The sequence below is a fragment of the Variovorax sp. MSC1_012 genome (genome assembly GCF_023667525.1).
Taxonomy (GTDB): Bacteria; Pseudomonadota; Gammaproteobacteria; order Burkholderiales; family Burkholderiaceae_C; genus Variovorax; species Variovorax beijingensis_B.
On record NZ_JAMOZJ020000002.1, the window covers coordinates 790,824 to 901,842 of the forward strand.

At 65.8% G+C, this 111,019-nt stretch carries 108 protein-coding genes and 8 pseudogenes (2 of these 116 only partly in view); 52 read left to right on the forward strand and 64 right to left on the reverse strand.

Features of this window, described 5'->3' with window-relative positions; all coding sequences use genetic code 11:
- A protein-coding gene (locus tag L1081_RS29155) for a TRIC cation channel family protein (protein WP_489416975.1) crosses the window boundary here: on the forward strand, positions 1 to 286 show its end. It extends 323 nt beyond the left edge of the window; the window shows 286 of its 609 coding nt (coding positions 324-609); the start codon falls outside the window, past its left edge; it ends in the stop codon at positions 284 to 286.
- Positions 287 to 320: 34 nt separating this feature from the next.
- Here the strand turns inward: L1081_RS29155 and L1081_RS29160 are convergent, their stop codons facing one another.
- Positions 321 to 1,118 carry a DUF899 family protein gene (locus L1081_RS29160; protein WP_489416976.1) on the reverse strand — a complete coding sequence of 266 codons (798 nt, stop codon included), beginning with the start codon at positions 1,116 to 1,118 and terminating at the stop codon, positions 321 to 323.
- Positions 1,119 to 1,267: 149 nt separating this feature from the next.
- On the opposite strand from L1081_RS29160, the gene L1081_RS29165 reads away from it, so the two are divergent.
- Positions 1,268 to 2,248, forward strand: a complete 981-nt coding sequence (locus L1081_RS29165) for a tripartite tricarboxylate transporter substrate-binding protein (RefSeq protein ID WP_489416977.1) — start codon at positions 1,268 to 1,270, stop codon at positions 2,246 to 2,248.
- A 10-nt stretch (positions 2,249 to 2,258) separates the two neighbouring features.
- On the opposite strand, the gene L1081_RS29170 is transcribed toward L1081_RS29165, so the two are convergent.
- The 6 genes from L1081_RS29170 to L1081_RS29195 form a co-directional block, all read right to left on the reverse strand.
- Entirely contained in the window at positions 2,259 to 2,732 is a 474-nt protein-coding gene (locus L1081_RS29170; RefSeq protein WP_489416978.1) for a deaminase, read from the reverse strand.
- Between the two features lie 171 nt (positions 2,733 to 2,903).
- Positions 2,904 to 3,674, reverse strand: a complete 771-nt coding sequence (locus L1081_RS29175) for a glucose 1-dehydrogenase (protein ID WP_489416979.1) — start codon at positions 3,672 to 3,674, stop codon at positions 2,904 to 2,906.
- A 20-nt stretch (positions 3,675 to 3,694) separates the two neighbouring features.
- Entirely contained in the window at positions 3,695 to 5,506 is a 1,812-nt protein-coding gene (locus L1081_RS29180; protein ID WP_489418007.1) for a TRAP transporter large permease subunit, read from the reverse strand.
- Between the two features lie 61 nt (positions 5,507 to 5,567).
- Positions 5,568 to 6,587 carry a DctP family TRAP transporter solute-binding subunit gene (locus L1081_RS29185; protein WP_489416980.1) on the reverse strand — a complete coding sequence of 340 codons (1,020 nt, stop codon included), beginning with the start codon at positions 6,585 to 6,587 and terminating at the stop codon, positions 5,568 to 5,570.
- Between the two features lie 18 nt (positions 6,588 to 6,605).
- The gene (locus L1081_RS29190) at positions 6,606 to 8,009 is read right to left on the reverse strand and encodes a four-carbon acid sugar kinase family protein (protein ID WP_489416981.1); all 1,404 of its coding nucleotides are present in this window, start codon (positions 8,007 to 8,009) and stop codon (positions 6,606 to 6,608) included.
- Between the two features lie 8 nt (positions 8,010 to 8,017).
- Positions 8,018 to 9,292 (reverse strand): RuBisCO large subunit C-terminal-like domain-containing protein, encoded by a 1,275-nt coding sequence (locus L1081_RS29195; RefSeq protein ID WP_489416982.1) that lies wholly within the window; start codon positions 9,290 to 9,292, stop codon positions 8,018 to 8,020.
- Positions 9,293 to 9,426: 134 nt separating this feature from the next.
- Here L1081_RS29195 and L1081_RS29200 point away from each other — a divergent pair, with 134 nt between their 5' ends.
- Positions 9,427 to 10,311, forward strand: a complete 885-nt coding sequence (locus L1081_RS29200) for a LysR substrate-binding domain-containing protein (protein WP_489416983.1) — start codon at positions 9,427 to 9,429, stop codon at positions 10,309 to 10,311.
- A 238-nt stretch (positions 10,312 to 10,549) separates the two neighbouring features.
- On the opposite strand, the gene L1081_RS29205 is transcribed toward L1081_RS29200, so the two are convergent.
- Positions 10,550 to 11,578, reverse strand: a complete 1,029-nt coding sequence (locus L1081_RS29205) for a hypothetical protein (protein ID WP_489416984.1) — start codon at positions 11,576 to 11,578, stop codon at positions 10,550 to 10,552.
- A gap of 204 nt (positions 11,579 to 11,782) precedes the next feature.
- A complete protein-coding gene (locus tag L1081_RS29210) occupies positions 11,783 to 12,211 on the reverse strand; it encodes a hypothetical protein (RefSeq protein WP_489416985.1) in 429 nt (142 codons plus the stop codon).
- 205 nt (positions 12,212 to 12,416) lie between these two features.
- Here L1081_RS29210 and L1081_RS29215 point away from each other — a divergent pair, with 205 nt between their 5' ends.
- Positions 12,417 to 14,051 (forward strand): SMI1/KNR4 family protein, encoded by a 1,635-nt coding sequence (locus tag L1081_RS29215; protein ID WP_489416986.1) that lies wholly within the window; start codon positions 12,417 to 12,419, stop codon positions 14,049 to 14,051.
- A gap of 126 nt (positions 14,052 to 14,177) precedes the next feature.
- Here the strand turns inward: L1081_RS29215 and L1081_RS29220 are convergent, their stop codons facing one another.
- Positions 14,178 to 15,314 (reverse strand): DUF2855 family protein, encoded by a 1,137-nt coding sequence (locus L1081_RS29220; RefSeq protein WP_489416987.1) that lies wholly within the window; start codon positions 15,312 to 15,314, stop codon positions 14,178 to 14,180.
- 204 nt (positions 15,315 to 15,518) lie between these two features.
- On the opposite strand from L1081_RS29220, the gene L1081_RS29225 reads away from it, so the two are divergent.
- Positions 15,519 to 16,436, forward strand: a complete 918-nt coding sequence (locus tag L1081_RS29225; protein WP_489416988.1) for a LysR substrate-binding domain-containing protein — start codon at positions 15,519 to 15,521, stop codon at positions 16,434 to 16,436.
- Between the two features lie 101 nt (positions 16,437 to 16,537).
- Here the strand turns inward: L1081_RS29225 and L1081_RS29230 are convergent.
- From L1081_RS29230 to L1081_RS29240, 3 genes and pseudogenes are all read right to left on the reverse strand, one after another.
- Positions 16,538 to 17,524 (reverse strand): annotated as a pseudogene (locus tag L1081_RS29230) (acyl-CoA dehydrogenase family protein); the annotation flags it as partial.
- A gap of 64 nt (positions 17,525 to 17,588) precedes the next feature.
- Positions 17,589 to 17,828 (reverse strand): annotated as a pseudogene (locus tag L1081_RS29235) (ATP-binding protein); the annotation flags it as partial.
- Between the two features lie 118 nt (positions 17,829 to 17,946).
- On the reverse strand, positions 17,947 to 18,069 hold the full coding sequence (locus L1081_RS29240) for a hypothetical protein (protein ID WP_489416989.1): 123 nt from the start codon (positions 18,067 to 18,069) through the stop codon (positions 17,947 to 17,949).
- A 138-nt stretch (positions 18,070 to 18,207) separates the two neighbouring features.
- Between L1081_RS29240 and L1081_RS29245 the strand changes: the two genes are divergently transcribed.
- The 3 genes and pseudogenes from L1081_RS29245 to L1081_RS29255 all read left to right on the forward strand — a co-directional run.
- Positions 18,208 to 18,570: a transposase gene (locus L1081_RS29245; protein WP_489414952.1), complete on the forward strand. Its 363-nt coding sequence runs from the start codon at positions 18,208 to 18,210 to the stop codon at positions 18,568 to 18,570.
- Positions 18,546 to 19,364: pseudogene (locus tag L1081_RS29250) on the forward strand (IS3 family transposase); the annotation flags it as partial. The gene L1081_RS29245 and the pseudogene L1081_RS29250, both read left to right, overlap by 25 nt.
- Before the next feature lie 119 nt (positions 19,365 to 19,483).
- Positions 19,484 to 19,741 (forward strand): annotated as a pseudogene (locus L1081_RS29255) (helix-turn-helix domain-containing protein); the annotation flags it as partial.
- Positions 19,742 to 20,244: 503 nt separating this feature from the next.
- Here L1081_RS29255 and L1081_RS29260 read toward each other — a convergent pair.
- From L1081_RS29260 to L1081_RS29270, 3 genes and pseudogenes are all read right to left on the reverse strand, one after another.
- Positions 20,245 to 20,535 (reverse strand): annotated as a pseudogene (locus L1081_RS29260) (helix-turn-helix domain-containing protein); the annotation flags it as partial.
- Positions 20,536 to 20,672: 137 nt separating this feature from the next.
- Positions 20,673 to 21,590: a tripartite tricarboxylate transporter substrate-binding protein gene (locus L1081_RS29265; protein ID WP_489416990.1), complete on the reverse strand. Its 918-nt coding sequence runs from the start codon at positions 21,588 to 21,590 to the stop codon at positions 20,673 to 20,675.
- Positions 21,591 to 21,665: 75 nt separating this feature from the next.
- Positions 21,666 to 22,997 (reverse strand): sulfatase-like hydrolase/transferase, encoded by a 1,332-nt coding sequence (locus tag L1081_RS29270; RefSeq protein ID WP_489416991.1) that lies wholly within the window; start codon positions 22,995 to 22,997, stop codon positions 21,666 to 21,668.
- A gap of 92 nt (positions 22,998 to 23,089) precedes the next feature.
- On the opposite strand from L1081_RS29270, the gene L1081_RS29275 reads away from it, so the two are divergent.
- A complete protein-coding gene (locus tag L1081_RS29275) occupies positions 23,090 to 24,010 on the forward strand; it encodes a LysR substrate-binding domain-containing protein (RefSeq protein ID WP_489416992.1) in 921 nt (306 codons plus the stop codon).
- 296 nt (positions 24,011 to 24,306) lie between these two features.
- On the opposite strand, the gene L1081_RS29280 is transcribed toward L1081_RS29275, so the two are convergent.
- The 5 genes from L1081_RS29280 to rpiB all read right to left on the reverse strand — a co-directional run bounded on the left by L1081_RS29280 (position 24,307) and on the right by rpiB (position 29,674).
- Positions 24,307 to 25,290: a tripartite tricarboxylate transporter substrate-binding protein gene (locus tag L1081_RS29280; RefSeq protein ID WP_489416993.1), complete on the reverse strand. Its 984-nt coding sequence runs from the start codon at positions 25,288 to 25,290 to the stop codon at positions 24,307 to 24,309.
- Positions 25,291 to 25,324: 34 nt separating this feature from the next.
- Positions 25,325 to 26,656: an FAD-linked oxidase C-terminal domain-containing protein gene (locus L1081_RS29285; protein ID WP_489416994.1), complete on the reverse strand. Its 1,332-nt coding sequence runs from the start codon at positions 26,654 to 26,656 to the stop codon at positions 25,325 to 25,327.
- Positions 26,653 to 28,113: a sulfatase-like hydrolase/transferase gene (locus L1081_RS29290; protein WP_489416995.1), complete on the reverse strand. Its 1,461-nt coding sequence runs from the start codon at positions 28,111 to 28,113 to the stop codon at positions 26,653 to 26,655. Before L1081_RS29290 ends, L1081_RS29285 begins: the two co-directional genes overlap by 4 nt.
- A 98-nt stretch (positions 28,114 to 28,211) precedes the next feature.
- The gene (locus L1081_RS29295) at positions 28,212 to 29,162 is read right to left on the reverse strand and encodes a LysR substrate-binding domain-containing protein (protein ID WP_489416996.1); all 951 of its coding nucleotides are present in this window, start codon (positions 29,160 to 29,162) and stop codon (positions 28,212 to 28,214) included.
- 197 nt (positions 29,163 to 29,359) lie between these two features.
- A complete protein-coding gene (gene rpiB / locus L1081_RS29300) occupies positions 29,360 to 29,674 on the reverse strand; it encodes a ribose 5-phosphate isomerase B (protein ID WP_489416997.1) in 315 nt (104 codons plus the stop codon).
- On the opposite strand from rpiB, the pseudogene L1081_RS29305 reads away from it, so the two are divergent.
- The 6 genes and pseudogenes from L1081_RS29305 to L1081_RS29330 form a co-directional block, all read left to right on the forward strand.
- Positions 29,669 to 30,070, forward strand: a pseudogene (locus L1081_RS29305) ((2Fe-2S)-binding protein); the annotation flags it as partial. The gene rpiB and the pseudogene L1081_RS29305 overlap by 6 nt on opposite strands.
- A gap of 2 nt (positions 30,071 to 30,072) precedes the next feature.
- Positions 30,073 to 30,441 (forward strand): Rid family hydrolase, encoded by a 369-nt coding sequence (locus tag L1081_RS29310; RefSeq protein ID WP_489416998.1) that lies wholly within the window; start codon positions 30,073 to 30,075, stop codon positions 30,439 to 30,441.
- Between the two features lie 659 nt (positions 30,442 to 31,100).
- On the forward strand, positions 31,101 to 32,555 hold the full coding sequence (locus tag L1081_RS29315) for an amidase family protein (RefSeq protein ID WP_489416999.1): 1,455 nt from the start codon (positions 31,101 to 31,103) through the stop codon (positions 32,553 to 32,555).
- A 70-nt stretch (positions 32,556 to 32,625) separates the two neighbouring features.
- The gene (locus L1081_RS29320) at positions 32,626 to 33,117 is read left to right on the forward strand and encodes a DUF302 domain-containing protein (protein ID WP_489417000.1); all 492 of its coding nucleotides are present in this window, start codon (positions 32,626 to 32,628) and stop codon (positions 33,115 to 33,117) included.
- Between the two features lie 75 nt (positions 33,118 to 33,192).
- Positions 33,193 to 33,762: a TetR family transcriptional regulator gene (locus L1081_RS29325; RefSeq protein ID WP_489417001.1), complete on the forward strand. Its 570-nt coding sequence runs from the start codon at positions 33,193 to 33,195 to the stop codon at positions 33,760 to 33,762.
- Positions 33,763 to 33,938: 176 nt separating this feature from the next.
- Positions 33,939 to 34,853, forward strand: coding sequence for an alpha/beta fold hydrolase (locus L1081_RS29330; protein ID WP_489417002.1), 915 nt, complete (start codon positions 33,939 to 33,941; stop codon positions 34,851 to 34,853).
- A gap of 341 nt (positions 34,854 to 35,194) precedes the next feature.
- On the opposite strand, the gene L1081_RS29335 is transcribed toward L1081_RS29330, so the two are convergent.
- Genes L1081_RS29335 through L1081_RS29375 form a run of 9 tightly spaced genes read right to left on the reverse strand, consistent with a single transcriptional unit; the run spans position 35,195 to position 41,964 of the window.
- Positions 35,195 to 35,386 (reverse strand): 2-dehydropantoate 2-reductase N-terminal domain-containing protein, encoded by a 192-nt coding sequence (locus L1081_RS29335; protein WP_489417003.1) that lies wholly within the window; start codon positions 35,384 to 35,386, stop codon positions 35,195 to 35,197.
- 45 nt (positions 35,387 to 35,431) lie between these two features.
- Positions 35,432 to 35,827, reverse strand: coding sequence for a tautomerase family protein (locus tag L1081_RS29340; RefSeq protein WP_489417004.1), 396 nt, complete (start codon positions 35,825 to 35,827; stop codon positions 35,432 to 35,434).
- A gap of 20 nt (positions 35,828 to 35,847) precedes the next feature.
- A complete protein-coding gene (locus tag L1081_RS29345; protein ID WP_489417005.1) occupies positions 35,848 to 36,021 on the reverse strand; it encodes a hypothetical protein in 174 nt (57 codons plus the stop codon).
- Between the two features lie 11 nt (positions 36,022 to 36,032).
- Positions 36,033 to 37,028: a tripartite tricarboxylate transporter substrate-binding protein gene (locus L1081_RS29350; protein WP_489417006.1), complete on the reverse strand. Its 996-nt coding sequence runs from the start codon at positions 37,026 to 37,028 to the stop codon at positions 36,033 to 36,035.
- Positions 37,025 to 37,546 (reverse strand): DUF302 domain-containing protein, encoded by a 522-nt coding sequence (locus L1081_RS29355; RefSeq protein WP_489417007.1) that lies wholly within the window; start codon positions 37,544 to 37,546, stop codon positions 37,025 to 37,027. The genes L1081_RS29350 and L1081_RS29355 overlap by 4 nt, the downstream gene beginning before the upstream one ends.
- A gap of 11 nt (positions 37,547 to 37,557) precedes the next feature.
- Positions 37,558 to 38,556 (reverse strand): tripartite tricarboxylate transporter substrate-binding protein, encoded by a 999-nt coding sequence (locus tag L1081_RS29360; protein WP_489417008.1) that lies wholly within the window; start codon positions 38,554 to 38,556, stop codon positions 37,558 to 37,560.
- Between the two features lie 57 nt (positions 38,557 to 38,613).
- Positions 38,614 to 39,954, reverse strand: coding sequence for a fumarylacetoacetase (gene fahA, locus L1081_RS29365; protein WP_489417009.1), 1,341 nt, complete (start codon positions 39,952 to 39,954; stop codon positions 38,614 to 38,616).
- A gap of 19 nt (positions 39,955 to 39,973) precedes the next feature.
- Positions 39,974 to 41,203, reverse strand: a complete 1,230-nt coding sequence (locus L1081_RS29370) for a CoA transferase (RefSeq protein WP_489417010.1) — start codon at positions 41,201 to 41,203, stop codon at positions 39,974 to 39,976.
- A gap of 2 nt (positions 41,204 to 41,205) precedes the next feature.
- The gene (locus tag L1081_RS29375; RefSeq protein ID WP_489417011.1) at positions 41,206 to 41,964 is read right to left on the reverse strand and encodes an enoyl-CoA hydratase-related protein; all 759 of its coding nucleotides are present in this window, start codon (positions 41,962 to 41,964) and stop codon (positions 41,206 to 41,208) included.
- Between the two features lie 165 nt (positions 41,965 to 42,129).
- On the opposite strand from L1081_RS29375, the gene L1081_RS29380 reads away from it, so the two are divergent.
- Positions 42,130 to 42,843 (forward strand): TetR family transcriptional regulator, encoded by a 714-nt coding sequence (locus tag L1081_RS29380; RefSeq protein WP_489417012.1) that lies wholly within the window; start codon positions 42,130 to 42,132, stop codon positions 42,841 to 42,843.
- Positions 42,844 to 43,528: 685 nt separating this feature from the next.
- Here the strand turns inward: L1081_RS29380 and L1081_RS29385 are convergent.
- Positions 43,529 to 44,443: a hypothetical protein gene (locus L1081_RS29385; RefSeq protein WP_489417013.1), complete on the reverse strand. Its 915-nt coding sequence runs from the start codon at positions 44,441 to 44,443 to the stop codon at positions 43,529 to 43,531.
- Between the two features lie 113 nt (positions 44,444 to 44,556).
- Here L1081_RS29385 and L1081_RS29390 point away from each other — a divergent pair, with 113 nt between their 5' ends.
- Positions 44,557 to 44,814, forward strand: a complete 258-nt coding sequence (locus L1081_RS29390) for a hypothetical protein (RefSeq protein WP_489417014.1) — start codon at positions 44,557 to 44,559, stop codon at positions 44,812 to 44,814.
- Positions 44,811 to 45,437, forward strand: a pseudogene (locus L1081_RS29395) (nucleotidyl transferase AbiEii/AbiGii toxin family protein); the annotation flags it as partial. The gene L1081_RS29390 and the pseudogene L1081_RS29395, both read left to right, overlap by 4 nt.
- A 191-nt stretch (positions 45,438 to 45,628) precedes the next feature.
- On the opposite strand, the gene gudD reads toward L1081_RS29395, so the two are convergent.
- The 3 genes from gudD to kdgD are packed head-to-tail and all read right to left on the reverse strand — an operon-like array spanning position 45,629 to position 48,935.
- Entirely contained in the window at positions 45,629 to 46,984 is a 1,356-nt protein-coding gene (gudD, locus tag L1081_RS29400) for a glucarate dehydratase (protein WP_489417015.1), read from the reverse strand.
- Between the two features lie 44 nt (positions 46,985 to 47,028).
- The gene (locus tag L1081_RS29405) at positions 47,029 to 47,991 is read right to left on the reverse strand and encodes a tripartite tricarboxylate transporter substrate-binding protein (RefSeq protein WP_489417016.1); all 963 of its coding nucleotides are present in this window, start codon (positions 47,989 to 47,991) and stop codon (positions 47,029 to 47,031) included.
- A 32-nt stretch (positions 47,992 to 48,023) separates the two neighbouring features.
- Positions 48,024 to 48,935 carry a 5-dehydro-4-deoxyglucarate dehydratase gene (gene kdgD, locus L1081_RS29410; protein ID WP_489417017.1) on the reverse strand — a complete coding sequence of 304 codons (912 nt, stop codon included), beginning with the start codon at positions 48,933 to 48,935 and terminating at the stop codon, positions 48,024 to 48,026.
- 294 nt (positions 48,936 to 49,229) lie between these two features.
- Between kdgD and L1081_RS29415 the strand changes: the two genes are divergently transcribed.
- The 3 genes from L1081_RS29415 (at position 49,230) to L1081_RS29425 (ending at position 54,215) form a co-directional block, all read left to right on the forward strand.
- Positions 49,230 to 50,975 carry a prolyl oligopeptidase family serine peptidase gene (locus tag L1081_RS29415; protein WP_489417018.1) on the forward strand — a complete coding sequence of 582 codons (1,746 nt, stop codon included), beginning with the start codon at positions 49,230 to 49,232 and terminating at the stop codon, positions 50,973 to 50,975.
- A gap of 25 nt (positions 50,976 to 51,000) precedes the next feature.
- Positions 51,001 to 53,379 (forward strand): MBL fold metallo-hydrolase, encoded by a 2,379-nt coding sequence (locus tag L1081_RS29420; protein ID WP_489417019.1) that lies wholly within the window; start codon positions 51,001 to 51,003, stop codon positions 53,377 to 53,379.
- 80 nt (positions 53,380 to 53,459) lie between these two features.
- A complete protein-coding gene (locus L1081_RS29425) occupies positions 53,460 to 54,215 on the forward strand; it encodes a tetratricopeptide repeat protein (protein WP_489417020.1) in 756 nt (251 codons plus the stop codon).
- A 24-nt stretch (positions 54,216 to 54,239) separates the two neighbouring features.
- Here the strand turns inward: L1081_RS29425 and L1081_RS29430 are convergent, their stop codons facing one another.
- Positions 54,240 to 55,256, reverse strand: coding sequence for a substrate-binding domain-containing protein (locus L1081_RS29430; RefSeq protein ID WP_489417021.1), 1,017 nt, complete (start codon positions 55,254 to 55,256; stop codon positions 54,240 to 54,242).
- A 92-nt stretch (positions 55,257 to 55,348) separates the two neighbouring features.
- Between L1081_RS29430 and L1081_RS29435 the strand changes: the two genes are divergently transcribed.
- The 4 genes from L1081_RS29435 (at position 55,349) to L1081_RS29450 (ending at position 59,182) form a co-directional block, all read left to right on the forward strand.
- Complete coding sequence (locus tag L1081_RS29435) at positions 55,349 to 56,431, forward strand: substrate-binding domain-containing protein (RefSeq protein WP_489417022.1); 1,083 nt, start codon at positions 55,349 to 55,351, stop codon at positions 56,429 to 56,431.
- A gap of 81 nt (positions 56,432 to 56,512) precedes the next feature.
- Entirely contained in the window at positions 56,513 to 57,616 is a 1,104-nt protein-coding gene (locus L1081_RS29440; RefSeq protein WP_489417023.1) for an enolase C-terminal domain-like protein, read from the forward strand.
- A 23-nt stretch (positions 57,617 to 57,639) separates the two neighbouring features.
- The gene (locus tag L1081_RS29445; protein ID WP_489417024.1) at positions 57,640 to 58,629 is read left to right on the forward strand and encodes a tripartite tricarboxylate transporter substrate-binding protein; all 990 of its coding nucleotides are present in this window, start codon (positions 57,640 to 57,642) and stop codon (positions 58,627 to 58,629) included.
- 55 nt (positions 58,630 to 58,684) lie between these two features.
- Positions 58,685 to 59,182: a carboxymuconolactone decarboxylase family protein gene (locus tag L1081_RS29450; RefSeq protein WP_489417025.1), complete on the forward strand. Its 498-nt coding sequence runs from the start codon at positions 58,685 to 58,687 to the stop codon at positions 59,180 to 59,182.
- A 31-nt stretch (positions 59,183 to 59,213) separates the two neighbouring features.
- Here the strand turns inward: L1081_RS29450 and L1081_RS29455 are convergent, their stop codons facing one another.
- Positions 59,214 to 59,771: a helix-turn-helix domain-containing protein gene (locus L1081_RS29455; protein ID WP_489417026.1), complete on the reverse strand. Its 558-nt coding sequence runs from the start codon at positions 59,769 to 59,771 to the stop codon at positions 59,214 to 59,216.
- Between the two features lie 228 nt (positions 59,772 to 59,999).
- On the opposite strand from L1081_RS29455, the gene L1081_RS29460 reads away from it, so the two are divergent.
- On the forward strand, positions 60,000 to 60,281 hold the full coding sequence (locus L1081_RS29460) for a YlcI/YnfO family protein (RefSeq protein ID WP_489417027.1): 282 nt from the start codon (positions 60,000 to 60,002) through the stop codon (positions 60,279 to 60,281).
- On the forward strand, positions 60,278 to 60,604 hold the full coding sequence (locus L1081_RS29465; RefSeq protein ID WP_489417028.1) for a type II toxin-antitoxin system RelE/ParE family toxin: 327 nt from the start codon (positions 60,278 to 60,280) through the stop codon (positions 60,602 to 60,604). Before L1081_RS29460 ends, L1081_RS29465 begins: the two co-directional genes overlap by 4 nt.
- Positions 60,605 to 60,964: 360 nt before the next feature.
- On the opposite strand, the gene L1081_RS29470 is transcribed toward L1081_RS29465, so the two are convergent.
- Positions 60,965 to 61,393, reverse strand: a complete 429-nt coding sequence (locus tag L1081_RS29470) for a GNAT family N-acetyltransferase (RefSeq protein WP_489417029.1) — start codon at positions 61,391 to 61,393, stop codon at positions 60,965 to 60,967.
- A gap of 185 nt (positions 61,394 to 61,578) precedes the next feature.
- Between L1081_RS29470 and L1081_RS29475 the strand changes: the two genes are divergently transcribed.
- From L1081_RS29475 to L1081_RS29515, 9 genes and pseudogenes are all read left to right on the forward strand, one after another.
- On the forward strand, positions 61,579 to 62,178 hold the full coding sequence (locus L1081_RS29475) for a TetR family transcriptional regulator (RefSeq protein WP_489417030.1): 600 nt from the start codon (positions 61,579 to 61,581) through the stop codon (positions 62,176 to 62,178).
- A gap of 43 nt (positions 62,179 to 62,221) precedes the next feature.
- A complete protein-coding gene (locus tag L1081_RS29480; protein ID WP_489417031.1) occupies positions 62,222 to 62,743 on the forward strand; it encodes a DUF2147 domain-containing protein in 522 nt (173 codons plus the stop codon).
- A complete protein-coding gene (locus L1081_RS29485) occupies positions 62,740 to 63,741 on the forward strand; it encodes a zinc-binding dehydrogenase (RefSeq protein WP_489417032.1) in 1,002 nt (333 codons plus the stop codon). The genes L1081_RS29480 and L1081_RS29485 overlap by 4 nt, the downstream gene beginning before the upstream one ends.
- A gap of 42 nt (positions 63,742 to 63,783) precedes the next feature.
- Positions 63,784 to 64,488, forward strand: coding sequence for an SDR family oxidoreductase (locus tag L1081_RS29490; protein ID WP_489417033.1), 705 nt, complete (start codon positions 63,784 to 63,786; stop codon positions 64,486 to 64,488).
- 41 nt (positions 64,489 to 64,529) lie between these two features.
- Positions 64,530 to 64,802, forward strand: a pseudogene (locus L1081_RS29495) (alpha/beta fold hydrolase); the annotation flags it as partial.
- Positions 64,803 to 64,905: 103 nt separating this feature from the next.
- On the forward strand, positions 64,906 to 65,163 hold the full coding sequence (gene relB, locus L1081_RS29500) for a type II toxin-antitoxin system RelB family anti-toxin (RefSeq protein ID WP_489417034.1): 258 nt from the start codon (positions 64,906 to 64,908) through the stop codon (positions 65,161 to 65,163).
- A 2-nt stretch (positions 65,164 to 65,165) separates the two neighbouring features.
- Positions 65,166 to 66,506 carry a HipA domain-containing protein gene (locus tag L1081_RS29505; protein WP_489417035.1) on the forward strand — a complete coding sequence of 447 codons (1,341 nt, stop codon included), beginning with the start codon at positions 65,166 to 65,168 and terminating at the stop codon, positions 66,504 to 66,506.
- Positions 66,507 to 66,636: 130 nt separating this feature from the next.
- The gene (locus tag L1081_RS29510) at positions 66,637 to 66,933 is read left to right on the forward strand and encodes a hypothetical protein (protein ID WP_489417036.1); all 297 of its coding nucleotides are present in this window, start codon (positions 66,637 to 66,639) and stop codon (positions 66,931 to 66,933) included.
- A gap of 65 nt (positions 66,934 to 66,998) precedes the next feature.
- Entirely contained in the window at positions 66,999 to 67,322 is a 324-nt protein-coding gene (locus tag L1081_RS29515) for a hypothetical protein (protein WP_489417037.1), read from the forward strand.
- A gap of 57 nt (positions 67,323 to 67,379) precedes the next feature.
- Here the strand turns inward: L1081_RS29515 and L1081_RS29520 are convergent, their stop codons facing one another.
- The 11 genes from L1081_RS29520 to phnG all read right to left on the reverse strand — a co-directional run bounded on the left by L1081_RS29520 (position 67,380) and on the right by phnG (position 76,713).
- Positions 67,380 to 68,027, reverse strand: a complete 648-nt coding sequence (locus L1081_RS29520) for an ATP-binding cassette domain-containing protein (protein WP_489417038.1) — start codon at positions 68,025 to 68,027, stop codon at positions 67,380 to 67,382.
- Between the two features lie 66 nt (positions 68,028 to 68,093).
- A complete protein-coding gene (gene phnE / locus L1081_RS29525) occupies positions 68,094 to 68,906 on the reverse strand; it encodes a phosphonate ABC transporter, permease protein PhnE (protein WP_489417039.1) in 813 nt (270 codons plus the stop codon).
- Positions 68,907 to 68,937: 31 nt separating this feature from the next.
- Positions 68,938 to 69,885 carry a phosphonate ABC transporter substrate-binding protein gene (gene phnD / locus L1081_RS29530; protein ID WP_489417040.1) on the reverse strand — a complete coding sequence of 316 codons (948 nt, stop codon included), beginning with the start codon at positions 69,883 to 69,885 and terminating at the stop codon, positions 68,938 to 68,940.
- A gap of 62 nt (positions 69,886 to 69,947) precedes the next feature.
- Positions 69,948 to 70,814: a phosphonate ABC transporter ATP-binding protein gene (phnC, locus tag L1081_RS29535; RefSeq protein ID WP_489417041.1), complete on the reverse strand. Its 867-nt coding sequence runs from the start codon at positions 70,812 to 70,814 to the stop codon at positions 69,948 to 69,950.
- Positions 70,815 to 70,927: 113 nt separating this feature from the next.
- Positions 70,928 to 72,085 carry an alpha-D-ribose 1-methylphosphonate 5-triphosphate diphosphatase gene (locus L1081_RS29540; protein WP_489417042.1) on the reverse strand — a complete coding sequence of 386 codons (1,158 nt, stop codon included), beginning with the start codon at positions 72,083 to 72,085 and terminating at the stop codon, positions 70,928 to 70,930.
- Positions 72,082 to 72,798: a phosphonate C-P lyase system protein PhnL gene (gene phnL, locus L1081_RS29545; RefSeq protein WP_062365186.1), complete on the reverse strand. Its 717-nt coding sequence runs from the start codon at positions 72,796 to 72,798 to the stop codon at positions 72,082 to 72,084. The genes L1081_RS29540 and phnL overlap by 4 nt, the downstream gene beginning before the upstream one ends.
- Positions 72,795 to 73,586, reverse strand: coding sequence for a phosphonate C-P lyase system protein PhnK (gene phnK / locus L1081_RS29550; protein ID WP_124959928.1), 792 nt, complete (start codon positions 73,584 to 73,586; stop codon positions 72,795 to 72,797). The genes phnL and phnK overlap by 4 nt, the downstream gene beginning before the upstream one ends.
- Positions 73,583 to 74,482, reverse strand: coding sequence for an alpha-D-ribose 1-methylphosphonate 5-phosphate C-P-lyase PhnJ (locus tag L1081_RS29555; protein ID WP_489417043.1), 900 nt, complete (start codon positions 74,480 to 74,482; stop codon positions 73,583 to 73,585). The genes phnK and L1081_RS29555 overlap by 4 nt, the downstream gene beginning before the upstream one ends.
- Positions 74,479 to 75,573 carry a carbon-phosphorus lyase complex subunit PhnI gene (locus tag L1081_RS29560; RefSeq protein WP_489417044.1) on the reverse strand — a complete coding sequence of 365 codons (1,095 nt, stop codon included), beginning with the start codon at positions 75,571 to 75,573 and terminating at the stop codon, positions 74,479 to 74,481. The genes L1081_RS29555 and L1081_RS29560 overlap by 4 nt, the downstream gene beginning before the upstream one ends.
- A gap of 1 nt (position 75,574) precedes the next feature.
- A complete protein-coding gene (gene phnH / locus L1081_RS29565) occupies positions 75,575 to 76,198 on the reverse strand; it encodes a phosphonate C-P lyase system protein PhnH (protein WP_489417045.1) in 624 nt (207 codons plus the stop codon).
- Positions 76,195 to 76,713 carry a phosphonate C-P lyase system protein PhnG gene (phnG, locus tag L1081_RS29570; RefSeq protein WP_124959924.1) on the reverse strand — a complete coding sequence of 173 codons (519 nt, stop codon included), beginning with the start codon at positions 76,711 to 76,713 and terminating at the stop codon, positions 76,195 to 76,197. Before phnG ends, phnH begins: the two co-directional genes overlap by 4 nt.
- 75 nt (positions 76,714 to 76,788) lie before the next feature.
- Here phnG and phnF point away from each other — a divergent pair, with 75 nt between their 5' ends.
- The 8 genes from phnF (at position 76,789) to L1081_RS29610 (ending at position 86,882) form a co-directional block, all read left to right on the forward strand.
- Entirely contained in the window at positions 76,789 to 77,571 is a 783-nt protein-coding gene (gene phnF / locus L1081_RS29575) for a phosphonate metabolism transcriptional regulator PhnF (protein WP_489417046.1), read from the forward strand.
- Positions 77,564 to 78,289, forward strand: a complete 726-nt coding sequence (locus L1081_RS29580) for a DUF1045 domain-containing protein (RefSeq protein WP_489417047.1) — start codon at positions 77,564 to 77,566, stop codon at positions 78,287 to 78,289. Before phnF ends, L1081_RS29580 begins: the two co-directional genes overlap by 8 nt.
- A gap of 82 nt (positions 78,290 to 78,371) precedes the next feature.
- On the forward strand, positions 78,372 to 78,929 hold the full coding sequence (phnN, locus tag L1081_RS29585) for a phosphonate metabolism protein/1,5-bisphosphokinase (PRPP-forming) PhnN (RefSeq protein ID WP_489417048.1): 558 nt from the start codon (positions 78,372 to 78,374) through the stop codon (positions 78,927 to 78,929).
- 198 nt (positions 78,930 to 79,127) lie between these two features.
- On the forward strand, positions 79,128 to 80,288 hold the full coding sequence (nosP, locus tag L1081_RS29590) for a nitric oxide-sensing protein NosP (protein ID WP_489417049.1): 1,161 nt from the start codon (positions 79,128 to 79,130) through the stop codon (positions 80,286 to 80,288).
- The gene (locus L1081_RS29595; protein WP_489417050.1) at positions 80,281 to 81,378 is read left to right on the forward strand and encodes an ATP-binding protein; all 1,098 of its coding nucleotides are present in this window, start codon (positions 80,281 to 80,283) and stop codon (positions 81,376 to 81,378) included. The genes nosP and L1081_RS29595 overlap by 8 nt, the downstream gene beginning before the upstream one ends.
- Positions 81,375 to 83,642 (forward strand): EAL domain-containing protein, encoded by a 2,268-nt coding sequence (locus tag L1081_RS29600; RefSeq protein WP_489417051.1) that lies wholly within the window; start codon positions 81,375 to 81,377, stop codon positions 83,640 to 83,642. The genes L1081_RS29595 and L1081_RS29600 overlap by 4 nt, the downstream gene beginning before the upstream one ends.
- Entirely contained in the window at positions 83,639 to 84,631 is a 993-nt protein-coding gene (locus L1081_RS29605) for a DctP family TRAP transporter solute-binding subunit (RefSeq protein WP_489417052.1), read from the forward strand. The genes L1081_RS29600 and L1081_RS29605 overlap by 4 nt, the downstream gene beginning before the upstream one ends.
- Before the next feature lie 76 nt (positions 84,632 to 84,707).
- A complete protein-coding gene (locus L1081_RS29610) occupies positions 84,708 to 86,882 on the forward strand; it encodes an EAL domain-containing protein (protein ID WP_489417053.1) in 2,175 nt (724 codons plus the stop codon).
- A 4-nt stretch (positions 86,883 to 86,886) separates the two neighbouring features.
- Here L1081_RS29610 and L1081_RS29615 read toward each other — a convergent pair whose 3' ends face one another.
- The 12 genes from L1081_RS29615 to L1081_RS29670 all read right to left on the reverse strand — a co-directional run bounded on the left by L1081_RS29615 (position 86,887) and on the right by L1081_RS29670 (position 98,334).
- The gene (locus L1081_RS29615) at positions 86,887 to 87,024 is read right to left on the reverse strand and encodes a hypothetical protein (protein ID WP_489417054.1); all 138 of its coding nucleotides are present in this window, start codon (positions 87,022 to 87,024) and stop codon (positions 86,887 to 86,889) included.
- A 76-nt stretch (positions 87,025 to 87,100) separates the two neighbouring features.
- A complete protein-coding gene (locus L1081_RS29620; RefSeq protein ID WP_489417055.1) occupies positions 87,101 to 87,970 on the reverse strand; it encodes a hypothetical protein in 870 nt (289 codons plus the stop codon).
- A complete protein-coding gene (locus L1081_RS29625) occupies positions 87,958 to 89,040 on the reverse strand; it encodes a type IV toxin-antitoxin system AbiEi family antitoxin (RefSeq protein ID WP_489417056.1) in 1,083 nt (360 codons plus the stop codon). Before L1081_RS29625 ends, L1081_RS29620 begins: the two co-directional genes overlap by 13 nt.
- A gap of 251 nt (positions 89,041 to 89,291) precedes the next feature.
- On the reverse strand, positions 89,292 to 89,441 hold the full coding sequence (locus L1081_RS29630) for a hypothetical protein (RefSeq protein ID WP_489418025.1): 150 nt from the start codon (positions 89,439 to 89,441) through the stop codon (positions 89,292 to 89,294).
- A 10-nt stretch (positions 89,442 to 89,451) separates the two neighbouring features.
- Positions 89,452 to 90,849 carry an amidase family protein gene (locus tag L1081_RS29635; protein WP_489417057.1) on the reverse strand — a complete coding sequence of 466 codons (1,398 nt, stop codon included), beginning with the start codon at positions 90,847 to 90,849 and terminating at the stop codon, positions 89,452 to 89,454.
- A complete protein-coding gene (locus tag L1081_RS29640; protein ID WP_489417058.1) occupies positions 90,846 to 91,550 on the reverse strand; it encodes an ATP-binding cassette domain-containing protein in 705 nt (234 codons plus the stop codon). Before L1081_RS29640 ends, L1081_RS29635 begins: the two co-directional genes overlap by 4 nt.
- Positions 91,551 to 91,565: 15 nt before the next feature.
- Positions 91,566 to 92,285 carry an ATP-binding cassette domain-containing protein gene (locus L1081_RS29645; RefSeq protein WP_489417059.1) on the reverse strand — a complete coding sequence of 240 codons (720 nt, stop codon included), beginning with the start codon at positions 92,283 to 92,285 and terminating at the stop codon, positions 91,566 to 91,568.
- Positions 92,282 to 93,343: an ABC transporter permease subunit gene (locus tag L1081_RS29650; protein ID WP_489417060.1), complete on the reverse strand. Its 1,062-nt coding sequence runs from the start codon at positions 93,341 to 93,343 to the stop codon at positions 92,282 to 92,284. Before L1081_RS29650 ends, L1081_RS29645 begins: the two co-directional genes overlap by 4 nt.
- Positions 93,340 to 94,206, reverse strand: a complete 867-nt coding sequence (locus L1081_RS29655) for an ABC transporter permease subunit (protein ID WP_489417061.1) — start codon at positions 94,204 to 94,206, stop codon at positions 93,340 to 93,342. The genes L1081_RS29650 and L1081_RS29655 overlap by 4 nt, the downstream gene beginning before the upstream one ends.
- Positions 94,207 to 94,221: 15 nt before the next feature.
- Entirely contained in the window at positions 94,222 to 95,448 is a 1,227-nt protein-coding gene (locus L1081_RS29660; protein WP_489417062.1) for an ABC transporter substrate-binding protein, read from the reverse strand.
- A gap of 85 nt (positions 95,449 to 95,533) precedes the next feature.
- Positions 95,534 to 97,051 carry an amidase gene (locus L1081_RS29665; protein WP_489417063.1) on the reverse strand — a complete coding sequence of 506 codons (1,518 nt, stop codon included), beginning with the start codon at positions 97,049 to 97,051 and terminating at the stop codon, positions 95,534 to 95,536.
- A gap of 140 nt (positions 97,052 to 97,191) precedes the next feature.
- Entirely contained in the window at positions 97,192 to 98,334 is a 1,143-nt protein-coding gene (locus tag L1081_RS29670; RefSeq protein ID WP_489417064.1) for an ABC transporter substrate-binding protein, read from the reverse strand.
- 163 nt (positions 98,335 to 98,497) lie between these two features.
- Here L1081_RS29670 and L1081_RS29675 point away from each other — a divergent pair, with 163 nt between their 5' ends.
- A complete protein-coding gene (locus L1081_RS29675; protein ID WP_489417065.1) occupies positions 98,498 to 98,932 on the forward strand; it encodes a MarR family transcriptional regulator in 435 nt (144 codons plus the stop codon).
- A gap of 56 nt (positions 98,933 to 98,988) precedes the next feature.
- Here L1081_RS29675 and L1081_RS29680 read toward each other — a convergent pair whose 3' ends face one another.
- Positions 98,989 to 100,362 carry a replication initiation protein gene (locus tag L1081_RS29680; protein ID WP_489417066.1) on the reverse strand — a complete coding sequence of 458 codons (1,374 nt, stop codon included), beginning with the start codon at positions 100,360 to 100,362 and terminating at the stop codon, positions 98,989 to 98,991.
- 582 nt (positions 100,363 to 100,944) lie between these two features.
- Here L1081_RS29680 and L1081_RS29685 point away from each other — a divergent pair.
- Both L1081_RS29685 and L1081_RS29690 read left to right on the forward strand, forming a co-directional pair.
- Positions 100,945 to 102,126, forward strand: coding sequence for an AAA family ATPase (locus L1081_RS29685; RefSeq protein WP_230537868.1), 1,182 nt, complete (start codon positions 100,945 to 100,947; stop codon positions 102,124 to 102,126).
- Between the two features lie 252 nt (positions 102,127 to 102,378).
- Positions 102,379 to 103,458, forward strand: coding sequence for a ParB/RepB/Spo0J family partition protein (locus tag L1081_RS29690; RefSeq protein ID WP_489417067.1), 1,080 nt, complete (start codon positions 102,379 to 102,381; stop codon positions 103,456 to 103,458).
- A gap of 194 nt (positions 103,459 to 103,652) precedes the next feature.
- Here the strand turns inward: L1081_RS29690 and L1081_RS29695 are convergent, their stop codons facing one another.
- Positions 103,653 to 103,991: a hypothetical protein gene (locus tag L1081_RS29695; RefSeq protein ID WP_489417068.1), complete on the reverse strand. Its 339-nt coding sequence runs from the start codon at positions 103,989 to 103,991 to the stop codon at positions 103,653 to 103,655.
- Between the two features lie 389 nt (positions 103,992 to 104,380).
- Here L1081_RS29695 and L1081_RS29700 point away from each other — a divergent pair, with 389 nt between their 5' ends.
- From L1081_RS29700 to L1081_RS29715, 4 genes are all read left to right on the forward strand, one after another.
- Complete coding sequence (locus L1081_RS29700) at positions 104,381 to 104,659, forward strand: hypothetical protein (protein ID WP_489417069.1); 279 nt, start codon at positions 104,381 to 104,383, stop codon at positions 104,657 to 104,659.
- Positions 104,656 to 106,548, forward strand: a complete 1,893-nt coding sequence (locus tag L1081_RS29705; RefSeq protein ID WP_489417070.1) for a phage integrase family protein — start codon at positions 104,656 to 104,658, stop codon at positions 106,546 to 106,548. Before L1081_RS29700 ends, L1081_RS29705 begins: the two co-directional genes overlap by 4 nt.
- A gap of 108 nt (positions 106,549 to 106,656) precedes the next feature.
- Positions 106,657 to 107,544, forward strand: a complete 888-nt coding sequence (locus L1081_RS29710) for an amidohydrolase family protein (protein ID WP_489417071.1) — start codon at positions 106,657 to 106,659, stop codon at positions 107,542 to 107,544.
- Positions 107,545 to 107,592: 48 nt separating this feature from the next.
- A complete protein-coding gene (locus L1081_RS29715) occupies positions 107,593 to 108,528 on the forward strand; it encodes a LysR substrate-binding domain-containing protein (RefSeq protein WP_489417072.1) in 936 nt (311 codons plus the stop codon).
- Here L1081_RS29715 and L1081_RS29720 read toward each other — a convergent pair.
- Both L1081_RS29720 and L1081_RS29725 read right to left on the reverse strand, forming a co-directional pair.
- Positions 108,497 to 109,486 carry a tripartite tricarboxylate transporter substrate-binding protein gene (locus L1081_RS29720; RefSeq protein WP_489417073.1) on the reverse strand — a complete coding sequence of 330 codons (990 nt, stop codon included), beginning with the start codon at positions 109,484 to 109,486 and terminating at the stop codon, positions 108,497 to 108,499. The genes L1081_RS29715 and L1081_RS29720 overlap by 32 nt on opposite strands.
- Before the next feature lie 39 nt (positions 109,487 to 109,525).
- On the reverse strand, positions 109,526 to 110,560 hold the full coding sequence (locus tag L1081_RS29725; RefSeq protein ID WP_489417074.1) for a porin: 1,035 nt from the start codon (positions 110,558 to 110,560) through the stop codon (positions 109,526 to 109,528).
- Between the two features lie 199 nt (positions 110,561 to 110,759).
- On the opposite strand from L1081_RS29725, the gene L1081_RS29730 reads away from it, so the two are divergent.
- Positions 110,760 to 111,019, forward strand: partial view of a hypothetical protein gene (locus L1081_RS29730; RefSeq protein ID WP_489417075.1) — the start only. Its footprint extends 823 nt past the window's final position; the window shows 260 of its 1,083 coding nt (coding positions 1-260); its start codon is at positions 110,760 to 110,762; its stop codon lies off the right edge, out of view.

The following is a 111,019-nucleotide window of genomic DNA, read 5'->3' on the forward strand; positions in this document are numbered from 1 at the left end:
CGAGGAGCGGCGACTGCCGGCACTCATGGTCATTCTGATCGGCACCATGACCGGCGCCGCCGGCGGCCTGTTGCGCGACGTGCTCACCGACCGCATTCCGCTGCTGCTGAGCAGCGGCATCTACGGTTCCGCCGCCATCGCGGGCATTGCAGCCTACCTGCTCCTGCAGGCCGCCGGAACGCCGCGCCGCTGGGCCTTTCACGCGGGCCTGCTGTTGATCGTGGCACTCCGGCTGGGCGGGATCTACGGGGACTGGCACCTGCCGGTGCTGCGGCTTTCGGCTTGAGCGTGCGCCACGCGGCGCAGCCATCCGCCCCGCCTCATCGCTTCGCGTTCTGGCTCTGCTCGCGGAACGCCGCCTCGCCAGCGGTGGAGATCTCGACCCACTTCTTGTCGGGCACGGCCTCCTCGGCGTAGTTGTCGTGCCAGTTCCACCACTTGTAGGTGGGCGTCTGGGGGTAGCCCTCGGGCGAGTCTTCCCAGACCTCCTGCCGGCCGAGCGGCGTGATGTCGAGGTAGTTCCAGGTGTTGCCCATCTGCTCGTCGCCGCGGTTGTTGATGAAGTAGGTGCGAAACACGCGGTCGCCGGCATCGCGGTAGAACACGTTGGTGCCGTGCCATTTGTGCACGCCGAAGTCGGCGTCGAAGCTGTCGGTGAGCGTGAACCACGGAATCTCCCAGCCCATGCGCGCCTTCAGCCGCGCGATGTCCGCCTGGGGCGCACGCGAGACGAAGACGAGGGTGGTGTCGCGGGCGTTCAGGTGGGCGACATGGGCGACCTGGTCGGCCACCATGGAGCAGCCGCGGCAGGCATGGTCGGGCCAGCCGAACACGCCAGGCTCGAAGAAGGCGCGGTAGACGATCAGCTGGCGCCGGCCGTCGAACAGCTCGGGCAGGCTGACCTTGCCCGCGGGCCCTTCGAATGCGTAGGTTTTTTCCACGGCCATCCACGGCATGCGCCGGCGCTCGGCGGCCAGTGCGTCGCGGGCGCGGGTCTGGGCCTTTTCCTTCACGAGCAACTGCTCGCGGGCCGCCTCCCAGGCCTTGGGCGAAACAACCGGTGGCGTGTGCATGGCGGGCTGGCCGCCCTTCTTTCCGTTCTCGATGGAAGTCGTCATGGCTTGAATCTCCTGGTTGGGCGAGAAGAAAAGTTTGGCACTGCCCATCGAGCGGCGGGAGTAACAAGTTTGGCGGGATTGCTGCTTTCCGCGTCGGGCCCGGTTCCTGCTATCCAGTGGTTCCCCTATCGCCCGCAGAGAACAACGCCATGACCACCAGTCTTCGCTCCACCCGCCGCACTGCGCTGCACATGCTCGCGGCAGGCGCCGCCTCGCTCGCCCTCCCCGCCTTCGCGCAATGGCCCGACAAGCCGATCAAGATCATCGTGACCTTTCCGCCGGGCGGCTCCAGCGACGTGCTCGCGCGCCTGCTGGCGGAACAGCTGTCGAAGAAGCTGGGGCAGCCCGTGGTCGTGGACAACAAGCCCGGCGCGGGCGGCACCATCGGCGGCGCGCAGGTGGCCGCGGCCGCGCCCGACGGCTACACGCTGATGCTCTCGAACACCACGCCGATCGCGCTCGGCCCCTTCACGCTCGACAAGCAGCCCTACGATCCGGTGGCGGGCTTCAGCCACATCGCCTACCTGGGCGCCGCGCCGCTGGTCATCATGGCCAGCAAGCCCTCGGGGTTCAAGAGCTACGCGGAGTTCGACGCAGCCGGGCGCAAGGACGGCCGCATGGACTTCGGCTCGGGCGGCCCCGGATCGATCGGCCATATCCACGGCGAACTGCTCAGGAAGATCACCGGAATCAACATGGTGCACGTGCCCTATCGCGGTGGCGCCCCGATGACCACCGACCTGATCGCCAATACCATTCCGGTGGGCATCGACGTCATCACAGCGTACGTGCCCTTCTTCAAGAGCGGCCAGCTGGTGCCGCTGGCCGTGACCGGCGCCCAGCGCTCGCCGCTGATGCCGGACGTGCCAAGCATCGCTGAACTCAAGCAGCCGAAGCTGGTGCTCGAGAACTTCTTCGGCCTGTCCGGACCGGCCAGGCTGCCGGAGGATGTGGTGGCACGGCTCAACGCGGCCTGCAACGAGGTGCTGGTGATGCCAGAGATCCAGAAGAAGCTCACCGAGCTGGGCATCGTGGCAAGGCCCGAAACCGTCGCCGCGTTCAACGGCTTCGTGAAGGAACAGGTGAACGTGCTGGGCCCGACGGTCAGGAGCGCCGGGATCAAGCTCTGACTGGGCAGGCTCAGCGCTTGCGCGGCGCCGCCCAGGCGGCCAGCACCTCGGTGGCTTCATCGGCCAGGTGCTGCTGTGCCGGCATCTTGCGCAGGGCCAGGGGCGCGCCCGCTTCCGCGCGCAGATCGTCCACGTCGATCGGGTGGCGAACGGCGGCCGGCAGCCCGCCGAAGGCCTGGCCTGCCTGTTCCATGGAGGCGGCATAGAAGAGTTCGCGGATGCCGGCGATGCGCATCGCCGCCACGCACAAGGCGCATGGCTCGCACGAGGTGTACAGGTCGCAGCCGGCAAGGTCGACGCTGCGCAGCCGCCTGCAGGCATCGCGGATCGCCTCGACTTCGCCGTGCGAGGTCGGATCGAAATTCGCCACCGAGTGGTTGAGCCCCTCGCCGACGACCTGCCCGTCCTTCACGACCACGGCCCCGAAAGGCTCAGTGCCGGGTGTTTCGAGGGCCTTCGCCGAAAGCGCCAATGCCCGCCTCATGAAAGTTTCCTGGTACATCGCTTTCCTTCTCCTCGTGTTGGATGGCAACTTCAATGCGAGGCTGCCAGCCAGGCTAACTTGGTCGATTCAAGGCGCAGCTTGCAGTGGATCGAGGTCCAGCACAAGATGGTTCGCAGACCGCTCCTCCTTCCGTGTGGGCGCGAGCCAGAATTACAGCCCGCGTGCACCTGACGCGAGGAAGCCGCCGTCGACCGGCATGGAGATGCCCGTGACATAGCGCGCATCGTCCGACATCAGGTAGATCACGGCCGAGGCGATTTCCCCGCAGGTGCCGTAGCGGTTCATCGGGATGGCCTTCGAGTACTCCGCGCGGAACCGGGCCGTGTGCAGCGCCTGCGTCATCGGGGTATCGACCGGACCCGGCGACACCGCGTTGGCCGTGATGCCGTGCTCGGCCAGCTCCACCGCCATCTGCCGCGTCAGCGCGATCACGGCGCCCTTGGACGTGCCATAGGCGGTGCGGCCGCTGCCCACGGCCCGCATTCCGGCGACAGAGGCTACATTGACGATGCGGCCCCACCCTCGCTTCAGCATCAGGCGTGCCGCCGCCTGCGAGCACAGCAGCGTGCCCGTGACGTTGACGTTCATCGTCGCCAGGAAGTTGTCCAGCGGGAAGTCGAGGAAGGGGAAGACTTTGGCGATGCCGGCGGAGTTGACCAGGATGTCGCAGCGGCCCTGCTCGCGCTCGACCTGCTCGAACGCAGCGGCGATCGACTCTGGCTTGCCGACGTCCAGCCGGAGCGCGCTCGCCCGGCCGCCTGCTGCATGCAGTTCGCTCGCCGTGGCCTCCGCTGCATCGAAGTCGAGATCTGCCACGAGCACCTGATGACCGAGGGCTGCCAAGCGGGCGCAGACCTCGGCGCCGATGCCCTTGGCACCCCCGGTGACCAGGGCGACGCGTGTTTCTGAAGTGTGTGTCATATCAAGGATGGAGTGACGGTTTACAGGAAGCCGATCGAGATCCACGGCAGCGCCGCGACGATCACCAGGCCGATGAACAGCGCGAGCATGTAGGCTCCGATCGGGCGAATGCCCTCGTCGGGATTGACGCGGCCGATCGCGCAGGCGGCGTAGTAGCCCACGCCGAAAGGCGGCGCGAACAAACCGAGGCCCATGGCGAGGATGACCACCATCGCGTAGTGCACCTCGTGGATGCCGACCGCCCTGGCAATCGGGAACAGCAGAGGGCCGAACAGCACGATGGCCGGGATGCCTTCGAGCACGCTGCCCAGCACGATGAAGGCGATGACGGAGACCGCCATGAAGCCCGCGGCCCCGCCGGGCAGCGCGCGCATCGCTTCGCTGAGCGTGTGCGAGAAGCCCGATTGGGTCAGCCCCCAGGCCATCGCGGTGGCTGCGCCGATGATCAGCAGGATCGAGCCTGACAGGCTGGCGGTGTCGACGAGCATCGGATAGATCCGCTTCCAGTCGAACTGCCGGTAGATCAGCAGTCCGGCGACTACACCGTACGCGATGCCGATGGTCGACACCTCGGTGGCCGTTGCGATGCCTTCCACCACCGCGGCACGGATGATGAACGGCAGTGCGATGGCCGGCAGCGCGATCACGAACGCCCGACCGATTTCCGCGCGGCTGGCGCGCCGCACGCCGCTCAGGTCTTCATGCCGGTAGCGCGCCCACACCACCGCCACCAGCGTCGCGGCCAGCACCAGGCCGGGCAGCAGGCCGCCGGTGAACAACGCGGCGATCGACACGCCGGTGACCGAGCCGATCGTGATCAGCACGATGGACGGCGGGATGGTCTCGGTCTGCGCGCCGGTGGCCGACAGCAGCGCGACGAGGTCGCCTTCCTTCGCGCCGCGCTTCTTCATCTCCGGGAACAGCACCGGCGCGACGGCCGCCATGTCGGCCGCCTTCGAGCCGGAGATGCCGGAGACGAGGTACATGGCACCGACCAGCACGTAGTGCAGGCCGCCGCGCACGTGGCCGAGCAGGCTGGCGAGGAAGGCCACCATCGCACGCGCCATGCCCGTCATCTCGATCAGTTGGCCGAGGAAGACGAACAGCGGCACCGACAGCAGGATCAGGTGGCTGACGCCTTCATCCATGCGGCCGACCACGATGAGCACCGGCGTGTGCGTGGTCAGCATCACGTAGCCGAGCGTGGCCAGGCCGAAGGCGAACGCAATCGGAACGCCGGCAAACACCGCCCCGGCGACGACGACCACGAAGAAGACCACCAGGTTGGTGTTGCCGAGCTGTCGCCACACGGGCTGCAGCAGCGTCATCACGGCGATGATCGCGACGACCAGCCCGAGGGCCGCCGCCACCTGGCGCGGCCGGCCCACCGCGGCCAGCCGCAACACCGCCAGCAGCGCCATCGCGCCGAAGCCCGCGGCCATCGCGGCGACGCGCCAGGAGTTCTGGAGGTCGAGCGCCGGCGTGCGCATCATCGCCTCCTCCACCGCGTACTCCCACGCATGTGGCAGGATGAGCAGCAGGAACGCCAGCGCCGCCGTGGTGGCCAGCACGTCGAGAAAGGCGCGCCTGGAAGGGTCGAGCTTGCCTATCACGGCCGTCATGCGCATGTGCTCGCCGCGCTGGAAGGCCACCGCCGAGCCGAGCATCGCCAGCCACAGGAACAGGATCGAAGCGACCTCGTCCGACCAGATCAAGGGGTGATGGAACACGTAGCGCGCCACCACGCCGGCCAGCAGCACGGCGATCTCGGCGGCTACCAGCAGGGCGACGGGCACGCCGAGCAGGCGGCCGAGCCCCTGCTGCGCGCGCATCGCCCAGGCCGCGACGACCCCGCGCTGCGGGTTGTCGTCGGAAATCGAGGCGGCGTGCATGTCAGCCCAGCCTGCCGGTATGTTTCTCGAGCAGGGCCCAGGCCTCCTCGCCGTACTTCTGCTTCCACTCGCTGTAGAAGCCGGAGGCCGTCAGCCGCTCGCGGAAGGCGTCGAGCTTCGGATCGTTGAAGGTCAGTCCCTTGGCGCTCAGTTCAGGCCGCAGCGACGCGTTGAGCTTCGCACCGTCGGCGCGCATGTCCAGTGCGGCCTGGTTCAGGTGCCTGGCGATGATCGGCCGAGCCTTCTCCGGCATGCGCTCCCAGAGCTTCCGGTTGGTCATGCACCACCAGCCGTCCCACATGTGGTTGGTCATGGAGCAGTACTTCTGCACCTCGTAGAGCTTGGCGATCGAGATGATCGTCAACGGGTTCTCCTGCCCATCGACCACCTTGGTCTGCAGCGACGAATAGGTCTCGGCGAAGTTGATGGACGCCGGCGCCGCGCCGAGGTGCTTGAACAGCGACGTCCACAGCGGGCTTACCGGCACGCGCATCTTCAGCCCCTTCAGATCGTCCGGCGTGTTGATCGGCCGCACGCTGTTCGTGATCTGCCGGAAGCCGGAGCTCCACACGGTGTCCATCGCCATCAGGCCCACCTTGGGAAACTGCGCACGCAGGAACTTGCCGAGGTCGCCGTCCAGCGCCTTGTTCACGGCCTCGTCGTTCGCCCATGCGAAACCCAGGCCCCACATCGAGGAGACCGGAACGAGCTGCGACAGCACGTTCACGCCCGAGACGGTGAAGAACTCCAGCCCGCCGGCGCGCAGCTGCGAGAGCATGTCGGCGTCGTTGCCGAGCTGATTGTTGGGGAAGACGTTGATCTGGATCTGGCCGCCCGTCTCCTTCAGGATGCGCTCGCTGGCCTCCATCGCCCGCACGTTGAGCGGGTGCGTGGCCGGCACATTGGTGCCGAACTTGTAGGTGAACTCGGCGGCATGCGCGAAGCGCGGAAGCACCAGCGCCGGAGCGCTGATCAGTGCCGCACCCGTTGCGAGGGCGCGGCGGCGGTTGATCGGTGTCATGGTCGAGTCTCCTGTCGGTCAGTGAAGTGTTTGACGAGCGTCGGCCGTGCCGCGCAGTGCCTTGACGAAATAGTCGGGCTGGCCCATCTGGCCGCCCTTGAGCGCAATCTCGAGCTGCGCCAGGTGCGGCTCACGCGAGATGGCGCGGCACAGCGGTGCGCCGGGAGCAAGCCGTGCGACCACGCGCAGCGCCTTCGGGGCGAGTCGCTGTGTGACGTGGCTGGAGGTGTCGCCGCCCGACAGCAGCAGCCGCCGAATCGGATGCGCGCGCAGCAGCGTGTCCGCCAGTTCACCGAAACGCTGTCCCAGCAGGCGGCCACCTTCGTGGCGGGCCTGCTCGCGGCTCATGCCCTGGCCGGCCAGCGCGGCCAGCATCGCCTCGATGCGCGGATCCTGCGGACCACGCGCGCTGTGCAGCATCACGCTGCGGCCGGCGCGCAATGCGAGCAAGGCGTGTTCAGCGAGACGGGCGACTTCCGCACCCGGGTCGCTCGCAGCGACCAGCGCGGCGGCATCCACGGCCAACTCGACGAAGCCATCGGCCAGCGCCGCATCGATCTGCAGCGCGCTCAGCGGTGAAGCACTGCCCGAGACGGCCAGCACCTGGGGTACGCCGCCAAAACATTCGTGTGCAGCTGGGGTGGCCGGGAGCACGCCGGCCTCGCGCCACCACTGTGTCAGCGCGTACTCGAGCCCCGAGCCACCGACGCAGAACAGAGGCGTCTTGCGGCCGCGCGCCAGACCGTCGAGCAGCCGGCCGGTTTCCGTGAGTTGCCCGGCGGTCGTGCCGTCGATCAGCACCGCGCCTCCCGCTGTCGCGTCGACCAGCCGATGAAGCTCGGTCGCCATCGCCTCGGGTTCGAGCGTGAACAGCGGCAGGTCGAAGCCGGCAAGGCGCATCGAGGTCTGCGCGCCGAGATGGCGCGTCAGGTCGGCCTCGTGCATCGGCGTGACCGGGTGCGCGCTCATGATCGGATGGCGATCGATGCGATGCACGCGCCCGTCGGTGCCGGAGCGGGCGAACAGGTTGCCGAAGGCGCAGTAGCGGCCCAGCGCCGGCGTGGCCGCCACGATCGGGATCGCGCTGTCGCCGAAGGATGCGCGCGACAGCTCCATCACACGACCGATGCTTCCGATGGCCGGCGAGCTGTCGAAGGTCGAGCAGACCTTGTAGTGCACCAGCGGGACCGGCAGCCTCGACATCGCCGTGAACACGGGAAGAAGCTGCTCGTCCATTTCAGGCGGCGACATCGCGCGGCTCGCGCCTGCCACGCCGATGGCATCGAAGGAGCCCAGTTCGCGCAGCGTCTGCTCATCCGGCACTTCGAGAAACAGCGCGCAGTCGAGACCGGCGAAGGCCAGGACCTCCAGCGCGTCGGCGGAGCCGGTGAAATCATCACCGTAGAAGGCCAGCTTCAACATGCGCGCCTCTACAGGTTGCCGAAATGAACCAGCGCGCGCCGCAGCGCGGGATGCGATTCGGCGTATGTGCCCAGGCCAATGCCTGCCACCGCCGCCTCCCAGCCCTCGCGCATGCTCGCCATGCCGGCGGCGATGCCGTCGGGGTGGCCGATGATTCCTCCCCCGGCCAGATGCATCAGGTCGACGGCGCCGAGAGCGCCATACAAGTCGGGGGCCAAGCCCGCCCACTGCCCTGACGAGAAGACCGGCATCAGCGGCTGCAGCCCGGCCCATGGCGCCAGGCACGCGCGGGCGGAGGCGACCACCGAATCGTCGGACTCCCAGAACTTGCTGCGCATGCCGTTGACATGCAGGTGGTCCACCCCCGCCATGCGCCACAGCTTCTGGTAGGCCTGGAACGAGAAGCCGAGCCCCGGATGGCGTGTGAGCGCGCCCCAGCCGTTGCGGTGGCCGTGGATCGGCAGCTGGGCGTGACGGCGCAGGTGTTCGACGGCCGCGAAGCCGACCCAGTTGACGCTCACCATCACGCAGCTGCCGCCCGCGGCCAGCACGGCGTCGTGACGGCGCAGCATCTCGTCGACCGAGCCCGAGATGTTGATCGCGTACATCGGCATCCGGCCCAGGCGGTCGGCATGGCGCTGCAGCACCGGCATGACGGCGCGCAGGCGCTCGTCGAACGGCGCATACGGCGGATCGGCCATCAGCTCGTCGTCCTTGATGAAGTCGATGCCAGCCGCGCAGAGGCTGTCGACCAGCTCGGCAGTCTGGACCGGCGTAAGGCCGATGCTCGGCTTGATGATGGTGCCGATCAAAGGCCGGCCGTGGACACCGGCAAGCCGTCGCGTGCCGGGAACGCCGAACGCCGTGCCGGCGAACCGGGCAGCGTAGTCAGGCGCAAGGTCCAGGTCCAACAGGCGCAAACCGGTGACTTCCCCAAGCTCGTACAGGTTGCCAGCCACCGTGGCCAACAGGCTGGACAGGTTGGCGCCGACGTTGGCGACCGGGAACGCGATCTCGATCTCGGCACGATGGAACACACCACCGTGCGGCCGACGATCGACGTACGCGCTGGCAAGCGTGGGCTGCAGCGCCGGCGCGAGCGGTTCGATGCGCACGACGCGGGCGCGCGAGCGCTCCTTCAGTTCGTCTGTCTCGCCCGGCAGCGCGAGGAAGGTGCCGCTGGATTGCTCGCCGGCGATCACCTGCGCGATCTTCTCGGAGGCGACCGAGCTTTCGACGAAGTAGCGGGCGCTAAACTCGGCGCGGGGGGCTGGATTGGCCATTGGGCTGTGAGGTTCTCTCTTGACTGACCCCAACAGTAGTTGAGCTCACCCTATGTGCCAAACGATATGATCTCCCCGCGCTGTGACGAAAGCTCACATGACATCCGGGTTGACCCGAGGTAGGCGACTGCAGCATGACCACGTCCCATCGTCTTTCGCTGAACGCGTTGCGCGCGTTCGAGGCGACGGCGCGTCTGCGCAGCTTCAGCGCTGCGGCTGAAGAGTTGTCGGTCACGCATGGCGCGGTGAGCCGCCACATCCGCATGCTTGAAGACTCGTTGGGTTTGGCCCTCCTCCAGCGCACCGCACAGGGCGCGATACCGACGGCCGAGGGGCAGCGCCTGGCGGAGGGACTCTCGACCGCCTTCGGCCTGATTCAATCGAGCGTCGAACAACTGAAGCCCGGCCCGCTCACGCTGGCGTGTTCCGAGTCGATCATGATGTACTGGCTCATCCCTCGGCTGAACCGCTTCAAGGAGGCCAATCCGGACGTCGAGCTTCGCTTCAACATGAGCCACGGGCCGATCGACTTCGCCCGCGACAGCGTCAGCGTGGCCATTCGTCTGTCATCGATCGAGCCTCCCAAGGATGTCGTGCGCACGGACGTCGCGAATGAATGGATCGGGCCGGTTTGCTCGCCCGAGTACCTGCGCCACAAGCGGATCGAGTCGGTCGAAGATCTCGCTCGTGCACGGCTGATGGTCTCGCGCACTCGGCCGACGGCCTGGGCCGACTGGGCCAGTTGCAGCGGCCATTCGAAACTGGAGTTGCACGTCGACGAGTCTTTCGACCACTTCTATCTGCTCATCCAGGGCGCCCGCTGTGGCTTGGGTCTGGCCAACGTGCCGCGCATGCTTGTCCGTGACGATCTGACGAGCGGCACGTTGGTGGCGCCGCTTGCATTTGTGCGCGGTCCGAACCGGCTGTCGATCTGGGTTGCGCCTCACCTCAGCCGCCGACCGGATGTGGTCAAGCTGGTTGACTGGCTGCACGACGAATTGCGTGGGACGGAGCCGTAACTCGCCATCCTCGGTACGACTGGCCATGCAGGCGGTCAGGTTCCCTTTTTTCCCGGATCGCGCGTGCCGCCGCATGCGCGCGGGAAGCGGGAGTCATGCGACTTGATTGTTGAATTCCGCCGATCTCTGACCCGGCAGATCCCCCTGACGCCTTAAGCGGGGCCGGCGTCGATCACGCCCACCGGCTTCTCGTTGATACGCCGCGGCGCACCTCCCTGATGGCCGGGCCATTGGAGAGTCAGTTCTCGACCATGACACCCTTGAGAGCGCCCCAGGCGTCGAATTTCGCGACGAGGAGCTGGTTGTCGTTGCGCTTCGGCAGCACGACGTAGTCAAGCGTCAGCGCTGCCCCGCCGCTACCCTCCGGTGACAGGGAAAAACAGGCCCGGTCGAGTGTCAGCGCGGATGCGAAGGCGGCAGGCGTTACCTCGGACGGCGAGGTCGCGCCTGGGAAGATCTTGTACAAGGCCGCACGAAGCTTCGGGGAGCCGTAGGTGAAGCGCTCTTCCAGCCAGTCGTTTCGTGTTTCCTCCGGAAACGCGGCCCGGACCTTCGCGTCCAGCCCCACGAGATTCTCGACGAGTGGTACGAAGGCATCGAGTTGCTCTGGCTCGAAGCCAAGCATGGTTCGCCTGGTCATGTAGAGGTCAACCGGCACCTTCCGGCCCGCGATGGTCGCCTTGCCGATGGTGCCGAGCTCCGAGAGCCTCCGGCGTCCGAAGAACGAGTGGCAATAGCCGGCCTCCCAGCGCGAGGGCATGATCGTCTCGGGCAGGCTCTGCATGCCGCGCTCGACGTTGTGGTCGACGCCCGCAAAGTTACCTGTTTCGTCAAACAGGGCCACGAAGAGCGGCGGATACCAGCTGATATCCGCGACGTCCCAGGCCCGCTCGTCGAGTCCCCGATATTGCAGGGCGAAGGGCCGGTAGGCGGGCGCGTCGGGCTCGTAGAGGCAGCCGGGTTCAAGCGCCCAGGGCAGGGGATGGTCGCCACCGCTCATCATCACCCCGACGAGATCGAACGCCCCCGCTGAAGCCGGCCAGGTCCCGAAGTGCTCGCGCACCACGCGGTCACTAGCTTCGAGGTTCCGGCAGAAGGCCTCGAAGGCCGAGAGGCGCGGCCCGAGGGCCTGGTAGTTCTCCAGGGTGGGATCTTTGGAGAAGCGGGCCGTGTATTCGACGTCTGCGCGCCCGCCCGGCGGGTGGAAGACGAGGTCCCATCCCTGCGTCGTAACAGGTCCTAGAAAGGGATGTGTCGCGATCATCATGCCGCCACGGCCTCGGCGACTTGACGGCCCGACCTTAGATAGACGGTCGGCCCCGAGATCGGAAACACCTCAGCAAGGTGGCTGATCGAATAATCGCCAGTGGCGTACATACGGCGCAGTTCCTACGTGTAGCGCCCGACGACGAAGGGCGTGACACCGCTCGTCGCCAAGGTTGGGGTCCAGGCCAGCACCGCGTTACCGAATTCAGGAACCGTTGGCTTCACCGCCGGGCAGTTGGAAGGAGTCGGGTCCCGGGAAGCTCTTGTCGGGCCTGAAAATCGGACGCCTGTGAAGGGATGCGAAGCTCATGCAGCATGCGGCCCCGATCACGGGAATCAACCACACCAGAGCCAACTGAAGCCTCCGTTGTCGCGGCGAGTAAAAATCGCTGCGCAATATCGCGACCGTTGCAATCAGATTGCCTGCTAGCGCCGCGATCGCAACGAACGCGAATATAAAGTACACATTTCGGAGCAAAGTGGCTTCTCCAAGAGCTTCTTGGGGAATGTAGCCAGAGGTGCGCGTCGACGTCAACCGATCGGCCGGTTTGTCATAGAGGCAGGCCACGAACAGCCATCGAAGGCACGCGGTCCAACGGCTGCCTCCGAGAAGATTGAATTCGGCTTGACGCATTGACTCAGACTCACACGACGTGCATGTGACTCGACAGATCTTCCACCTAATTCTTCACGTAGGACGCGATCCCTTACGTTAAAGACACAGGCTTTCGATCAGTCCATTTGCACCCTTCGATTTTTCGGTCTCGGCAGACCCAGGGCCAGGGCAGGATTGGCCCGAGCGGATAGGATGGCTTGATCCAAGGCAATAGGGGAAGCGGATGAGCATTAAGGTCGCTGGCGCATTGCGCATCGTTGCGGCAATGACAGTAGTGGTGTCGCTGGCAGCGGCGGGATATTTTGGCCGCTCACCCTGGATCGTCGTGGTGGCGACACCGGCGCTGACCTTGCTGTATGCACTGGGCAAGTTCCGCCAATGGCAGATGGTCTGGCGCGCCGGCGGAATGAAATCCATCGGCCTCAGCGTGCTGGCGACGTTGCCTGTCCAGTTGGGGCTTGGCTATGTGCTCTACCTGTTGGGACGGGGACTTGCGAGCCTGGTCGCGCCCACACCGATCGCCGCCTTCGGCTCCGAAGATGTTCTTGGCGTCGGCCTCATGTTTCTGATCTGCCTTGCCTGTTCCCTTGCCATCATCAAACTGGAGGGAAGCGCGACCGCGCTCCAGGATGCGGGGACGGCGCATGCCGCAGGGCAGACGACCCCCTCGACCGAGGAGGTGGAGCTCGACATGGATCCGAGGCCACTGACACCGGAAACCTTCTTCAAGTCACCTGGATACTGGCGGACCGATCCTTTGCGCGAGGCGCTGGAAGGCCGCGGCAAACGTGTCGCCAAGCCGGCGCTGGCGGCAAGTAACGCGCAGATCGTCGCAACGGAGGAGCGGCTCGGCTTTCGGCTGCCGGAAGGCTTGCGCGCGCTCTACCGCGTGATGGACGGCGGCTATGTGGGTGCGCTCTATGTCCCATTGAAGAGAGACCCTGGCCCCGTCTATGACGATTGGCGTGGCGCCTTCTGCATCGACTACTCCAGCCTCAGCCCTTTGAAGAACCTGCGCACGGTGCACGTCCACTACGAGGACTTCACCCACGATCCGGCTGACCTGCCGGCCCACGCGGACACGCTGCTCGTGTTGCAGGCGCGCTATGGCGACATGACGCTGCTCGACTACTCCCGGCCGGGCGAACCCCGGGTTTTGATCGTCGACTTCGACAGGAACGGCGATCTCACCGACATCACGTTCGAGACATTCGATGCATTCTTCCGCGCGCTGCGGCGGCCGAAAGAAGAAGAGCCCCGTCCCTTCCGTCGCGAACTCTTTCGAAGCAAGCCGATGGGAGACCTGCCCACGGATCGGCGCGCGAGCGCGTTCTGGGGCGGCGGCCCCCATCCTTTCGTCAACATGGCCAAGGGCAGAGACAATGGCTGGCGGCCGAAGGCCATGGCGGACGAAGCATTGATCGACGAGACGCAAGCCCGGATTGGCGCGAAGCTGCCTGAAGCGATCAAGGACTTGTGGCGGGCCAGGAACGGCGGCGATGTCGCCTATCGTTTCCTGGAGGATGGCCCCGACGGGGAGTTCGAGCCTTTCGAGGAACTGGCCCCGATGGAATATGTCGTGACGCTGGCCGAGCTTTCGAGGCGCATCGACTTTCTGCCGGGGGAAACGCCCTGGCATGCGTCGATCGCCGAGGCAGACAAGCTGGTCGTGTTGAATGCCAACCGCGATGCGCTGGTACTGCTGGACTATCGCCGGGAGGGTGACCCGTTGCTCCTGGTGGTCGACGACTTTGAAGCTTCCGGCATCGACAACGCTCGCGCCTTCGCAGACGTCGATGCGTTCATCAGGAAGCTGCGCAAATTCGAGCGTTCGCCTTTGTTGCCGTCGCCGCCGTGATCGGCGCCAGTGCTTGAGCATCCAGGCGCGGAAGAGGCAGAAGCCGTGTTGAAGCTCTTCGCGCACATTCACGAGAGCACGAGCTTCCCGCCGTCCCCTTGTTCCTCCCGGGCTTCGCAGTGGGGCTCACAGGCGGGATTCAGGTAACTTGTCGCATTGCCTCCCAAGGCACGCCACGCGTCCCACCTGCGGGTCGCCGCCCCCACGCAACACCTGGAGGTAAGCCTCGGTCACAGCCGCCGGGCCTGCGTATCGTTCGATCACCAGCAGCGGCTCGCCACCGCTGCGCGGACGGACGCAGAACTCCGCAAGGCCCGCGTACGCTGCGGCCAAACGGCGCGAGAACTCTGCCCCACCCCATTCGGCCGTACGCTGGCGGATGCGATCGGGCGCGGAAAACACCTCCACCGGCGGCCCCGAAAGATGACCGGCCGGGCCCAGGCGTCGGACATGTGTGTAACCGATGGCCAGGCTGTGCTGCATGGCGTGCAGGTGCGAGTGCAGCGCCATGCGAAGCTCGCCGTTGCCGGAGTAATCGACGTAGATGCACCGGGTGTCGCGGTCCAGATGATTCACTTCGTCGTACGCCACGACGCGGTCGTAGCAACCGAGTCTCTCGCAGAAGGCCACGTTGCCGCGGGACGTGAGGCCCACTACCTCCCGATCACCAGCCACGCGCAACTGCAGTGCCGTTCCATATGCCGTCTTGCTCGAGGCGCTGGAGATGAGCACCTGGCAGGCGCTGTCCCCTTGGCGCTCTTCGACAAGGTCGCTCACCAACCAGGAGGTGATAAACAGCGGCCGCAGCACCGCCTGCACGTCTTCCGTGTCCGGTACATACAACGGATCCTGCCCACACCGCGCATAGCGGTTGTAGACCGGGTGCAGGCCCGCGCGGTGGCCCGTGCCGTCGAAGAACGCCACGGCATTGGCGCGGGTGGGCTCGAGCACGACTTCCGACGCCATCGGCATGAAGCCGTAGACGCGCTCGCCCTCATGCAGTTGCGGGTGGCGTGAATCGACCACGCTGGCGAATCCCCATACCGGCAGCACACCCCATTGCACGCCGGCATCGGCCAGCGGAAAGTACTCCCAATAGCCGGCCTCATCGCCCAGTGCGGCATAGGTGATGTTGTTCGCCGTCAGCGCAAACAAGTCGATGCGCAGCCGCACCTGCCCCGACGCGAGGACGGCGCGTGTGCGTGTCTGCACTCGCGCGGAAGAAAAATTGCGTTTGTCTATATGGATTTCTGTGACCGTCATCGGGAGTCTTTCCGTCTTGGCGTGAGCAGATCAGGAGAACGAACGACCGTGAGGCTACGGCGCGCCGCCGGCCGGCACAAATCAACAATCTGCAGCACCGCCATGCGGGCGGCGAATAGTGCGTCACGCCGCCGTCACATGCGCGCCAAGCAGCAGTCCCCCGTACGACTTACAACAGCCGGTCGAGCGGCTATGGTGCAAGCCATGGCGAATATCAGCAGGGTCGACCTCAATCTGTTGGTGGTGTTCGAGGCCATCTACGCGCAAGGCAGCATCACGCGCGCGAGCGAAACGCTGCACCTGACGCAGCCCGCGCTCAGTCATGCGCTCGCGCGGCTGCGCGAACTGATTGGAGACCCGCTGTTCGTGCGTTCCGGCAACCGCATGGTGGCCACTGCATTGGCCGAAGAGATCATCGCGCCGGTGCGGCGCGCCTTGTCGGAGATCGACGGCACGCTGCGGCAGCTGCACAAGTTCGATCCGGCGCGATCGGCGCGCGAGTTCCGCATTGGCTTTCGCCACGTGGTGGAGACGGCCACACTGCCCAGCCTGGCCGCACGCGCCCGGGCCCGCGCGCCCGAGGTGAAGATCAGCTCGGTGCCCTATGAACGCGACAACCTCCATGGGGAGTTGGCCTCCGGCGCGCTGGACCTGGCCGTCGACGTGCTGCTGGCGCGCGTCGAGGGGGTGCGGCACGAACTGCTGATGTCAGGGCGCATGGTGGTGGTGGCGCGCCAGGACCACCCGCGCGTGCAGGGTGCCATCGACCTGGCCACCTACCTGGACCTGGACCATGTGCTCGCCACCTCGCGCCGGTTCGGCCCGGGCGTGGAGGACCTCGCCCTGCATCGCCTGGGCCACCAGCGGCGCGTCAAGCTGCGCTGCCAGCACTTCTCCACCGCGTGCGAGATCGTGGCGCGGACCGACCTGGTGCTGACCATGCACGAACGCCATGCCCAGGCGCTGAACGCGCCGCTGGCCAACCGCATCCTGGCTTTGCCTTTCGAGGCCCCGATGCATGAGCTGTACCTGTACTGGCACGCCAGCGCCGACAAGGACCCCGGCAACCAATGGCTGCGCGAGCAGGTGGTCGCGGTCTATGCAACCGGGCCACAGGCCTGAAGCGCGGTGCGCCACGCGCCTGTCACGCATCACATTCTCATCGTCCTCATGCTGGAATTGCAGGGCGCACGCCCGCAGACCTTCTTCTTCCACCGGATTGCCTAGTCATCTCCCAGGATCTGCGCCACGACAGCCCCGTCACGATTGGCATAAAAAGCGCGCGCAGCCGCGGCGGTGCGCCGCATGTGGGTCCGTCCCAACTCCAGCTTGGCAATGGCGTTGCGATGAACCTCGTCCGGGCCATCGGCCACGCGCAGGATGCGCGCATCGCGGAAGAACTTGGCCAGCGGCGTGTCCTCGGTGAAGCCGGCTGCGCCATGAGCCTGGATCGCCCAATCCAGCACCTTGCAGGTCATGCGCGGGGCCACCACCTTGATCATCGCGATCTCGGCCTTGGCCACCTTGTTGCCCACTGTGTCCATCATGTGCGCGGCCTTCAGGGTGAGCAGGCGCGCCTGGTCGATCATGCAGCGAGCCTCTGCGATGCGCTCATGCCACACGCCCTGGCGCGCGATCTCGCCGCCGAACGCCACCCGGCTTTGCAAGCGCTCGCACATCAGCTCCAGCGCCCGTTCGGCCACGCCGACCAGCCGCATGCAGTGGTGGATGCGCCCGGGCCCGAGGCGTCCCTGTGCGATCTCGAAGCCGCGGCCTTCGCCCAGCAGGATGTTGGACGCCGGCACGCGTACCTCGTCCAGTGTCATCTCCATGTGGCCGTGCGGCGCGTCGTCCCAGCCGAACATCATGCAGGGGCGCACGATGCTGACCCCAGGGCTCTTCATCGGCACCAGCACCATCGACCGCTGGCTGTGGCTTGGCGCATCGGGGTCGGTCTTGCCCATCACGATGAGGATCTCGCAGCGCGGGTCGCCCGCTCCGGAGGCCCACCACTTACGCCCGGAGATGACGTACTCGTCGCCGTCGCGGCGAATCCGCGTCTGGATGTTGGTGGCGTCCGACGAGGCGACAGCCGGCTCGGTCATCAGGAAGGCCGAACGAATCCGGGCGTCCAGCAGCGGCGCCAGCCACTTGGCCTTCTGCGCGGCGGTGCCGTAACGCTCCAGTGCTTCCATGTTGCCGGTGTCGGGCGGTAACCGCGAGCCGCATGTCCGTCTCGTTGGGGCCCCGCTGATATTCGAAGGCAATGGCGCTCGCATCCGTAGGGAGCAAGAACCTGATCATCGGAAGATTGCCCTGGCCTGCCGAGACGATCTGGCTTGGCGGATGGCCGAAGAACAGCGGCACGATCTGCAGTGTGCTGGTCTTGCCGACGCCGTTGTCGCCAAGCACGGCTGCTCCATCCCGCGGATCGACGGCTGTTATTCGGGCGCTGGGGACCCGTTGGTTGGTGCCAGCATTCACAAGCAGCGTGCGGCAAAGGCGGTATGTCATTAGGCGCTTCGTTCCATTTTTTGAGTCCCTGTCTGGTAAACGCTACAGCGGCCGGCATATCTGGCTCGTTGGCTCTTGGCAGCACAAGCAGTCTCGTCGAGACTCGGTTCGCGGTACATCATCCGCGAATCGATATCTCGCCTCGCTTCTCCGTCTTGATGACGACGTCGTAGTCGCGCTTCGCCTCGTTGAACGAGGAACGGTAGAAGTTCGGGTAGTTTTCTCCGACACTCTTGAACACGCGAATCACCTCCCCGATCGGCACGCTTGTTGATTGCCACCGAAAATTGACCCGGCTATGGAGTGAACCCCATCGACTGGACCACTGGGGAAAGATGAACTGATACGCTGGCTGGGCCTTCATAGAAGGAGAAGGTCCATGTCCTCAAGAGGTCCGTATCGCAGGCACTCGGCGCAGTTCAAACTGCAGCTGTGCCATGACATCCGCTCAGGCACCCTGGGCCGGCGCGACGCCCAGCGGAAGTACACCCTCTCAGCCAATCTCATCCAGATGTGGCTGACGCAGTTCGACCGCGGCGAGCTCAGCAACGAGGAGGCCGAAGCATCTGTGGTGGCCGACTACGAAGCGAAGATCGCAGCCTTGGAGCGCAAGGTGGGGCAGCTCACGATGGAGCTCGAGCTGGTCAAAAAAACGCCGCGCCTGCGCCTCGTGAGCGACAGCGAGAATTCCTCCATCATCACCGGCCCGAAGCCTGCTCCATCCGACGGGGGTGCCAAGTGATCGAACTGCCGCGCAGCACGTTCTACTACCAAGCCAACGAGCCCGCCATAGCCTTGAGCGATCTTCAGGTCGTTCAGCTTATCGAGAGCATCCAGGATGAGCTTGCCGGCTACGGCTATCGCCGTGTGACCCATGAACTGCGCCGCCGCGGTCACCTCATCAATCACAAGCGGATCGCGCGCCTCATGAAGTTGCACGGTCTGGGCATCAAGCCGCGCCGACGCTTCGTTCGCACCACCGATAGCGACCACGACTCGCCGATCTTCCCTAACCTTTATCGCAACGTGATTCCGAGCCGCCCGGACCTCGTGTGGGTGGCGGACTTCACGTACATCCGCATCGAGTCCGGGTTCTGCTATCTGGCGGCCATCCTCGATGCGTGCAGCCGCAAGGTCGTGGGCTATGCGATCTCGCGGCGCATCGACACACCGCTCGCGTTGGCGGCGCTGCGTTCGGCCGTCCGAAGCCGACAGCCGCAGCCGGGCTGCATCCACCATACGGATCGCGGTTGTCAGTACGCGAGCGAGACGTACCGACGCGCATTGCAGGAGGCCGGGCTCCGAGGCTCGATGAGCTCGCCGGGCAATCCGTATCACAATGCCCAGGCCGAGAGCTTCATGAAGACGCTCAAGGTCGAGGAGGTGTACCTGGCCGGCTACGAGACCTTCGCAGACGTGGCAACGCGACTGCCGCGGTTCATCGAAGAGGTCTACAACGCCAAGCGGCTGCATTCGGCGCTCGGTTACCGCCCACCCAACGAATTCGAATCCCAACTCGCTCAGCAGGCGGCTTAGTTCTGATGACCCCAGTGGTCCAGTCGATGGGGTTCACTCCACTAAGGCACTAATTTCCGTCTAAGACTGACCCACGTAAAACTCTACCCTGCTCATTTTTAAGGCAGGGGATCCTAGGAGTGATAGACGTGGCGACATTGAGTGTCATCAGACGCTGGGCCCTGCGCGAGCAGATGTCCATTCGCGAGATAGCCAGGCGTACAGGCCTGTCTCGCAACACTGTGAAGAAGTATCTGCGAGCGGGCGAAGAAGCGCCGCGCTACGCCAAGCGGGCGAGCTCGAGCAAGCTCGATCCCTATGCCGACAAGCTCGCGACCTGGCTCGCGATCGAGGCCACTAAATCGCGGAAACAGCGGCGCAATCTGCGGCAGATCCACACAGCTTCCCGATGAGAAGTGACGGAACATGGTTTTTTAGGTCGTCTCGATCAAGTTCGTGAAGCCTGATCGGAACGCCCATGACCAACCGAGTACCTGCAAGATGGCAGCCGATCCTCTCGTCCAGCCGCGCTGCGTTACTCTTCCCCGCGCCATCCTTCTGCGCAACCTCTGCAGGACTGGGACAGGTCACTTCGGCAACCCACCGAAGCAAGACGTCACAGATTTCGGCCCATGCATCTCGATTCTCGGCTTGGATTGAGCGCAAGGCCACCAATGCCCAGTGACGTGCGGATGCCTGGGCTCGACCGGAAGACTCTTCCGCGGCGAAGAGCAATGCTCTAAAGATCGCGGGTGCCACTGCAATCGTCTGCTCTCGATGGCCGTCCTGCGCGTTTTGACTCTGCAACAGCGCGGTCACCACTATGCCGGGCACCGGAGATGTCGGGGGAATTCGCTTCGCTACCAGGATAGACATGGCTGCGACAAGAATGTCTGCTGCAGCGGATGACCGTTGAGGGTGCTCGTCCGATTCGCGCCGCGATCGCACGGATCGAGTGACCGATCACCAAGGCGCGAGAGATTTCCTCTCGCTCAGCAAGTGTCAGCGCCAGCCTCGAGCGACGTCGTTCGGGCGGGCGGATCCCGCCCGTCTGAACCAAGATGCCTCGCACGGATCCGTGCGATCGATCAAACAGCTGAGCGATCTGATGGAGAGTCCAGCCAGCTTTCCAACGCTCCCACATCAATGCCTTTCTGGGGGCCGTGTAGAAGGTTCGGGTCCGGTACTTCATCTGCAACACTCCGTCTGCCTACGCAGCGTTTAGTGCGTTGCATCGATCGGTTGAATCCGCCGCCCTATGCAGACATCGAAGATTCCGAAAAGCGGTCTTTCGGGCTGTTTCTCATAGCGGAGCTCACGGTACGGGACTCAGTCCAGAACCATATTGGCTTTCTTGGCAAGCGCCTGCCATCTCGCCACGTCCTTTGCGACGAAACCCGTTGTCTCTTGAGCCGAGGCCGCAGTCCCCACCACTCCCGCGCTCGCCAGCGCGGACTGGACTTCAGGGCTCTGAAGTGCCTTCGTGATCGCTACATTCAGCGCCGCAATGCGCTCCGCGGGCACGCCCGCGGTCGTTGCAACGACAAACCACTGGTCGGCGTTGAACCCTGCCAATCCTGCTTCGCTCAGGGTAGGAACCTCCGGCAGCATGGGCGAACGAGAAGCAGTGGTGACGCCGTATGCCCGCAGCTTGCCCGACTTGATGTGCGGCAGCACGGGGGTGATGCCCAGCATCCCCAAGGGCACCTGGCCGCCCACGACGTCCGTGACGGCCTGGCTGCCGCCCTTGTAGGGGACGTGGACGATCTGGGTATTCGCCATCTGGTTCACCAGTTCGCCAGCGAGGTGCTGGCTGGTGCCATTGCCAGAGGTCGCGAATGAAAGAGCATTGCGGTCCTTCTTCGCGGCCGCCAGCAAGCCCTCCAGCGACCCGGGCAATGGTGCCGCCGTCGTACCGACCAGCACCATGGGTCCCTTGGCAAGCGTAGCGACACCCGCCAGCTCCTTGCCGATCTGCGGGACTGGAACGTTGGTAAGGATGGGACCGGGCACTGTCACGAGCGTGAGACCGTTCTTCGGAGCCTTTGCTGCGGCCTGCAAAGCGATTGCGCCGGCCGCGCCGGGGCGATTGTCGACAACCACCGTCTGCCCAAGGATCTGCTCGACCTGGCGCGCCACCAGCCGGGTGACGACGTCGACGGTTCCACCCGCCGGCTGGCCGACGAGCCAGGTGATCGGCTGGGTGCCCTGCGCGAGAACGGGTGTGACAGTGGACAGCAGGGCCATGCCGAAAAGGCCAAGCGTACGCCGCCTAGGGATCAAATGGTGTGTCATCTTGAGGTCTCCGATCGTTTGCGACGATCAATCGAGTTGGCCCGGTGGCGTGTTGGGGTGATGTTGGATGCTGTCCTGGAAGGCCTTGATCAGCTTGAGGACTGGACCCAGGACCCAGGTGTTGTAGACCAGCACATCGGTCTCCTCCTTCGGATCTCTCGTGATGTTGAAGAGGTAGGGCGATTCGAGCTTGCCCTTGCCTTCGTTCACGGCGGGTTCCCAATAGAAGTGCAACTTCCAGTCCCGCCACTTGACGGCTCTCAGTTCGTTCTTGATGTAGAAGGGAAAGCCTTCGCGTGCCGACTTGTCCTCCTCCCCCAGGAAGAACGGCAGTTGGTCCACGCCGTCGATGGGCCGGTCCTGCGGCAGCGCCGCACCGGCGACACGGATGAGGGTCGTGTAGAGATCGGTCACATGAACGATCTCGTTGCTGACACGACCCGCAGCGATGCGGCCCGGCCAGCGGGCGATGAAAGGAACTCGGAGGCTGCCTTCCATCGCGGTGTGATAGGTGCCAGTCCACGGGCCTGCCGTGCCGCGATAGGGAGCCCGGAACTCGGGGCCGTTGTCGCTGCAGAAGATCACCAACGTGTCTTCTGCGAGCCCCATCTCGTCGAGCGCCCTGACCACCTGTCCCACTCGATAGTCCATCTCGACCATCGAGTCGGCGAAGTCCCCCGCGCCGGTGCGTCCGGCGAAGTCGGGGTGCGGCAGCGTCGGGAAATGCAGATGGACCAGCGGCAGATAGAGGAAGAACGGCTTGCCCGCCGACACGCTTCGCTGCATGAAGTCGACCGAACGGTCCACCAGATCCGCGTCGATGCCGCGGCGTGCCTTCAGGTCGTAGACCTTGACCTGCCGCGACGGCTCCCCGGCCTTGCCTTCCATGATGTACGGCAGATCGACCACGGTCGGATCGAAGCCCACGGTCGAGGTGAACTGGCTCTCATCGGTCGTGCGCGGAATGCCGTACCACTCGTCGAAGCCGCGGTCCGAGGGAAGGCGGCCTGGCACATCGCCCAGATGCCACTTGCCGAAATGGGCTGTGGCATATCCCGTGTCCGAAAGTCGTTGGGCCAGCGTGATCTCCCATCGAGTCAGTCCTTGGGGCAGGCCAGGCGGAACCGATTGCAGGCAACCGGTCCGGATCGGATGGCGTCCGCTCATGAGCGCGGATCGCGTGGGGACGCAGTCGCTCTCTACATTGAAGTTCTGCAGCAACAGGCCTTGTGCGGCGAGAGCGTCGATGTTCGGGGTCGGCGCGCCGCGCAAGGCACCGCCGCCATAGCAGCCAAGCTCGCCCCATCCGAGGTTGTCGGCCAGGATGAGGACGATGTTGGGGGAGGCACTTGTGGGCATCGAGGTGGCTTCGGTAGTCAGAACCGACCAATCTACGCCTCGCGTGGCGACGATGGCATTCCTCAAGTGCCTCCATGCCATAAACTTCAGGAATGTCACTGACAATTCGCGACATCGGGTATTTCCTCGCCGTGGCCAGGACGGGCCAGCTGGCATCCGCAGCAGAAGCCCAGGGGGTGACGCAGCCTGCGTTGACCAAGGCGGTGCGGCGAGTGGAGGATGAGTTCGGCCTTCAGCTCTTCGAGCGCAGCGTGCGCGGCATGGCGCTGACAGCAGCGGGCCTCAGGGTGGCGGAGGAGATGCGCAAGCTGCAGGCCGCGTACGCCGACACCGTCCTGCTGGCCGACGAGATGCGGGCCCGGCAGGCGGGGCTCCTGCGCATCGGGGTGACCGACACCACCGCGGGCAATCGGATGGCCGCCGTACTGGGGCCGTTGCTGGTCCAGCGGCCGGGACTGCGCGTGCGAATGCGGGTGGACCGCTCGGATGTCCTGGCGGCGCAGGTTCGTGAGGGGGAGCTCGATCTCGCCCTCGTGCCTGCCTATGAGGGACAGCCTCTGGACGGGAACCGGACCAAGATCGACAACGACCCCATGCTGCCTTTAGTGCGGGCAGGGCATCCACTGGTGGCACGATCGCGCGTGTCGCTCAGGGATGTGACCGAATTTGGATGGATGAGCGGACCGACGAACTCGGCCGCCTATCGCGCTTTGACGGACATATTCACCCGCAACGCTCTGCCGCAGCCAACCGTGGTCATGGAGGTGCCGTTCGCGTCCGAGTTGAATCTCTCCGTGCTGGCCGCGACCGATCTGGTGACGCTGGTGCCGCGTTCGTTCATGCAGCATGCGACCGACGAACGATTTACTGTGCTGCCGGTCGCTGCGCTGTGCATCCCTCGCGCAGTCATCCTGCTTTCGCGGCCAGGGTCTGCGTGGTCGCCGCTGATGGAAACGCTGCGAGCTAGCCTTCTCGCGCTCAGGCCGCTTAGGAGATATCCCTCACCGAGGTGACATCTTCGCGCTGTTTCGCAAGGGAGCAAGAACGTCCGCTGTGGAGCAACTGCGCAGCGATCGACCGGCTACGACCGGTAAGGCGCAGCGGCGCTTCCGCGTCTTCGGCAGCAGCGCGCTTCTTATTGAACAGGCCAAGCTTCATGTTTGTGGGCCACGCCAAGTGTCAGCGAGTGCGCGAATTCTGGCCCATGTCTCAGCGTCCGATTCTGGCCGTCTGCGGATGACCGGACTGCGCCTCTCGCGGAAGCTCTTCGTCCGGTGCCCCAATCGATTGCTGGCAACCGGGAGCCGACTCAGGTCGCTTTGATTCCAAACCGCTTGATGATTTCCCCGTAGACCTGGGTCTCCTGGCGCATCCGCTCAGAAAAAGGCCCTGCCGGCATCGCGACCAGGTCAGTACCAAGAACCGCCAGCCGCGAGCGCGAGTCGCTGCGGTAGAGAACCGAGAACGCCGCCTTTGAAAGCACATCGACAATCGCAGGCGGTGTCTTGGCGGGAACAAGCAGCCCGTACCAAGTGACGAAGTCGTCGTTCTGCATCATGCCGAGCGCTTCGCCAAGGGTCGGTACGTTTGGCACCAACGGCGAGCGCTTTGGCTGCGTGACGGCAAATGCGACCAGCTTTCCACTGTTGATGTGCGGCAAGACGGGCGGTGCGCCGACAAGTGCGAAGGTCACCTCTCCCCCGAGCGCGGCGACCGTCGCGGGCCCGGCACCCTTGTACGGGACATGCATGATGTCCATGCCGGTCTGCATGCGCAGAACTTCGACGGCAATGTGCTGTGGAGAGCCATTGCCGGGCGTGCCAATACTGATGCCGCCCTTCTTCTTGGCTGCCTCCAACGCTTCGCGCAAGGTCTTCGCCCCCAGCGACGGACTGGCGACGAGGATATTCGGCGACTGGGAAACAAGCACCACTGGTGCAAAGTCGTTCACTGCTGAATAGCTCGTCTTTGCCTGCAATTGCGGCGTGATGTTGAGTTCCGGATTTCCGGCCAGCAATATCGTGTAGCCGTCAGGCTGCGCCTTCGCCACGGCCTCCGCGCCAAGCATGCCGCCAGCGCCGGCGCGGTTGTCCACGACGACTGGCTGGTGCAACTCTTCGCTCATGCCCTGGCCCAACATGCGAGCCACTGCATCGATGCCGCCGCCGGCTGCATATGGCACAACCATGCGAACGGGCGCGCTGGGAAAGGAGGCGCGCGCCGCATACGATGGTGACGCCAGCCAGCCAGCTGACGTTGCGCCCATCAGGGCGAGCATTGTTCTGCGCTTCATTCTTGTCTCCTTGTTTCGCCTGATGTCGCGTTACTCAGCCAATGATGCGCCCGGGATTGAGGATGTTCGTCGGGTCCAAGGCCTGCTTGAGCCGCCTCATCAGCGCGATTTCCCCCGCGGAGCGACTCACCGAGAGGTAGTCTTTCTTCAGGCGGCCAACGCCATGCTCGGCACTCACCGTGCCGCCGCAGCCGCGCAAAGCACCGTACGCAATCTCATCCACCGTATGCACACTGGCCTCGTCTACTGCGCCGCTGATGAGATGCAGGTTGTTGTCTCCCAAGTGCCCAAGGAACAGGTGCTCGGCCCCCGGCAGCTTCGCCTGTAGTTCGGCGTCCACCTTCTTGAGGTATTCACCCGTTCGAGCCCAGGGAAGTCCGATGTCAAGCGTCGCCGCCGGCTTGAGATGCGTGAGGACCTCCGGGATAGCTTCACGTATACGCCAGAAGGCTTCTCGATGCGCCTCGCTCGCAGCGATTGCGCAGTCGCTGACCTCGCCCGTCTCCATGGCGTGCTCAAGAGCTGCCTGCAACGCATCCTCTATAGGCTGACCAGCATTGCCGGTAGCCTCAATCAGGACGTGCCATGCGCCTTCGACGGACACGGGCGCCACGGCGCCTGTCAATCGGCACGCCAAGCGCACATAGCGGTCGGACATGAATTCGAATGCGCAGAGCGCACTGCCCAAGGTCCGCTTGAGCGAGCGCAGCAAACGGGGGAGCGCCTCGAATTCCGAAGCGGCGACCCATGCCGCTGCCGTCTGCCCCATTGGCGGGTGCAAACGTAACGTCAATCGCGTGATGATGCCCAGCGTGCCCTCGGTTCCGATGAAGAGGAACCGCGGGTCGAGACCGGTGCTGTTCTTGACGAGACGCGTAAGCGAAGACACAACGCTCCCGTCCGGCAGCACGGCCTCCACGCCGAGGACCGAATCCCGCATGGTCCCGTAGCGAATCACACGAATGCCACCGGCATTGGTGGCGGCATTTCCACCGATTTGGCAACTGCCTCGCGCTCCCAGGTCCACCGCGAACATCCACCCGGCCACTGCCGCCGCCTCTTGAACCTGTTGAAGCGTCGCGCCGGCTTGCACCTGCATTACGCCTTCCAAGGTGTCGATGTCCTCGACGGCATTCATTCGCTCAAGATTGATGACGATGTCGCCATCGGAAGGAACAGCCCCTCCGGCCACCCCCGTCATGCCGCCTTGCACTGTGATGGCCAGGCCCTCTTGCCTGCAGCGCTGCACCAGGGCAGCCACTTCCTCGGTGCTTCGCGGGCGGTGCACTTCGCGCGGTCGCCCGACCGTCAGGCCGCTCCAGTCGCTCAGGAAGCGCTCTTCGATTTCCGTGATGGTTGTGCTCATGACAGGCTCTGCTCCAGCTTTGTGGAGACCGGGGTCGAGGTGGACGAGCCGAGCTTGTGCGCAGTGTCGATGCCACCGTGCCGTTCAATGAGCTCCGCCTGGTCGGCCTTGGCCTGCCTGTCGACGAGCTGCGGGTCGCAGATGTCGTAGAGCGCGAGACGCATGTTTTCCAGAACCCCGGCATGGGCCGGGTCCTCAGCCAGGTCGCGCAGTTCTTCCGGGTCTTCCTGCAGGTCGAACAGCTCGGGGCGGAAGCCCACGTAATGGTGGTACTTCCATCGGCCCTTGCGCAGCATGAATCCGGCCGAGTTGCTGCCGGCGGCGTGGTACTCGCTGAGAATCGGGCGGTCCGGTTCGGGTTTCGACGTCGCGACCTGCAGCAGCGAACGACCAGTTCGGTTCTGCATCTCAGGCGTGGGGTCAATCCCGGCGCCCTCGAGGATGGTTGGGAACAAGTCCAGCAGGTCGACTGGGGTCTCGCAAAAGGATGGTGTGATTCCGGGGCCTGCCATCAGCATGGGAACTTTCACGCTCTCTTCATAGAGCGTTGATTTGCCCCACACACCGCGAGCCCCCAGGTTATCGCCGTGGTCCGATGTATAGATGACCCGCGTGTTGTCTGCGAGCCCAGAGTGGTCGATTGCACGCACTATCTGACCGACGTTGTGGTCGAGCCAGCTGCACAAGCCGTAGTAGGCCGCGAAGGCGCGCAGGCGCTCCTGCGCGTCGGCGAAGCGGTCTTCCGAGCCCATGAAGTCCGCGTATTCCTGCACCCAAGGGTGCCTGCGGTAGCCGCTGCTCGGATGGAGCTTGGGCTCCGGCAGGCTGTCCAGCGGATACAGGTTGAAGTACTCTTCTGGCACAACGAAGGGGAAGTGCGGCGCGACCAGGCCCACGTACAGCACGAAGCCGTGTTCTTCGTTGCGCGCAGCGGCTTCCTTCAACCACTGCACCGCCCGATGGGTCACGGCACGGTCGTATTGCGTGTACGACGATTCTCCCGGCCCGATACGGTCCCCCAGCATCCGCGGGCCATCCACGCGCGGACGGAAGGGGTCGCGAATGGAGGCCCAAACCATCCCATGACCGCCAACTACGTGCATCGGCAGGTGCTCTTCGTCGAAGCCCGCCGGGTCCTCCACGCTGCGGTAGTGCAGTTTGCCGATGCTCTCGACGCGCACATGATGTTCCTGCAGCACATGCCCCCAGCCCCGCTGTTCGCCGGTGTAGGGCATGGCGTTGTCCCACAACCGGACCTGATGCACGCGAAGGCCGGTCGCGAAGGCCGCACGCGCTGGAACGCAAATTGGGCTCGGCGTGTAGGCGTTGGTGAAGCGGATGCCGCGCTTGGCCAGCGCGTCGAGGTGGGGCGTCTTGACGAAGGGATGCCCCGAGCACCCCATGATTCGCGGGTCATGCTCATCAGACATGATGACCACCACGTTCTTTGCTGGCATGTTTAGTCTCCGGTTGCCGGAGCCTCGCGGGCTCCCATGCATCGGAGTGTGGGCAATGCCGACGCTCGAATCCAATACCGTCTTCGGCTGGCGCGCCTTCAGTTTTTCTTATGGGCCGGTTCGATGAGCCGACCGTACAGGAGGCCCGCCTCCAATTGCCGGCGTACAACCTCTGCGAGCAGGTCTCGCACAGCTACTGCAGCGGGGGAAAGTGGACGTTCCTGCGGCCAGACAATGGCTTGCACCCGACTCAGGTTCGTGCCGGCGATGGGGCGACCCACGATTGATTTAGCGGCGACAGCCTCGATGCAACTGCTCGGTGGCAGGATGGCGTAGGCCAACCCCTCCTTGACGACAGCGACCAACATCGGTGGACTATTCAGCTCATATCGGACGTCCAGCGGTTGGTCGATTGCGAGGGCCGCACGTTCGATGATTTTGCGCAGATCGTGGGCGCGGTCGGGGGCTGCCAGCGGCCACCGGGCAAGCTGCGCGAATGCAACCTCCGCCAGCTCTCGCCGCATCAATTTGGCCGCCCCATAGATCATGAAGTGCTCCTCGAATACCGGCACGGCCTCCATCCCCTGCAGTTCGGAGGGACTCGGCATCAGGGCGAGCTGCGCGTGGCCAGCTTCGACTTCTCGCCGCGCCTCAGACGACAGTGCATCGCTCACGGTGAGCCTGATGTCGGGATACGAAGTAGCAACCGCATGCAGGAGCGGCGCGATGACGACACCGGCCACGGAGCCCGCCACCATCAGTCGGACGGCGCCGGCCGGCAGCGCGTCCTGACCATGAACCTCTCCGCGAAGCGTGTCGAAGCTCGCGATGAGGTCCAGGGAGCGGTCATAGAGACGTTGACCCTCCGGTGAGAGGTCGACCCCTTTGGCATGACGTACAAAGAGCTTGGCGCCAAGTTCGTCCTCCAGCGCAGCAATGTTCTGGCTTAGCGCCGGCTGCGCAATTCCAAGACGCTGTGAAGCGCGCGAGAAACTGCGGCTGCGGGCAATCTCGACGAAGTACTTCAGCTGACGTAGTGTGATGTGCATGGCAACCGGTGAGAATAGCCCGGAGTCTCCATTACTGCCGCCCAAGCATCTACGGGCTTACCCACGCCCGAACCTGATTGGGGAGCGGCCGCTTTTGGGGCATTTTCCAGAAGTGTGTGCAGTGTCGGCTTCTGGCCGGGTTCGGCCTTCTAGGCCCAATCGGCCCGAAGCGGTCTCCCGCTTCCCGCATGCATTCCTTATGCCGGATTGATTTTCGCAACGCGCGTTGCATGACGCCCGCCTTCGAACGAGGCGCCCAAGAACGAGTCCACGATATCAATCGCCGTGCCCAGGCCAACGACTCGCGCCCCGATACAAAGCACGTTGGCATCGTTGTGCTGGCGAGACATCCGAGCGGTCAACGGCTCGCTACAAACCACCGCGCGGACTGCAGCGTGCCGATTGGCCGCGATTGACATCCCCACGCCTGTTCCACATATCAAAATTGCGCGCTCGATCTCGCCACCCTCGATGGCTCGGCCCACCGCGTGCGCAAAGTCGGGATAGCCCATCCGTGGCGCCGGCAGTTGGCCAAACAAACCGCCATCCGGCCGTTTCTCGATGCGCTCTACCGTCCACCCGAGTGGCTGATCGATTGCCCGGATGAAACGCTCGTCTGCCGGTGCGAAGAAGTGACGGCCGGCCGCATCCGTGAAATGGCCCGACTGGGCTGCGAAGGCCCGAACCAGACCAAGTTCTTCAGCCGCTGCGGCATGGGGCCCTGCCAAGGCCGCATGTGCAGCATCACCGTGACACAGGTTCTGGCCAAGGCGCTGGACCGCGCACCTCAGGAGGTGGGCGCCTATCGGGTCCGAGCGCCGCTCAAACCCGTCCGCCTGGACTCGCTTGCCGCGCTGGCGCATGCCGAACCCACTGTCGCCACTCTAAAAACATCCACAAAGATATAAACATGTCAGACATCCAACGCCATCACTCCAACGCTCGAATCAGCAAGATCGTGACCCACGGCGGGCTTGCTTACCTCAGCGGTCAGACCGCGAAAGGCAGCGCTGCCGCCGAGTCCGGCATCAAGGAACAAACCGCGGAAGTGCTATCCCGCATCGACGCACTGTTGGCAGAGGCCGGCACCAATGCGCGCCGCCTACTCACCGTCACCATATACCTGCGCGAGATCGCGGATTTCGCAGGAATGAACGCGGAATGGGAAGCATGGCTCGAAGGGCACCATGCCGCCGCGCCGACGCGCGCGACCGTGAAGGCAGCCCTCGCTACCGGCAGCCTGCTAGTCGAAATGACAGCCGTTGCGGCCCTAGCTTGAATTCGCTGCCAATAGTACCTATTCGCACCAGCCTTCCAACGCCGGCAGTCGCTGCAAAGCGGCCTTCGGCAACTTCGGCCGACGTCTCGGTCATCGAATTTTCGCCCTCACTTCCGCCAACTCACGATAAGTGGGCGTTTACGAAGGTAGGTGTTGCGCTGGCAACGCAAGGGCGCGTGCCAGGACGCGGGTGGCCGCGGCGCTCGCTGGATACCGGAACTGCAGTGCAAGTACGCGCAGCACTTCGAAACCGTGCTGGGCGACAGCGCTGTCACACGTGCGCTCTCGCGCTCCGACAGGTTGTCCCTCACGTGCAGCCGCCCGGATCCTGCCAATCATGTCCATGGTGATCACTCCTTGAACCCCGCTGCTTAAATAAACAGCAGGGTCGGCTGAACATCTGGCTCACTTTTACTTCGGCACTAATCCGCATAACTGGCTCACTTTCCGGTTGGCGCCAACAGGACCAAGGCCCTGTTGCCCGGTGCCCTGCTTTTCAACAGCCGCTCCTGCATCTCCGTGCCCACAACTTTGCTTGGCGCTTGAATCCGTCGCACTTTTGGATTACGATCGTACTATTAGATTATGGCCATAATCCTAAGTGTGCCTCCGAACACAGAGGCCGAGCCAGTCCTAAATCTTCAGAAAGTGAGGTTGTCATGCAGGAAAAAATTGAAGCGCACAACGAACCCAACGCCGACGCGTTCGCATCACTTGGCGTCGCTGCAGCAGCTGACGCCATCCGCAAGGGCGAGATTTCGTCTGAATCGTATGCGAAGGCGCTGCTACAGCGGGCCCGTGACCATGCCGACTTGAACTCGTTCATTACGATTGACGAAGAAGCTGTGCGGGAAGCTGCCAGGACAGCTGATAGGGCAATTGCCTCCGGGGCAACCGCGCCGCTGCTTGGTGTGCCTATTGGGATCAAAGATAGTTATCTTACGGAAGGGCTTCGTTCAACCATTGGTCTCTCAAGCCTAAATAGTTTTGTACCGAGGCATGACGCCGATGCGGTGCAGGCCATCAAAGACGGCGGCGGCATTGTTTTCGGCAAGAACAACCTGGTGGAATTGTCATTTGGCCTGACCGGTCACAATGAAGCCTACGGTCAAGCGAAGAACCCCCATAACGTAAATCACGTCTCAGGTGGATCGTCCGGTGGTGGCGGTGTGTCCGTCGCCGCACGCCTCGTGCCCGCGTCCTTGGGCGGCGACACCATCGGCTCGATTCGTGTGCCGGCATCGTTGTGCGGCGTGGTTGGCTTCAAGCCCACCACTGGACGTTGGCCGCGCAGCGGTGTTGCGCCGATCTCTCATACGCTTGATACCACAGGTGTGTTCGCCCGAAACGTGGACGACTGCATCCTGATCGATCGCGTTGTCACCCGGGACGAGACTCCTGATATCCGCACGCATTCCGATCTGAAAGGCGTCAAGCTAGCCTATGCGCCGCGTCAATATCTTGAGCTGGTAGCCCCTGAGATTGAGGCACAGTTCAGAGAAAGCATTCGTCAACTGCGTGACGCTGGCGCTGAAATAGTGGAGATCGACTTAGGGGATGATTTCTCTGGCCGAGCACTCACCGCGACTTGGAACATTTTCTTCCGCGAGGCCAAGGCAGCGCTTGAGAAATTCATTCACCAAAACAACGTTCCGACTACCTTCGACGAAATCTTTGGCGGTCTCAAGCCGGGGATCAAAGGTGCATGGTCCCAATTCGTACTTCCGACCGGGCAAGGTTACATCTCCGAGGAGGTCTATAACACGGCGCTCTCGGCCGAACGCGCGGAAATCAAGCGTCGGTATGCTCAAGCATTCTTGAGCACTGGTGCCGAGGCATTGATTCTGCCTACAACGCCAGCCACAGCGCCGATGATCGGGCAGGAAGACAAGATTCTGTTGGATGGTCAGGAGATGAGCCAACTGGTGCTTGCCAATAACACTATTCCTGCAAGTGCGGCTGGGCTTCCAGGCATTAGTCTTCCAATCGGTCTATCAGACGCGGGGCTTCCGATTGGTATTGAACTTGATGGTCCCTTTGGTCGAGACAGAGCGCTGCTGTATGTTGCCCGCCGCGTGGAGGCGGTGGTGGGCACATTGCCGGCACCCATCTAATCGCAGCTTCAAAACAGAACATTCACTAACTTCGCGGCCTTAACTGGCTGCGTTATCGCAAGGAATTGATATGTCAAAGTCGACTCATGAAATAAAAACGATCGCTGTCGAGCACGTCACCATCTCTTCGAATCATTCGTTCGCCATAGTTAAAGCCAAGCTGGAGAGACTGATTAATCGCATTGATGACGGCATCTTCACCTTGCTGCGTTATGGCGAGACAGCACGCGCATTGAAGGAGCTTGAGGCCTTGCCCGCTCTGTCGATCTTTGGGTTCCGAGACCATGGTGCGTTGTTAGGTATCGTTGGCCCGCGTCGGCATTCGGTCCAATACGACATTGGAAATCCCCTGACTGCATCGAAAATGACACGCCACAATATCTCAGCCGGACTTTATGCACCTATCCGCGTTCTTCTCCGTGAAGACGCGAATGGGGTGGTGGCTTTTGAGTATGACCGCCCCATTTCGATGTTTGGACAGTTTGACAGCCCGGAGGTCGATCTGGTAGCTGCACAACTGGACAAAGACCTTCGCGCTGTGCTGGAAGAAGCGGTGTCGTGAACTAGTGTGTGCGCGGGAGTGTGGTGACCGCTTCTCTCGAGAGGCGCCTCAGATATTCAACGATTGGTGAAATTTATGCGTTTCGAAAAAGGTCATAAGGAAAATACACGCAGGCGCATCATTGATGTCGCTTCAAGGCGATTTCGACGAGACGGTATCGCGGCGTCAGGCCTGGCCGGCATTATGGCTGAGTCAGGATTGACAAATGGTGCCTTTTATCCCCATTTCGACTCCAAGGACACGTTGGTCAAAGAAGCCCTTTCAAGCGCTTTGAATGACCAGCGCTCTCTATTGACGAACGAAGGGACCGGCGCAGTTGATATTGAGGATGCCATTCGTCGATATCTCAATAAGTCTCACTTGTTGGGTTGTGATGAAGGGTGTCCTTCCGCGGCGTTGCTGCCCGAGATTGGCCGTCAGTCTGAGCCGACCAAGAAAATGTATGAGGAGGCATATTCTTCTTATGCTGAAGGTCTAGCAATGTTGCTTCCAGACCCTAAGTCCAGCCAAAGTCGACGGCAGGCAGCGACTATTTTTGCTCTGTTGGTCGGTACGATCCAAATTGCTCGCGCCGTGTCAGATCCACAGCTTGCGGAACAAATTTTGGAGGATGGGGTGCAAGCAGCACTGAAATTGTCGCGCTAACACAATGCATGCCAATGATTACCGCTACTGCTGGATGAAATTGAGAGGAAATCTCGGCAACGGGAATAATCTCCATCCAAATCACACCCCAATTTATCGATGCCAATGCGTGCAATTTTTACCGGACGCCTTCAGCATCGCTTCGGCAGGATATTCAAGTTTTTGAGGAAGAATTTATGAAAAAAATCATAGTAGCTTTCGCGCTCTTAGCTTCCGCGTTAACCTCCGCCTCCTCGATTGCGGCAATCGCCCCAAAACTGGAAACAGCCAAGACCCAATTTATTGAGGCAAATGGTACGCGCTTTGCCTACCGCAGGATTGGAAACAAAGAGGGAACTCCACTGATTTTGCTTCAACACTTCACGGGCACTATGGACTATTGGGATCCTGCGGTCGTGAATAGCTTGGCAAAAAGTCGCCCAGTGATTGTCTTCGACAACACCGGTGTCGGTGCAACAAGCGGAAAGGTTCCAGACAATGTTGGTCAAATGGCTAAGGATGCGCTGGTCTTTGTCAAAGCCTTGGGTTTCGACAGAGTGGATTTACTGGGCTATTCCTTGGGAGGAATGATTGCCCAGACATTGGCCGCAGAAAATCCTGAGCTCGTTCGCAGGGTAGTGCTCGCGAATACCGTCCACCAAGGTGGCGGCAATGACTTGTTGAACGTCGTGCAGCAGGCCATGGAACAAAAGACCTATGCTGATCCCCGTATGGCGCTCTTTTTCACCAAGTCTGAGGAAAGCATTGCTGCTGGTAAAGAATTTCTCAAACGTACTAGTGTCAGGAAGCACGATCGTGACCCGGAGGCGGGACCTGATGTGGCGGATGCACAGGCCAAGGCGATCATCGTGTTTTCGACGACTCAAGACCCTTCAAATAAGCTTCTGAAATCAATCAATCAACCGGTGCTGATTGTGACTGGCAGCAACGACTCGATGCTGCCCAGCGAAAGTTCGTATGCAATGTTTAAGATCCTGAAAAACGCGTGGCTGGTGATGTATCCGGATTCGAACCATGGTGCGATATTTCAATACCACGAGCAGTTTGCAAAGGAGGTGAATACATTCCTTGCACGTGAAGTTGCAAAATAGAGGGCCGCAGTGGAACTGCGACATCTACGATGTTCTTGGCCGAACCGTATTCCATTAGAGGAGGTATTGCATTTCCGTTGGTACTCTGTGATTCGTTGACCTGCCAGGGGCAAGCACGCCGAGTAGATCGTGCTTCGCGACGGGTTGCGCAAGCCGCTGATTGCCGAGCGTAGGCGCGTCCACCAGTTGGGCGCGCACCCCGCTCCAGTCGACCGTAGGGCGCCATTCCGTTCAACAAGGGAAGCACGCCAGTGCGAGGCCCCACTGCCGGCTCAATGCCGTTGATGTACTTTCCAGGTCGTAGCCCTTGCAGCTGATCATGACGAGGTATAACGGTGACTTCAGCTCGTCCACGGTGATCGTATGGGCAGGTTCTGCAAAGTCGACCAGTACGCCGCGCACGGTGAGTCCATCCCGTGGCGCTGCGCCTCGCGCGATGGCCGAACGAGGAAGGTCACATCTGCGCCTGCACGGAGCAGCCTGGCGCCGTAGTAGCCGCCCATTGCGCCAGCGCCGAGCACGAGAATATTCATGATGTCCTATGGAGCAAGCGAATCACGGAGAAGCAGAACGAGACTTCACTGCTCGCCCGGCTTCCAGTCCGGGCTGTACCCACCGAGGGCGGGGTGGTACATCTCATCGCCTTCATGTTGGGTGAATTCGACATTCAGCCGGTCCTCTCGCAGGCCAAGCATCTGGATGCAATGTGCGCAAAGGGCCTTAGCAACTTCCATCCGAAGCTCCGCGGAGCGTCCTCGCCGAATGTCGAGCATCAGGAGTGCCACTGGAACGGGCTCTGCATTGGCCTCCGCAATGCGCCAGACAGTTCCAGGGCCAAGTTCCCGGATCGCCACGGTTATGCGGCGGATATCCACGCTCATCATCGATGCATAGGTCCTGCTCATCCGCAGGGCCAGCTCCTTCTTCGCTTCGACCGGGTAGGTTTCGTTCACGTCCAGTTGCAGATACGGCATCTTCGATTCTCAGGTTGTTGTCAGTACAAAAGAAAAACAATCACCGGCAGGTAGATGAGGCCGAGCACCGCCATGTATTTGTGCGCTCGGTAATAGTCGGCTTTCTGCGCCGCCGGAATACAGAGTAGACCGCCGCATCCGCCGACGATCACATACTCCTTCAGCGCCTCGGTCTCGAGCGAGTTCGTGCTCATCGGTGTGCCCTTCAATCAACCTTGATGTCGTACTTGCGCACGACATCGGCCCACTTGCTGTGCTCCCGGTTCGTCAAGTCGGCGACGTCCTGCGGCGAGCTGCTGCCGAGTTCCATTGCCATGGCGCTGAACCGCGCCTTCGTCGCCGAGTCGTCAATGGCCCTGACCACTTCCTTGTTCAGCTTGGCAATGACCTCGGGCGGCGTGTTCGCCGGCGCCACCAGCGCGAACCAGACGGCGGCATCGACCCCGAGCAGCCCTTCTTCCGCCAGCGTCGGCACGTCGGGAAGCGCCGCGACGCGCCGAGGGCCGACGATCCCGATCGCATGAAGCTTTCCAGCCTTGATGTGCGGCATCGAGTTCAGCACGATGTCGCAGGTCATCTGCGTGTCGCCGCCGAGCACGCTCGCCAAGGCGGGGGCGGTGCCGTTGTACGGCACGTGCAGCATGTCCACGTTGGCCATCGATCCGAAGAGTGCGCAGGCCAGGTGCAGCGGATTGCCGTTGCCGTTCGAGGCATAGGCGAAGCTGCCAGCGCGGCTGCGGATATAGGGGATCAGTTCCTTCAGCCGGGTGGCCGGCGTGGCGTTCCCGACCACCATCACTAGCGGTGCCGAGGCGACCAGGGACACCGGGGCAAAGTCGCGGTCTGGGTCGTAGGCAAGCTTCTTGTAGACCAGGGGGTTGACCGCCAGGCTGGCGGACGAGGCCATGAACAGCGTGTACCCATCCGCTGGTGCCTTGGCGACTATCGAGGCGGCGACGATGGTGTTGCCGCCCGGCCTGTTCTCGACGATGAACGGCTGCCCCGCCGATCGGCCGAGCCGCTCCGCGAGGCTGCGCGCCAACTGGTCCACGGGCCCGCCCGCGGTGTACGGCACAACGACCTTGACGGGCCGCGAGGGGTAGCTCTGCGCGGACGCGATCGTCGAGGCTAGCGTCGAGGCAATCACCAGCACGCTCGCCGTTCCGATCCGGGCCAGGGTCTTCAGGCGGGCTCGGGTCATGGCGTGCCGACCTGGATCAAGACCGAGTGAAGCCGCTCGTCGAGGATCGCCGCCACCCGGTCAATCTCCGGTTGACCGAACTGGCCGAACTGCGTCGAAGGCTTGTCGTACTCGAAGGTCGAGCCGCCTTCCGGGTTTTCATAGAGCACCACCCGCAGCGGCGCATAGAGCCCGGCCGCAAGGTCGATGCTCGTCATCTGGACGGCGTACAGCACATTGCCGATCAGGTACGCGGTCGCGTTCCTGCGTTCGCCCTCCAGCGCCAGCCAGTCGCCGTGCGGGCCGACGTAGTGGATGGCGAGCCCGTCTTTGCCCGCCGCCTTTTGCAGGGCAGCGCGCACGGCTTCGATCTCGTTCTTCTTCAACAGATTCCGGATGGTGTCGTCGAGCCTGCCCAGCCGGGATTCGAGCGCCGTCTTGACGTCGGCATAGGGCTTCGGCGTGCTGATCTTCACGTGGTCCACGGGAAGGACGGAAGTCGTCACCGTGATGTCGGGTGCTTGGGATGGGTGGGTCATGGAAACTCCTGCTACTGTGGTTCGAGCTTGACGAGCTTGGCGATGCGACGGAACTTGTCGACTTCCTGCTGATAGAACTCGGCGGACTGAGCGAGCGTCATGGATTCCACAGGCAGCGCGGCCGAGTCGCGAAGGAATCGCTGGAACTCCTCGCCCTTCACGATGTCCGCCAGCGCCTTGCCGAGCCTGTCTGCCGTGGCCGGGGGCGCCGAGGCCGGGATGAAGACGGCCGCCCAGGCGCTGTAGACGAAGTTCTTGAGGTACTTGCCCTCGTTCAGCGTGGGGACCTGCGAAAGGAAGGGGTTGCGCTTGGTATTCGCGACGCCGATCGCCTTGATCTTGCCCGTGCGCAACAGCTCCTGTACGTTGGGCGCCAGCGGCACGAAGGCCATGTCGATCTCGCGGCTGAGCAGCGCCTGGACGACCGGCGCCGCGCCCTTGTAGGGCACGTCCATCAGCCGTGCGCCCGTGGCTGCGCCGAAGTCCGCGGCCACCAGGTAAGGCGCTGAGCCGTAGCCCCAGCTGCCGACCGTCAATTCCTTGCCGCCTGCCTTCTTCGAATGCTCGATGAGTTCGTCGACGCTGGCGAAGGAGTGCTCGGCGCTCGTCACCAGCGTGAAGTCGGTCGGCAGGATCGTCGCCAGCAGCCGGTAGTTCTCGGGCTTGTGCTTCACCTGCGACATTGCGAGGGGCGAGAGGATCATGTCGTTGCCCGTCGTCACCAGCAACGTCTGGCCGTCGGGCGGCGCCTTCAGCACGCTGGCGGCGGCGATCGATCCGCCGGCGCCGGGAAGGTTCTCGATGATGACCGTCTGCCCGAGCGCCATCTGCAGCGGCAACTGGATCTTGCGGGCCGCGACGTCTGCCGGGCCACCTGCAGGATAGGCCACACGCAGCACCATCGGCTTCAAGGAGGTTCCCTGCGCAAGTGCGGCGCCGAAGGGTTGCAGCGCGGCCGCGGCGATGATCCAGCCCACAAGGCGGCCGGTTCCGTGATTGCGAGTCTTCATGATGAGCTCCGATAGGGATGTCAGTTGACGAGAGACCGGAAAACGGAAAAGTGGAAACTACTCTGTGGACTGAAGCAGCGCGGGGAGGACCTGCCCATGGTTGAAGCCGAAGCCGATGCGATTGAATCCATCGCGCTCGCACCACCCGTGGAAGATGATCGCGTCGCCATCCTCCAGGAAGCTTCGACGCTCGCCGTTGCTGAGTTGCACCGGCTTCTTGCCGGCTAGGGCAAGCTCCATCAATGCGCCTGCTTCCGCCGGCTCGGGCCCGGAGATCGTGCCGCTCCCCAGCAGATCCCCCGGCTGCAGATTGCAGCCACCAGCCGTGTGGTGAGTCACCATCTGCGCGACGGACCAATAGTGATGAGAGAAACTGGTGCGCGACATCGCCTCGGGCGGGAGCCTAGCTTCTCGCATGCAATGAGTCTCGATCGACACTTCGAGACGGATGTCGATGGCGCCCCCCGCACGATGTGACTCGCTCTCCAGGTAGGCCAATGGCTGCGGATCCGCTGCGGGGCGGGTCCACGGCTTCCTGTACGGGGCCAGGGCGTCCATCGTGACGATCCAGGGCGAGACGGTCGTCGCGAAGTTCTTTGCGTGAAACGGTCCGAGCGGCGTCATCTCCCAGGCCTGGATATCCCGCGCCGACCAGTCGTTGAGCAGCGAGATGCCGAAGACGTGGTCCTCGGCGTGCGAGATAGCAATACGCTCGCCGAGCGCATTGCCAGTGCCGACATAGATCCCGAGCTCCAGTTCATAGTCGAGGCGCCCAGAAGGCCCATGTTCGGGTGTGGTGCTTCCGTTCCGCAGCGCCTGGCCATAAGGACGCCGGAACTGCTGTCCCGCCACCCCGATGGAAGACACTCGCCCGTGGTATGCGGTGGGAACCCATTGGAAGTTCCGGGGCACGTCGCCCTGTGGGTCCAACAGACGGCTGATCGCTCGGGCGTGATGGATCGAGGTGTAAAAGTCCGTGTAGTCGCCGATGCGAACCGGGAGCGCATGCTCGACTTCGGTCCGCGGAAGCAGGCAGCTTCGGACCGCCTCGATCTGCGACGGCGTGACGGCCGCGTCCTTGCGGAGGAGTTCGAAAAGCGCGTGCCGCAATGCGCGCCATGCCCCGGGCCCCATGGCGAAGAAGTCGTTCAACACCGGCGCAACGCAAGACTCTGCGGCGCGCAGCGCCGGACCGTCCAGCAGCTGCGTCTTGCTCAGGGCGGCGAGGTCCACCACCTCGTCGCCGATGGCAACGCCGCCGCGCAACGGTTCGCCGCTCCCTGCCCTTCGAAACACGGCAAATGGCAAGTTCTGGATCGGAAAGTCGGTGTCCGCCGCATTCGCGCTTCCCAGCCAACTTGTCGCGGCGGCATCGTGGGTGTGATCGATCGTGCGCATGTGTCGCCTCGCCCTCTGTTCAGTCGAACGCGCCAGCGGGGCTGCGACGGCTTCGCAGTACGCCCTGCTTGCGCAGTATCTCGATTCGCTCGGCCGGGATGCCCAACTCGCCGAGAACTTCATCGTTGCTCTCACCCTGGAAGTAAGGCAAGCCTGGCGCCGGCAGCTCGGAGCGGCCGAAGCGCCACGGAGGTCCAGGCATGCGCACGGTGCCGCCTTCACGGTCGTCGACTTCGACGATCGCGCCCCAGTCTTTTGCCCACTCGGATTCCGCGAGATCCTGCGTGCTGCGCACGACGCCGATCGCCAGGCCCGCTTCGCTGACTTGTGCCTGGAGTTGGTCCAGATCGGTGAAGGTCAGGATCCAGGCCTTGACCTCGGCCATTAAGCTCGCGAGGTTGGCCTTGCGAAGGGTGGCCGTGGCAAAACGCGGATCCTTGAGCAGATCGGTGCGGCGCATCATCGAGCAGTACCGAATGAACATCGGCGAGAACACGGGACTCGTCGCGATGGTGAGGCAGCGGCCGTCCGGCAGCTCGAAGATCGGGGACTCGTTGGCGCTAAGGGCGTACGGTTCATCATTGACGTCTAGCCCCGACAATTGCGCGCCGGCGCGTTCATTAGCCGACAGCATCGTTGCCGCCATGGAGACGTCCACGTACTGCCCCTCTCCCGTGCGCGATCGATGCTGTAGCGCGGCCAGGACGGCGATGACCCCGTGGAGCCCCGTGTAGACGTCGGCGTGGCTGCATGCATCATTGCGCATATCGACCATTGCGCCCTCGTAGTGCTTCTGAAGGATGTCCGTCAGGCCCGTCTCGGCGTGGACCGTCGGCGCAAATGCAGGCCGGTTGCGCCATGGCCCCGTCTGGCCATAGCCGCTGATCGAGACATAGACGATCTTCGGATTGAACTTCGCGACGTCGTCGTAGCCGAAGCCGAAGCGCGCGAGCGTGCCGGGACGGAAGTTCTCGACGATCACGTCCGCGTCGGCGCAGAGCTTCGCGATGATGTCGCGCGCCTCGGGCCAGTTCAAATCGAGGCTGATGTTCCGCTTGCCGGCGTTCTGCTGCGCGTAGTACGTCGACATGGAGCCGACATGGGGCACGCCCGCGCGCCCCACGTCGCCCGCCGGGGGTTCGATCTTCGTGACGTCGGCACCTAGATCGCGCAGCGCTTTGGTGCAGCCCGGACCGGACAGCACGCGGGTGAAATCGATGACCCGCAGGCCTTCAAGTGGCGCGCTCATGGTCAGTTTCCTTCGAAGACGGCAGAACCGGCCCCGGTCGCGGCGAAGGCCGCGAGGCCGCGCGCCTGGTCCGCGCTGTTCCACATGGACGTGTTGACCTCTTCCTGGCGTGCGTCGGCGGCCGCGATGCCGCCGCGGGCCGACAGGTTGGCAACCGTCTTGATGCCGCGCAGCGCCACCGTCGCTCCCGCGGCCAGTTGTTTGGCCCATGAGATCGCCACGCTGGAAAGTTCGTCTTCTGCTGCGACCAGGTTGATAACGCCCCAGCGCTCAAGCGCTCGAGGATCGTGGCGCCGGCCGAACATGGCCATTTCCTTTCCACGCGCCACGCCCGCGCGCTGCACGACGCGCTGGACGCCGCCGAGTAGCGGCAACAGCCCGAGCGAGGCCTCTGCCATGCCGAACGATGCCGTGTCTGCCGCGATGATCATGTCGCACATCAAGGCCAGTTCGAAGCCGCCCCCCAGGGCAGCGCCGTGAACGGCCGCGACCGTGGGGACCGGCACGTCTTCCAGGGATGCCCAGAGCCTCGCAAGCTCCTTCTGGTCCCAGCGCTCCGAGGCGAGGATGTCGAGGTCCGCGCCGGCGCAGAAGTGACGCATCGAGCTTCGCAGCAGGATGGAGCGGCATCCCTCCTCGACCGCCTTGGCGTAAGCCGACGCCAGTTCCTGGAGCATGGCGTTGTCGATCAGGTTGTGCGGCGGCTTCGCCATGCTGACGATGCCGACGGCACCGTTTTTTTCGTACGAAATCGAGCTCATCGATCTTCTCCTTGAGGTGGCTTCGCCGGGATGGCCATCGCACCGTTGGAGCCGACGATAACGGTGTTAACAAGATTTGTTATCGGTGTTAACCCGAGGGCATAAGATCAGTGTTACACGACCTACGCTTGTAAGATCGAGCGAGTTCCAAGGAGCCCTTCAGCGATGACCATCAAGGCGTCAAAGACACCCACCCGTAGCGCTTCGCGAACCGCTGCCAGGAAGCCGCGCGCCCTGCCCTCGCAGCTGCGCGAGCCTTCCTATGAGCGCGGCGGATTGCGCAATGCCCTTGTCGAGGAAGGTCGCAGGATGTTCGAGGAAAACGGCGCGAGCGAACTAAGCCTGCGCGCGCTGGCACGCCGACTCGGCGTGTCCGAAGCGGCGCCTTCGCGCCACTTCAAGGGCAAGGAGGAGTTGCTGGCGGCTATCGCGATCAGCGGCTTCAAGCAGCTTGCCGAGCAGCGCATGGAGATCTCCGCGCGGCACCTGTCTGCCCTGCCAAAGGCTCGCGAGATGATGCTGAGCTATGTGCGCTATGCCCAGACGCACGCGGGGCTGTTCGACCTCATGACAGGTCCTCGGCTATTGCAGGAATTTGTGCGTGGCGATGTCGAAGCGACGAGCAATATCTCGTACTCATACTTTTCGAACTCAGTCTTCGAACTGGCGCTCGAGAGCGGCTGGGACGAGAAGCAGCTCCATTATCTTTCGCATGCGGCCTGGTCGATGGAGCACGGCGTCGCGGCGCTCATCCTGGGTGGGCGCATTCCACGCACCGACAGCAATCTCGACACACAGCGCATGATCGAGTTCTCAATCGATCTGCTTCTTGCTGCTGTCGTCGCCGGTCCGGAACATTTCAAGCGGAGTCAGGTGTAGCGGGCGTTTCCACATCAAGCCTGAATTCTGGCGCGACGAAGTGTTTGCGGCCAGCGGCCGAATTCCCGCTTGAATGCCCTGCCAAAATGCGACGCGTCGCTGAACCCCACGCTAAAGGGCTGCCTCGGTCACGTTGCTCACGCTGCCATCCAAGAGGAGTTTGTGGCTTGCGGCCATCCCATCGGTCAACGAAGGCCGGCCGTACCGCCCTAACATGGACACGGATGGCAGCACTGTGATCCGCCGACAAGATCTTGAGATCGTGGACGATTTCCTGACTTATTTGAGTCTTCATTCATATAAGGGCGGGGATCTCATTGCCTCTGCGCTGATAACCGGGCCAGTCCCAGGGAAACCCAATTCAGAGTTTCTTCGACTGGCCCGCAAGTTGCGCCGCTCGACGCCCCGCTTGACGCCGGACACGGAACTCTGGGCCAGGGAACTACGGCTCAACTACAACTACTTTTCCAACCTCAAATAGTTGCCGGATACCTTCACGCTGGCAGACCCGAGTCTTGGCTGGACTCGAAGCAAGGATCCGACAGATGCTGACGGTGAGCGCCCCCCCGCCGTGCTGCTATCGACGAGGCCAGAGCGGCAATCTTAAAAGGCTGGGCCACGGAAACATCTCGTGGCCCAGGTGGCATGGCACGGCTAGCGGCATTCAGCCCATGCGGCCGACTAACTAGTCTCGGGAACCAACTGCAGAGGCCTTAAAAACAATCCGGGCCCAAAACTCCCAGATGTTCCAGTGGCGGGCGAAGACGCGACTACGCTGCTCCGTTCCACAGGTGCTCCGGTACTCCAATTCAAACCCCGCGAGAGGATTCTTTTCCCCAAGCGTTTTCAAACCGAAGGCACCGTGTAGCTTCACCACTAGCAGCAGGCCGGAGCGCCCTTCTCGGAAGAAATCACCAGAATGCAACGCAAATTCCCGGGTCTGTTCCCAAAAGGCAATGCCCTCTACTTGTCTCGTGGCCGCCGTGCACGGCATCTCAGCTTGCGCGCGAGGATCAAGATGCTCCCCGAGCTGATACCCGCAGACTCTTCCCTCGGCATCGATCATGGTGTCGAGAGCGCCCGCTGACGCGGATTGGTGGGCGGGCTCCACTTCCTCGATGGTCCACTGGTCTAAGAAAAAGTCCGCTTCGATTTCTTCGAGGGTGATGCGCGACTCGTCGAAAGGACCAGACTCGCCGCAGAAAACAGCAAGATCTTGCATCAGCCACACCAACGAGTAGCGGCTGTTCGTCGCCCACTCGTCGATGATCACTCTCAAATGAGGCGGATCGGATTCGCCAGCGGTGCGCAAGCCAAGTTGAACTACAACTGGCCCGCCTTGGTCGACCAAGGCTCCGAAATTATGTCGATACCCACGAGCCCCAATGAAATCGAAGCTCGCCGGCTCCCCGTCGCCGTCGAGCCCTGAGAAGGTGGCAGTGTCTCCCTTTACTTTCATTTTGTAGAAAGGATAGTTCTCGCTCAAGGAACGAGCGAGCTCCTTCTCGGAAAGGTGAGCATCGGTGCCCGGTGGAGCGAGATCGATGCGAAACACTAGACGGCGAAGCGCGACGAAGTCGTTTGAAGAATCGAATTCCATTTTTTATTCCACGAAAGATGTTGCACCGGTGGTTGTGCGAATGAAAGGAGCAGAGGGCATGCCTCTTACCCCACTACGTATTTACAGTTCAAGGTGATCGCGCCCTCGAATCATTGGCAGTCCTTTCGAACGACAACCAAAGCTCAGGGAAGGTTTCATCACGTCGATGCGCGCGGCCGCCTGCTATTGCGCTGGCCTTCGGCCAGAAGAAGGACATTGCCCCAACGCTTGCCACCCTGATGCCGGACGTTCCGACCTGGTGGGTTCCAGAAAGCCTTGCCGGCGGTTTCTTGCCGGTGCTCATGATCGTGGTGGGTGCGTTGATCGTGGTCACGGGCCGGCGGTTTAAGCGCATGCTGGGGGCGCTGTGATCGAGTTGAAAGGCTTTGGTGACCTGGCGCGCGTTTTGAGCGATGCACAGAAGGCCATTGCAGGGCTCGATGGAGACATTGGCACAATCTCATTCAACCCGCACGAGCCGGCCAGCCTTGAGGCTGCGATTGCAAGGATGGAAGCCTTGATCGATGAAAGGCTGCGCGGTTATGAGCGCAACCCGATCGTCAAGGATCTTGCGGCTCAGGCCAACCCGCGTGGCCGCCGCTCGTGTCAGGGCAAGGTCGGATACCGCGGACCTGTGTCGCCGACTTCGGGCGGCTGGCCCAAGATCAAGCTCGACCTGACGGCTGACGAGGCATTGGTCCTACCGTCAGTCCGGCGGCCGGTCTTCCACCCCTATTCCGACATGCCGGCGGATGGCATGTTCATCAACAGCTACTCATACGAAGAAGCCTTCGGGGAGAAGATGCGTGCGCTGGCTGAGCGCACGCGGCCGCGCGATCTCTACGACGTCATCAATCTGTACCGTCACGGCGACACGCGGCCGTCTGCCGCGCTGCTGCGCGACGTCCTGACGAAGAAGTGCAATTTCAAGGGCATAGCGCTACCAACGATGGCGAGCCTTGAGCCGCATCGAAGTGATCTCGAGGCCATGTGGGACAGCATGCTTGCGCATCAGCTCCCCGTCCTGCCGCCAGTTGCAGATTTCTGGTCGGCGCTGCCGGAAGTGCTCACGTGGATCATGGGCGGAGTGGTCGCCGTACAGCCTGCAGCCTATGCCGGGCGCGGCGATGAAACGACGATCCGCACACGCGAGCTCCCGCGCGGCATCCGCCGCGGCGAACAGGCTCAGCGCACCATGCAGGGCCGCTTGTTGTCAAAGCTCCAGTTGGGGATCAGGTATTGCATGGCCTGCGCATCGTTGCGCGCGCCCAGGCCGTGCTTCAGGTACAGCTGGTGCGCCTTCTCGACCTCGTCCATGTCGAGCTCCACGCCCAGGCCGCCGCGCGTGGGCACCTTCACGCAGCCGCCCTCGATCTGCAGCGGCGCCTTGGTCAGGCGCTGCCCGTCCTGCCAGATCCAGTGCGTGTCGATGGCCGTGACCTTGCCCGGTGCCGCGGCCGCCACATGCGTGAACATGGCCAGCGACACGTCGAAGTGGTTGTTCGAATGCGAGCCCCAGGTCAGGCCCCAGGCCTGGCACAGCTGCGCCACGCGCACCGAGCCCTGCATCGTCCAGAAGTGCGGGTCGGCCAGCGGAATGTCGACCGACTGCAGCGAGAGGCTGTGCACCATCTCGCGCCAATCGGTGGCGACCATGTTGGTGGCGGTCGGCAGACCCGTGGCGCGGCGGAACTCGGCCATCACCTCGCGGCCGGAGAACACGCCTTCGGCGCCGCAGGGGTCTTCGGCATAGGCCATGACGCCGTGCAGGTCGCGGCACAGGCGGATCGCATCGGCCAGCAGCCAGCCGCCGTTGGGGTCGAGCGTGACGCGCGCCTTGGGAAAGCGCTCGTGCAGCGCGCGGATGGCCTCCACCTCTTCCTCGCCGCGCAGCACGCCGCCCTTGAGCTTGAAGTCGGTAAAACCGTAGCGCGCATGCGTGGCCTCGGCCAGGCGCACGATGGCTTCGGGCGTCATGGCTTCTTCATGGCGCAGGCGGAACCAGTCGTCGTCGGCGCCGGGGTCGCTCTCGTAGGGCAGGTCGGTCCTGGTGCGGTCGCCCACGTAGAACAGGTAGCCGAGCATCTGCACGGCATCGCGCTGCTGGCCTTCGCCGAGCAGTGCGGCCACCGGCACTTCGAGATGCTGGCCCAGCAGGTCGAGCAAGGCCGCCTCCACCGCCGTGACCGCATGGATGGTCACGCGCAGGTCGAAGGTCTGCTGGCCGCGACCTGCGCTGTCGCGGTTGGCAAAAGCGCTGCGCAGGCTGTTGAGCACGGCGTTGTGGCGGCCGATGGGCTGGCCCACGATGAGGCCGCGCGCATCCTCGAGGGTCTGGCGGATCTTCTCGCCGCCGGGCACTTCGCCGACGCCGGTGTGGCCGGCGCTGTCGGTCAGGATCAGCAGGTTGCGCGTGAAGAACGGACCGTGCGCGCCGCTCAGGTTCATGAGCATGCTGTCGTGGCCTGCGACGGGCACCACGCGCATGGCGGTGACCACGGGGCTGGAGAATGAAAGAGAGGAGGACTGAAGTGTCGTCATGGGCTCAGTGAAGGAGAAGGGTCCGCGGCGCGGACCCGTGGCTGTCAATCGGCGGTGATCTTGCGTGTCTCGATGAGCGTCTTCCAGCGGGTCCACTCGCGGGCCTGGAAGGCGGTGAATTCGGCGGGCGTGCTGGCGACGATCTCGAGGCCCTGCTCCACCATGCGCTTCTTCACCTCCGGGTCATTGATGGCGGCAATGGCGGCCGCGGCCAGCTTCTCCTTGACGGCCGGCGGCAAGCCCTTCGGCGCCGCAAGACCTTGCCAGGAATAGACCTCGGCCCCCTTCACCCCGGCCTCGGCCAGCGTCGGCACATCGGGCAGGACCGGGGAGCGCTTGTCGCCCGTCACGGCGATGGCGTGGAGCTTGCCGGCCTTGATGTGCTGGAGCACGGCATTGACGTTCTGGAACGAGAAGTTCACCTGGTTGCCCAGCAGATCGTTGATCGCAGGTGCGCCGCCCTTGTAGGGAATGTGGAGTCCTTCGGTCTGGGTCTGCTGCCAGAAGACCTCGGCAGACAGGTGGTCCGACGACCCGTTGCCCGAGCTCGCGAAGCTCACCTTGCCCGGGTTCGCCTTCAGCTCGGCAATCACTTCGGCCACGGTGTGCGCCTTCTGCCCGGGGCTGGCGACCAGCACGTTCGGCGCCTGGACCGGGACGCTGATGTAGTCGAAATCCTTGGTCGCGTCGTATGGCACGCTCTTTTGCAGATGCGGCGTCACCACGTAGGCACCGAGCGAGGAGACCAGCAGGGTGTAGCCATCCGGGGCCGCGCGCTTCACGAATCCGGCGCCGATCGTGCCCGTGGCGCCTGGCTTGTTGTCGACAAGGAAGGTCTGTCCCAACTTGGTCTGCATCTGCAAGGCCATCGCGCGCGCCACCATGTCGGTCGATCCGCCCGCCGGGAATGGCACGACGATGGTCACGGGCTTTTCAGGCCAGTTCGCCGTCTGCGCAAAAGCGGCCATCGAAACCGAGCACGCCAATGCAATCAAGAGCTTTTTCATGATGTCTCCGTTGGATGAATGGATGAGGGGAGCTACTGCGGGCCGAGCGCGTCGATCAGCGCCTTGAGCTGCTCCATCTCCGCAGGCTTCAGGTCGGTCAGCGGTGCGCGCACCGGGCCGGCGTCGTGGCCGACGATCCTGGCGCCGGCCTTGACGATGCTCACGGCATAGCCGGGCACGCGGTTGCGCAGCTCCAGGTACGGCATGAAGAAGTTCTTCAGCAGGCGATGCTGGGTGGCCATGTCGTCGTCGCGCACCGCCTCATAGAACTGCACCGCGGTCTTCGGAATGAAATTGAACACAGCCGACGAATACACGGGCGTGCCCATGGCCTTGTAGGCCGCGGCATACACCTCCGCCGTGGGCAGGCCGCCCAGGTAGGCGAAGCGGTCGCCCATCTTCTGGTAGATGGCGACCATGGCCTCGATGTCGCCCACGCCGTCCTTGAAACCGACGAGGTTCGGGTTGCGCTCGGCCAAGGCGGCCAGGGTGTCGGGCTTGAGGCGGCTGGTGGCGCGGTTGTAGACGATGACGCCGAACTTCACGCTCTTGCACACGGCTTCGACGTGCGCGGCCAGGCCTTCCTGGCCGGCTTCGGTCAGGTAGTGCGGCAGCAGCAGGATGCCGTGCGCGCCGGCCTTCTCGGCCGCCTGCGCGCACTGGATCGCAAAGCGGGTGGGGCCGCCGGCGCCCGCGATGATCGGCACCACGCCGCGGCAGGTGTCGACCGCGGTCTGGATGATGCCGGGGTACTCGTCGCCGGTCAGCGAGAAGAACTCACCGGTGCCGCCGGCCGCGAACAGCGCGCTCGCGCCGTAGGGGGCGAGCCATTCGAGACGCTGCTCGTAGCCCTTCTTGTTGAAGTCCCCGTTCGCGTCGAAGTCGGTCAACGGGAACGAGAGCAGGCCGGAGCCCATGATGGATTTGAGTTCTTGAGGGTTCATGAGGAAAGCGCCCCAAAAGGAGCGGAAATGTGCCTGGCAAGAGACCTCGCGCGACGATTGGCCACGCGATCTGCGCACGTGATGTTAACGTTAACAGTCAATTTTCCTCTTGGGGCTAACCCCAACCTGCTCGGCGAACGCCAAGTGCGCGCGCCTGCCCTCGCTTCCACTGGGAAAACAAACCCTCCCTGCCGGGTTTATCCGAATGAACGCCCAATTTGGTTGCGCTAACAATTAGATTTGTTAACGATAACTTCCCCGCACCGAGGGCGGGCAACCCACAGGAGACAAGGCATGAAGAAATTCACGATGCTGGCGGCTGCATCGGTCGTGGCCGCAGGATGCGGTGGTGGCGGGTCGAACGGGTACGCCTTCATTCCAGCCCCCGCGGCACCTCCACCAGCCCAGGCGGCGGTGACCGACGACTGCGCCGCCGTGCCGGGCGCGGTAGCGGCCCCCTCTTCGGCAGCACTTCCCCTGGTCCTGCAGACGATCAAGGTCAACGGCGAGGACCGCCAGTACTACGAGTACGCGCCGCGCGACGTCGCTGCCCTTCGCGACCAGGATGCCAGGGGCGTGGAAGTGGTCGTCTCATTGCACCGGGCGGGGCAGTCCGCGGAGGACAACGCCCGTCTCACCGGCTGGCCCGCGCTCGCGGAAGAGAAGGGCTTCGTCGCGATCTTTCCGGTGGCCAAGCCGACGGGCTGGAACACGGCCAAGGACACGGCCCGGTCCGACGATCACGCGTTCATCGTCGCAGCGGCCGCAGCCGTGCGCACGCGCTACGGGCTGCCATCGACGATGTCGACTTTCCTGACCGGCGCAGGATCCGGCGGCGTCATGGCGCAGGAGCTCGCCATGCGAGAGCTGGGCGTCATGGCCACCGGCGTCGCGTCGTTCGGCGCCGCCGCCGAACCGGCTACGCTCAATCTCTCCGCGGAAAGTCTGCCCAAGACCGCGATGGCCGTCTGGCAATTCCAGTGCGGCGCCGATCCATTTGCCAAGCAGACGGGCTTCTGGCGGCAAGCGAACCGAACGGATGCACAGAACCAGCAGGCAGTTGGCGATCTTCCGACGGTGACGGATTTCGTGAAGGACAACCCGGTCCAGCAAGTCAGGCTGTCACGGCTCGACCGTCCGGCGGAATCGCCCGCGATCTCGAGGCTGGTCTGGGAAGAGCTGTTCGGCAAGGTGGTGCGCTTCCCGGACAACAAGTCCTACAACGGAACGCTGCATGCGGAAAAAAGCATCGCGGACATGGGGCTCACCGAAACCATCAAGAGCCTGCGCCCCGGCGAGCCGCGGCGCTGGTTGACGTACGTCCCTCCGCAGTATCAGAAGCTGGTGGCGGAAGGAAAGAAGCTTCCGCTCCTGTTCTCTTTTCACGGCCGCAACGGGTCGGCCCGTTTCCAGGCGCAGATCTCGGAGTGGCACGACGTGGCGCGCGACGAAGGCTTCATCGTCGTGTATCCGCATGGTCTCAAGGCGACCTGGACGACATCGATCGATGCAGACAATCCCGACGTCCAGTTCTTCCTCGATCTGCTCGATGAGATGAAGAGGACCTACCAGATCGACGATGGCCGTGTCTTCCTGAACGGATCGTCGCAAGGGACCGCGCTCACGAACCGCATCGCGGTCCAGCACCCGCAGCTGTTCGCGGCGATCGCGCCTTGCTACTCGGGGCACCTCTCGGCCGCCAGCTATGCGAATCCCATTGTGCGGACCGACATCGCGCTGCCGGTGTGGCAATGCCGGGGGGAGCAGGAACTGCCGACCGAATTCCCCGGGGGCACCGCGGGCGAGACGGCCGCGAGAACGTTCTGGCGTGAAACCGTCAACCAGAACTTCTCCTCGCCAGCGATCGCGACCGACGGGCGGCGCACGACCGAGATCTGGAACAGCGGACGCGCGGAGTACCGCTGGCAGATCACCTCGGACATCGGCCATGCATGGCATCCGGGCCAGGCCCGAAAGATGTGGGACGAAATGCTGAAGCGCTATCGCCGCAACCCCGACGGCTCGTTGCAGCGCCTCTGAAGCCCATGGCCATCGGAGATCCATCATGAAGACAGTCCTGAATCACCGGCGCATCTTTCCTGCGCTCCTCGCATCCATGCTGGTGCTCGGCTGCGGCGGAGGCGACTCGCGCGGCAGCGGAGGGTTTTGGATCCCCGGCGGAGGCGGAGGCGGCAACCCTGAGGACCCGCCCGCGCAACCCGCAGCGCCGGTGTTCAGGGCCGCGGGCCTGGTGTACGGCACGCCAGCCGCAACAACGGACGACAAGGGCAACGACACCGTGAGCATCCCGGTGCTCACGCAGAGCGGCGCAAGAAGCTTGTCGGTTGCCGTTCCCACCGCGAAGACGGCCGCCCTCCTCGCCAACCTCGCGCCCGGCAACCTGGTGGACTGGATACCCGGCAGCGATGCCGGCACGGTGGCCATTCCGGCCGGCGCCACGCCGATCTTCAACGTCATCCTCGCAAAGGGCAAATCGACCGCCGCCCAGTTCAACCTGAAGAAGTACGGCGCGGCGGTCAGCCGGAACGACAACGCGCCCGGCCCCATGGTCGCGGCGGGCTGGGTCTACGACAAGACGGGAGCCACCATCACCGTCGGCGACGGCCAGAACCTGACGGCGGACCAGGCCGGCCGGCCCTATGCGCAGCCGATCAGGCGCTACGAGGAAACCTATGCGGTCTCGCCCGATGTGAAGGTGTTCAACGTCAACACCGCCGACTATGCGAAAAGCGCCGTTTCCGACTTCGCTTCGATTCCGGTCACCGCCAGCTACGACCACAGCACCACGTCGCGCCAGAGCGCCTATCTGCTTTTCGACAACAACCACCTCGCGGCCGATTCGGCCAAGGTGGTCGCGATCTGGTACTTCACACCGCAATCGACCACGGACGGCAAGCCGGTGTGGGACGTGCCCACGCTCAGCACCATGCTGGCCGACAAGGGCAGCGATCCTGTCTCCGGCCAGCCGTACAGCAAGATCAACGCGACCTCGCCGTCGTCGGCGCCGTACTCCCGCAGCACCGAGCCGTTCGAGATGGTGAAGAACACGATGTACTACGTGGGCGACAACGAAGTGGCCTCGTACCTGCTCAGGGCCGACATGGGCACGCCCAACGATCCGTCGGACGACAAGGTGATCAAGGTCGATGCCGGATGGCCCAACAGCGGCTACCAGTACTGGAGGAACATGGAGCTCGTCGGCGCCGATCCGCGATTGGTCACCGACATCTGGCTGACGCATGGCCACAGCGACCACTACGGCACGGTCGTCGAGCAGCTCAGGATGATGGACAACGCCGGCAAGCCGATCGCGCTCTGGGCCTCGAAGGAAGATGCCGCGGGCGTCACGTCCGACCTGCAGGGCAACGCCTGGAACATCACGGGGGCGCTTCCGGCCAGCGAGACCGTGATCCGCGAGCGCATCTCCCATTCGTACGAATACGACAAGTGGTACGACTACGGCAACGTGAAGATCATGGTGATCTGGTCGCCGGGCCACACGCCGGGCAGCACCAACATGCTGTTCAAGGTGAAGAACCCGGACGACGGCAAGTTCTACACCTTCGGCTACCACGGGGGCTACGGCTTCAATGGCCTCAACAGCCCGACCGCCGCCAACGGCTGGCTGCGCCTGTCGTTCCAGCATGGCTTCAGCTACCTGCAGAACACGCTCGACGTCGACTTCGTGGCGCCGCAGCACACCAACCAGTTCCCCATTGTCGAGGTCTACCAGGCGCTGAAGGCCCACAACCGCGACCCGGCGAACGCGGGCGCCCCGCTGACCATGCTCGATGCGATGCGCTCGAAGGTGTTCGACTCGCCCGCCGTCGGCGGCGTGAATATCACCGGCGAGTTCTCCAACCAGTTGGAGAAGCGCCGCTCCGTGGTGTCCTACGCGGCGAGCGACACTGCGAATGCGACGTACAAGAGCATCGAGACCTCCGGTCCCTTCAAGCCCGGGCGCGAAGCCGGCCTGACCTCCGTGTCGGCCAGGATCCTGGACGACGGGAAGATCATTCAGGGCTTCGTGGGTCCGCAGAACAAGAACCCGAAGCTCCCCCTGCTGGCAAACGGCATCACGACGTCGACGGACCAGTACGTGAACGATCCGGGCGGGTACTACGTGCAGGTCGCCATCGACGTGCAGGACACGGTCTACAAGGGCTACATCCCCGAGGGCTTCACGCAGTTCAGCCCGGGCCTGGGGGCCACCATCACCTACAAGGGCGGCCCGGTCGAGTCCGTTCATGCGGACAAAGGCAGCTTCCATCCGCCGGAGTACCTGCGCACGCAGCGCCTGGGTTCGCTGGCCGATGCGCAGGCCGTGCTCGCCACCATCGCCAAGGGGCAGACGAAGACCATCTCGCTCACCCGGGCGAGCGAGATCGTCGTGCCGGCCGTCGTCACCCAGACCTTCCAATGAGGCGGGGCCGCTGTGCGAGGAAGGCCGCTCGCCTCCTTCCGTCGGTCCTCGCGCTTTGCATCGCCGTCCTTGGATCTTCCGTGGCTGCGCAAACAGATGATCCCGAAGCGCAATACGAGCTGGCACGGCGATACAGCAGCGGCGCGGGGGTGCCGATGGACAAGGGGCAGGCGTTCAAGCTCTACGCTGCCTCCGCCGCCCAGGGCTTTGCGAAGGCGGAATATGAACTCGCCAACCACTACCGCGGCCAAACGGGCCGGGCACTGGACCTGGACATGGCATCCGGCTATCTCGAACGGTCGGCGCGGCACGGGTGCGCACCGGCCCAGGCCGACCTGGGCTTCGTCTACTTCAACGGAAACGGCAGCACGCCCAAGGACCTCGCGAAATCGTTCCGCTGGTTCAAGCGCGCCGCGGACGGCGGCGCCGTGATCGCGCAATGCATGGTGGCCGACTTCTACAAGCAGGGGCTGGGCGGCGTCGAGCAGAACCCTCGCGAGGCATTCAAGTGGTACCGGCTGACCGCGACCCGGGCCGACCGATGCGCCGCGAAGTCTCAGTATGAGCTGTACGCAAGCTATGCCTCGGGCAGTGGTGTCCGCAAGGACTTGCCGACGGCCATGGCCTGGTTGAAGCGCGCAGCGAAAGCCGACAATCCCCAGGCTCAACGCGCCCTGGGCCTGGCTTACGAGAACGGTGTTGGCGTCGAGCGCAATCCGGTGCTCGCGCGCACGTGGCTCAAGAAATCCCGCGAAGGGGTCGCACCGCACGATGACCATGAGCACGAGGACGAACCGAAACCGGGGCGCGTCCCTGTCCCGGGGCACGCCCACTGAGGTGCGCCAGCAGGGTCCGGGACGCTAGGCGCTCGCCCGACGAACGATCGTGAAGCCCACGTCGACGATCAGCTCCGGCGGACGCCGTCCCGCGGCCCGCTCGACGATGCAGTCGGCCGCGATCTGGCCGATGCGCCGCCCGTCGATCCGCACGGTGGTCAGCGCCGGGTCCAGGTCCGCCGCAAAGTTCAGGTCTCCGAAGCCGACGACCGAAAGATCGGCGGGAACGCCGAGGCCGGCGGCACGCGCTTCGGTCAGCACGCCCAGCGCCAGCATGTCGGAACTGCAGAAGACCCCGTCGACCGGCAGGTTGGACTGCAGGATCGAGCGCAGGGCCCGCCGGCCGTCGCTGAGCTTGGTCGGCGCGGGGACGAGATGCACGATCGGGGCCACGGCGCCCTGTGCCTGTGCCATGGCTGTGAACGCTTCCGCTCGGCGCACCGACCGGGGATCGTCGCCGCCGATCAGGGCGAGCCGCCGGCGGCCCTTCTGCAGCAGGTATTCCGCGACGCTGCGCCCGACGGCCTCGTGCGAGAAGCCGACCAGCATGTCGATCGGATCGAGCGCCACATCCCAGGTCTCGACGATCGGAATGCCCGCCGCGAGGAGCCGCTGGCGCCCGAGCTCGCTGTGCACGACGCCGGTGAGCACGATGCCGTCGGGCCGCCGCCCGATGATGTCGCGCACGAGGTCGTCCTCCGTCGAAGTGCTGTAGCCGCTCTGCCCCACCATGAGCTGGTAGCCGTGCTGCTGGAGCCGGGAATTCAGCGCCTCGATGGTGTCCAGGAAGACAGGCCCTGACAGGGTCGGCACCACCGCCGATACCAGGCGCGTCCTGGCGGAGCGCAGCCCCCCCGCGCCGCGATTCGGCACGTAGCCCGTGGACGCCACGGCCGCCTGCACCCTGGCGAGAGTCTTGGCGTTGACCGAGTGGGGCGCGTTGAAGACCCGCGACACCGTCATCGCCGACACGCCCGCGAGCTTGGCGACGTCCATCACGGTGACGCTCAGATGGCGAGGCTGCAAAGGACGATCGGTCATGGTTGGAAGCGGACTATAACGGCCGGGGCTGGCGCCTTCCGGGGCCCGCACCGGGAATCAGGTTAAGCTTTTCGCGCCCCTTGCCACCGTCCATGCCGACCCCTTCGAACAAACAACCTGCCGCGGCAGGACGTTCCGCGCCCTCGCCTCTTGCGCCGCGCCGCGGAAGAGTCGCCGGCGGCATCACCCTGCTCGAAGTCGCTCGCCTGGCGGGCGTCTCCGCGATGAGCGTGTCGCGCGCGCTGAACACGCCCGAGCAGGTTTCGGCCGCCATCCTCGCGAAGGTTCGCGCGGCAGTCGAGTCGACGGGCTACGTCGCCAACCGGGTGGCCGGAAGCCTGGCCTCCCAGCGAAGCCGCCTGGTCGCGGCTGTCGTCCCTTCGATTGCCGGGCCGGTGTTCCAGGAAATGGTGCAGTCCCTCATCGCCGAACTCGCGGCCCGCGACCACCAGTTGATGCTGGGCCAGAGCGGCTATGGCACGCAGAAGGAGGACGCCCTGCTCGACGCCATCATCGGACGTCGGCCCGACGGCATCGTGCTGGGCGGCGTCGTGCCCTCTGCGGCCGGCCGGCGGCGCCTGGTGGCCTCGGGCATTCCCGTGGTGGAGACGTGGGACATGGTGCAGGACCCGATCGACATGCTGGTCGGCTTCTCGCACGAGGCCATCGCGACCGCCGTGGCCACGTTCCTGATCGAGCGCGGCCGTCGTCGCCTGGGGTTCATCGGCGGCAATCACGAGCGCGCGGCCCGGCGGGCCAGCGCTTTCGTCGACTCGGCGCTGCGCGGCCCGGCGCGCGGGCGCGCGGTCGCTGTGCAGGTCGAGACCGTGGTGGCGCCGGCCACCGTGCGCAGCGGCCGCCAGGCGCTGGGCGAGATGCTGCGGCACCAGCCCGAGACCGACGCCATCTTCTGCAGCTCGGACGTGCTGGCGCTCGGCGTCGTCACCGAGGCCGCGGCGCGCGGCCTGCGCGTGCCGCAGGACCTCGCCGTGGTCGGCTTCGGCGACCTCGATTTCGCGGCGGATGTCTCGCCCTCGCTCACCACCGTGCGCATCGACAGCACGCGCATCGGCCAGCTCGCGGCTCGGTTCATCGTGAGCCGCAGCGAAGGCCTCGAGGTCGAAGAAGCCAAGGTCGACGTGGGCTTCTCCATCGTGACGCGCGAGAGCGCCTAGATAGAAACCCGCACACGCGGGACCGCATAGGGCCGTACCATCGGCTTTTGGTAGCGCTACCAAACAATCAAAGCAAGCCAGATGTCCACCACCATTCGATCGATCGACTGTCTCCAGCTTCGACTGCCCTTCGACCACGGTGCGCCGGCACCGCTGTTCGCCGGGCGGCCGAGAACCACATTGGACAGCGGCCTTGTGCGCGTCGAACTCGACAACGGCCTGGTCGGCTGGGGCGAATCGTATGGCGCCGAACTCGACGCGCTTTCGGCGATCTTTCGCAGCCGGGTCGCCCCTCTCGCGACGGGCCGGGACGCGGCGGACCCCGAGCTCATGGCTTCGCTCGAACGCACGCTGCACAACATGGGCCGCTCGGGGCCGGTATTGCATGCGCTGAGCGGCCTCGACATCGCGATCTGGGACCTGAGGGCGAAGATCGCCGGCGTGCCGCTGCATGTCCTGCTCGGCGGAGCGCGACGCACGCGCCTGCCCGCGTACGCGTCGCTGCTTCAGTACTACGGCGACACGGCGCTGGTGGCCAGGAATGTGGAGCGTGCGCTGGCGGCCGGCTTCCAACAGGTGAAGCTGCACGAGAAGACACCCGAGGCCGTGGCCGCTGCGCGCGGCGTGATGGGCCCGGACATGCCGCTGATGGTCGACGCGAACTGCGCCTGGACGGTCGGCCAGGCCGACGAGGTGGTGGCCAGGATGGCGGCCTTCGGCCTGCACTGGATCGAGGAGCCGCTCTGGCCGCCGGAGGACACCGAGGCACTTCGCGCATTGCGCGTGCGAACCGGCGTGCCGACCGCCGCGGGCGAGAACGCCAGCAGCGTGCATGAACTGAGCGCCATGGCGAGAGCCCAGGCCGTCGACTACCTGCAGCCCTGCGCGATCAAATCGGGCGGCGTCACCACGCTGCTGCGGCTCTCGCGCGAGTGTGCCGGCAGCGCCGTGCACTGCGCACCGCAGTCGGCCTTCTTCGGCCCCGGGTTGCTGGCCACGCTGCATGTGCTGGCCGCGCAGGAGGACGAAGTGCATGTGGAGCGACTCTTCTGCGATCTCGGCTTCACGCCCTACGGCGACACCGTGCCCTGCATCGACGGCGCCTTTCAGCTGTCGGACCGGCCCGGGCTGGGCGCCGACCCGGAAGCAGCGCTGCTCGACAGCGGCTTCGTGCGCCGCGTCTAGAGCTTGTTCTCAGGAGACAAAAAATGCCCATGCACAAAAGGCGCTCGTTGATCCTCGGTGGCGCCGCGGTTTCGTTGATGGCTTCGCTCGGCGCGGGTCGCCTCGCGCTCGCAGACACGAAGACGCCGGTCCGCCTCATCGTGCCCTACCCTCCGGGTGCCGCCACGGACACGCTCGGCCGCCTGATGGCGCAGGCCTTGGAGCCCGCCGTCGCGGCGCCGGTGATTGTCGACAACCGGGGAGGTGCCGGCACGCAGATCGGCACGCGTGCCGTCGCCACCGCGGCACCTGACGGCCGCACGCTCGGCTTCGTCGACACGGCGTTCGTGATCAACCCCGGGCTTTTCGGCAGCGCGCTGCCGTACGACACGGAGAAGGACTTCGCGCCAATTTCGCTCATGGCAACGGCGCCGCTGGTGCTGATCGTGCACAGCACGGTTCCCGCAGCAACGCTGAAGGAGTTCGTGGCCCTGTCCAAGGCCAAGCCGGGCAGCCTCAACTACGGATCGGCCGGCGTCGGCAGTGCGCCGCACCTGGCCGGCGAGCAGTTGCGCAAGGCCGCCGCGATCGACATCAACCACGTGCCGTACCGGGGCGGCGGCACCGTACTGAACGACCTGCTCGCGGGTCACGTCCAGTTCGGGTTCACCACGGTCCCCACGATGATCGACCACATCCGCGCGGGCACCGTCCGCGCCTTGGCAGTCACCGGAATGCGCCGGGCCGCGCAACTGCCCGACACGCCGACGATGCAGGAAGCCGGGCTGCCCAGCGTCGACGCCACGCCGATCTTCGGTTTGATCGGTCCGGCCAGATTGGCGCCGGACACCGTGTCCCGGCTGTCGTCCATCGCGGCCCAAGCCGTGCGCGCGGGTCCGCTGCACCAGAAGCTCATCGAGCTCGGCTTCGTGCCGATCGGCAGCACCGCCGAGGAGTTCAGGATCCGCATTCGCCAGGAGATCGAGAAATGGGCCGCTGTGGTCAAGGCCGGCAACATCAAGCCCAATGCCTGAGACGACGCCCGCAAGCCCGCATGCAGCCCCTCGTTTCCCTGCGACGGTCGCGGCCTTGCGCTCCACAGAACAGCGCGCGGCCTACGACCTGATCGAACGGCGGCGCGGCCGCGTGCCGGCCCCCTACCTGCCACTGCTGGGGAGCCCCCGAATTGCCGATCTTCTGGAGCAACTCTCGACCGAGCTTTGGACCGGCACGCTGCCGCAGCAGGTGCTGGAGGCGGTCTTTCTCATGACCGCGCACAGGCAGCAATGCCGCCACCAATGGGAGACTCACGCAGCCAAGGCCTTGTCGGCCGGACTTTCGCTGGAGATGGTCGACGCGATTGCGGCCGGCAAGATTCCAGAGGACGGCGGACCCGTGGAGGCCGCAGGCCGGTTCTTCCTGGCGCTCACCGAACACCACCGCGTCGCAGACGACGTGTTCGAGCAAGTACAGCGGCACTTCGGAGAACACGGCACGGCCGAACTGGTTGCATTCTGCGGACTGGCTGGAACCGTCGCCCTGCTCTTGAATGTGCAGGTCCCTCAAGCCCCGGCCTGCTCCGCCTAGGCGCTGCGCTGGCTGAGCGGAACGCAGCGCTTCAGGCGCCGCACACGGAGCCGCGATACAGCCGCCGATACGCCGCGGGCGTGCTGCCGAAGCGTTCCCTGAATGCCGTCGTGAAATTCGCGGCACCCGAGAACCCGATCGCATGCGCCAACTCCTCGATGCCGAGCGGCGTCTGGGCGAGCAGATGCTGCGCACGCAACAGCCGCGCCTCGCGCGCGAACTCGAGCACGGTCCTCCCCGTGTGCGCACGGAACGCCCGCGTCAGCCGCTTCTCGTGCGTGCCCACGCGTGCGGCGAGCGCCGGCAGCGGTGGCACGTTCGCAAGGTCGCTCTCGATGAGCCGCTGCGCGGCCGTGACGATCACGCGGTCCGGGTCGTGGGGTTCTTCGTCTTCGGACGCCGGCGGCCTGCGGAGCACCTCGGCGACGCCCTCCGGCGGTTGCGCGCCGCGGCGTGCGAGCGTGAGGTGGACCGCGACGCGAACCAGCACCTCTTCGGGTTCGAAGGGCTTGAGGATGTAGTCGACGCCGCCCTCTCGCAGACCGGTCAGCCGCTCCTCGAGCGCGGCGCCGGCGGTGAGATAAATCACCGGGATGTGCGCGGTGGCATGGTCCGTCGCGATCCGCCATGGCGGCGACGTGGTGCTGCACGAAACGGGCACCGGCGGGCGACATTCCGCCTGGCGATTCCGGCTGCGCCGCTCGGGCCAGATGCATAACCGTGCGGCGCGTATGTCGGAACACCCAGACTCGTCACCTTCCAATGTCAGCGTCGGGACAAACGGCGAAAGCATTACAAATGTGCTACGCTTGCTGTCATGAAATCGTGCACCTTGCCTGCCGTTCGCGTCGAGCCGGAACTGCGTGCCGAGCTGGAATCGGTCCTGGGTAAAGAAGAAACCATCAGCACCTTTGTGGCCGATGCGGTACGCCGGGCCGTTGACTTCCGTCGAGTCCAGACGCGCTTTCTCGCGCGCGGCGAGGCCGCTTGGCAGGACTACTTGCGAACCGGTGTTTCGCACCCCGTGGACGAAGTGTTTGACCGCCTCCAGGCCCGCATCGATGCACGACGCCGCGAATTGCAAAGCCCCAGCACGTGACTGAGTTGTTCGGGGTTGAGATGACCCCGCAGGCCGAGGATGACCTTGAGCGGTTGTTCGAGTTCCTCGTCGTACGGTCAGAGACCTTGGAGGAACTGGACCAAGCTCAGCATGTTTTGCACCAACTTCGCACCGGTATCAAGAAGCGGCTGGCCGAGAATCCTTGGGCGTATCGGAAAGCGGGAGATGGCAGGCGTACAACGCGCCGAGAGTTAATCGTAGGCCTTGGTTCCACAGGCTATGTGGCCCTTTACGAAATCCTTCCTGGGCGGGAGGTCAAGGTGTTGGCCGTTCGTCATCAGCGCAAAGAGGATTACCACTGAGCCCATTGCGGCTGTACGCGCGGCGGGCGTGCGGCAGAATTTCGGCCACAACCAGCCGTTCACCGCTCCGGCAGAACTCGCCCAAGAGAGGCTTCTCGACCCCGTGGCAGCGTCCATCAAGAGGCGCCCGCCCACCGATGCCACCAGACAGAGAAGGCGACTCAACGCAAGGATTGACGGACAGAAATGCCGATTGCTGCACGAAAACTCCGCGCCGGCAAGTCGCTCACTCCGGCCCTTCTCCAGTCTTCATGTTCAGACCAGCCTCGATGGTCACGCTTCTGGAGTTGACGGGCGACTGGCAGGCGGCCGGGAACGTTCGGTGTTGGCCGGCAGCCAAAGCAAGCCTGCGCTGCTGCCTCAGCGCGCCAGCGTCTTCTTCATGGACGCCAGGTAGAAGCCGTGTGCGTAGCCTTCAATGCGCGCGTACTCCTCGTAGCCGTGCTTCTGGTAGAACGCGCGCGCCTGCCACTCGAAGGTCTCGAGCTTGGCGTCCCTTGCGCCCAACTCGATGGCCTGCCGCTCGGCCTCGGCGAGCAGATGACTGCCCAGGCCCGAGCCGCGCACGTCGGCTTCGACAAACAGCACGTCGATGTTGAGCCAGCAGAGAAACACGAAGCTTCGCAGTCCGCCGAGCAACCGGCCATTCCCGTCCCTGGCGTTGAGGCGGATGTGCCGCTGCTCGGGATACTCGCCCACGAAACCGTAGTTGAAATGGCGCAGCCGTCGACCGAGCTCGCCCGATTTCACTTCCTCTTGTGTCGCTTCGGCGATGGTCCAGGCTGTCATGGAAGGCTCAGGATGTTGCGGGCGGCCGATTCTGCCCGGTCTTCGGGTCGGCTCCGGGCCGGTGGCCGTCCTTCCACCGAAGGCGCTGAGCCTCCGAATGGGAAGACGAACGTTCTGCCGCGGCAACCCTGCTGCGGCCATGGCCGGATCAACCCTGCGCGCTTGCGTCTCAGCGAATAAATTGTATGATGCACATCATGCGAAATACAAAGCACAGCGTCAGGGCAGCGGCCAAGGAAGCCTCGCACGAGCGCATCGTGTCCGTGGCTGCCCGGGCGATCCGCCGCAGCGGCTACGACGGCACCGGCGTGGCCGACATCATGAAGGAAGCCGGCCTGACCCATGGCGCCTTCTATGCCCACTTCCCGTCGCGCGAGGCCATGCTGGCCGAAGCCGCGGGCCGGGCCTGCGCCGAATCGGCCGCCGCGGCGGCGAAGATCGCCTCCGACGTTCCCCCCAGACAGGCCCTGGCCGCCATGCTGCGCGCCTATCTCTCGCCGGAACACGTGGCGCACGCGGAAATGGGGTGCCCGCTGGCCGCGCTGGGCTCGGAAACGCCGCGCCAGGCCGCCGAAGTCCGCCGGGTGACCACCCGGCACGTCAAGGAAATGATCGATCTCGTCGCGCGCCAGTCGCCCGACTGGGGACAGCCCGCCGCACATGAACGCGCACTCGTGACCGTCGCCACCATGGTGGGCACCTTGCTGCTGGCGCGTGCGGTCGACGATCCAGCGCTGTCGGCCGGCCTGTGCGAGGCCGCGCTGAAGCACCTGGCTCCGGCCTGAATCCGCCACCGCGGCACGAACCACTTTTTTCTCGCCAACAAATATGATGATTATCATGCGACATGAACGACGTCCGGCCGGCAGCCTCCGCGCGCTCCCGCTCCTTGTCGCGCTCGCCTTCCAGGGCCTCACCGCGGCCGCAGCGCTCACGATGATGCCGGCCCGGGCGGACCAGACATCGCCCGTTGGCCTGTGGAAGAACGTCGACGACGTCAGCGGCAAGCCGCGCGCGCTGATCCGCCTCACCGAATCGAACGGTGTTCTCCAGGGAAAGATCGAGAAGGTGTTCCCGGCCCCGAACGAAGACCCGAATCCGACCTGCGACAAGTGCGAAGGCGCCAACAGGAACGCACCGGTCGTCGGGCTGGTGATCCTCAGCGGCCTGAGCAAGAACGGCGACGAATATGCCGGCGGCCAGATTCTCGATCCCGACAACGGCAAGGTCTATCGCAGCACCGTGCGCCTGACCGACAACGGCAAGAAGCTCAGCGTGCGCGGCTACATCGGTGTGCCAATGCTGGGCCGTTCACAGACCTGGGTACGCCAGGAACAAGGAAGACCATGAAAGCATTTGTTCTCGATCGATACGCCAAAAAGGGGGCGCTGCGATCGGCAGACGTGCCGCTGCCGGAGCTGCGCGATGACGAGGTCCTGGTCGAGGTGCATGCCGCGGGCCTGAACCTGCTGGACGCCAAGATCAGGAATGGCGAGTTCAAGCTCATCCTGCCGTACCGCCTGCCCCTCGTGCTGGGCCATGACGTGGCCGGCGTCGTGGCCAAGGTCGGCCCGCGCGTGCGGCAGTTCAAGCCGGGCGACGAGGTCTATGCGCGGGCGGACGATTTCCGGATCGGCACCTTCGCCGAGTTCGTTGCGGTCAAGGAGGCATCGCTCGCGCCCAAGCCCCAGGGCCTCACGATGGAAGAAGCCGCGTCCATTCCGCTGGTGGCCTTGACGGCCTGGCAGGCGCTGGTCGAGAAGGCCGGGCTGAAGAAGGGGCAGAAGGTCTTCATCCAGGCGGGCTCCGGCGGCGTCGGCACCTTGGCGATCCAGCTGGCCAAGCACCTGGGCGCCACCGTCGCCACGACCACCGGCCCGACCAATGTCGCGCTCGTGAAGCGCCTGGGCGCGGATGTCGCCATCGACTACAGGACGCAGGATTTCGAGGATGTGCTGCGCGACTACGACGTGGTCCTGAACAGCCAGGACAGCAAGACGCTCGAGAAATCCCTGCGTGTGCTCAAGCGCGGCGGCAAGCTCATCACCATCTCCGGCCCACCCGATCCCGAGTTCGGCAAGCAGATCGGGGCGCCCGGTTTCGTGAAGCTGGTCATGCGGCTGTTGAGCGCAGGCATCAGGCGCAGGGCCCAAAGTCGCGGCGTCGATTTCTCGTTTCTCTTCATGAAGGCCAACGGGAGCCAGCTGCGCGAGATCACGCGCCTCATCGAGGCCGGTGCCATCCGGCCCGTGATGGACCGCGTGTTTCCGTTCGACGCCACCAATGAGGCCCTGGCCTATGTCGAAGCGGGTCGCGCCAAGGGCAAGGTCGTCGTCAAGCTCAAGTGAGCCCTGTTCATTTCCTGTTCCCCTCTTTTTTGGAGATTCCTCATGAAGATCGAAAATTCCGTCGCCCTCGTCACGGGCGCCAATCGCGGCATCGGCCTGGCATTCGCGAGCGAGCTGCTGGCCCGCGGCGCACGCAAGGTTTACGTGGGCGCTCGCAATCCCGAAACCGTGACCCAAACCGGCGCTCAGGCGCTGCGCCTGGACGTCAACAATCCGCAAGACGTGGCGGCCGCGGCGGCGGCGGCGCCCGATGTGACGCTGGTGGTCAACAACGCCGGCATTGCCCAGCCTGGCGGCTTTCTCGCGGCCGATAGCGAAGACATCGCACGGCGCATCTTCGAGACCAACTTCTTTGCGGTGCTGCGCATGAGCAAGGCCTTCGCGCCGATTCTCAAGGCCAACGGCGGCGGCGCACTGCTCAACGTCCTGTCGATCGCCTCGTGGGTGAACGGCGGCGAGCTGGCGGCCTATTCGGCGAGCAAGTCGGCCGCGTGGTCGCTCACCAATGCTTTGCGCAGTGAACTGGCGGCGCAGCACACCCAGGTGCTGGCGCTGCACATGGCCTATGTCGACACCGATCTCACGCGCGGATTCGATGTGCCGAAGACGAGCCCCGAGACAATCGTGAAGCGCGCGCTCGACGGACTCGAATCGGGCCTCGACGAGGTGCTGGCCGATGAGCTCACCCAGCAGGTCAAGCAGGCAATGACGGCGCCCAGGCCGAGCTACCTTCCGCAGGTGGCCTGAGTGCACCGCTGGGCGGACGTTCCAACGGCATCCATTCCGCCCGCGGCGTCGGCGCGTCCAGCGGTTCGCCGTCCGATTCGGTGGAGCAGATGGCCGGCGAGGGCATCAGCGCGGCGGCCAGGGTCGCGCACCACGACCTTCTGCGGGGTCTGCTCACCGGGCAGGATCCCAAGCAGTTCCTGTTCCTTACCCGCACGCCGAGCGGCATCGAGGCCCGCAGGGCCTTTCTCGCGCGGTTGAAGGAACGTTCGGAGAACCGCGACAAGAAGATCACGATCGCCGCGTACCTGGCGCGAGGACGGCGCTTCCGGGCGGTTACCCATCTCATGGGTATTCATTCAATCACCTATGTGATGGGTTTTTGACAAATACCCATCTGGTGGGTAATCTCAGGATACCAACCTCATTGGTATCGATATGCAGCAAGTCCTTTCGGTTCCCTCCCAGCTCGGCGTACTGCTCAAGGCCGCGCGCAAGGAAGCAGGCATCACGCAGGTCAAGCTGGCCGAGCGCCTCGGCATCAGCCAGAGCCGGATGTCCCACATGGAGCTCAATCCGGGCTCGCTGAGCCTGGAGCAACTGCTGGCCATCTTCGGCGTGCTGGGCCTCGAGATGGTGGTGGGCTCCAAGAAGCCCGCGCCCACCGGCAGCAAGGCCCCTTCCCAGGAGTGGTGAGCGTGGCACGCGCACGGGGCCTCCAGGCACTTTCCATCTGGGCCAACGGTGAACGGGTCGGCAGCTGGCGCATCCCCGCGCACGGGGCGGACGAACTGCGCTATGACGATGCCTGGGCCGATTCGCACGCCGGGCGCCCGCTCTCGCTTTCATTGCCACTGGTGCGCGGCTTCACTCACAAAGGCGCTGTCGTCCGGAACTACTTCGACAACCTCCTGCCGGACAGCCTGCCCATCCGCCAGCGCATTGCGAGCCGCTTCGGCACGCAGACGACGCAGGCCTTCGACCTTCTGCAGGCGATCGGCAGGGATTGCGTCGGAGCCATCCAGCTGCTGGGAGAGAACGCCAGCCCAGCCGATGTGGAACGCATCGAAGGCGAGCCGATGAGCGAAGCCGGCGTCGAACAGCTCCTGCAGCAGACGGTCGATCCGGGCAGGTTCGCCACGCAGGCCGTGCCTGAAGACGAACTGCGCATCTCGCTGGCGGGCGCCCAGGAGAAAACCGCTCTTCTGTGGCACGAGGGCCAGTGGGTGCGTCCGCAGGGCTCGACCCCCACCACGCATATCCTGAAGTTGCCGCTGGGCCTGGTCGGCCATCGCAAGGCCGACTTCACCACATCGGTGGAGAACGAGTGGCTCTGCCTGAACATCCTCCAGGAGTACGGCGTTCCCGTTCCCCGGACCGCGATGCTCCGGTTCGGTTCGCAGAAGGTGCTGGCCGTCGAGCGCTTCGACCGCCGGCTGCACTCCTCCGGAAACTGGTGGCTGCGCCTGCCGCAGGAAGACTTCTGCCAGACCCTCGGCAAGCCGTCGCACCTGAAATACGAAGCGGACGGCGGACCGGGAATGACCGACCTGGCCGATGTGCTGCGCAATTCGGTCAACGCACAGGAAGACCTGGCAACGCTCCTCACCGCGCAGCTGCTCTTCTGGATGCTGGGCGCGCCCGACGGGCACGCCAAGAACTTCAGCATTGCCTGGCTCCCGATGGGCCGCTACAGGCTGACGCCCCTCTACGACGTGATGTCCATCTGGCCCCTGGAAGGCAACGGCCCGAACCAGTTCTCCAGGCACGAGGCCAAGCTGGCGATGGCCCTGTCCGGCAAGAGCAGGCACTACCATTTCAAGACCATCCAGCGGCGCCACTTCAACGCCATGGCGCAGAAGTGCCACTACGGCCCGGATGCCGAGAACATCATCCAGCGCGTGCTCGCAGCAACGCCGGGCGTGATCGACCGGATCGCTGCGCGCCTGCCCGCGCAGTTTCCGGCCGCGGTGTCGGGCAGGATTCTCGAAGGGCTTGCCCGTTCCGCGAGGGCGCTGAAGGGGATGCCGCCTGTCTAGGGAGGCGGCGCCCGCGCATGCCGGAATGCCTGGCAAAAAGTTCATCGGAAATTCGCCGCAGCCTTACCGGCCCTTCACATTGCGCCCTCAGCATGGGAACTCCTGAATACAACGACTCGAAGGAGTTGCAATGAAGAAGTTGTCCCTCGCACTGGCTACGGCCGCCCTGCTCTCTCTGGCCGCCCTGAGCGCTCCTGCGCAAGCGCAGCCGCACCATGGAGACCACGGCTATCGACCGCATGTGGTCGTTGTTCCGCCGCCCCCGCCGCGGCACGTGGTGCGGCACGGCTACGACCACCGTCACGACCGCCATGCCGACTATCGCCACGGCCGCCGCGGCGACTACCGCCATGCGCGCCGGGACAGCGACCGCGACGGCGTGCCCGACCGCTACGACCGCCGTCCCCACAATCCGTATCGGCGCTGAGCGCGAGCGCTTGCCGCCGGCACACGCTTTCGAAGCAGCAGCTGCACCTTGCCAAGGAGAACGACATGTCCATTCGAGCCACCGCAGCACTCGTGTTGCTTTCCGCCATCGCCGCCCCCAGTGCCTTCGCCGACGACGACGATTCGAAGAAGCGCTGGCGGCGCGGCGACTGGCAAAGCAACTGGCGCGACGACCGCTGGGCCAGACCCTGCGAGGTCAAGCAGGAGTCGAAGCGAGGCGAGTTCAAGCGCGAGGTCAAGTGCAAGGACGGCGTCGGGGCCACCTGGCAAGGGGAATGGAAGGACGAGTTCCGGGACGGCCCGTGCAAGGTCAAGCTCGAGGCCAGCCGCGAAGTGTTCAAGGAAGAGGTCAAGTGCGAGGGCCGCTGACCGCGGATCGCGACTGGGGAGCCAGCGCTCTGGAATGAACCTCTCGCGCTGGAGCGCTCAACGCAGCGGCAGTTCGATGCAGCCGACGAGCGGAACTTGCGGAACGTGTTCGAGGCGCGCGCTGCTGGCGATGACGATCGCATGGCCCGCGCGCCCGGCCAGGGACGCGATGGTCTTCCACAGGCAGCCGATCGAGCGCGCGTCGAGCGCGCCCTCGGGTTCGTCGAGCAGCACCAGCGGACGGCCCGAGGCCAGCGCGGCCGCCAGCCAGACCTTGCGCTTCGATCCTGTCGAGAGCATGTACATCGGCTTCTCGATGTGCGGCACCAGCGAGAAGCCTTCGACCAGCGCCTGCCACAGTGCCGCATCGAATCCCGCATCGCCCTCGCTCAGGGTGGCCGTGCATGCCCGCGCGGTGACCTGGTCGAAGGCTTCGGTGGCCGGGTCGCAGAAGAACAGGTTGCGCTTGTAGGCCTCGGGCTTCGCGTCGAGGCGCGCGCCTGCGAGCGTCAGCCTTCCGGCCGCTGGAAGCATGCCCGCAATCACGCGCAGCAGGGTCGACTTTCCGCTGCCCGTGTCGCCATACAGCAGCGTGACGCCCTCGCCCACCGAAGCGCACCAGCCGGATGCGAGCGCGGGCTGGCCGGGATAGGAAAAGCCCAGGTCGTGGACCTGGAGGATGGCGGGTGATGTCGGGGCGTTCATGTGCGTGCGGAAGTCCTCGCGGGATTCTGCCTCGCCCGCGGACGCCCTCCCTGCCCCGCCCTCAGCTCAGATCAGGAACTTGCGGATGCGCGCCGAAGCCAGGTCGATGGCGCTCACGCTCACCACAATGATCAGCATCACCGCGCAGGTCTCGGCGTACTGGAAGCCGCGGATGATTTCCCACAGCACCACGCCGATGCCGCCCGCGCCCACCATGCCCACCACCGAGGCCGAGCGCACGTTCGACTCGAAGCGGTAGAGCGCATACGAAATCCACAGCGGCATCACCTGCGGCAGCACGCCATAGACGATCTCGTGCAGCGCGCTGGCGCCCGTGGAGCGGATGCCTTCCACCGGCTGCGGGTCGATGGCTTCCACGGCTTCGGCGAACAGCTTGGCCAGCACGCCGGTGGTGTGCACCCACAGCGCCAGCACGCCGGCAAAGGGGCCCAGGCCCACGGCCACCACGAACAGCATTGCGAACACCATCTCGTTGATGGCGCGGCAGCTGTCCATGAGGCGGCGCACCGGCTGGTAGATCCACCAGGGCACGATGTTGGCGGAAGCCAGCAGCGCAAGCGGCACGGCGCTCACCACCGCCAGTGCCGTGCCCCACAGCGCGATCTGCAAGGTGACGACCATCTCCTGCAGGTACATGCGCCACTGCGTGAAGTTCGGTGGAAAGAACTCGGCCGCGTAGGTGGCCATGTTGCCGGAATCGCGCCAGAGTTCGAACGGACGCATGTCGGCGCCCTTCCAGGACGCGGCCAGCAGGATCAGCAGGCCCGCCCACGAGAGCTGCCAGGCGAGGCTGCGCTTGGGAGCGGCGGACGCCGAAGGCGACAGGCTCGGGCGGACGATATGGACCGTGGGTTGCATGGCGGACACAGCAGTGCAGCGGCGGTGGCGCTCAGTTCAGCGCGGCCAGTTTCTTGTCGATGTCGGCCAGCTTGGCTTTCTTGTCGGCATCGCCGAGCACGGCGTCGGCCTCGATCTTGGTGCGCTGGCCGAACAGGTCGAGCTGGCGGATCGGCAGCAGCTGCTTGTCGCTCGATTCCTTGAAGCCCGAGAGCTTCGAGATCTTCATGACGATCTCCTTCTCGCGCGGATCGGACTTGGCGTAGTTGTAGAAGAAGCTGCGCAGCTTGGCCTTGGTCGCCTCGGGCAGGTCCTTGCGCATGACGAGCGGGTCGAGCGGAATCAGCGGCGAGGTCCAGACGATCTTGATGTCCTTGAACTTCTCTGGGAAGCGCTCCTTCACCTTCTCGAGGTTCTCGCTGTTGTTGGTGGCCACGTCGACCTGCTTGTTGGCCACGGCCAGCGCGTTGGTTTCGTGGTTGGCGCTGCGCGTCACCTTGAAGATCGACTTGGCATCGAGCTTGTTCTGCGCGAAGACGTAGAAGCCCGGCACCAGGTAGCCCGAGGTCGAATTCGGGTCGCCGTTGCCGAAGCTCAGGTTCTTCGCGTTCTTGAGCACGTCGTCGAGCGTGTTGAGCGGGCTCTCGCGGTTCACGATCAGGTGCGAGTAGTAGCCCTGCGTGCCGTCGGCGTTGACCATCTGAGCGAACACCTCGCCGCCCGCGCGGTCGACCGCTTCCATGGCCGACTTGTTGCCGAACCATCCGATGTGCACCTTGTTGAAGCGCATGCCTTCGATGATGCCGGCGTAGTCGGGTGCGAAGAAGGCCGTGACCTTGAGGCCGGTCTGCTTGCTCATGTCGTCGATCAGCGGCTGCCAGTCGCCCTTGAGGTTCTGCGTCGCCTCGGTCGAGATGATGCCGAAGTTGATGTCCTGCGCGAGGGATGCGCCGGCAAGGCCGAGGCCCAGCACGGTGGCGGCAATCAGTTTCTTGATCATGGATGGCTCCAGCGAAATTTTTGAATGAAGAGAGAAAGAAAAGGCGCGTTCTTCTTCGCGGCCTATGCGGCTTGCGCAGCCCACGACACGGGAGCCGCCGGGTTCAGCACGTGCACGTTGGCGCCTTCGGTCGCCGAGGCCGGCGCGGCGGGCCGCAACAGCTCGTCGGCCTGCACGCCGTACAGGTCGCGCAGCAGCGCGGGCGTCAGCGCCGAGGAAGGCCCGTCGAACACCACCTGGCCCTGGTTCAGCGCCACCACGCGCGGGCAGTACTTCATCGCGATGTCGACCTGGTGCAGCGACACGATCACGGTGCAGCCGTCCTCGCGGTTGATGCGCGCCAGGATCTCCATCACCTTGCGCGAGGACTCGGGGTCGAGCGATGCAATGGGTTCGTCGGCCAGCACCACCTTGGCGCCCTGCACCAGCGTGCGCGCAATGGCCGCGCGCTGCTGCTGGCCACCCGACAGCGTGGAGGCGCGCTGCGCATGGCAGTCGGCAATGCCCACGCGCCCCAACGCTTCCAGCGCCAGCGCGCGCTCCTGCGCCGTGAACATGCGCAGCCAGCTGCGCCACCACGGCATGCGGTGCAGCGAGCCGACGAGCACGTTCACCAGCACCGGCAGCCGCGCCACCAGGTTGAACTGCTGGAACACGAAGCCGACCTGCGAGCGCACCTTGCGGATGTCGCGGTGGATGCGGCCGCCCTTCTGTACGCAGCAGCCGTCGATCTCGACCAGCGAATCGGTGCCGCCATCGGCGGCCACCAGGCCCGCCACGTGCCGCAGCAAGGTGGACTTGCCGGAGCCCGAGGCGCCGATCAACGCCACCATTTCGCCGCGGTTCACGGCCAGGTTGACGTCGCGCAGCGCATGCCGGCCGTTGGCGAAGTGCTTGTTCAGTTGGTGGATGCGCAGGACACCGGTCATCTTGGATTCCAAAGTCGTCTAGACAAGTGAAGTCTCGCGAGGCGTCGTGACATGCGCGCGACAGCTGCGCGACATTGCGGCGACAGCCGCGGCCGCGCCCCCGGATCGCACCCTCAGATCACGCGCCGTCCCTGGCGCCACACGCCGCGCACCACCGGATGCCTGGCACCGTCGGCCAGCGTGGTGATGCGCACCTGCACCAGGTCGGCGCGCAGCCCCGGTTCCAGGCTGCCGCGGTCGTGCAGGCCGGCCGCGCGAGCGGGTGCGCGGCTCACCATCGCCACCGCCTCGGGCAGCGTGCAGATGCCCTCGTCCACCAGCCGCATCACGGCACTCATGAGGCTGCCGGGCACGTAGTCGGAAGAAAGGATGTCGAGCAGCCCCTGGCGCGCCAGCTCGGCGGCGGCCACGTTGCCCGAGTGCGAGCCGCCCCGCACCACGTTCGGCCCGCCCATGATGTTGGCGAGCCCGCGTTCGCGCGCCGCGCGCGCAGCCGCCAGCGTGGTCGGGAATTCCGACATGCTGGCGCCCTCCGCATGCGCCTGCTCCACATGCGCCACGGTGGTGTCGTCATGGCTCGCCAGCGCAATGCCGTGCACACGGCAATGCTCGACGAAGTGCCGGCGGTGCGGCTGCGCATAGCGCGTCTGCAGCGACACGGCCTCGGACACGCGGCGGTCGAACTTGTCGTCGCTCCAGCCCTTCTTGCCGGTGTAGTAGATCCGCGCGACCTCGATGTTCTCCCACTGGCGCTGGCCCGGCGTGTGGTCCATGAGCGAGATCATCGACAGGCGCGGATGGTTGCGGAACGGCTCGAACAGCTCGATGGTGTTGGGCGCCGGCAGCTCGCAGCGCACGTGCAGGTGGTGGTCGGCACGCAGCAGGTCGCTCTCGATGCAGCCGTCGAGCACGTCGAGCAGCGTGTCCCAGGTGCTGCCGCGCAGGCTCTCGGGGTCGGACTCGCCCACGCCCAGCGCATCGAACACCGTGGTGATGCCGGCGGCGGCCACCTCGGCGTCGTGCGCGAGCAGCGCGGGCATCTCGGCCCACTGCACCTTGGGGCGTGGCATCAGGTGGCGCTCCAGGTTGTCGGTGTGCACCTCGACCAGGCCGGGAAACAGGTAGTCGCCCTCGAGGTCGAGCGTGCCGCTGGCGGTAGCGCCGCTGCCCAGCGCCTCGATGCGCCCGCCAGCCACCGAGAGCGCGCCATGCACCACCTCGCCGGCCAGCACCATGCGCGCGTTGGAAAAGACGATGGGTGCTGCGCTCATGGCCGGGTGCTCCTGAAGTCGCCCACGTTGACACGGCGGGTGGCCACGGCGGCGCCCACCTCGGCGTCGTGGAAGATGCCGACGATGGCCGCGCCGCGGGCCGTGGCCTCGCGGATCAGCTCGATCACGGTGGCCGTATTGGCGGCATCGAGCGAGGCGGTGGGCTCGTCCAGCAGCAACAGCGGCTTGGGCTTGATCATGTTGCGCGCGATGTTGATGCGCTGCTGCTCGCCGCCCGAGAAGGTGGCCGGCGGCAGGTGCCACAGGCGCTCGGGAATGCGCAGCCGCGCGAGCCAGCGGCGCGCCTCGGCGCGCGCGGCCTCGATGCCCGCGGGGTCGTCGCCCGCGTCCTCGGCCAGCGGCTCGGCCACCACGTCGAGCGCGGGCACGCGCGGGATCACGCGCAGGAACTGGCTCACATAGCCGATGGTGTCGCGCCGCAGGCGCACCAGCTCGCGCGGCGCCACCTCGGTCAGGTCCACCGGACCGGCCGGCGCCTGCACCGTGATGCGGCCCGCGCTGGCGCGGTAGTTGGCATAGATGAGCTTGAGCAGCGTGCTCTTGCCCAGGCCCGAGGCGCCGTCGAGCACCACGCATTCGCCCGCGCTCACGCTGAGGTCGACCGCGTCGAACACCGGCAGCTCCAGCTGGTTCTGGTGGTGCAGCGTGAAGCGCTTGGCCACGCCCTGGAGAAGAAGCAAGGGGGTCGTCATGGTTGGAGCACCGAGGAAACGAGAAGCTGGGTGTAGGCGTGCTGCGGGTCGTCCAGCACCTGGTCCGTGAGGCCGGTCTCGACCACGCGGCCCTGCTGCATCACGACCATGCGGTGCGCGAGCAGCCGCGCCACCGCCAGGTCGTGCGTGACAACGATGGCCGCGAGCTGCATCTGCCGCGTGAGCTGGCGCAGCAGGTCGAGCAGGCGGGCCTGCACCGACACGTCGAGGCCCGAGGTCGGCTCGTCCATGAACACCAGCCGCGGCTGCGTGACCAGGTTGCGTGCGATCTGCAGGCGCTGGCGCATGCCGCCCGAAAAAGTGCGCGGCGTGTCATCGATGCGCGCCGGATCGATCTCCACGCGCTGCAGCCAGTCGGCCGCGGTGGCGCGCACGCGGCCGTAATGCCGCTCGCCCAGGCCCATGAGCCGTTCGCCCACGTTGGCGCCGGCCGAGACGTCCATGCGCAGTCCGTCGGCCGGGTTCTGGTGCACGAAGCCCCAGTCGGTGCGCGAGAGCAGGCGCTGCTGGGCCTCGGTCATCGCGAACACGTCCTGCAGGCCGCCGCCGCGCACATGGAACTGCACGCTGCCGGCATCGGGGCGGCTGCGCGCGGCAATGGCGTCGAGCAGGGTCGACTTGCCCGAGCCCGATTCGCCGACCACCGCCAGCACCTCGCCGGGCCAGAGGTCGAAGGAGGCGTCGTGCAGCGCCACGCGGTCGCCGTAGCGCTTGCCGACGCCGCGCACGCGCAGCAGCGGCAAGGAGGAAGCTTGCACCGCGCTCATGCGAGGGCTCCGTCCACGGTGGCCGAATCGGTCGCCGGATCGCGCGCATCGGCGGCGCTGTCCGCCGGCTGGCGCGACTCGCAGTAGTCGGAATCCGAGCACACATGCATGCGCGCGCCCTGGTCGTCGGTGATCACCTCGTCGAGGAAGCTGTCGGTCGCGCCGCACAGCGCGCAGGGCGTGTCCCAGCGCTGGATCTCGAAGGGATGGTCCTCGAAGCTCAGGCTTTCGACCGGCGTGTAGGGCGGCACCGCATAGATGCGCTTCTCGCGGCCGGCGCCGAACAGCTGCAGCGCGGGGTTCATGTGCATCTTGGGGTTGTCGAACTTCGGGATCGGCGACGGCGACATCACGTAGCGGCCGTTCACCAGCACCGGGTAGTCGTAGGTGGTGGCGATGTGGCCGTAGCGCGCAATGTCCTCGTAGAGCTTCACGTGCATCAGCCCGTACTCGGCCAGCGCGTGCAGCGTGCGCGTGGTGGTCTCGCGCGGCTCCAGCCGCTGCATCGGCTCGGGCACCGGCACCTGGTAGACCAGCACCTGCCCTTCGGAAAGCGGCGTCTCGGGGATGCGGTGGCGCGTCTGGATCAGCGTGGCCTCGGCCGTGCGCGTGGTGGTGTCCACGCCCGTGGTGCGCTCGAAGAAGCGGCGGATGTTGACGGCGTTGACGGTGTCGTCGGAGCCCTGGTCGATCACCTTGAGCACATCGCGCGGGCCGATGACCGCGGCCGTCACCTGGATGCCGCCGGTGCCCCAGCCGTAGGGCAGCGGCATCTCGCGCGAGCCGAAGGGCACCTGGTAGCCGGGAATGGCCACGGCCTTGAGGATGGCGCGGCGGATCATGCGCTTGGTGCGCTCGTCGAGGTAGGCGAAGTTGTATTCGGTGGTGGTCGTCATTCGTGGTCTCCCGCGCCGGCGGCGGCGCGCATCTTCCGCACGAGCTCGAGCTCGGACTGGAAGTCGACGTAGTGCGGCAGCTTCAGGTGCTGCACGAAACCCGAGGCTTCGAGGCTGTCGCTGTGCGAGAGCACGAACTCCTGCATCTGCGCAGGCGCCTCCACAGGCTCGCCGAGCTCGTCGGCGCGCAGCGCGCGGTCGACCAGACTCATCGCCATCGCCTTGCGCTCGCAGTGGCCGAAAGCCAGGCCGTAGCCGCGCGTGAACTGCGGCGGTTCGCTCTTGCTGCCCGCGAACTGGTTGACCATCTCGCATTCGGTGATTTCCAGGTCGCCGATGGAGATGGTGAAGTCGAGCTCCTCGGGCGCGAGTTCGAGCTCCACGCTGCCGAAGCGGATCTCGCCCACGAAGGGATGGCTGTGCGAGTAGCCGCGTTGCGTGGAATAGGCCATGGCGAGCAGGAAGCCCTCGTCGCCGCGCGCAAGGTTCTGCAGCCGCGTGGCGCGGTCGGCCGGAAAGCGCAGCGGCGCACGCGTGAGGTCGACCGGTGCGGGGTCGCCGGGCGGCACGGGACGGGTCTCGATCAGCCCCTCCTGGTTCAGCAGATCGACCACGCGCGGCGTGACGGATGCGGGCGGCGTACCTGCATCGGCCGCGGGCGCCGGCGCGGCCTGCTGCCGACCTTCGGCCAGCAGCGCGAAGTCGAGCAGGCGCTGCGTGTAGTCGTGCGTCGCGCCCAGCACCTGGCCGCCGGGCAGGTCCTTGAAGGTGGCGGAGATGCGGCGGTCCAGCGCCATGCGCGCGGTGTCGAGCGCCACGCTGTCGCCGAGGCGCGGCAGCGTCGCGCGGTAGGCACGCAGCAGGAAGATGGCCTCCACCATGTCGCCCGAAGCCTGCTTGATCGCGAGCGCAGCCAGCTCGGGGTCGTAGACCGAGCCCTCGGTCATCACGCGGTCGACCGCGAGCTTCAGCTGTTCGCGGATCTGGCGCACCGACAGCTCCGGCGTGCCGGTGTCGCCGCGGCGCTGTTCGGCCAGCAGCCGGTAGCTGGCGAGGATGGCGGCTTCTCCGCCCTTGACGGCAACGTACATCTCAAGCCTCCTGTTCGATGCGGGTGGTGCGCGGCAGCCCCACAATGCGTTGCGGCGCCGCCAGGAACACATCCACGCCGCGCGGAAACAGCGCATGGTTCGCGGACCATTGGGTGGTGAAGGCCGGCGCCAGACCTTCCACTGCGATGGCGCTGCGGTCCTGGATGCCGGGGCCGCGCAGCGTCCAGCGCGGCGCGTTTCCTGCGGCCGGTGCGGACACGTCCATCACGTCGATCACGCAGGTGGCCGACTGGTCGGGATAGGCGTCGCTGCCCTGCGCGAAGGCATCGAGCGGCGGGCATGCATCGCCTTCGCCGATCCACGCGAACTGCGCCTGCGCAGGCTGGTCGACCAGCACGCAGCCGGTGTGAAAGCGCAGCCATGCGGCCGCGTCGCTGCCCGCGAGCGATGGCGACAGCCAGAGGCGGCAGTCGGGGTCGAGCAGCGCCAGCAGCAGCGCGGCCGAGGCGCCGTGCCCCCGCGACGGCACCTGCGCATCGTGCGACAGCTCGACGATGCGGCCGGGATGCGCGAGCGCCTGCAGCGCCGAGCGGAACACCGCCTGGCTGCCGAGTGCGGCGTCCGCGAATCCTGCGCCAAGGGTGGAAAGCATGTTCGCGTTCATTCGGAATCGTCCTCGTCCATGTCGGCGCCGCCAGCTTCGCGCGCCACCGTGAAGAACTCGACCTTGCTGGCCTGGGCGCGTGCATGGCGCTGCGCACGCAGTGCCGAGAGATGCGCACGCACGGGCGCCAGCAACCGGGCATCGAGCGCGGCCTGCTGCGCCGGGTCCTGCAGCAGCGCATCGGCCACGGCCGCGAGCTGCGCATGGCGGTGCGAACGGCCGAGCACATAGGCCACGCCCACTGCGGCGCCCGGCTGCGGCGCGGCGCCGCCCAGGCGCAGCGCGCAGCGCGTGACCGTCACCTCGCCCAGGTTGAAGCGCTCGCCCGTGCCGCCGGCGCGGCCCTGCACCATCACCAGGCCGGTCTCCGGTGCGCGCAGCCACTGCGGCGGGGTCTCGGCATGCTGCGCGAGCGCCGGTTCGAGCAGCGAGACGGGCGCGCGCGCCAGCATCGCCAGCCACTGCGCGCGGCGCAGCGGGCGGGCCGCGGGTTCTGTGTCAAAGGCATGAAACATGAGGGTGATACGCTTGAAGTTGTATAGACAAATTCGACAACTGACGCGAGCTTAGAGAGCGCGCAAGTAGGTTTAATGACAAGCACGACGACGACCCCTGCCTCCGCGCTGGCTCCGCGCCCCGCCACCACCAACACCGAACGCACCGCACGCGACAGCTTCTGGATCCGCATTGCGGCCGACCTGGCCGAGGCCATTGCGCGCGGCGTGTATTCGCCGGGCCAGCGCCTGCCCTCCGAGCACGCGCTGGCCGAGCAGTTCGGCGTGAACCGCCACACCATCCGCCGCTCGCTCGCCAACCTCTGCAGCCAGGGGCTGCTGCGCGTGACGCAGGGCAGCGGCACCTACGTGGAAGAGTTCGCGGTCGACCTCGCCCTGGTCAAGCGCCCGCGCTTCCAACGCAGCATGGCGCTGGCGGGTTTGCGCGGCGCGTTGCGCGTGACCGGCGCAAGCACCGTGCGCGCCACCGCGGCGCAGGCGCGTTCGCTCGCGGTGCCGGCCCGCAGCTCGCTGCTCTGCCTGCAGGTGATCGGCGAAGCCGAGGGCCAGCCGCTGCATTGCAGCGAACGCTTCTTTCCCCTGCCGCGCTTCGCGGGACTGGAGGCCGTGGTGCGCGAGACCGGCTCCATCACCGCCGGCTTCGAGGCCCATGGCGTGGCCGACTACACGCGCCACCACAGCCGCATCACGGCGCAGATGCCCGAGGCCGCGGTTGCCGCGCAGTTGCACCAGCCAGTCAGCCGGCCGGTGCTGTTCGTGGAGAGCGTGAACGTCGACACCGCGGGCGTGCCGATCGAATACGCGAGGGCCTGGTTCCCGGGCGACCGCACCTCGCTGACGGTGGCGCACGATGACTGAGGCCGCATCCCGCAGGCGCGGCGCGGCGCATCGCTACGCGGCCTATTTCGCGCCGGCTGTCGGCAGTGCGTGGTGGGAAGCCGGCAGCCACTGGCTCGGACGCTGCGCGGCGCGCGGACAGCCGCTGCCGCAACCCGCCATCGACGGGATGCCGCCCGCGCGGCAGCAGGAACTGACGGCCGCGCCGCGGCGCTATGGCTGGCATGCCACGCTGAAGGCGCCCTTCGCCCTGCCCTCGCACCTGGACGCGGCGTCGCTGCGCACCGGCATCCGCCACATCTGCAAGGCCTGGGAGCCCTTCGACATGCCGGCACTGCAGGTGGTGCGGCTCGACGATTTCCTGGCGCTCGTGCCCGTGGTGCCGAGCCGCGCGCTGAACGCGATGGCCAGCGCGTGCGTGACCGGCCTGCACGCCTTCGCCGCGCCGCTGCCGCCGGCCGAACTGCAGCGCCGCCGCGCGAGCGGGCTCACGCCCGAGGAAGACGCGCTGCTGCAGCGCTGGGGCTACCCGTTCGTGCTCGACCGCTTCCGCTTTCATTTCTCGCTGACCGGATCGCTGCGTGAGGCCGACGAGGCCGAAGTGCACGCGCTGCAGGCCGCGGCGCAACGGCACTTCGGCGCGCTGCCCGCGCAACGCTTCGATGCCATCAGCCTGTTCGCGGAGCCCGAGCCGCGAGCGGACTTCGTGTGCATCGAACAGATGGCGCTGGGTGCATGAGACATCCGGGCCGCTCCCAAGGCGAATACCGCAGCGCGAAGCGCGGAGGTTGCCTTATGAGCGCAGCGCCAAGGGTGCACCAGTGACTGGCCGCCTGGTCTACGTGGTCGGCCCTTCGGGCGCGGGCAAAGACAGCGTCATCGACTGGCTGAGGCAGCGGCTGCCACAGGATGCCCGCGTGCACTTCGCGCGCCGCACCATCACCCGCCCCGTGCAGCCGGAGGGCGAGCAGCACGACAGCGTCGACATGGCCGCGTTCACGCGCCTGCGCGAGGCCGGTGCGTTCGCGATGCACTGGGAGGCCAACGCCCTGCACTACGGCATTGCGCGCACCGAACTCGCTGCACGCTGCAACGGCAAGACCGTGGTCGTGAACGGCTCGCGCGCCTACCTGCCCGAAGCCGTGCGGCTCTTCCCCGAACTGGTTGTCGCCCACATCACGGCCGACGCCGAGACGCTGCGCAGCCGGCTGCTCGCACGCCGGCGTGAAACCGCGCAGATGGTGGATGCGCGCGTGCAAAGGGCACTCGACTTCCAGCTGCCGCCGGGCATTGCAGCCATCGAGGTCCGCAACGATGCCACGCTCGCGCACGCGGGCGCGCAGCTGCAGCAGGCGTTGAAGGCATGGAACTGCCTTTGAGCGGCCGCGGCAAGACGCGAAGCCGGTAACCCGATCGGCGTACGCCGCGCGATTGGCGCCTTGCGTTAGAACTTTGCATGTACGCACTTTCCAGGACAGCGAAAGATCGCGGTCCCCGGCAGGGATGTCCCGCATGGAATGAGTCCGCCACGGCGATGCATCAAGCGTCTAATGCACCCTCACGTAAGGAGTCGCAACATGGCGGATACCGACTGCATACGCAAAGCCCACTCCTGTGCGGCGGACCCCCGCAAGGCCGCGCAGGAATTCCATGCCTTGGTGGCGCAGCCCGGCATGGCGCTGGTGATCTTCTACTGCTCCAGCGAATACGACCTGGACGCCCTCGCCGACGAGATGAAGCGCCTGTTCGGCGATGTCCCGCTCGTGGGCTGCACCACGGCTGGAGAAATCGGCCCCGCCGGATTCCGCGACCACAGCCTCGCGGGCGCGAGTTTTCCGGCCGGCCACTTCAGGGTGGCGGCGGGCCAGGTCGAGCAGCTGCAGCAGTTCAAGGTGGAGGCCGGCCAGGACTTCGCACAGGCGCTGCTGCACAAGCTGCTGGCCGGGGGCGCACCCACCGACGCGGACAACAGCTTCGCATTGCTGCTGATCGACGGCTTGTCGCTGCGCGAAGAGCCGGTGACGCGTGCATTCCAGACCGCGCTGGGCCGGCTTCCCCTGCTCGGCGGCTCGGCCGGCGACGGCATGAAGTTCGAACGGACCCAGGTCTACTGGGACGGCCGGTTCTGCTCCGACTGCGCGGTGCTGGTGCTGGTGGCGTCGCGCATGCCGTTTCGCATTTTCAAGACGCAGCACATCGTCGCCACCGACGACAGGCTGGTCGTGACCGACGCGGACGCCGCTTCGCGCGTCGTCAAGGAAATCAACGGCCTGCCGGCGAGCCAGGAGTACGCGCGGATGCTCGGCATCGACGCCTCCGACCTGGACCCCTCGCGTTTCGCGGCCTGGCCGGTGGTGCTGACGATCGGCGGAACCACCTATGTGCGCTCGATCCAGAAGGCCAATCCGGATGGCAGCCTGACTTTTTTCTGTGCGATCGAGAACGGCCTGGTGCTGAGGGTGGCCAAGGGTGTGGATCTGCTGCAGAACCTGGAGCAGGCCTTTGCCGGCATACGTGCCGAGATCGGCCCGCCGCAGCTGGTCCTGGGCTACGACTGCATCCTGCGCAAGCTGGAGATCACGCAAAGCGCCGCGAAGGACCGCATCGGCGAACTCCTGCGGGAGAACAACACGGTCGGCTTCCACACCTACGGGGAGCAGTTCCGCGGCGTGCACGTCAACCAGACGCTGGTCGGCATTGCATTCGGCACTAACGGCGTGGAGGCCAGCCATGTCTGAGACTGCAACACCGCAGCGCCCCGGCGCACAAGCGCTTTCCTCGAAAGACGAGATCGCGCGGCTCAACAAGATCATCCAGGCCCTGATGGACCGGGCCGAGCGCAGCGCCAACGCGCAAGGCTCCGACTTCAACCTCTTCCAGACCACGATCATGCTGGAGGAGCAGGTGCTCAGCCGCACCGCGGAACTGGAAGCGGCGCTGCGCGAGAACGAGCAAGTCAACCGGGTGCTGCGCAAGACGCAGGCCGACCTGGTGGCCGCGGCGCGCTCGGCCGGCATGGCCGAGATCGCCACCAACGTGCTGCACAACGTGGGCAACGTGCTCAACAGCGTCAACGTGTCCGCCGGATTGATTCTTTCCAGGGTTCGCGCGTCCAAGGTGGAAGGGCTCGCGCGCGCGGTGCAGCTGATGAACGAGCACGCGGACGACCTGGGCACCTTCCTCGCCTCCGACCCCAAGGGCAAGATGCTCCCGGGCTACCTGGTGCAGCTGGCGCCGCTTCTGGTGGCGGAACAGCGCGCCGTCGTCGATGAACTGGTGGCACTGGGCAAGAGCGTCGACCACATCAAGGAAATCATTGCCGCGCAGCAGGCCCATGCCGGCGCCTCCGGCCTGGTCGAGGCCATACGCATCCACGAGGTGGTCGAAGATGCACTGCGCATGAACGCAGGTGGCCCGGCGCGCCACCAGGTGGTGATGCAGGGCGACATGGCCCGCATTCCCGAGCTGCCGCTGGACCGGGGCCGCGTGCTGCAGGTGCTGACGAACCTGGTGCGCAATGCCAGGCAGGCGATGGAAGCGGTCGCGGACGACCGCGCCAAACTCATGCTCGATGCGGAGATCATTGACGACGAGACGCTGCGCATCCGCGTCGCGGACACGGGCGTCGGCATCGCCCCCGAAAACCTCACGCGGGTATTCGTGCACGGGTTCACCACCAAGAAGGACGGCCACGGCTTCGGCCTGCACAGCGCGGCGAACGCGGCGCGCGAGATGGGCGGCACGCTGGCGGTCCACAGCGACGGACCCGGCACCGGCGCCACCTTCACGCTCGAACTTCCGATCAGAAAGGCGGGACAGACGCCATGAGCAAGCCGCAGAACCGACGCATCCTGCTGGCGGACGACACGCCGGCCATCCATGAGGACTTCCGCAAGATTCTTCTTCCGGCGGCCGCGGACGCGAACCTGGACGACCTGGAGTCCGCGTTGTTCGGAACCTCGGCCAGGAAAAGCGAAGTGGACTTCGTGCTGGACAGCGCCTACCAGGGACAGGAGGCGCTCGCGAAGCTGCGCGAGGCATTGGCGGCCGAGACGCCCTACGCCATGGCGTTCATCGACATGCGCATGCCTCCGGGGTGGGACGGCGTCGAGACGATCGAGCAGCTGTGGCTCGAAGACCCGCGGCTGCAGATCGTGATCTGCACGGCCTATGCGGACCAGTCGTGGGTCGAGGTGTTCGAGCGGCTGGACGCGCGCGACCGCCTGCTGGTGCTCAAGAAGCCCTTCGATCCGATCGAGGTGCGCCAGCTGGCCAGCGCCCTCACCATGAAGTGGCAGATGACGGAAGACGCCGCCTTCAAGATGAACCAGCTCGAGCAGGCCGTGGAGGAACGCACGCGCGAACTGTCGGACGCCAACATCATCGTGCAGAACAGCCCGACCATCCTCTACCGCCTGCGCGGCGAGCCGGCGTTCCCGCTGATCTACATCTCGCACAACATCACCAAGTTCGGCCACGAACCGGCGGCCCTGCTGGCCAACCCGAACTGGGCGGACGTGCTGATCGACCCGGCCGACCAGCCCGGCGTGGCCGCCGCGATGGCGCGCGTGCTCGAGAAGGACGCCGAAGGCGCCTCGATCGAATACCGCCTGTGCACCGGCGACGGCGCGAGGCGCTGGGTCGAGAACCGCTACGTTCCGGTGCGCGACAAGGACGGCCGGCTCATTGAGGTCGAGGGCATCGTCATCGACGTCACCGAGCGCAAGGCGGCAGAGGAGCAACTGGCAAAGCTGGCACGCACCGACGGGCTCACGGGCCTGGCCAACCGCGCCACGCTCGTCGAGCGTCTGCACCAGGCCCACGCGGCGGCACGGCGCGGTTCGGTGCCGTTTGCGCTCCATTGCCTCGACCTGGACCACTTCAAACCGGTCAACGACATGTTCGGCCATCCGGGCGGCGACCTGCTGCTGCGCGAGGTGGCCCTGCGCCTGAAGAACTGCACCCGCGAGACCGACGTGGTGGCCCGCCTGGGCGGCGACGAGTTTGCCGTGCTGCAGAGCGAGATGGCCGAGCCGGCCGCCGCGGGCGCGCTGGCCGCGAAGATCCAGCAGGAGCTCGCGCGCCCGTACATGATCGATGGCAACCAGGTGCATGCCTCGGCCAGCATCGGCATCTGCCCCTACACCCCGGGCAGCGAAAGCCCCGAGGAAATGCTCGCGCAGGCCGACGTGGCGCTCTACCGCTCGAAGGAACAGGGGCGCAACCAGTACCACTTCCACTCGGAGGAACTCGACCGGGAGGTCCGCGACCGGGTGGCGCTCGGCGAGGACCTGAAGAAGGCCATCGAACGCGAGGAGCTGGAGCTCTACTACCAGCCGCAGGTCGAGCTGTCCTCCGGAAAGATCGTGGGCGTGGAAGCGCTGCTGCGCTGGAACCATCCCAAGCGCGGCCTGCTCGACGCGGCCGCGTTCGTGCCGATCGCCGAGCGCACCGGCGGCATCGTCGTGCTGGGCCGCTGGGTGCTGGACCAGGCCTGCCGCCAGCTGAGCGCGTGGCGCGAACAGGGCGTGGCGCCGCCGGTGGTGGCCATCAACCTGTCGCTCGGGCAGCTCCGGCAGGGCAGCGAGCTGATCCGCGACGTGACCGAGAGCCTCGCCAAATGGCAGCTCGATCCGTCGGTGCTGGAGTTCGACGTGACGGAGTCGACGCTGGCCCAGATGACATGGACCCACAACGACGTGCTGCCGAAGCTGCGGGCGCTCGGCGTGCGCATTGCGATCGACGACTTCGGCACCGAATACTCGTCGTTCGAATACCTGCGGACCTACCGCGTGAACCACCTGAAGATCGCGCAGTCGATGCTCAAGCGGGCCATCGACGATCCGGACAGCGCGGCCACGGTTCGCGCCATCATGAATCTCGCGCGGGAAGCGCGCATCGGCATCATCGTCGAGGGACTGGAGACGCAGACGCAGCTCGCCTTTCTTCAATCGACCGGCGCCACCACGCTGGCGCAGGGCTACTACTTCAGCGAGGCCGTGATGGCCACCGAGGCCGGCGACTTCCTGCGCTCGGGGACCATGGAGCAGAGCGAGCGCAGCAAGGGCGGGGACCACGGGGCCGCAGCATGAAAAAAGCACTCCTGATGCTTGCCGCGACGTGGGGCTTCGCTGCCCTGCCGCCGGCGGCGCATGCCGATCCCGTGGTGCTGTCGCTGGTGCACGCCGCCACCACCTCGCACCCGGCCCATCTGGCGGCGCTCCAGTTCGCCAAACGGGTCGAGGAGCGCACCCACGGGCAGGTCTGCACGGAGATCTTTCCCGCGTCCCAGCTCGGCAGCGAGAACGAACTGCTGCAGAAGGTCCGGCTGGGCGCGGTCGACATGGACGTGACCTCGATGAACTACCTCATCAAGTACGAAAAGGCGTTCTCCGTCGTCGTCATGCCGTATCTCTTCGACAGCTATGCGCATGCCCACCGCGTGCTCGATGGCCCGGCCATGAACTGGCTCGCGCCGCTGGCCGAGAAGCAGGGCTTCGTCATCCTGTCCAACTGGGAATGGGGATTCCGCAACATCACCAACAACAAGCGCCCCATCAACGTGCCCGAAGACGTGCGGGGCCTCAGGATGCGCGTTCCGCCCGTCGCCGAACTCGAGGCCACCATGCAGGCGCTGGGTGCACAGGTCAGCAAGGTCGGCTTCAAGGAGCTTCCCCAGGCGCTGTCGCAGGGCCTGGTCGACGGCCAGGAGAACCCACTCAACGTCATCTACTACAACAAGCTGTACGAAGTGCAAAAGCACCTCGCCCTGACCCGCCATGTGTACTACAACACGCTCCACCTCATGAGCACCAGGACCTGGGCGAAGCTCACGCCGGCCGAGCAGGCGATCGTGCGTGAAGAGAGCAAGGCGGCAGGCGACGGCATGCGCAAGAAGATCATTGCCGAAGAGGAGGAGCTGATCGCAAAGATGGTTGCCGCCGGCGTGAAGCTCACGCGCCCCGACCCGGCGCCGTTCCGCGCGGCCACCCAGGGCGCCCGCGAGGAGATCAGGCGCTTCGCGGGCGACGAGAACGTGCGCACGTTCCTGAAGATGGTCGACGCAGAGCGAAAGCAGTGACGCATCTCTCCAACAGCGACTTGGGAGCGAGCCGCAATTGATCAAGTTCCCGATTGGCGTCTCGTGGGGGAGAAGAATGCGCAGCCTGCGGGTGGAGATCGCGCTCGGATTCGGCGTCGTCATTGTGCTGATGCTCGCATTGGGCGCGTCCTTCTATCTCAGCGAACAGCGTTCCGCGGCCGCCATCGACAAGCTGCTCAGCAGCGACAACCGGATGGCGGACCTGAGCCTGCGCAGTTCGCTGGCGATGTACAAGGCCCGCGACGCCGAGAACGAACTCCTTCTGTCCGCGGACCGGCTCGGCGTGGCGCAGGCGAGCGAGCGCTCCCTGCCGGCCATGCAGAACCATTTGCTGGACATGCGGGAGTACCTTGCCAGCCTTCGGATCCTCTCGACCGATCCGAAATTCAGGGAGCAGGTCGACCGGATCGAGGCCCAGACCCGGCAGTACGAAGACGGATTCCTCGCGTTCTTCGCGCGGCATGGCAAGGAAGGCCTTCCGGAATCGGCCGATGCGCTGCGCCAAGGCTACCTGGCCACGGCCGTGGCGATCGAGTCCTCGGTGGAGGCGCTGCACACCGAGGCGACCAAGCGCGCGCTCCAGACGCGCAGCGATGTCGAGCGCGCGGCGAAGTTCTCGCGCGGGGCGGTCATCGCGCTGGTCGCCCTGGCCATCCTGCTGAGCGTGGCGGCCGCGACGGTCGTCTCGCGGCGCATCACGGGCTCCATCGCCCGGCTCGTCGCCTTTTCCGGGCGCGTCGCCGCGGGGGATTTCAGTGCCAGGACGCCGCAGGGCCGCGCGGATGAATTCGGCATCCTTGCGAACGCCATGAACCAGATGGCCGAGTCGATCGAGAATTCCAATGCGCTGCTGGAGAGCAGCGCCGACACCCTGAAGCACCAGGCCACGCACGATCCGCTGACCGGGCTGCCGAACCGCGCACTGCTGGAAGATCGGCTCAGGCAGGCCATCTCGTATGCCGATCGCTACGGCCGGCTGATGACGGTGGTGTTCATCAACCTGGACGGCTTCAAGCGGATCAACGACAGCCTGGGCCGCAAGGCCGGCGACGAATTGCTGAAGGTCATGGCCGAACGCATGCGCCAATGCCTGCGCAGCGTGGACACGGTGGTGCGAACGGGCGGCGACGAATTCGTGATCATTCTGTACGACCAGCCCGGGGACGGGACCGAGGTCGCGCCGGCGCTGCAACGGCTGCTCGATACCATTGCGCAGCCCGTCCAGCTCGATGGCCAGGAGGGGGTCCAGGTCACGGGCAGCCTGGGCGTGGCCACCTATCCTGCGGACGGTGCCGATGCCGACGCCCTGCTCATGAACGCCGATGCCGCGATGTCCCGCGCCAAGGCTTCGGGGCGCAACAACTTCAAGTTCTATGCGGCCGAGATGAGCGGCGCGATCCGCGACGAGCTCGCGCTGCGCGACGGCCTGCGCCATGCCATCGCGCGCAGCGAGTTCCACCTCCTGTACCAGCCGCAGGTGGACATGGGGTCGGGCGAGGTGACAGGCGCGGAGGCCCTGATCCGTTGGCAGCATCCCGAGCGCGGCCTCATATCTCCGGTGGAATTCATTCCCCTGGCCGAGGAGACCGGCCTGATCGTTCCCATCGGCGAATGGGTGCTGCGAACCGCCTGCTTCCAGAACAAGGCCTGGCAGGACGCGGGCCTGCCGGCCTTCAGCATTTCGGTCAACGTGTCGGCGCGGCAGTTCCGGGAACGGACCCTGATCGAGCAGGTCGCACAGGCGCTCGAAGACAGCGGGCTCGAAGCCCGGTTCCTCGAACTGGAGCTGACCGAGAGCATGGTCATGGAAGACCTCGAGAAAGCCCTGCAGGCGATGAGGGCCCTGCAGGCGATGGGCGTGCAGTTTTCCATCGACGATTTCGGCACCGGCTATTCGAGCCTGAGCGCGCTCAAGCGCTTTCCCATCGCCAGGCTCAAGATCGATCGCGCCTTCGTGCGCGACATTCCCGGCGACGAAGACGACAAGACCATCGCCAAGGCCATCATTTCGCTGGGGCACGAGCTCAACCTCAAGGTCATCGCAGAAGGCGTCGAGACCGAGCAGCAGCTGGACTTCCTGCGCGCCCACGGGTGCGACGAGATGCAGGGCTATCTCTTCAGCCGGCCCGTGCCGCCCGCCGAGCTTGCGGTCCTGGTCAAGGCACGCTCGGGCATGGCGGCAGCAGCCGGCCCGTCCGATGCGCGCCCGAAGCGGATGGCGGTACGCTGAGCCTTCACACGCCGAACTGGCGCGAGGCAGCGGTGTCCCGGGCAAGCGCGATCGCGTCGGCACCCGCTGGATAGCGGAGCGTCGCGGCGGGATCGCCCGCGGCGCGCCATACGGCCTCGGCCACGTCCGGTCCGGTGGTCACTGCGGCCGGGCTCCCCCCAGCACCACGAAGATGCGGCGAATCGGAGCGCTGTTGAACGGCACTTGCGCCATGGCATCTACCCTCTCAAACCAAGTGCGCGTAGCCAAGCATCCACCTGACCGAAGGCATCTCGCTGCCACTGCTCCGGGCTGCGTTCACCGAGCACATTGGTTTCCTCAACGAAGCGACGCACACAGGTCGGCCCGAAACCATCAACGGTATCAAACTTGCCTGCAATGAATCCGTAGCCCGCCGCGCCACTGGCGTGGTCGAGCAGCGGCCGGCACTGCTCGGCCAGCGCGTCCGGACCTCCGGGATAGTTCCGGACACAGTAGTAGATGTCGTACGCGTCTTTCTGTTTGTAGCGCCCTTCGATCGCATGCCCCTTCATGGCCAGGAGAGCAGGAATGGAACAAACCGCGATCTCGACGCGGTTCGTGCCGCCGCCAGGCATCGAACCGGTGATCGCCACCAGTTGATAGAAACGAATAGCCAGATCGGCACCGTCCGCTCTCTGCACCGCGAAGTCGCTGATCAGCGGCGGCAGGTTCTTGGCGATCTCGGCGTTGCGCGGCATCAGGAAATCGACAACGACGTCGATCGAAGCACCACCATCTTCCGTCGCGATCTGGCGCACGAGTTGAAAACGCCGAAGGTCACGGCGCTGCTGGTAGCCGTGCCCCTGCAGCGCCTCCACCAGCATGGCGTATTCGCCGTCACCCAAAGCCTCTGCATCCAGGCCGAGATCCACATCGAGCGTGCCGACATGCGGCATGTCCTCATTGCCAAGCAGCAACCACGGGACGGCGCCGCCGACGATGGCGAACTTGCCCTTGAAGCTTCCGAGGATCTGGCCGATTTCGATCAGCACCGTTTTGACGGCCGCCGTCGTGCGGTCATCGTAGTCGGCTGCGGACTGCGGCTCGCCTGGAGTCATTGCTGCCATTTCAACCTTTCTTGTCGCAGATGGTCGGCCGCCTCCCGCCCCCGCTCCCCAGCCGCGGCGAGATCCAGGTAGGTCTGGACAGGACTGGTGCAGGTGACGCCAGGTGCTGATTCCACCATATCGTGGAATACACCGAGGTCCTTGAGCAAAGTCACCCTCACGTTCTCGCCTTTCGAGGTGGACGACAGCTTCAGGCTCGACTTCAGTTGTTCAAGACCAGCGCCGTCTGCATAGAAGTACTGCGTCCCGGTTCGGCCATACGGCGCGAGCCAGTGCGCGGCCGAGAAGGACGCCAATGCCACGAGCCCCGTCTCAGGATCCGAGCTCATCGCTTGCCGTGCGGCCTCCTCGAACGAACTGCCATGCAATGTCGTGTAGAAACTCATACGCTGGCCAACTGGTGGTTCATAGGCGTCGCGCCATTCATCCAAAAGCGCGTCGGGCTCGGACAGGTACAGACCTTTCTCGGAAACTCGCGCCCACTCGCGGTCCAGCAAGCCAACCCGCACATTGCTTACATGCCCGAGGCTGACATTCGCGGACTTCGAAAGCTCCGTGACACGCCACGCTCGCTGCGGATCGCGAAGCATCACTCTCAGCACCTGTGCCGACTTCGGCTTGAACAGCGACCTGAGTTCACGTCGCTCCGCAACAGGTTTGCTTGCGACCTGGCGCTCGATGAAAACGCTGCCGAAGGCCAACCTCGCGTTGCCTTCGAGATCGAGGTAGCCCACTTCCTGCTTGCGGCACAGCGCCTGGGCTGCAGGCGACAAATAGGGAGCGATGAAAACGGGGACGGCATCCTTTGCTTGATGCGCAACGTATTCGCGTAGCTGCAGCAGCGCCAGCCGGACGTGGCGCGGCTGGCCACTGGACTTCACTTCGCAGACCAACTCCTGTCGCCTGCCATATACCTCGATGTGCGCCACGATATCGATCCCATGATCGGGTGTCAGGGTCTCGTGCTCGATGTCCAAAAGCTGGATCGCAGGCACTTGCGCCAGGAGCAGGCGAAGAGCACCCGCAGCGGAGTGCCCCACATTCTTCATCAAATCACTGGTTTTCAGCATATGGTGAAATTACCATGCTTGGTGAAATTATCAAAGAAGTTTCACCAAAATGTCAATTTCAACGAATGCTGAAGATACCTCAAACACTGAAAACACAACCCTCCCAGAATGCGAAGATGCCCTCCAACCGGATCGAGGTGGCCGACGTCCGAGACACCCGTTGAGCGTGGCCCGAACCGCCGATCACCCCGCCTCGCGGCCAGTGCATGCGCCGCATGGGGCATGCCGGCTTGGAGCACGACGCGGAAACCTCAGTCGACCTCGGCCAGTGCGCGGGGTGTCGGCGTTGCGCGGTGCCGCGCGGCCAGCCCCAGCAGCACCTTGCGCGCCGGGTCAGCCGACAGCCGGTTGGCCAGCACGCAGCCCGCGGAACCCGCGCCGACGATGATCGTGTCGTACATCAAGGAAGGGCTACAGCGCCGGATGCCGCCGGTGCCAGTCGGTCGCCTGCTGGAAGGCCCAGCCGGCGCGCACCAGCAACTCTTCCTCGAAGTGGCGCGCGACGAACTGGAACGCGACCGGCGTGCCCGCATCGGTGAAGCCGCCGGGCAGCGTGATCGTCGGGCTGCCGCTCATGTCGAGCGGACAGGTGTAGCGCAGCATCGCGGACATCAGTTCGGCGTCCTCGCCGAAGCTTCGCATGCGTTCGAGCGTGGGCGAGGCGACGCCCTGCGAGGGCATCAGCAGCAGGTCGATGCCCTCGAACATCTCGCGCACCCTGCCGCTGAAGGCATGGCGGCGGAGCACGATCTTCTGGTAGTCGATGCCGCTCTGTGCACGGCCCAGGTCGAGCAGGCCCGACAGTGCCGGGCCGTACATCTGCTTGCGTGCAGGATAGGTCGCCTCGTGCACCACGGCCGCCTCGATGCCGCACAGCGGGAACCAGTCGGCGATGACCTGCGCCGGGTCGGGGAACGTCACATGGCGCACTTCGGCGCCGAGTTCGCGCACGGCCGCGAGCGCGCCTTCCATCACCTTCGCGGTGGCCGCATCGACGCCCTCCCCGTTCCAGCGCGCGTCGATGCCCACGCGCAGGCCGCGCAAGCCGCGCTCCATGCCCGCAAGGTAATTGGGCACGGCCGCGAGGCTCGCGGTCGGGTCTTTCGGATCGGCCCCCGCGATGGCGCCGAGCATCGCACCCGCATCGGCCGCGCTGCGCGTCATCGGGCCGATGTGGTCGAGCGTGGCGGCCAGCTCGAAGGCGCCATGGCGGCTCACGCGGCCCCAGGTCGGCTTCAGGCCGGTGAGGCCGTTGGCGGAGGAAGGAAAGCGGATCGAGCCGCCCGTGTCGGTGCCGAGCGAGCCGTAGCAGAGCCCCGCGGCGGTCGCCACGCCCGAGCCGCTCGACGAGGCGCCCGACCAGTGCGCCGCGTTCCACGGATTGGCCGGCGGCGTGACAGTGGGGTGGTGGTCGGCATAGGCGCTCTCGGTGAGCTGCAGCTTGCCGAGAATCACGGCACCGGCTTCGCGCAGCTTGCGCACGGCCGTGCCGTCCTCGGTGGGCATGAAGTCGCGGTAGAGCGTCATGCCGGCGGCGGTCGCCACGCCCTTTGTCCAGCACAGGTCCTTCACCGCCACCGGCACGCCGTGCAGCGGTCCGCGGATCTCGCGCCGGGCGATCTCGGCCTCGGCGCGGCGCGCGTCGGCCAGCGCCTGTTCGGCCATCACGATCACATAGCTCTTGAGCGCGCCGTCGACCTTTTCGATGCGCGCGAGCTGCGCTTGCGTGACCTCGACCGGCGAGAGCTCCTTGCGCTGGATGCGTCGGCCGACGTCGATCAGCTCGAGGTAATGCAGTTCGTTGCTCATCCGTGGACTCCTGTGTATTGGCTCATGATTTCGAAATCGCCGAGGTGTTCGCGCGGGATCTCGCCGCCGATCTGGCCGCGCTTGATGACCAGCACGCGCTGCGACACGGCCGCGATGAATTCGAGGTTCTGCTCCACCAGCACGATCGTGAGCTTCATGCGGTCGCGCAGCGCGGCCAGCGTCTCGGCGATCTCCTCGATGATCGAAGGCTGGATGCCTTCGGTCGGCTCGTCGAGCAAGAGCAGCGTGGGCTTGCCGGCCAGCGCCCGCGCCAGCGCCAGCAGCTGCTGCTCGCCGCCCGAGAGCGAACCGCCTGGCCGCTCGAGCAGCGGTTTCAGCCGCGGAAAGTCTTCCAGCAGCGCCTCGATGGTGTCCAGGGTGCGCTCGCCGGTCTTCACCAGGCCCATGCGCAGGTTGTCCATCGCGCTGAGCGCCGGAAAGATCTCGCGCCCCTGCGGCACATAGGCCATGCCCAGGCGCGCCCGCGCGTGCGGTGCATGGCGCGTGATGTCGGCGCCGTCGAGGCGCACCATGCCGGCAGTGGCGCGCAGCGCGCCGACCAGCGTGCGCAGCAGCGTGGTCTTGCCCATGCCGTTGTGGCCCAGGATGCCCACCGACTCGCCCCGGGCGATGGTGAGCGACACATCGTGCAGCACCGGGATGGCGCCGTAGCCGGCATGGAGACCCCTGACTTCGAGCATGCGCGCCTTCCGGGTTCAGTGCGGCTTCTTGCCGAGGTAGATCTGCTGGATCAACGGGTCGCTCATGATGCGGTCCGGCGTGTCCTCCTTGATCACGGCGCCCTGGTGCAGCACCGTCACCTTCTTGGCGATCATGCGGATGAAGTTCATGTCGTGCTCCACCACCACCAGCGCATGCTGGCGGTTGATCTCCAGGATGAGCTCGGCCGTGCGCGCCACCTCGGCGTCGCTCATGCCGGCGGCCGGCTCGTCGAGCAGGATCAGCGGCGGATCGGCCGCGATCACCACGCCGATCTCCACCCACTGCCGCATGCCGTGCGCCAGAAGGCCCGCCGTGACGTCGCGGTAAGCGTGCATGCCCACGCGCTCGAGCGTCTCGCGCGTGATGCGGTCGGCCTGCGCGGTGCTGTTCAGGCGCCGTGCCGAGAGCCACACGTTCTCCCACACGCTCAGGCCGTTGAACAGGCTCGGCACCTGGGTCTTGATGCCGATGCCCAGGCGCCCCGGGTCGTGCGGCTGCATCTTCGAGATGTCCTGGCCGCGGAACAGGATCTGGCCCGAGGTCGGCTTGACCTGGCCGGTCAGCAGCTTGAAGAAGGTGCTCTTGCCGGCGCCGTTGGGGCCGATCACGCAGCGCAGCTCGGCCTCGGCCAGGGTGAAGTTGACGTCGCGCGTGGCATGCACGCCGCCGAAGCGCACGTTGAGGTTGCGCGTCTCGATCAGGGGCGTGCTCATGGCGCCGTCTCCGTCGCGGCCGCCACGGGTACGACCACTTTCGGCGCGTGGGCCGGCGCCTTGCGCCAGCGCCGCCACGCCATGTCGATCAGGTCGCCGAGGGTCGGCACGATGCCGCGCGGCACCAGCAGCACGAAGACCACCAGGATGCCGCCGAGCACCAGGTTCGCATTGAAGGCCTGCTGCGTGCCGATCTGCGAGCTGAGCCACTGGATCGCGACGCAGCCGACGATCGGCCCGACCAGCGTGCCCAGGCCGCCGACGATGACCCAGATGATGATCTGCGCCGACTGGGCAAGGCCGAAGATGGTCGGGCTCGTGAACGCGCCCCAGTTCGCGAACAGGCAGCCCGCGAGGCCCGCGATCGCGCCGCCCAGCGTGAAGCACAGGAGCTTGTAGGCGCGCGCGTCGTAGCCCAGCAGCAGCACGCGCTGCTCGTTCTCCTTGGCCGCCACGATCACGCGGCCGATCTTCGAGGCGATCAGCACGCGCAGCCCCAGGTACACCAGCAGCAGGCAGGTGAAGGTGACGTAGAACAGGTCCTTCGGCGTCAGCACCTCGTCCTGCTGACCGGGCCAGTTGAGCGTCGGTATCGCCGGGATGCCGTTGAAGCCGCCCAGCGGCGCGCTGCCGATGCGCCACTCGGGCCCGGCGGTGGAGTTGACCAGGTTGAACAGGATCAGCGTGACGGTGAGCGTGATCACGCCCATGTACACGTCCGACAGCCGGCCGTAGAAGATCACGTAGCCCAGCAGCGCGGCGAACAGCGCGGGCACCACGATCGCGAGCACGAAGGGCACGGTGCTGTCGCCCATGTTCATCACCGCGATCGCGTAGGTGTACGAGCCCAGGCCGAAGAAGGCCGCCTGGCCGAAGCACAGGATGCCGCCGAAGCCCCAGATGAAGGCCAGGCTCACGCCGAGGATCGACATCACGGCGTAGATCGTGACCTCGATCAGCGTGTAGTCGTCCATCACGCCGGGCAGGCCGAAGAGCAGCGCGATGCCCACGGCCAGGCTGAGTGCCGCGCTGGCCCAGGACTTGGCAAAACGGTTCACAGGGACCCCTTGAAGAAACGTCCGGTGATGCCCTGCGGCAGCAGCCGCAGCATCACGATGGCCGCGACGAGCAGCGCCACCTCGCCGAGCACCGGCGTGGTCACGAAGGTCGCGAGCTGGTTGATGGCACCGAACAGGCCGGAGGCGCCAAGCAGGCCCGCGAGGATGGCCGGACCGCCGCCGATCACGGTGATGAAGGCCTTGGCCACGAAGGCCGCGCCCATGGTCGGCACCACGCCGGTCAGCGGCGCGAGCAGCCCGCCGGCGAGGCCGGAGAGCGCGGCGCCGACCGCGAAGGTGACCGAGTACACGCGGCTGGGGCTGATGCCCAGCGCGTTGGCCATGTCGGGCTTCTGCATGGTGCCGCGCGCGATGAGGCCGAGCTGCGTGCGCGTGAGCACGAAGCGGATCGCGAGCGCGAGCGCCACGGCCACCGCGATGATCACCAGCGTGTAGCCGCTGACCGAATAGGCGCCGACCGAGAAGCTGCCGAGCGGCGCCGAGACGCCGGCGGTGGTGTTGCCCGCCACCGAGGTGACGATGCCCACCAGCAGCAGCGACAGCCCCCAGGTGGCCAGCATGGTGTCGACCATGCGCCCATAGAGGCGCCGGATGACCAGCCGCTCCAGCACCACGCCGACGATGCCCACCGCGATGGGCGCGACGATGAAGATCGCGATCCACAGGTTGATGCCGAGGCTGAGCGCCGCGATGACGGCATAGGCGCCGAGCATCATGAACTCGCCGTGCGCGAGGTTGATGACCTTCATCATCCCGAAGATGACGGCCAGCCCGGCCGAGACGATGACCAGGCTCGCCACCGCGTAGAGCACCTGGATGAGGACGACGAACGCGAGATCCATGCCGGCGCCCTGCCCTCAGGCCTTGATCACGTACTGCTGGTTGTCCTTCGGATTCTTCACGAGGTTGCACACCGCGCTGGTGTCCACCGGCGGCTGCTGCTGGAAGGTCTCGACGATGTTGAGCTGCTTGTTGCGCACCTCCGCGATGCTCACGTTCAGCACGCAGTGGTGGGTGGCCGCGTCGAGCGTGACCTTGCCGCTCGGGCCGTCGATGGCGATGCCGGTCTCCAGCGCCGCGATCATCTTCTCGCGGTCCAGCGAGCCGGCCTTCTTCACGCCCTCGGCCCAGAGCTTGAAGCCCTGGTAGGTGCCCATCGCGAGCTCGGTGATGTTGGGATAGTCCGCGCCGAAGCGCTTGTAGAAGCGCTCCTTGAAGGCCTTGTTCTGCGGCGTGTCGAGGTTCTGGAAGTAGTTGTACGAAATGAGGAAGCCGTCGGTCTCGGCCGGCGACAGCACGATGTGCTCGTTGCCGCCCGCGAAGGTGGTGGACGCGAGCGGGATCTTCCTGGTCAGGCCCGCGGCCGCCCACTGGCGGTAGAACGAGATGTGCGCACCGCCGACCAGCGCCGAGACGATCATGTCGGGCTTGGCCGCCTCGATCTTCGAGATGGTCGGGCCGAAATTGGTCACGTCGAGCGGGAAGAAGTCGATGGAGGCCACCGAGCCGCCGTTGTCCTGCACGAACTTCTTCACCCACTGCGAGGTGATCTGGCCGTAGTTGTAGTCGGCCGCCACCACGTAGACCTTCTTGCCCCATTTCTTCATCGCATAGGGGATGAGCTTGGCGACGGTCTGCCCGGGCGTGACGCCGGTGCAGAAGGTGTTGCGGTCGCACACGCCGCCCTCGTACTGCGTGTTGTAGAAGTACAGCGTCTTGTTGCGCGTGAGCACCGGCCGGATCACCTCGCGCGAGGCCGAGGTGATGCCGCCCATCACCACCGTCGACTTGTCCTTGAGCGCCGACTGCTGCGCGAACTGCGCATAGAGCTGCATGTTCGACTGCGGGTCGTAGGTGGCCAGCTTGAGCTTCTTGCCCAAGAGGCCACCGGCCGCGTTCTGCTCCTCGACCGCGAGCGCCATGCAGTCGGCCATCGGCTTGCCGTAGATGTCCAGCCCGCCCGACATGTCGATGATGCTGCCGACGACGATTTCGTCGGCCGCCATGGCGGCCATCGGGAACAGCGGCACCGCGGTGCCGGCCAGCGCGGCGGCCGACGACTGGATGAAGGAACGACGATCCATGGAACTAACTCCTCGATGTTCGGCGGGCGCGGCCGCCGCTGTGTTTTTGAGAAAGGCAGGAACGGAAAGAAAGCGGTCGAAAGCCTCAGATGGCTTTCCAGTCGCCGGCCTGCTCGAAGGCATAGGCAGCGCGGTAGATGGTGGCTTCGTCGTAGTGGCGGCCGGTGAGCATCATCCCGACCGGCAGGCCGTCGACGAGCCCGCAGGGCACGCTCATCGACGGGTGGCCCGTGACGTCGAAGGGACAGGTGTTGGGCAATACCTCGAAGGCGCGCGCGACCACTTCCTCGATGCTCGCGCCGGGCGGCGGCAGCGGCGTGGCCGTGATCGGCAGCGTGGGCATCAGCAGCAGGTCGAAGTCGGCCAGCGCGCTGTCGTAGGCCGCGGTCAGCTGGCGCGCGAGGTTCTGCGCCTTGGCGTAGTAGTGGCCGCGGTAGTGCTTGATGAAGTACTCGCCCAGCACCATCGTGAGCTTGAGCGTTTCCGAGAGTTCGTCGGCGCGCTGCTTCCAGCCGGCATGGAAGTCGACCATGCTCGTGACGTAGAGGCCCTTCCAGTTGAAGCCGTGGCCGTTGTCCTTCATCATCTGCTGGGTCGCGCCCTCGGCGGCGATCGGCAGCCAGATCGCCGGGCCGACCGCGTGCATCGGCACCGACACCTCGCTGACGATGGCGCCCAGTTTCGTGAACACCTCGGCCGCCTTGCGCACCTTGGCGCCGACGGCGGCATCCGACTGGGGCCAGCCGAAGCCCTCCTTGACGATGCCGATGCGCAGGCCGCGAACGCCCTCCTTCATGAGTTCGCTGTAGGGCTTGGCGGTCTGGCCCGCATGCTGGCGCGGATCGAGCCCGTCGGGGCCGGCGAGCACCTCGAGCATCAGCGCGTTGTCGGTGACGTTGGCCGTCATCGGGCCCGTGTGGTCGAGGGTGAGCTCGATCGGCATCACGCCGGTGTAGGGCACCAGGCCATGCGTGGCCTTCATGCCGTAGATGCCGCAGTAGGACGCCGGCATGCGGATGGAGCCGCCCTGGTCGCCACCGATGGCCAAGTCCACCTCGCCCGCCGCCACCAGCGCCGCGCTGCCCGACGAGGAGCCGCCGGCCGAGTAGCCCATGCGGTGCGGGTTGTGCACCGGGCCCGAGGCGCTGGTGTGCGAGCCGCCCGAGAAGCAGAAGTATTCGCAGACCGACTTGCCCACCACCGTGGCGCCGGCATCGAGCAGCCGGGTGACGACCGTGGCGTCGACGTTCGGCACATAGCCTTCGAGCGTGGAGGCGCCGTTCATCATCGGCACGCCGGCAAGGCAGACGTTGTCCTTCAGCACCACCGTCTTGCCGGCGAGCTTGCCTTCCGGCTTGCCCTTGATCGTGGTCTTGACGTACCAGGCGCCGTACTTGTTCTCTTCGCCCAGCGGGCGGTAGCCGGGGGTGCGCGCGTAGCTCACCACGGGCAGGTAGTCGGGCATCGCGTCGACCGCGTCGTAGGCGTCGAAGTTGGGCTGCAGCAGCGCGTTGTAGCTGCTCGCCTGCGCTTCGGACAGGTGGATGCCCAGGCTCAGCGCGACGTCTTGCAGCTGGTCCAGGGTGGGACGCTTGATGGCCATGAACGACTCCGTGTTTCGGGTGGAAGGGCTCGCCTGCTGCCCATCGGGCAGGGGCGCGGCACGGAGGGATTCTGGAATCTGATATTTTCCAAGTCAAGCATTTTATTTTCTTTGGAAAATAAAATGCGCCGTCCCGCCATTCACAGCCGTGTGATCACGCGGAACGCATTGCCCTCGGCGCGGGCCAGGTAGATGGGGGTGTGGGTGATGCCGTCGGCGCCGTAGGCCGCGTCGCGTGCGCTGCGGTAGCGCAGCGGCGACGCGCCCAGCCCCTCGTGGCCGGCCGCCGGGCGCCGCTGGCGCTCGAGCAGCGCCGCCAGGAAGTGCATGCCTTCATAGGTCGACTGGCCGAAGGTGTTGAGCGTGGGCGCGCGCTCGCCGAAATGCGAGCGGTAGCGCTCCTTGAAAGCCAGGTTGGCCTCGGTGTCGAGCGTGGCGAAGTAGCCGCAGGCGACGTAGAGGTCCTCGGCGTTGTCGGCGCCGATGCCCAGCAGCTCGTTCTCGCCGATCGCGCACGACAGCCTGAACATTGCGCGCGACAGGCCGGCGGCGCCGAAGGCGCGGTTGAACTCGATCGCGTCCTGCCCGACCAGCGACAGCACGACCGCGTCGGCGCGGCCCCGGCGCAGCGCGTCGAGTGCCTCGGAAAAGTCGGTGGTGCCGAAGGGCACGTACATCTCGCCGACCAGTTCGCCGCCGGCCTCGGCGATGTAGCCGCGCGCCATGCGGTGCGACACGTGCGGCCACACGTAGTCGTTGCCGATGGCGAACCAGCGCCGCGGGCGCTTGCGCGCGCCGAGCCAGCGGATGGCCGGCCCGAGCTGGCGCGCCGTCGTCTCGCCGATGGCGAAGACGCCCGGCGTCGACTCCCCGCCTTCGTAGAGCGGGGTGTAGACGAACGGGATCTCCCCGCCCACGGCCCGCAGGATGCGCTGGCGCACGGCGCTGGTGTGCATGCCGATGATGGCGTCGATGTCGCCCGCCTGCACCAGCTCGATCAGCGTGGCTTCGATGTCGGGCGCATCGTCCGCGGCGTTGACGGTCAGGAGCCGGCAGCCGCGCCCGCCGATGCCCGCCTCGCGGTTGAGCTCGGCGACGGCCAGCTTGGCCGACGACATCGCGGACGGCCCCCAGATGCCGGCCGTGCCGCCCAGCGGCACGCACAGCGCGATCTGCAGTTCCTGCCGCGCGAGCGCCGGCCGCTCGGCCCGTGCGAACGGCGTGCGCGAGCGCGGCAGGCGCCGCGGCGCGCCGTCCGGCGCGAAGACGGGCGGGCGAGGCATGACCGATCCAGGGGATGAAAACATCGGGAGCTCCCGGGCAACGCACCAAGACGGCAACAGGGGCAGACGCTATCGCAAAAATCGCGCCAATACTTTCCTGGGAAAAGGATCGTTGCTAAACTGGCGGCTTCCAACCACGCGACAAAGACCGTTGCCTCGCCCCATGCCCGAGCAAGACATTTCGCAATACCTGGCGTATCTGCTGGCCTCCGCCAACCGGCGCATGCGCATCGGCCTGGCCCAGTCGATCGCGGCGGAAGAGGTCACCGAGGAGCACTGGCGCATCCTCGAGGTGCTGGGCGACGAGCAGGGCCGCTCCATGGGCGAGCTGGCCGAACTGGTGCTGCTGAACCACCCCGCGCTCACCAAGAACATCGACAAGCTCGTGAGCCGCGGCCTGGTGCAGCGCGCGGCCGACGCGGCCGACAGCCGGCGCGTGCTGGTCTACATCACCGACCTCGGGCTGGAGACGGTGTCTAGGCTCAGGAAGAGCGTGGACGCGCATCACCACCTGATCGAGGAAGCGCTCGGCCCGCGCAAGACCAGCCAGCTCAAGAAGCTGCTGGAAACCTTCATCGACGAGTGCGAGGCCGGCTGAAGCATTCGCTGTCATGCACCTCGAACTATGAGTGTGCGCTCACATAAAAGACACCGTCAGAGGCCGGCCACGCCGCGCTGAAGCGCGAAGTCCAGCAGCACGCGGTCGGAGGGTTCCTCGGGCCAGGTGTCCTCGGCCAGCCAGCGGAAGAAGGTGGTCGCGGCCACGCGGCTGGCGGGGCCGTCGCGGCGCCAGGCGCGCGCGATGGGGGCCGCCACCTGGTCGAGCCGTTCGGCCTCGAAGCGCGTGCGCACCTCGGCCTGCATGGGCTGCGGCATCTCGGCGAACACCGCGCGCGCCTGTCCCATGCGGTCGTTCTCCCAGAGCTCGCGGATGCGCCGCAGCCGGTCGGCCTCCGACAGCACCGGCGCAGGCGGCGCCAGCGCCGGTGCCGGGCCGCTGCTGGGCGCCGGCTCCATCGCGGTCACGCCGGCATAGCCCTTCTTCAGCGCATCCTTGAAATACGCCGCCGGCGACTTGAGCACCGGCATCGAGGCATTGCGCAGCCGCTGGTCCACATGGTCGAGCGTGGCGCGGATCTGCCCTTCGTCGGTGGTGGCGTAGAGATCCTGCGCTTCGTCCTGCTTCAGGCCCAGCGCGATCAGCCGGCCGACCAGCGCCAGGTCGAAGACGTTGCGGTTCGACGCGCTGATGTCGCCCAGGCGCTGCTGGACCTTGGGAACGACCCGGAACTGGATCTCCTCGATCTTGCGGCCGCGCTTGTGCTCGATCAGCTCGAGCCCGAAGTCCTCGCACAGCGCATCGATCTCGGCCAGCGCCTTGCTGATGACGTCGCGCTTGAGGAAGCGGTAGTCGACTTCCTTGATGTCGCTGCGGCCCGTGAGCACCGCGGCCCACCAGACCACGTCCTCGCGCATCGACAGCCGCCCCGGCGAGGTCAGATAGCGCGCGCCGATCTCGTACAGCACCGCGGCGGAATAGCTGCGCATCTGGCTGCTCATCTCCAGCAACACGCGCGTGTACTGGTGCGGCTTGACCAGCCGCTCCTTGATCTCGTCCGGATAGCGCCAGGTCACCATGCAGGGGCGCCCCCTGCCCTGCTCCTCGATCGTGACCGTGCCGAGCAGCTGCGAGGACACCCAGCGCTTCAGGGAGCTGCTGCTGGTCGACCACTCGATGGTCGTGGCCTGCATGTCGCGCAGGTGCGACTTGAGCAGCTCGGTGTTGTTGGAGTTGAAGCGGGCGTCGCCGATCAGTTCGCTCAAGGTCAGCCGATAGACCGGCTCGTCCACGCCCTGGCGCTGCGAGTGGTAGAGCAGCGCGTTGTAGATGCGCCGCGACAGCAGGGTGAGCCGGCCGCGCTTGGGACGGATGGCAATGGCTTCGTTGGCCTTGGCAACGCTCTGCTCCTCCGCCGTGGGCGGCTGCCGCGGCGGAGACCGGGATTGTGAATTGTCTTCTTCGACCATGGTCCGCTGCGGCAATCAGATGGTTTCACATCATGCCTTCGCATTGTGATTCAGTCAATTCACATTAGACCAGCCATGGTGCCTTGGTATGTTTGCAGATAAACACTTGGGGAATTGAAGATTTGGGATTCCGCTTTCCTCCATGGTGACAATCACTTGGGTCCTCTCGTGTGAGATCGGATGGGATTGAATGTGAGAACGGATGGGATTTGGAGTGAGCCTTGTTGGGAGACAAGCGCCGCTTTTGTGAGTCCGGATGGGTTCCAATGTGAGTGGATATGGGTTCCCGCCCTGGGCAGCGCCCCTGTTTGGGGTCTGCGGCGGCACCCAGGCGCGCAAAAGACCTGCGCAAGGCGCCCTGCCCCCGGTTTTCGGATCCTGCGGCGCTTGGCATGCGAGGGGCTGGGGCCCTGGTCCCCAATCTTCCTCACAATACTTCGCGGCGCTGCAGCTGACTTCTCCGCGAAACTTGTTCATTCGACAGATTCTCATAGAATTGCCGTATTCCGTCGAATAAGGTCAAACAAAATGTCCGTTCCCGTCCCTCCTATCGTTGGAAACCTGGTTTCCAACGATGTCCAGGTGCCTCCCCGCCAAACCATCAACATGCAGAAGATCGCGGCGCTGGCGACCCGGGCCGGGTCGATGGTCGAGCAGATCCGGGGCATGCTGCTGGCGCCGGAAGCCCGCAAGATTCCGCCCACCTACTCCACCGCCCAGCTGGCTGCCCTGTGCGGCGTCGACAAGGCGCACGTGGCCTACCGCATCACCAAGGAAGATTTGCCGGCCGGCCGGCTGACCCCCTCGGGCGGCAAGCGCACCTTCGAGCTCGATGAGCTGCGCCGCTGGACCCGCACCTACCGCGCGGAAAAGATGCGGCCGGCCGGCCGCAAGGCCATCACCATCGCCGTGGGCAATTTCAAGGGCGGCGTGGCCAAGACGACCACGGCCATGGTGCTGGCGCAGGGGCTCAGCCTGCGCGGGCATCGCGTGCTCGCGATCGACACCGATCCGCAGGGTTCGCTCACCACGCTGCACGGCCTGCTGCCGGAAGCCGAGGTCACCGAGGACATGACCATCGGGCCGCTGTGCGACGGCTCCGAGAACGACATCCGCTACGCCATTCGCTCCACATACTGGGACGGCATCGACCTGGTCGCCGCCGCGCCCTTCCTGTTCTCGGCCGAGTTCGCCCTCCCCGCGCGACAGATGCAGCAGCCCGGCGCCAAGTTCTGGGACGTGCTGAACGAAGGCCTGGAGTCGGTGCGCGACCTGTACGACGTGATCGTGATCGACACGCCCCCTTCTCTTTCGTATGTCACGATCAATGCGCTGTGGGCGGCCAACGGCATCGTCGTTCCGGTGCCGCCCTCGGGCCTGGACTTCGCCTCGTCGGCGCAGTTCTGGTCGCTGCTCGCCGACCTGGGCGGCAACCTGGACGGCCAGAGCAAGGACCGCGAGGGCAAGGCCTTCGACTTCCTGCACGTGCTGCTGAGCCGCGTGGATGCGGCCGACCCGGCCATGCCCGCGGTGCGCCAGTGGATCCAGGCCACCTATGGCGAATACACGCTGCCGGTCGAGATTCCGAAGACCAGCGTGACCAGCAACAAGGCGGCCGAGTTCGCCACGGTCTACGATGTGCAGAAATACGAAGGCGCCGCCAAGACGTACAAGCGCGCCGTGGACGCCTACGATTCGTTCGTCGAACTCGTCGAGCAATCGGTGATCGGCGCATGGACGGCACAGGGAAGGGCGCAGCAATGAGAATGCCGGCCATGCTTTCCGGAGCCTCTTGGGGTGGAAACCTGGTTTCCACCGGGCGGCTCGCCCTGTATGAGTCTGGCATGACGCAAACCGTGGAAACCAGGTTTCCACTGCCGCGGCTTCCGCTGACCCGATGCGGCGCGGCAACGCCGCGGTACCTGCCGAAGGCCGCGGGCCCCACCTGCAGACGGCCCCGTTTCACGGGCTTCACGGCATCGAGCGCAGCGCAAGCCGCGCCAAGGAGTGTCCATCATGGCTAGCACCCGCAAGCGGCTGGAGGCGTTGACCGCCGGCCTGATGCTTCCCGAGGCGGCAAAGGATCCGGTCGATGCGCCGGCCCCGGCGGCTGCTCCCACGGTGCCCCCGTCGGCATCGAACACCGTGGAAACCAGGTTTCCACCGGCCGTCGGCGGCTCGCTCGCGCCGCGCACCGGTCCTGGCCAGATGATGGCTTTCCGCGGCCAGATCCAGCAGGTCGAAGGCGAGATGGCGGCGCTGCGCGAAAAGCTCAGCCAGTACGAAGGCTCGCTGCCGACGCGGAAGATGGATCCCAAGACCATCCATCCGAGCCGCTGGGCGAACCGCCACGACGCTTCGTTCACGAGCAGTGCCTTCGCGGGCCTGAAGGCGGACATCGAGCATGCCGGCGGCAACGTCCAGCCGATCCTGGTGCGGCCACTCAAGGATGAGCCCGGCCAGTTCGAGATCGTCTTCGGCCACCGCCGGCATCGGGCTGCGCTGGAGCTCGGCATTCCGGTGCTCGCGTCCATCTGGGTCGACGAGCTCGGCGACGCGGCGCTCTTCGCCGCCATGGATCGGGAGAATCGCGAGCGCGCGGATCTGTCCAACTACGAGCAGGGCCTGATGTACCAGCGCGCGCTGGAAGAACAGCTGTTCCCGACGCAGCGCCAGCTGGCCGAAGCGCTCGGCGTGAGCCATACCTGGGTGCGTAAGGCGCTCATGGTGGCGCAGCTGCCGACGGCCGTGGTGGAGTGCTTCCGCAGCCCCCTGGAGATCAGTTTCCGCCATGCCGAGCAGATCAATGCCGCCATGGAAAAGGACCGCCGCGGCGTCCTGAAGCGCGTGGAAAGGCTGCGGGGCCACAGCCTCGCGCCGGCCATGGTCGTCGCCCGGCTGCTCGATGCCAAGCCCGGTTTCGAACGCTCGGAAAAGCTCGATATCCTGTCGGCGGGGCAGAAGATAGGCACGCTGGTGCGCGCCAAGAGCGGAGAGATCACGATCACGATCGTTCCGGACGCTGCAACCGAGGCCAGCCAGGACGCGCTCGAAGCCGGCATCGCCGAAGCCCTGCGCAAGGCCCGCACGCTGTAATTCGCCTGCCCGGGGGAGGAGGGCAGGGCCAATGTGAGAACCGTTGGGATTTGCTCGTGCCGCTACTCCCAGGGATGAGGCAGCCGCAACGGCATCCGGGCCGGCGTCATGGCGTCACCATGGGGCGGGCAGGGGAACCAGAAGCGCAAAAGCGGCCCGCCTCGTGGGACCCGGCCCATTCGGGCTTGCGGCGCCTAGGGGCGGACCACAATGGCCGGAGGCTGGATGACGATCACAGGGGGCTGGACGACAACGCCCGGCGGCGGGCCTGCATAGACCGGCGCTTCGTACACGGGGGCGCGCGACGCGTGGTCCTTGCACTTGCGCTTTTCCTTGTACTCGCCGTTCTTCTCCCACTTGCGCTCGACCTTGCACCGGCCGTCCCAGAACTCTTCCTTGTGCTCGCGGCCGCCGTGCCGTCCTTTGCCGCGGCCGTGGCCGCTCTCGTCCTTGTACGGGTCCGCGGCGGCGGGTGCAATGACACTGGCGGCGAGCAGGGCAACCAGGGCCAGGGGGCGCAGAAGCGGATTCATGAAAGACGTCGAATGTGATTTATTCCCATGGTCGGGCATCTTACGAGAGGCAACGCGGCCGGCGCCCCAGGGGCCGACGGGGAGAAGCCACGGGCCTGCAGAACAGGGGGGCCTGGAGGGGGCGGATCCCGGGGATCAGCGGCTGTTGCATGGTTCCCACGGCTTCCGGTGGCGACCACAGACCCTGAGCAACCCGGATAAAATCCAATCAAATCAACAACTTAGGCGAAGGTGCTCGCGGAGATGCTTGGTTGCAACACAAAATGTGTATTGATGATTACTTCAGTTATCATCAGCCAATTCATGACAACGACCACCGTACCAGACGGCCGGCCGGCATCCGCCCAGGCCGTGTTGCATCCCGCCATACCGGCGAGATGCAGCGCCGCATGAGTGCGACAGACATGCCTGCCGTTCCCACACCCTCCCAACTGTCCCACATCGATGACGACGAGCTCGCGCGCCTGGCGTCGAACTGGCGGGCCCTTGCGGGCCGCGGCGACCGCGAGGCCTTCGGCATCGCGCATGCGCTCGAGGTCGAGCAGCGCCGGCGCACGCGCGTGAGCCAGCTGCAGCAGTTGCCGGAGGATCCCGGACCGGCGCCGCGCCCGTGGTGGAAGTTCTGGCAGTCGACGGACGGCGAGCGGAACCCGACATCGGCCTCATGAAGGCCCTGATTCCGCGCAAGCTGCACCGCGGACACTTCGCGTTCATGCGGGCGCTGGCCCAGGGGCTCGACGAACGGGCCAGCTGGGACCGCTACCTGCGGCTGGAAGGCGAACACACCGACCTGCGGACCGTGCGCCGCACCATCGCCTGGATCCGCGACGAATTCGCGGCGGCGGCGCGGCGCGAGCACAAGCCCGGCACCGCTCGCCTGATCCTGCTCGATGCCGACCGCTTTTCCGCGGCGCCGGCGCTGCCGAGCCTGGCCGAGTTCGCCGTGGCGAACGGCCTGGAGGATTTCTCCGAGTCCGAACAGGTCGAGGCCTACGAGGCCGCCTACCCGGCCGCGGGCAAGGCCGGGCAGGGCGCCCGGCCCTCGCGGCGCGCGCGCGTGGTGGAGCGCCAGCTCGAAGCACTGCGCTGGCTCGAGAACCTGGTCGCCCAGGACCCGCGACCGCTGGACAGCGTGTCGGCATGGCTCAATCCCTCGGTGGCAAGCCGCCTGGAACGCGCCGGCCTGCGCACGCTCCATGCGCTGGTCGAGCACATCAACGGCATCGGCTCGCGCTGGTGGGTGCATGTGCCGGGCGTGGGCGAGCTGAAGGCGGCGCGCATCCTCGACTGGCTGCGCGCCAACGAACAGGTGCTGGGGCTGCGCATCGGCGCCCACGCGATGACGCCCCGGGCGCAACTCGGCCCGCTGGCGCTTGCGGCCGTGGTGCCGGGCGGCACCGCGCTCGTGCCTTATGAGAAGTTCGTGCTCCCCGCCGAGCTCGACGGCAGCGCAGGCACCAACCGCGCGCCGCGCGGGCGGTGCCTCCTGATGGCAACCAACGACCACGAGGCCGTGGGGGCCTGGCTCAGCGCCAAGCGCGCGGGCGACGCCACTGCCGACCTGTCGGCCACCCAGCGCGCCTACCGCAAGGAGGCCGAGCGCCTGCTGCTCTGGGCCGTGCTGGAGCGCGGGAAGGCGCTGTCGTCGCTCACCGTCGAGGATGCGATCGACTACCGCGACTTCCTGCTCGATCCGCCCGCCCACTGGTGCGGCGCGCGCCATCACCAGCGCTGGTCGCCGCTGTGGCGGCCGATGGAAGGGCCGCTGGCACCCTCGGCGCTGCGCCAGGCCATCGCGATCCTGCGCAGCCTGCATGCCTTCCTGGTGAACCAGAGCTACCTCGTGGGCAACCCCTTTGCCACCCTGGCGCCGCCCGCGAGCCTGCAGCAGCCACTGGATTCCAGCCGCGCGCTGAGCTTCGCGCAGTGGGACCATGTCGATGCGCTGCTTCAGGCGCATGCCGATACCGAAGCCAGGCGCCGGCTGCGGCGCGGCATGCGCTGGCTCTATGCGACCGGCCTGCGGCTGGCCGAGATCACCAGCGCCAAGTGCGAGGACCTCGAGCAGATCGAGTACCGCACTGCCGACGGCGCGTCGGCCACCGGCTGGCAGCTGGCGGTGGCGGGCAAGGGCGGGCGCTGCCGCCGGGTGCCGGTGCCGCCGGCGCTGGTGGTCGAGCTGGAGGACGAGCTCGCCCGCCACGGCTTCGAGCGGCAGGTCGGCGCCATGAGCAATCGCGGCATCCACGTGCTGGCGCGATTCGACGCCGAACTCCGGCGTCCGGCCGCATGGTCGGCCTCGGGCCTGTATCAGGCGATCAAGGCCTTTGTCGGCCAGGCCGCCGCCGGCCTGCGCGGTGCCGAAGCGCAGCAGCTCAAGAAAGCGAGCACTCACTGGCTGCGACACTCGCACGGATCCCATGCGCTGCGGGGGAGGGAAGGGCAGGTGCCCGTGCCGATCCAGGTCGTGCAGAACAACCTCGGACACGCCTCGGTGGGAACCACGGCCATGTACCTGGCCGCCGCGCAGGCGCAGAGCCATACCGAAATGCGCTAGCTGCTAGCGCGCCTGGGCGCTCGCTCGCGGGCCGCAATCTGCGCAAGATGCGAGCCATGCAAACACCGGTTCCCCGCCTTTCGGTCCCCGCCGCCACGGAGGCACACCATGCCAGCTAGCACCATGGACAAGGACTGGCTGTGCTTTCACCCGAGTCCGTCGAAGCCGCGCTTCACGCCTCCGCCGGGCGCGGTGGACGCCCACTGCCACGTCTTCGGCCCCGCGGCCGTGTTTCCCTACGCGCCCGAGCGCAGGTACACGCCCTGCGACGCTTCGAAAGAAGAGCTCTTCGCCCTGCGCGCCCTGCTGGGTTTCGAGCGCAACGTGATCGTGCAGGCCACCTGCCACGGCAGCGACAACCGTGCGCTGCTCGATGCCATCGCACACTCGAACGGGCGCGCGCGCGGCGTGGCCTCGGTCGCACCGGACGTGAGCGATGCCGAACTGCACCGGCTGCACGAGGCCGGCGTTCGCGGCGTGCGCTTCAACTTCCTCAAGCGCCTGGCGGACTTCACGCCGCGCGAGGTGCTGATGCGCATCGCCGAGCGCATCGCGCCGCTCGGCTGGCACGTGGTCGTGTACTTCGAGGCGCAGGACCTGCCCGAGCTCTGGGATTTCTTCACCCGCCTGCCGACGACCGTGGTGGTCGATCACATGGGCCGGCCTGATGTCGCCCAGCCGGTCGACGGGCCGCAGTTCGAGCGCTTCGTGCGGCTGATGCGCGAGCATCCGAACGTGTGGTCGAAGGTGAGTTGCCCCGAGCGCATGTCGGTCTCCGGGCCGCCGGCCTACGATGATGTCGTGCCGTTCGCGCAGCGCCTGGTCGAGACCTTCCCGGACCGCGTGCTGTGGGGCACCGATTGGCCGCATCCCAACCTCAAGACGCACATGCCCGACGACGGCACGCTGGTCGACATGATTCCTCGCATCGCGCGCACCGCGCAGCTGCAGCAGCAACTGCTCGTGGACAACCCGATGCGGCTGTACTGGATCTGAGAGCGGCAAGCGCTTGCCGCAGGGGATGGCGGGCCTAGACTCCACTTCATGGACCTCAAGCAGCTGGAGTACTTCGTTCGCGTGGCCGAGCTGGGGAGCTTCACGCGCGCGTCGATCGTGATCGACGTGGCCCAGCCCGCGCTCAGCCGGCAGGTGCGCCAGCTCGAAGTGGAGCTGCGGCAGAACCTGCTGACGCGCAACGGCCGCGGCGTCACGCTGACCGACGCGGGCACGCTCCTGCTGGCGCATGCCAGGGGCATCCTGCACCAGATCGAGCGCGCCAAGGAAGACCTCGGCCGCATGCGCGGCGCGCTGGCCGGCCGCGTCGCGGTGGGTTTGCCGCCGAGCATCGCCAAGCGCATTGCCGTGCCGCTGACCCGCGCCTTCCGCCAGCAGCTGCCCGATGCGCGCCTTGCCATCACCGAGGCGCTTTCGAGCGCGCTGCTGGAATCGGTGACCGCGGGCCGCATCGACCTCGCGCTGCTCTACAACCCCGCGCCCTCGGCCGACATCGACAGCGTGGTCATCCTCGAAGAAGACCTGTACCTGGTCGGACCGGCCACGCAGCCCGGCGGGGAGGTCTCGCTGCGCGAGGTGGCGTCGCAGCCGCTCGTCATTCCGACCCAGCCCAATTCCATCCGCATGCTGGTCGAGGCGGAAATGGCCAACATCGGATGCCGCCCGGCCATCGCGATGGAGATCGACGGCGTGGCCGCGATCCTCGATCTTGTCATCGATGGTGTGGGCTCGGCGGTGCTGTCCTCGAACGCGGTGCTCACCGCACCTCGACCGGAGGCTTTCGGCACTCGGCGGATCGTGGATCCTCCGCTGCGCAGCCGGCTGGCATTGGCCGTCAGTTCGCAGCGGCCGGCCACGCTGACCCAGCAGGCCGTTCTGAAGCTGGTGCGCGAGGTGGTCGATCAGACGATGAACGCTTCGCCGCCACCGGCGCTCACTGCTTCGGAATGCCGGCCAGGCGGATGACTTCCGACCAGCGCTGAATCTCGTCCCTCAAGAGGTCCGCCTGCTGCTGCGGCGTGCTTCCCTGCGCCTCCACGCCGAGCTGGCGCAGCCGCTCCTTGACCTCCGGTGCGGCCAGCGCCGCGTTGGCTTCCTTGTTGAGCCTCGCGATGACCGCGGGCGGCGTCTTCGCAGGCACGGCAAGAGCGTTCCACGACGAGACCTTGAAACCGGGCGCGCCGCTCTCCGCGACCGTCGGCGTGTCCGGAAGTGCGAACGAGCGCTTCGCGCCCATGACCGCGATGGCGCGCAGCGACTTGCCGCTGAGCTGCCCGAGGATCGGTGCGAGGATCTCGACACCGGCGTCGACCTGCCCGCCGCGCAGCGCCGTGATCAGCGCGGGCGAGCCGTTGAACGGAATCACCTGCGCGTCGATGCCGGTGCTGCGCTTGAAGAGTTCGGCCGCCAGGTGCTGCGTGCTGCCCACGTTGATCGTGCCGATGTTGACAGTGCCGGGATGCGCCTTCGCGTGGGCCAGCAGCTCCTGCATCGTCTTGAACCTGGCGTCGGCGGCCGTCACCACGGCCATGTCGAAATAGCCGAGCGTCGACACCGGCGCAAAGTCGCGGACGGTGTCGAACGGCAGGCGCTTGAACAGCCCCGCGCTCACGGCATTGCCGTTGGACATCAGCAGCATGGTGAGCCCGTCCGGCGCCGCCTTGGCCACCGCATCGGAAGCGACCACGCCGCCGGCGCCCGGCTTGTTGTCCACGATGATGCTCTGGCCCATGGACTGCGACATCTTCTGCGCGACGGTGCGCGCCGTGAGGTCGGCCACGCCGCCGGGGCCGAAGGGCACGACGAGGCGGATCGGCTTGGTGGACGACGGCGGCTGCTGCGCGTTCGCGCCTGTGCAGAGCAACGAGAGTGCGGCCAGCGCGAGCGCCGAACGCCGGGTGGTTTTGAGCAGGATGTTTTTCATGAGCTTCGACTCCGGTGTGGGGCAAGCATGCACGGCACCTCAGAAGCGGTGCCGCACGCCGAGCGCGAGGCTGGCCCGCCGCGCATATCCCGTGAGGTGGTCCGAGAGATAGACCGCGTAGAGATCGGTGCGCTTCGAAAGGAAGTGGTCGTAGCCGAGCGCCGCCGTGGTGCGGCGCGCGTCGGCCAGCGGCGTGTCGCGCTGCGTGCGGGCGACCGACGCCATCACGCGGCCCGCGCCCACGGGCGCCGCAGCGCCGAGCTGGGTGGTGCGGGTACGGGTGCGGATGTCGGGCGTGTCGGTATGAAAGTACTGGCCGTAGACCTTCACCATGCCGAAGTCGTACGAGAGCCCGGCCATCTGCGCCTTCTGGCTCGCAATGGGCGCGGCAAGGCCCGGGCCCACCTTCACCTGCTGGGCGGAGATCACCGCGGCGAACGGGCCGTTCGCGTAGTGGACGGTCAGGTTCAGGTTGTGCCGGCCGGGCCGGTCCGCCACTTCGCCCAATCCGTACGCCGCGGACACCCGGAACCCCGCCATCTCGGGCGAGGCGTACTGGATGGTGTTGTCCCAGACGCTGTCGCCCAGCACCGCGCGGTTGTAGCCCGTGTTCCAGACCTGCAGCATGACCGGGCTCAGGTTGGCAGAGGCGAGGAAGGGATTGAAGTTGCCCGTGGCCGCATAGAGCGCGTTGGTCTGCCGGCCCAGGCTCAGTTGGCCGTAGGCGCCGCCGAGGCCGACATAGGAATTGCGCGAGAAGTAGGGATCGGCCGAAGTCCTTCCGAAGGTGCCGCTGTCGGCCTGGATGAAACTCTCCAGCGCGAAGAACGCCCGCAGGCCGCCGCCCAGGTCCTCGGTGCCCCGCATGCCCCAGAAGGAGGTCGTCATGCCGCCGCTGTTCAAGACCTTGGTGCGGCCGGGCTGGTCGCTGCGGCGCAGCGAGCCCACGTATTGGTCGAGCACGCCGTAGATGCTTGCGCCTTCTGTGGACGCGTCCTGTGCAAAGGCCGGGCAGATTCCGAGCGAAGCTGTCGTGAGGCCCGCCGCAAGGCAGGCGCGAGCGCGCATATCCATTCGTTTGTCTCCATCTTTTTTGAAGCGCCGGGGGCTGTCCTGGGTCGGCGCCGGCGTGATGGACTATCGCCACTCGGGCGGCGGCTCGCTATCCGGCCCGGGCACTTTTAGATATGTCGCGGCGGCATAGCTGGCGCACGCGCCTTCCTCGCTAAGATGCGCGCGGGACCGCATCGCCATTGCCACCGAGGACATCTCTTTGACCATCAACCTGCAAACGCTCAAGTGCGGTGAATGCGGCAGCGGCATGCTCCAGCGCTCGGGGCTCAACCAGTACGCCTGCGCGCATTGCGGCTCGGTGTCGATCGTCGAGGACAACGTCTCCGACCGGCTGGAGCGCGTGCTCGAGCAGGTCAAGGACGAAGCCGGACGAAGGCTGGCGGTCGAACAGTCAGCGCGCGGCCAGAGCGCGGTCCGGTTGGTGGGCCTGGCGGTTGCGGCGGTCGTGGTGCTGGTCGC

Coding starts and splice junctions, on each gene's coding strand:
- L1081_RS29160 (WP_489416976.1), bottom strand. CDS start 1,118: ATGACGACTTCCATCGAGAACGGAAAGAAGGGCGGCCAGCCCGCCATG.
- L1081_RS29165 (WP_489416977.1), top strand. CDS start 1,268: ATGACCACCAGTCTTCGCTCCACCCGCCGCACTGCGCTGCACATGCTC.
- L1081_RS29170 (WP_489416978.1), bottom strand. CDS start 2,732: ATGAGGCGGGCATTGGCGCTTTCGGCGAAGGCCCTCGAAACACCCGGC.
- L1081_RS29175 (WP_489416979.1), bottom strand. CDS start 3,674: ATGACACACACTTCAGAAACACGCGTCGCCCTGGTCACCGGGGGTGCC.
- L1081_RS29180 (WP_489418007.1), bottom strand. CDS start 5,506: ATGCGCGCGCAGCAGGGGCTCGGCCGCCTGCTCGGCGTGCCCGTCGCC.
- L1081_RS29185 (WP_489416980.1), bottom strand. CDS start 6,587: ATGACACCGATCAACCGCCGCCGCGCCCTCGCAACGGGTGCGGCACTG.
- L1081_RS29190 (WP_489416981.1), bottom strand. CDS start 8,009: ATGTTGAAGCTGGCCTTCTACGGTGATGATTTCACCGGCTCCGCCGAC.
- L1081_RS29195 (WP_489416982.1), bottom strand. CDS start 9,292: ATGGCCAATCCAGCCCCCCGCGCCGAGTTTAGCGCCCGCTACTTCGTC.
- L1081_RS29200 (WP_489416983.1), top strand. CDS start 9,427: ATGACCACGTCCCATCGTCTTTCGCTGAACGCGTTGCGCGCGTTCGAG.
- L1081_RS29205 (WP_489416984.1), bottom strand. CDS start 11,578: ATGATGATCGCGACACATCCCTTTCTAGGACCTGTTACGACGCAGGGA.
- L1081_RS29210 (WP_489416985.1), bottom strand. CDS start 12,211: ATGCGTCAAGCCGAATTCAATCTTCTCGGAGGCAGCCGTTGGACCGCG.
- L1081_RS29215 (WP_489416986.1), top strand. CDS start 12,417: ATGAGCATTAAGGTCGCTGGCGCATTGCGCATCGTTGCGGCAATGACA.
- L1081_RS29220 (WP_489416987.1), bottom strand. CDS start 15,314: ATGACGGTCACAGAAATCCATATAGACAAACGCAATTTTTCTTCCGCG.
- L1081_RS29225 (WP_489416988.1), top strand. CDS start 15,519: ATGGCGAATATCAGCAGGGTCGACCTCAATCTGTTGGTGGTGTTCGAG.
- L1081_RS29245 (WP_489414952.1), top strand. CDS start 18,208: ATGTCCTCAAGAGGTCCGTATCGCAGGCACTCGGCGCAGTTCAAACTG.
- L1081_RS29265 (WP_489416990.1), bottom strand. CDS start 21,590: ATGGCCCTGCTGTCCACTGTCACACCCGTTCTCGCGCAGGGCACCCAG.
- L1081_RS29270 (WP_489416991.1), bottom strand. CDS start 22,997: ATGCCCACAAGTGCCTCCCCCAACATCGTCCTCATCCTGGCCGACAAC.
- L1081_RS29275 (WP_489416992.1), top strand. CDS start 23,090: ATGTCACTGACAATTCGCGACATCGGGTATTTCCTCGCCGTGGCCAGG.
- L1081_RS29280 (WP_489416993.1), bottom strand. CDS start 25,290: ATGAAGCGCAGAACAATGCTCGCCCTGATGGGCGCAACGTCAGCTGGC.
- L1081_RS29285 (WP_489416994.1), bottom strand. CDS start 26,656: ATGAGCACAACCATCACGGAAATCGAAGAGCGCTTCCTGAGCGACTGG.
- L1081_RS29290 (WP_489416995.1), bottom strand. CDS start 28,113: ATGCCAGCAAAGAACGTGGTGGTCATCATGTCTGATGAGCATGACCCG.
- L1081_RS29295 (WP_489416996.1), bottom strand. CDS start 29,162: ATGCACATCACACTACGTCAGCTGAAGTACTTCGTCGAGATTGCCCGC.
- rpiB (WP_489416997.1), bottom strand. CDS start 29,674: ATGGGCTATCCCGACTTTGCGCACGCGGTGGGCCGAGCCATCGAGGGT.
- L1081_RS29310 (WP_489416998.1), top strand. CDS start 30,073: ATGTCAGACATCCAACGCCATCACTCCAACGCTCGAATCAGCAAGATC.
- L1081_RS29315 (WP_489416999.1), top strand. CDS start 31,101: ATGCAGGAAAAAATTGAAGCGCACAACGAACCCAACGCCGACGCGTTC.
- L1081_RS29320 (WP_489417000.1), top strand. CDS start 32,626: ATGTCAAAGTCGACTCATGAAATAAAAACGATCGCTGTCGAGCACGTC.
- L1081_RS29325 (WP_489417001.1), top strand. CDS start 33,193: ATGCGTTTCGAAAAAGGTCATAAGGAAAATACACGCAGGCGCATCATT.
- L1081_RS29330 (WP_489417002.1), top strand. CDS start 33,939: ATGAAAAAAATCATAGTAGCTTTCGCGCTCTTAGCTTCCGCGTTAACC.
- L1081_RS29335 (WP_489417003.1), bottom strand. CDS start 35,386: ATGAATATTCTCGTGCTCGGCGCTGGCGCAATGGGCGGCTACTACGGC.
- L1081_RS29340 (WP_489417004.1), bottom strand. CDS start 35,827: ATGCCGTATCTGCAACTGGACGTGAACGAAACCTACCCGGTCGAAGCG.
- L1081_RS29345 (WP_489417005.1), bottom strand. CDS start 36,021: ATGAGCACGAACTCGCTCGAGACCGAGGCGCTGAAGGAGTATGTGATC.
- L1081_RS29350 (WP_489417006.1), bottom strand. CDS start 37,028: ATGACCCGAGCCCGCCTGAAGACCCTGGCCCGGATCGGAACGGCGAGC.
- L1081_RS29355 (WP_489417007.1), bottom strand. CDS start 37,546: ATGACCCACCCATCCCAAGCACCCGACATCACGGTGACGACTTCCGTC.
- L1081_RS29360 (WP_489417008.1), bottom strand. CDS start 38,556: ATGAAGACTCGCAATCACGGAACCGGCCGCCTTGTGGGCTGGATCATC.
- fahA (WP_489417009.1), bottom strand. CDS start 39,954: ATGCGCACGATCGATCACACCCACGATGCCGCCGCGACAAGTTGGCTG.
- L1081_RS29370 (WP_489417010.1), bottom strand. CDS start 41,203: ATGAGCGCGCCACTTGAAGGCCTGCGGGTCATCGATTTCACCCGCGTG.
- L1081_RS29375 (WP_489417011.1), bottom strand. CDS start 41,964: ATGAGCTCGATTTCGTACGAAAAAAACGGTGCCGTCGGCATCGTCAGC.
- L1081_RS29380 (WP_489417012.1), top strand. CDS start 42,130: ATGACCATCAAGGCGTCAAAGACACCCACCCGTAGCGCTTCGCGAACC.
- L1081_RS29385 (WP_489417013.1), bottom strand. CDS start 44,443: ATGGAATTCGATTCTTCAAACGACTTCGTCGCGCTTCGCCGTCTAGTG.
- gudD (WP_489417015.1), bottom strand. CDS start 46,984: ATGACGACACTTCAGTCCTCCTCTCTTTCATTCTCCAGCCCCGTGGTC.
- L1081_RS29405 (WP_489417016.1), bottom strand. CDS start 47,991: ATGAAAAAGCTCTTGATTGCATTGGCGTGCTCGGTTTCGATGGCCGCT.
- kdgD (WP_489417017.1), bottom strand. CDS start 48,935: ATGAACCCTCAAGAACTCAAATCCATCATGGGCTCCGGCCTGCTCTCG.
- L1081_RS29415 (WP_489417018.1), top strand. CDS start 49,230: ATGAAGAAATTCACGATGCTGGCGGCTGCATCGGTCGTGGCCGCAGGA.
- L1081_RS29420 (WP_489417019.1), top strand. CDS start 51,001: ATGAAGACAGTCCTGAATCACCGGCGCATCTTTCCTGCGCTCCTCGCA.
- L1081_RS29430 (WP_489417021.1), bottom strand. CDS start 55,256: ATGACCGATCGTCCTTTGCAGCCTCGCCATCTGAGCGTCACCGTGATG.
- L1081_RS29435 (WP_489417022.1), top strand. CDS start 55,349: ATGCCGACCCCTTCGAACAAACAACCTGCCGCGGCAGGACGTTCCGCG.
- L1081_RS29440 (WP_489417023.1), top strand. CDS start 56,513: ATGTCCACCACCATTCGATCGATCGACTGTCTCCAGCTTCGACTGCCC.
- L1081_RS29445 (WP_489417024.1), top strand. CDS start 57,640: ATGCCCATGCACAAAAGGCGCTCGTTGATCCTCGGTGGCGCCGCGGTT.
- L1081_RS29460 (WP_489417027.1), top strand. CDS start 60,000: ATGAAATCGTGCACCTTGCCTGCCGTTCGCGTCGAGCCGGAACTGCGT.
- L1081_RS29470 (WP_489417029.1), bottom strand. CDS start 61,393: ATGACAGCCTGGACCATCGCCGAAGCGACACAAGAGGAAGTGAAATCG.
- L1081_RS29475 (WP_489417030.1), top strand. CDS start 61,579: ATGATGCACATCATGCGAAATACAAAGCACAGCGTCAGGGCAGCGGCC.
- L1081_RS29480 (WP_489417031.1), top strand. CDS start 62,222: ATGATGATTATCATGCGACATGAACGACGTCCGGCCGGCAGCCTCCGC.
- L1081_RS29485 (WP_489417032.1), top strand. CDS start 62,740: ATGAAAGCATTTGTTCTCGATCGATACGCCAAAAAGGGGGCGCTGCGA.
- L1081_RS29490 (WP_489417033.1), top strand. CDS start 63,784: ATGAAGATCGAAAATTCCGTCGCCCTCGTCACGGGCGCCAATCGCGGC.
- relB (WP_489417034.1), top strand. CDS start 64,906: ATGCAGCAAGTCCTTTCGGTTCCCTCCCAGCTCGGCGTACTGCTCAAG.
- L1081_RS29510 (WP_489417036.1), top strand. CDS start 66,637: ATGAAGAAGTTGTCCCTCGCACTGGCTACGGCCGCCCTGCTCTCTCTG.
- L1081_RS29515 (WP_489417037.1), top strand. CDS start 66,999: ATGTCCATTCGAGCCACCGCAGCACTCGTGTTGCTTTCCGCCATCGCC.
- L1081_RS29520 (WP_489417038.1), bottom strand. CDS start 68,027: ATGAACGCCCCGACATCACCCGCCATCCTCCAGGTCCACGACCTGGGC.
- phnE (WP_489417039.1), bottom strand. CDS start 68,906: ATGCAACCCACGGTCCATATCGTCCGCCCGAGCCTGTCGCCTTCGGCG.
- phnD (WP_489417040.1), bottom strand. CDS start 69,885: ATGATCAAGAAACTGATTGCCGCCACCGTGCTGGGCCTCGGCCTTGCC.
- phnC (WP_489417041.1), bottom strand. CDS start 70,814: ATGACCGGTGTCCTGCGCATCCACCAACTGAACAAGCACTTCGCCAAC.
- L1081_RS29540 (WP_489417042.1), bottom strand. CDS start 72,085: ATGAGCGCAGCACCCATCGTCTTTTCCAACGCGCGCATGGTGCTGGCC.
- phnL (WP_062365186.1), bottom strand. CDS start 72,798: ATGACGACCCCCTTGCTTCTTCTCCAGGGCGTGGCCAAGCGCTTCACG.
- phnK (WP_124959928.1), bottom strand. CDS start 73,586: ATGAGCGCGGTGCAAGCTTCCTCCTTGCCGCTGCTGCGCGTGCGCGGC.
- L1081_RS29555 (WP_489417043.1), bottom strand. CDS start 74,482: ATGACGACCACCACCGAATACAACTTCGCCTACCTCGACGAGCGCACC.
- L1081_RS29560 (WP_489417044.1), bottom strand. CDS start 75,573: ATGTACGTTGCCGTCAAGGGCGGAGAAGCCGCCATCCTCGCCAGCTAC.
- phnH (WP_489417045.1), bottom strand. CDS start 76,198: ATGAACGCGAACATGCTTTCCACCCTTGGCGCAGGATTCGCGGACGCC.
- phnG (WP_124959924.1), bottom strand. CDS start 76,713: ATGTTTCATGCCTTTGACACAGAACCCGCGGCCCGCCCGCTGCGCCGC.
- phnF (WP_489417046.1), top strand. CDS start 76,789: ATGACAAGCACGACGACGACCCCTGCCTCCGCGCTGGCTCCGCGCCCC.
- L1081_RS29580 (WP_489417047.1), top strand. CDS start 77,564: ATGACTGAGGCCGCATCCCGCAGGCGCGGCGCGGCGCATCGCTACGCG.
- nosP (WP_489417049.1), top strand. CDS start 79,128: ATGGCGGATACCGACTGCATACGCAAAGCCCACTCCTGTGCGGCGGAC.
- L1081_RS29595 (WP_489417050.1), top strand. CDS start 80,281: ATGTCTGAGACTGCAACACCGCAGCGCCCCGGCGCACAAGCGCTTTCC.
- L1081_RS29600 (WP_489417051.1), top strand. CDS start 81,375: ATGAGCAAGCCGCAGAACCGACGCATCCTGCTGGCGGACGACACGCCG.
- L1081_RS29605 (WP_489417052.1), top strand. CDS start 83,639: ATGAAAAAAGCACTCCTGATGCTTGCCGCGACGTGGGGCTTCGCTGCC.
- L1081_RS29610 (WP_489417053.1), top strand. CDS start 84,708: ATGCGCAGCCTGCGGGTGGAGATCGCGCTCGGATTCGGCGTCGTCATT.
- L1081_RS29620 (WP_489417055.1), bottom strand. CDS start 87,970: ATGGCAGCAATGACTCCAGGCGAGCCGCAGTCCGCAGCCGACTACGAT.
- L1081_RS29625 (WP_489417056.1), bottom strand. CDS start 89,040: ATGCTGAAAACCAGTGATTTGATGAAGAATGTGGGGCACTCCGCTGCG.
- L1081_RS29630 (WP_489418025.1), bottom strand. CDS start 89,441: ATGTACGACACGATCATCGTCGGCGCGGGTTCCGCGGGCTGCGTGCTG.
- L1081_RS29635 (WP_489417057.1), bottom strand. CDS start 90,849: ATGAGCAACGAACTGCATTACCTCGAGCTGATCGACGTCGGCCGACGC.
- L1081_RS29640 (WP_489417058.1), bottom strand. CDS start 91,550: ATGCTCGAAGTCAGGGGTCTCCATGCCGGCTACGGCGCCATCCCGGTG.
- L1081_RS29645 (WP_489417059.1), bottom strand. CDS start 92,285: ATGAGCACGCCCCTGATCGAGACGCGCAACCTCAACGTGCGCTTCGGC.
- L1081_RS29655 (WP_489417061.1), bottom strand. CDS start 94,206: ATGGATCTCGCGTTCGTCGTCCTCATCCAGGTGCTCTACGCGGTGGCG.
- L1081_RS29660 (WP_489417062.1), bottom strand. CDS start 95,448: ATGGATCGTCGTTCCTTCATCCAGTCGTCGGCCGCCGCGCTGGCCGGC.
- L1081_RS29665 (WP_489417063.1), bottom strand. CDS start 97,051: ATGGCCATCAAGCGTCCCACCCTGGACCAGCTGCAAGACGTCGCGCTG.
- L1081_RS29670 (WP_489417064.1), bottom strand. CDS start 98,334: ATGCCTCGCCCGCCCGTCTTCGCGCCGGACGGCGCGCCGCGGCGCCTG.
- L1081_RS29675 (WP_489417065.1), top strand. CDS start 98,498: ATGCCCGAGCAAGACATTTCGCAATACCTGGCGTATCTGCTGGCCTCC.
- L1081_RS29680 (WP_489417066.1), bottom strand. CDS start 100,362: ATGGTCGAAGAAGACAATTCACAATCCCGGTCTCCGCCGCGGCAGCCG.
- L1081_RS29690 (WP_489417067.1), top strand. CDS start 102,379: ATGGCTAGCACCCGCAAGCGGCTGGAGGCGTTGACCGCCGGCCTGATG.
- L1081_RS29695 (WP_489417068.1), bottom strand. CDS start 103,991: ATGAATCCGCTTCTGCGCCCCCTGGCCCTGGTTGCCCTGCTCGCCGCC.
- L1081_RS29700 (WP_489417069.1), top strand. CDS start 104,381: ATGAGTGCGACAGACATGCCTGCCGTTCCCACACCCTCCCAACTGTCC.
- L1081_RS29705 (WP_489417070.1), top strand. CDS start 104,656: ATGAAGGCCCTGATTCCGCGCAAGCTGCACCGCGGACACTTCGCGTTC.
- L1081_RS29710 (WP_489417071.1), top strand. CDS start 106,657: ATGCCAGCTAGCACCATGGACAAGGACTGGCTGTGCTTTCACCCGAGT.
- L1081_RS29715 (WP_489417072.1), top strand. CDS start 107,593: ATGGACCTCAAGCAGCTGGAGTACTTCGTTCGCGTGGCCGAGCTGGGG.
- L1081_RS29720 (WP_489417073.1), bottom strand. CDS start 109,486: ATGAAAAACATCCTGCTCAAAACCACCCGGCGTTCGGCGCTCGCGCTG.
- L1081_RS29725 (WP_489417074.1), bottom strand. CDS start 110,560: ATGGATATGCGCGCTCGCGCCTGCCTTGCGGCGGGCCTCACGACAGCT.